99 protein-coding genes and 1 riboswitch are annotated in these 92,511 nt (G+C 37.9%); of the genes, 22 read left to right on the top strand and 77 right to left on the bottom strand.

What is annotated here, in order from left to right; genetic code table 11:
- Positions 1-693: 693 nt before the first annotated feature.
- From cysS to folE, 3 genes are all read right to left on the bottom strand, one after another.
- On the bottom strand, positions 694-2,160 hold the full coding sequence (gene cysS, locus BBI00_RS18955; RefSeq protein ID WP_065400386.1) for a cysteine--tRNA ligase: 1,467 nt from the start codon (positions 2,158-2,160) through the stop codon (positions 694-696).
- Between the two features lie 123 nt (positions 2,161-2,283).
- Entirely contained in the window at positions 2,284-2,715 is a 432-nt protein-coding gene (locus BBI00_RS18950) for a DinB family protein (RefSeq protein WP_065400385.1), read from the bottom strand.
- 2 nt (positions 2,716-2,717) lie between these two features.
- Entirely contained in the window at positions 2,718-3,386 is a 669-nt protein-coding gene (gene folE, locus BBI00_RS18945; RefSeq protein WP_065400384.1) for a GTP cyclohydrolase I FolE, read from the bottom strand.
- A gap of 101 nt (positions 3,387-3,487) precedes the next feature.
- Between folE and BBI00_RS18940 the strand changes: the two genes are divergently transcribed.
- Positions 3,488-4,639 (top strand): hypothetical protein, encoded by a 1,152-nt coding sequence (locus tag BBI00_RS18940; protein ID WP_065400383.1) that lies wholly within the window; start codon positions 3,488-3,490, stop codon positions 4,637-4,639.
- 105 nt (positions 4,640-4,744) lie between these two features.
- Entirely contained in the window at positions 4,745-5,452 is a 708-nt protein-coding gene (locus BBI00_RS18935) for a hypothetical protein (RefSeq protein ID WP_065400382.1), read from the top strand.
- A gap of 52 nt (positions 5,453-5,504) precedes the next feature.
- Here BBI00_RS18935 and metF read toward each other — a convergent pair whose 3' ends face one another.
- From metF to BBI00_RS18895, 8 genes are all read right to left on the bottom strand, one after another.
- Positions 5,505-6,464: a methylenetetrahydrofolate reductase [NAD(P)H] gene (gene metF, locus BBI00_RS18930; RefSeq protein WP_065400381.1), complete on the bottom strand. Its 960-nt coding sequence runs from the start codon at positions 6,462-6,464 to the stop codon at positions 5,505-5,507.
- A gap of 43 nt (positions 6,465-6,507) precedes the next feature.
- On the bottom strand, positions 6,508-7,674 hold the full coding sequence (locus BBI00_RS18925; RefSeq protein ID WP_065400380.1) for a hypothetical protein: 1,167 nt from the start codon (positions 7,672-7,674) through the stop codon (positions 6,508-6,510).
- A gap of 9 nt (positions 7,675-7,683) precedes the next feature.
- Positions 7,684-10,344 carry a methionine synthase gene (gene metH, locus BBI00_RS18920; RefSeq protein ID WP_065400379.1) on the bottom strand — a complete coding sequence of 887 codons (2,661 nt, stop codon included), beginning with the start codon at positions 10,342-10,344 and terminating at the stop codon, positions 7,684-7,686.
- A 1-nt stretch (position 10,345) separates the two neighbouring features.
- Positions 10,346-11,437, bottom strand: coding sequence for a fatty acid desaturase family protein (locus BBI00_RS18915; RefSeq protein ID WP_065400378.1), 1,092 nt, complete (start codon positions 11,435-11,437; stop codon positions 10,346-10,348).
- 84 nt (positions 11,438-11,521) lie between these two features.
- Positions 11,522-12,532 (bottom strand): homocysteine S-methyltransferase family protein, encoded by a 1,011-nt coding sequence (locus BBI00_RS18910; RefSeq protein WP_065400377.1) that lies wholly within the window; start codon positions 12,530-12,532, stop codon positions 11,522-11,524.
- Between the two features lie 73 nt (positions 12,533-12,605).
- Positions 12,606-13,766 (bottom strand): O-succinylhomoserine sulfhydrylase, encoded by a 1,161-nt coding sequence (locus BBI00_RS18905; RefSeq protein ID WP_065400376.1) that lies wholly within the window; start codon positions 13,764-13,766, stop codon positions 12,606-12,608.
- A gap of 35 nt (positions 13,767-13,801) precedes the next feature.
- The gene (locus tag BBI00_RS18900; protein WP_065400375.1) at positions 13,802-15,340 is read right to left on the bottom strand and encodes an ACT domain-containing protein; all 1,539 of its coding nucleotides are present in this window, start codon (positions 15,338-15,340) and stop codon (positions 13,802-13,804) included.
- Between the two features lie 4 nt (positions 15,341-15,344).
- Positions 15,345-16,283 (bottom strand): alpha/beta fold hydrolase, encoded by a 939-nt coding sequence (locus tag BBI00_RS18895; RefSeq protein WP_065400374.1) that lies wholly within the window; start codon positions 16,281-16,283, stop codon positions 15,345-15,347.
- Positions 16,284-16,342: 59 nt separating this feature from the next.
- Positions 16,343-16,450: riboswitch (SAM riboswitch) on the bottom strand.
- 188 nt (positions 16,451-16,638) lie between these two features.
- On the opposite strand from BBI00_RS18895, the gene BBI00_RS18890 reads away from it, so the two are divergent.
- Positions 16,639-19,257, top strand: a complete 2,619-nt coding sequence (locus tag BBI00_RS18890) for an MGH1-like glycoside hydrolase domain-containing protein (RefSeq protein ID WP_065400373.1) — start codon at positions 16,639-16,641, stop codon at positions 19,255-19,257.
- 84 nt (positions 19,258-19,341) lie between these two features.
- Here BBI00_RS18890 and BBI00_RS18885 read toward each other — a convergent pair whose 3' ends face one another.
- The 8 genes from BBI00_RS18885 to BBI00_RS18850 all read right to left on the bottom strand — a co-directional run bounded on the left by BBI00_RS18885 (position 19,342) and on the right by BBI00_RS18850 (position 26,650).
- On the bottom strand, positions 19,342-19,761 hold the full coding sequence (locus BBI00_RS18885; protein ID WP_065400372.1) for an OsmC family protein: 420 nt from the start codon (positions 19,759-19,761) through the stop codon (positions 19,342-19,344).
- Between the two features lie 94 nt (positions 19,762-19,855).
- A complete protein-coding gene (locus BBI00_RS18880; protein WP_065400371.1) occupies positions 19,856-21,178 on the bottom strand; it encodes a DUF58 domain-containing protein in 1,323 nt (440 codons plus the stop codon).
- A gap of 74 nt (positions 21,179-21,252) precedes the next feature.
- Complete coding sequence (locus BBI00_RS18875) at positions 21,253-21,603, bottom strand: four helix bundle protein (protein ID WP_065400370.1); 351 nt, start codon at positions 21,601-21,603, stop codon at positions 21,253-21,255.
- Positions 21,604-21,663: 60 nt separating this feature from the next.
- On the bottom strand, positions 21,664-22,695 hold the full coding sequence (locus BBI00_RS18870; protein ID WP_065400369.1) for an AAA family ATPase: 1,032 nt from the start codon (positions 22,693-22,695) through the stop codon (positions 21,664-21,666).
- Between the two features lie 70 nt (positions 22,696-22,765).
- A complete protein-coding gene (locus tag BBI00_RS18865) occupies positions 22,766-23,923 on the bottom strand; it encodes a DUF4350 domain-containing protein (protein ID WP_065400368.1) in 1,158 nt (385 codons plus the stop codon).
- A gap of 10 nt (positions 23,924-23,933) precedes the next feature.
- Positions 23,934-24,722 (bottom strand): DUF4129 domain-containing protein, encoded by a 789-nt coding sequence (locus BBI00_RS18860; protein WP_065400367.1) that lies wholly within the window; start codon positions 24,720-24,722, stop codon positions 23,934-23,936.
- On the bottom strand, positions 24,715-25,677 hold the full coding sequence (locus BBI00_RS18855) for a DUF4013 domain-containing protein (RefSeq protein ID WP_065400366.1): 963 nt from the start codon (positions 25,675-25,677) through the stop codon (positions 24,715-24,717). The genes BBI00_RS18860 and BBI00_RS18855 overlap by 8 nt, the downstream gene beginning before the upstream one ends.
- Complete coding sequence (locus tag BBI00_RS18850) at positions 25,661-26,650, bottom strand: stage II sporulation protein M (RefSeq protein ID WP_065400365.1); 990 nt, start codon at positions 26,648-26,650, stop codon at positions 25,661-25,663. Before BBI00_RS18850 ends, BBI00_RS18855 begins: the two co-directional genes overlap by 17 nt.
- A 27-nt stretch (positions 26,651-26,677) precedes the next feature.
- On the opposite strand from BBI00_RS18850, the gene BBI00_RS18845 reads away from it, so the two are divergent.
- Positions 26,678-27,424, top strand: a complete 747-nt coding sequence (locus BBI00_RS18845; RefSeq protein ID WP_065400364.1) for an RDD family protein — start codon at positions 26,678-26,680, stop codon at positions 27,422-27,424.
- A gap of 60 nt (positions 27,425-27,484) precedes the next feature.
- Entirely contained in the window at positions 27,485-27,775 is a 291-nt protein-coding gene (locus BBI00_RS18840; protein WP_065400363.1) for a GNAT family N-acetyltransferase, read from the top strand.
- Here the strand turns inward: BBI00_RS18840 and BBI00_RS18835 are convergent.
- The 5 genes from BBI00_RS18835 to smpB form a co-directional block, all read right to left on the bottom strand.
- A complete protein-coding gene (locus BBI00_RS18835) occupies positions 27,764-28,735 on the bottom strand; it encodes a glycosyltransferase family protein (protein WP_065400362.1) in 972 nt (323 codons plus the stop codon). The two genes, BBI00_RS18840 and BBI00_RS18835, sit on opposite strands and share 12 nt — an antisense overlap.
- Positions 28,736-29,560 carry a UDP-2,3-diacylglucosamine diphosphatase gene (locus BBI00_RS18830; RefSeq protein WP_065400361.1) on the bottom strand — a complete coding sequence of 275 codons (825 nt, stop codon included), beginning with the start codon at positions 29,558-29,560 and terminating at the stop codon, positions 28,736-28,738.
- 141 nt (positions 29,561-29,701) lie between these two features.
- Positions 29,702-30,442, bottom strand: coding sequence for a YebC/PmpR family DNA-binding transcriptional regulator (locus BBI00_RS18825; RefSeq protein ID WP_065400360.1), 741 nt, complete (start codon positions 30,440-30,442; stop codon positions 29,702-29,704).
- A 95-nt stretch (positions 30,443-30,537) separates the two neighbouring features.
- A complete protein-coding gene (locus BBI00_RS18820) occupies positions 30,538-32,049 on the bottom strand; it encodes an OmpA family protein (RefSeq protein WP_065400359.1) in 1,512 nt (503 codons plus the stop codon).
- Between the two features lie 77 nt (positions 32,050-32,126).
- Entirely contained in the window at positions 32,127-32,585 is a 459-nt protein-coding gene (gene smpB / locus BBI00_RS18815; RefSeq protein ID WP_034694839.1) for an SsrA-binding protein SmpB, read from the bottom strand.
- A gap of 121 nt (positions 32,586-32,706) precedes the next feature.
- Between smpB and BBI00_RS18810 the strand changes: the two genes are divergently transcribed.
- Entirely contained in the window at positions 32,707-34,329 is a 1,623-nt protein-coding gene (locus BBI00_RS18810) for an ABC-F family ATP-binding cassette domain-containing protein (RefSeq protein WP_065400358.1), read from the top strand.
- A gap of 80 nt (positions 34,330-34,409) precedes the next feature.
- On the opposite strand, the gene BBI00_RS18805 is transcribed toward BBI00_RS18810, so the two are convergent.
- Positions 34,410-35,222 (bottom strand): M48 family metallopeptidase, encoded by an 813-nt coding sequence (locus tag BBI00_RS18805; protein ID WP_065400439.1) that lies wholly within the window; start codon positions 35,220-35,222, stop codon positions 34,410-34,412.
- 110 nt (positions 35,223-35,332) lie between these two features.
- Here BBI00_RS18805 and recJ point away from each other — a divergent pair, with 110 nt between their 5' ends.
- The 6 genes from recJ (at position 35,333) to BBI00_RS18770 (ending at position 44,097) form a co-directional block, all read left to right on the top strand.
- A complete protein-coding gene (recJ, locus tag BBI00_RS18800; protein ID WP_065400357.1) occupies positions 35,333-37,045 on the top strand; it encodes a single-stranded-DNA-specific exonuclease RecJ in 1,713 nt (570 codons plus the stop codon).
- Positions 37,046-37,173: 128 nt separating this feature from the next.
- A complete protein-coding gene (gene nadD, locus BBI00_RS18795) occupies positions 37,174-37,758 on the top strand; it encodes a nicotinate (nicotinamide) nucleotide adenylyltransferase (protein ID WP_065400356.1) in 585 nt (194 codons plus the stop codon).
- Positions 37,759-38,022: 264 nt separating this feature from the next.
- Positions 38,023-38,361 carry a DUF3817 domain-containing protein gene (locus BBI00_RS18785; RefSeq protein WP_065400354.1) on the top strand — a complete coding sequence of 113 codons (339 nt, stop codon included), beginning with the start codon at positions 38,023-38,025 and terminating at the stop codon, positions 38,359-38,361.
- 241 nt (positions 38,362-38,602) lie between these two features.
- Positions 38,603-40,861 (top strand): outer membrane beta-barrel family protein, encoded by a 2,259-nt coding sequence (locus tag BBI00_RS18780; RefSeq protein ID WP_065400353.1) that lies wholly within the window; start codon positions 38,603-38,605, stop codon positions 40,859-40,861.
- A gap of 45 nt (positions 40,862-40,906) precedes the next feature.
- On the top strand, positions 40,907-43,159 hold the full coding sequence (locus BBI00_RS18775; RefSeq protein WP_065400352.1) for an outer membrane beta-barrel family protein: 2,253 nt from the start codon (positions 40,907-40,909) through the stop codon (positions 43,157-43,159).
- 80 nt (positions 43,160-43,239) lie between these two features.
- The gene (locus BBI00_RS18770) at positions 43,240-44,097 is read left to right on the top strand and encodes an alpha/beta hydrolase (protein WP_065400351.1); all 858 of its coding nucleotides are present in this window, start codon (positions 43,240-43,242) and stop codon (positions 44,095-44,097) included.
- Between the two features lie 120 nt (positions 44,098-44,217).
- Here the strand turns inward: BBI00_RS18770 and BBI00_RS18765 are convergent, their stop codons facing one another.
- The 10 genes from BBI00_RS18765 to BBI00_RS18720 form a co-directional block, all read right to left on the bottom strand.
- On the bottom strand, positions 44,218-45,972 hold the full coding sequence (locus tag BBI00_RS18765) for a discoidin domain-containing protein (protein WP_065400350.1): 1,755 nt from the start codon (positions 45,970-45,972) through the stop codon (positions 44,218-44,220).
- 28 nt (positions 45,973-46,000) lie between these two features.
- Entirely contained in the window at positions 46,001-47,026 is a 1,026-nt protein-coding gene (locus BBI00_RS18760) for a hypothetical protein (RefSeq protein WP_065400349.1), read from the bottom strand.
- A 2-nt stretch (positions 47,027-47,028) separates the two neighbouring features.
- Positions 47,029-48,621 carry an NAD(P)-binding protein gene (locus tag BBI00_RS18755; protein ID WP_083988577.1) on the bottom strand — a complete coding sequence of 531 codons (1,593 nt, stop codon included), beginning with the start codon at positions 48,619-48,621 and terminating at the stop codon, positions 47,029-47,031.
- Positions 48,596-50,110: a polyamine aminopropyltransferase gene (locus BBI00_RS18750; RefSeq protein ID WP_065400348.1), complete on the bottom strand. Its 1,515-nt coding sequence runs from the start codon at positions 50,108-50,110 to the stop codon at positions 48,596-48,598. Before BBI00_RS18750 ends, BBI00_RS18755 begins: the two co-directional genes overlap by 26 nt.
- Positions 50,103-50,318 carry a DUF350 domain-containing protein gene (locus tag BBI00_RS18745; RefSeq protein ID WP_065400347.1) on the bottom strand — a complete coding sequence of 72 codons (216 nt, stop codon included), beginning with the start codon at positions 50,316-50,318 and terminating at the stop codon, positions 50,103-50,105. Before BBI00_RS18745 ends, BBI00_RS18750 begins: the two co-directional genes overlap by 8 nt.
- Positions 50,319-50,331: 13 nt before the next feature.
- Positions 50,332-50,538 carry a hypothetical protein gene (locus tag BBI00_RS18740; RefSeq protein ID WP_228394795.1) on the bottom strand — a complete coding sequence of 69 codons (207 nt, stop codon included), beginning with the start codon at positions 50,536-50,538 and terminating at the stop codon, positions 50,332-50,334.
- Positions 50,535-51,992, bottom strand: a complete 1,458-nt coding sequence (locus BBI00_RS18735) for a DUF4178 domain-containing protein (RefSeq protein WP_065400346.1) — start codon at positions 51,990-51,992, stop codon at positions 50,535-50,537. Before BBI00_RS18735 ends, BBI00_RS18740 begins: the two co-directional genes overlap by 4 nt.
- Positions 51,993-51,995: 3 nt before the next feature.
- Complete coding sequence (locus BBI00_RS18730) at positions 51,996-52,355, bottom strand: S-adenosylmethionine decarboxylase family protein (RefSeq protein ID WP_065400345.1); 360 nt, start codon at positions 52,353-52,355, stop codon at positions 51,996-51,998.
- A gap of 20 nt (positions 52,356-52,375) precedes the next feature.
- Positions 52,376-53,299: a citrulline utilization hydrolase CtlX gene (gene ctlX, locus BBI00_RS18725; RefSeq protein WP_065400344.1), complete on the bottom strand. Its 924-nt coding sequence runs from the start codon at positions 53,297-53,299 to the stop codon at positions 52,376-52,378.
- A gap of 98 nt (positions 53,300-53,397) precedes the next feature.
- Positions 53,398-54,312, bottom strand: coding sequence for a dimethylarginine dimethylaminohydrolase family protein (locus tag BBI00_RS18720; RefSeq protein ID WP_065400343.1), 915 nt, complete (start codon positions 54,310-54,312; stop codon positions 53,398-53,400).
- A 288-nt stretch (positions 54,313-54,600) separates the two neighbouring features.
- Between BBI00_RS18720 and BBI00_RS18715 the strand changes: the two genes are divergently transcribed.
- From BBI00_RS18715 to BBI00_RS23420, 3 genes are all read left to right on the top strand, one after another.
- Complete coding sequence (locus tag BBI00_RS18715) at positions 54,601-55,098, top strand: hypothetical protein (protein ID WP_065400342.1); 498 nt, start codon at positions 54,601-54,603, stop codon at positions 55,096-55,098.
- A gap of 278 nt (positions 55,099-55,376) precedes the next feature.
- Positions 55,377-55,544: a hypothetical protein gene (locus BBI00_RS23425; RefSeq protein ID WP_165602560.1), complete on the top strand. Its 168-nt coding sequence runs from the start codon at positions 55,377-55,379 to the stop codon at positions 55,542-55,544.
- Between the two features lie 282 nt (positions 55,545-55,826).
- The gene (locus tag BBI00_RS23420) at positions 55,827-55,991 is read left to right on the top strand and encodes a hypothetical protein (protein ID WP_165602559.1); all 165 of its coding nucleotides are present in this window, start codon (positions 55,827-55,829) and stop codon (positions 55,989-55,991) included.
- Positions 55,992-56,027: 36 nt separating this feature from the next.
- Here the strand turns inward: BBI00_RS23420 and BBI00_RS18710 are convergent, their stop codons facing one another.
- The 3 genes from BBI00_RS18710 to BBI00_RS18700 form a co-directional block, all read right to left on the bottom strand.
- A complete protein-coding gene (locus BBI00_RS18710; protein ID WP_065400341.1) occupies positions 56,028-58,202 on the bottom strand; it encodes an outer membrane beta-barrel family protein in 2,175 nt (724 codons plus the stop codon).
- Between the two features lie 79 nt (positions 58,203-58,281).
- Positions 58,282-59,343: a helix-turn-helix domain-containing protein gene (locus tag BBI00_RS18705; RefSeq protein ID WP_065400340.1), complete on the bottom strand. Its 1,062-nt coding sequence runs from the start codon at positions 59,341-59,343 to the stop codon at positions 58,282-58,284.
- Positions 59,344-59,495: 152 nt separating this feature from the next.
- Positions 59,496-59,873: a winged helix-turn-helix transcriptional regulator gene (locus BBI00_RS18700; protein ID WP_065400339.1), complete on the bottom strand. Its 378-nt coding sequence runs from the start codon at positions 59,871-59,873 to the stop codon at positions 59,496-59,498.
- Between the two features lie 76 nt (positions 59,874-59,949).
- On the opposite strand from BBI00_RS18700, the gene BBI00_RS18695 reads away from it, so the two are divergent.
- Complete coding sequence (locus BBI00_RS18695; RefSeq protein WP_065400338.1) at positions 59,950-60,768, top strand: alpha/beta hydrolase; 819 nt, start codon at positions 59,950-59,952, stop codon at positions 60,766-60,768.
- A gap of 48 nt (positions 60,769-60,816) precedes the next feature.
- On the opposite strand, the gene BBI00_RS18690 is transcribed toward BBI00_RS18695, so the two are convergent.
- The 7 genes from BBI00_RS18690 to BBI00_RS18655 all read right to left on the bottom strand — a co-directional run bounded on the left by BBI00_RS18690 (position 60,817) and on the right by BBI00_RS18655 (position 68,991).
- Complete coding sequence (locus BBI00_RS18690) at positions 60,817-62,103, bottom strand: citrate synthase (RefSeq protein ID WP_065400337.1); 1,287 nt, start codon at positions 62,101-62,103, stop codon at positions 60,817-60,819.
- Positions 62,104-62,187: 84 nt separating this feature from the next.
- Entirely contained in the window at positions 62,188-63,480 is a 1,293-nt protein-coding gene (gene eno / locus BBI00_RS18685; protein WP_065400336.1) for a phosphopyruvate hydratase, read from the bottom strand.
- Positions 63,481-63,760: 280 nt separating this feature from the next.
- On the bottom strand, positions 63,761-64,069 hold the full coding sequence (locus BBI00_RS18680; protein ID WP_065400335.1) for a hypothetical protein: 309 nt from the start codon (positions 64,067-64,069) through the stop codon (positions 63,761-63,763).
- A 106-nt stretch (positions 64,070-64,175) separates the two neighbouring features.
- Positions 64,176-64,964: a sensor histidine kinase gene (locus tag BBI00_RS18675; RefSeq protein ID WP_065400334.1), complete on the bottom strand. Its 789-nt coding sequence runs from the start codon at positions 64,962-64,964 to the stop codon at positions 64,176-64,178.
- Positions 64,965-65,563: 599 nt separating this feature from the next.
- The gene (locus BBI00_RS18665; protein ID WP_065400332.1) at positions 65,564-66,340 is read right to left on the bottom strand and encodes a hypothetical protein; all 777 of its coding nucleotides are present in this window, start codon (positions 66,338-66,340) and stop codon (positions 65,564-65,566) included.
- A 6-nt stretch (positions 66,341-66,346) separates the two neighbouring features.
- Complete coding sequence (locus BBI00_RS18660) at positions 66,347-66,979, bottom strand: response regulator transcription factor (protein WP_065400331.1); 633 nt, start codon at positions 66,977-66,979, stop codon at positions 66,347-66,349.
- A gap of 158 nt (positions 66,980-67,137) precedes the next feature.
- Positions 67,138-68,991 carry a glycoside hydrolase family 35 protein gene (locus tag BBI00_RS18655; RefSeq protein ID WP_065400436.1) on the bottom strand — a complete coding sequence of 618 codons (1,854 nt, stop codon included), beginning with the start codon at positions 68,989-68,991 and terminating at the stop codon, positions 67,138-67,140.
- Positions 68,992-69,057: 66 nt separating this feature from the next.
- Here BBI00_RS18655 and BBI00_RS18650 point away from each other — a divergent pair, with 66 nt between their 5' ends.
- Positions 69,058-69,492, top strand: coding sequence for a hypothetical protein (locus BBI00_RS18650; protein ID WP_065400330.1), 435 nt, complete (start codon positions 69,058-69,060; stop codon positions 69,490-69,492).
- Between the two features lie 51 nt (positions 69,493-69,543).
- Here the strand turns inward: BBI00_RS18650 and BBI00_RS18645 are convergent, their stop codons facing one another.
- From BBI00_RS18645 to BBI00_RS18490, 32 genes are all read right to left on the bottom strand, one after another.
- A complete protein-coding gene (locus tag BBI00_RS18645; protein ID WP_065400329.1) occupies positions 69,544-70,368 on the bottom strand; it encodes an N-acetylmuramoyl-L-alanine amidase in 825 nt (274 codons plus the stop codon).
- Positions 70,369-70,594: 226 nt separating this feature from the next.
- Complete coding sequence (rplQ, locus tag BBI00_RS18640; RefSeq protein WP_027371704.1) at positions 70,595-71,116, bottom strand: 50S ribosomal protein L17; 522 nt, start codon at positions 71,114-71,116, stop codon at positions 70,595-70,597.
- A 6-nt stretch (positions 71,117-71,122) separates the two neighbouring features.
- On the bottom strand, positions 71,123-72,118 hold the full coding sequence (locus tag BBI00_RS18635) for a DNA-directed RNA polymerase subunit alpha (RefSeq protein ID WP_065400328.1): 996 nt from the start codon (positions 72,116-72,118) through the stop codon (positions 71,123-71,125).
- Between the two features lie 33 nt (positions 72,119-72,151).
- Entirely contained in the window at positions 72,152-72,760 is a 609-nt protein-coding gene (rpsD, locus tag BBI00_RS18630; protein ID WP_045491111.1) for a 30S ribosomal protein S4, read from the bottom strand.
- Positions 72,761-72,779: 19 nt separating this feature from the next.
- The gene (rpsK, locus tag BBI00_RS18625) at positions 72,780-73,169 is read right to left on the bottom strand and encodes a 30S ribosomal protein S11 (RefSeq protein ID WP_034694697.1); all 390 of its coding nucleotides are present in this window, start codon (positions 73,167-73,169) and stop codon (positions 72,780-72,782) included.
- Between the two features lie 12 nt (positions 73,170-73,181).
- Positions 73,182-73,559, bottom strand: a complete 378-nt coding sequence (gene rpsM / locus BBI00_RS18620; protein WP_002983260.1) for a 30S ribosomal protein S13 — start codon at positions 73,557-73,559, stop codon at positions 73,182-73,184.
- A 9-nt stretch (positions 73,560-73,568) separates the two neighbouring features.
- Positions 73,569-73,685 carry a 50S ribosomal protein L36 gene (gene rpmJ / locus BBI00_RS18615; RefSeq protein WP_007839480.1) on the bottom strand — a complete coding sequence of 39 codons (117 nt, stop codon included), beginning with the start codon at positions 73,683-73,685 and terminating at the stop codon, positions 73,569-73,571.
- 62 nt (positions 73,686-73,747) lie between these two features.
- Positions 73,748-73,963, bottom strand: coding sequence for a translation initiation factor IF-1 (gene infA, locus BBI00_RS18610; protein WP_002983257.1), 216 nt, complete (start codon positions 73,961-73,963; stop codon positions 73,748-73,750).
- 3 nt (positions 73,964-73,966) lie between these two features.
- Positions 73,967-75,346 (bottom strand): preprotein translocase subunit SecY, encoded by a 1,380-nt coding sequence (gene secY, locus BBI00_RS18605; RefSeq protein ID WP_002983253.1) that lies wholly within the window; start codon positions 75,344-75,346, stop codon positions 73,967-73,969.
- Positions 75,347-75,355: 9 nt separating this feature from the next.
- Positions 75,356-75,805, bottom strand: a complete 450-nt coding sequence (gene rplO / locus BBI00_RS18600; RefSeq protein ID WP_065400327.1) for a 50S ribosomal protein L15 — start codon at positions 75,803-75,805, stop codon at positions 75,356-75,358.
- A 21-nt stretch (positions 75,806-75,826) separates the two neighbouring features.
- Complete coding sequence (gene rpmD / locus BBI00_RS18595) at positions 75,827-76,003, bottom strand: 50S ribosomal protein L30 (RefSeq protein WP_027371710.1); 177 nt, start codon at positions 76,001-76,003, stop codon at positions 75,827-75,829.
- 11 nt (positions 76,004-76,014) lie between these two features.
- Positions 76,015-76,536, bottom strand: coding sequence for a 30S ribosomal protein S5 (rpsE, locus tag BBI00_RS18590; RefSeq protein ID WP_065395922.1), 522 nt, complete (start codon positions 76,534-76,536; stop codon positions 76,015-76,017).
- Positions 76,537-76,555: 19 nt separating this feature from the next.
- The gene (gene rplR / locus BBI00_RS18585) at positions 76,556-76,909 is read right to left on the bottom strand and encodes a 50S ribosomal protein L18 (RefSeq protein WP_065400326.1); all 354 of its coding nucleotides are present in this window, start codon (positions 76,907-76,909) and stop codon (positions 76,556-76,558) included.
- 15 nt (positions 76,910-76,924) lie between these two features.
- The gene (rplF, locus tag BBI00_RS18580; RefSeq protein WP_065400325.1) at positions 76,925-77,470 is read right to left on the bottom strand and encodes a 50S ribosomal protein L6; all 546 of its coding nucleotides are present in this window, start codon (positions 77,468-77,470) and stop codon (positions 76,925-76,927) included.
- Positions 77,471-77,487: 17 nt separating this feature from the next.
- A complete protein-coding gene (rpsH, locus tag BBI00_RS18575; RefSeq protein ID WP_002983236.1) occupies positions 77,488-77,886 on the bottom strand; it encodes a 30S ribosomal protein S8 in 399 nt (132 codons plus the stop codon).
- A gap of 146 nt (positions 77,887-78,032) precedes the next feature.
- Positions 78,033-78,302, bottom strand: a complete 270-nt coding sequence (gene rpsN, locus BBI00_RS18570) for a 30S ribosomal protein S14 (RefSeq protein WP_002983233.1) — start codon at positions 78,300-78,302, stop codon at positions 78,033-78,035.
- Positions 78,303-78,305: 3 nt separating this feature from the next.
- A complete protein-coding gene (gene rplE, locus BBI00_RS18565; RefSeq protein ID WP_065400324.1) occupies positions 78,306-78,857 on the bottom strand; it encodes a 50S ribosomal protein L5 in 552 nt (183 codons plus the stop codon).
- A gap of 13 nt (positions 78,858-78,870) precedes the next feature.
- The gene (gene rplX, locus BBI00_RS18560; protein ID WP_002983229.1) at positions 78,871-79,197 is read right to left on the bottom strand and encodes a 50S ribosomal protein L24; all 327 of its coding nucleotides are present in this window, start codon (positions 79,195-79,197) and stop codon (positions 78,871-78,873) included.
- 21 nt (positions 79,198-79,218) lie between these two features.
- Positions 79,219-79,587, bottom strand: coding sequence for a 50S ribosomal protein L14 (rplN, locus tag BBI00_RS18555; protein WP_002983226.1), 369 nt, complete (start codon positions 79,585-79,587; stop codon positions 79,219-79,221).
- A gap of 2 nt (positions 79,588-79,589) precedes the next feature.
- Positions 79,590-79,844, bottom strand: a complete 255-nt coding sequence (gene rpsQ / locus BBI00_RS18550; protein WP_065400323.1) for a 30S ribosomal protein S17 — start codon at positions 79,842-79,844, stop codon at positions 79,590-79,592.
- Positions 79,845-79,856: 12 nt separating this feature from the next.
- Positions 79,857-80,042, bottom strand: a complete 186-nt coding sequence (gene rpmC / locus BBI00_RS18545; protein ID WP_027381309.1) for a 50S ribosomal protein L29 — start codon at positions 80,040-80,042, stop codon at positions 79,857-79,859.
- A gap of 12 nt (positions 80,043-80,054) precedes the next feature.
- Positions 80,055-80,480, bottom strand: a complete 426-nt coding sequence (gene rplP, locus BBI00_RS18540) for a 50S ribosomal protein L16 (protein WP_002983219.1) — start codon at positions 80,478-80,480, stop codon at positions 80,055-80,057.
- A gap of 97 nt (positions 80,481-80,577) precedes the next feature.
- Positions 80,578-81,327 carry a 30S ribosomal protein S3 gene (gene rpsC / locus BBI00_RS18535; RefSeq protein WP_034694675.1) on the bottom strand — a complete coding sequence of 250 codons (750 nt, stop codon included), beginning with the start codon at positions 81,325-81,327 and terminating at the stop codon, positions 80,578-80,580.
- A gap of 7 nt (positions 81,328-81,334) precedes the next feature.
- Positions 81,335-81,733 carry a 50S ribosomal protein L22 gene (gene rplV, locus BBI00_RS18530; protein WP_002983214.1) on the bottom strand — a complete coding sequence of 133 codons (399 nt, stop codon included), beginning with the start codon at positions 81,731-81,733 and terminating at the stop codon, positions 81,335-81,337.
- Between the two features lie 2 nt (positions 81,734-81,735).
- Positions 81,736-82,014 (bottom strand): 30S ribosomal protein S19, encoded by a 279-nt coding sequence (gene rpsS / locus BBI00_RS18525; RefSeq protein ID WP_002983209.1) that lies wholly within the window; start codon positions 82,012-82,014, stop codon positions 81,736-81,738.
- Positions 82,015-82,016: 2 nt separating this feature from the next.
- Positions 82,017-82,838: a 50S ribosomal protein L2 gene (gene rplB / locus BBI00_RS18520; RefSeq protein WP_065400322.1), complete on the bottom strand. Its 822-nt coding sequence runs from the start codon at positions 82,836-82,838 to the stop codon at positions 82,017-82,019.
- A gap of 22 nt (positions 82,839-82,860) precedes the next feature.
- Positions 82,861-83,151, bottom strand: coding sequence for a 50S ribosomal protein L23 (gene rplW / locus BBI00_RS18515; RefSeq protein ID WP_045491154.1), 291 nt, complete (start codon positions 83,149-83,151; stop codon positions 82,861-82,863).
- 3 nt (positions 83,152-83,154) lie between these two features.
- On the bottom strand, positions 83,155-83,784 hold the full coding sequence (gene rplD, locus BBI00_RS18510) for a 50S ribosomal protein L4 (RefSeq protein WP_065400321.1): 630 nt from the start codon (positions 83,782-83,784) through the stop codon (positions 83,155-83,157).
- The gene (gene rplC, locus BBI00_RS18505; RefSeq protein ID WP_065400320.1) at positions 83,775-84,401 is read right to left on the bottom strand and encodes a 50S ribosomal protein L3; all 627 of its coding nucleotides are present in this window, start codon (positions 84,399-84,401) and stop codon (positions 83,775-83,777) included. The genes rplD and rplC overlap by 10 nt, the downstream gene beginning before the upstream one ends.
- 442 nt (positions 84,402-84,843) lie before the next feature.
- Positions 84,844-85,659 carry a GLPGLI family protein gene (locus BBI00_RS18500; RefSeq protein ID WP_165602558.1) on the bottom strand — a complete coding sequence of 272 codons (816 nt, stop codon included), beginning with the start codon at positions 85,657-85,659 and terminating at the stop codon, positions 84,844-84,846.
- 71 nt (positions 85,660-85,730) lie between these two features.
- The gene (locus tag BBI00_RS18495) at positions 85,731-85,979 is read right to left on the bottom strand and encodes a hypothetical protein (RefSeq protein ID WP_065400318.1); all 249 of its coding nucleotides are present in this window, start codon (positions 85,977-85,979) and stop codon (positions 85,731-85,733) included.
- A 166-nt stretch (positions 85,980-86,145) separates the two neighbouring features.
- Positions 86,146-86,907, bottom strand: a complete 762-nt coding sequence (locus BBI00_RS18490) for a DeoR/GlpR family DNA-binding transcription regulator (protein ID WP_065400317.1) — start codon at positions 86,905-86,907, stop codon at positions 86,146-86,148.
- A 203-nt stretch (positions 86,908-87,110) separates the two neighbouring features.
- Here BBI00_RS18490 and BBI00_RS18485 point away from each other — a divergent pair, with 203 nt between their 5' ends.
- The 5 genes from BBI00_RS18485 to BBI00_RS18465 all read left to right on the top strand — a co-directional run bounded on the left by BBI00_RS18485 (position 87,111) and on the right by BBI00_RS18465 (position 92,495).
- Positions 87,111-88,709, top strand: a complete 1,599-nt coding sequence (locus tag BBI00_RS18485) for a glycerol-3-phosphate dehydrogenase/oxidase (protein ID WP_065400316.1) — start codon at positions 87,111-87,113, stop codon at positions 88,707-88,709.
- Between the two features lie 10 nt (positions 88,710-88,719).
- Positions 88,720-90,216 (top strand): glycerol kinase GlpK, encoded by a 1,497-nt coding sequence (glpK, locus tag BBI00_RS18480; protein WP_065400315.1) that lies wholly within the window; start codon positions 88,720-88,722, stop codon positions 90,214-90,216.
- Positions 90,217-90,240: 24 nt separating this feature from the next.
- Positions 90,241-90,972 carry an MIP/aquaporin family protein gene (locus tag BBI00_RS18475; protein WP_065400314.1) on the top strand — a complete coding sequence of 244 codons (732 nt, stop codon included), beginning with the start codon at positions 90,241-90,243 and terminating at the stop codon, positions 90,970-90,972.
- 131 nt (positions 90,973-91,103) lie between these two features.
- The gene (locus BBI00_RS18470; RefSeq protein WP_083988576.1) at positions 91,104-91,913 is read left to right on the top strand and encodes a hypothetical protein; all 810 of its coding nucleotides are present in this window, start codon (positions 91,104-91,106) and stop codon (positions 91,911-91,913) included.
- Positions 91,914-92,075: 162 nt separating this feature from the next.
- The gene (locus BBI00_RS18465) at positions 92,076-92,495 is read left to right on the top strand and encodes a hypothetical protein (RefSeq protein WP_065400313.1); all 420 of its coding nucleotides are present in this window, start codon (positions 92,076-92,078) and stop codon (positions 92,493-92,495) included.
- Positions 92,496-92,511: the final 16 nt, after the last annotated feature.

Raw genomic sequence — 92,511 nt, 5'->3', positions numbered from 1 at the left:
AAAAATTTTAAACAAATGTTTGAGGAAGGGGTGGGAGGGTGAGAGAGGGAGAGAGCTGGAGGGAAAATAAGGGGCTGAAGTGGTATATAAGATGAGTAATTAGTAATGAGTAATGGGTAATGGGTAATGAGAGATAACTGCGGAAGTGCTATATATTATATTAGTTTTTGTTTATGTGAAAACTGGGTTGGGATGCCTGCGGCATGGCAAAGGGAGTGGATATACTTTGCGTGTGGTGATTTGTGTTTTTAAGTTTGGGCTAAAGCCAATGGAATTTATTCTTTTTGATGAGAACGGGCTAAATCCTATTGAATATTGTACGCCTTATTACTTATTACTTATTACTTATTACTTATTACTTATTACTTATTACTTATGACAACGCTTCCTCCCCTAGCCCTGATAGAAACGGTTACCCCGCAGCATAGGCTGGAAAGCTGCCGGATTGATGCCTGGAAGCGAAAGGCGTGAGGAGTATGAGTGGATAGCAGGATAAAGCTCCTGAAAAAATCAGAGAGTTTGAGAATATGAAAGATTGAGTGAACAGGGTTGAGGATTTGCCAATTTGGTATTCTGCATGTATAGGTCCGCTAGATAGAGAACATGAAAAGAATAGTTATAAAAAAAACATTCCGTAAGAATGCTGATTAAGCGGACTCCTACGGAATGACTTTAAAACGAAGTATATTTATTTTAATTCAGAACATAGGATGTTCCGTCTCTTCCGTCTTTTAATTCGATTCCTTCAGCAAGCAGTTTATCTCTGATCTGGTCTGAAAGTTCAAAGTTTTTGGATTTTCTCGCCTGATTTCTTAATTCGATCAGTACTTTCAACGTCTGATCAAGCTTTTCATTATTGTTTTCCTCTACTGTCTGTAGTCCCAATACATCAAAGATAAAAGCATTCAATGTTGACTTTAAGTCTTCAAGGTCTGCTGTTGAAATGGTTTCTTTACCATCGTTTAAGGCAAAGATATATTTTACAGCTTCAAATAAATGAGCGATCAGAATTGGAGAGTTGAAATCATCCGTCAGGGCATCATAACATTTGTTCTTCCATTCTGTAAGGCTAAAACCAGACTGTTTTGTATCATCAGGGGTAATGGAATTCAACACTTTTACAGCCTCCATCAATCTGATAAATCCTTTTTCACTGGCAATCATGGCATCGTTGGAAATATCCAGAACACTTCTGTAATGTGCCTGCAGGAAGCAGAAACGTACAATTGAAGGGTGAAAAGGTTTCTCAAAGAAGTCGTTATCTCCTGTAACCAGCTGCATCGGAAGGATATAGTTCCCTGTAGATTTACTCATACGCTGGGAGTTCATCGTCAGCATATTGGCGTGCATCCAGTAATGTACCGGAGCTGCGCCATTGCAAGCTTTCCCCTGGGCAATTTCACATTCGTGGTGGGGGAATTTCAGGTCCATTCCTCCTCCATGGATGTCAAAAGTTTCACCTAAATATTTAGTACTCATTGCAGTACACTCAAGGTGCCATCCCGGGAAACCTTCTCCCCAAGGAGAGTTCCATCTCATAATGTGAGCAGGAGATGCTTTTTTCCAAAGGGCAAAATCCTGTGGATTTTTCTTTTCTCCCTGTCCGTCAAGATCACGGGTATTGGCAAAAAGCTCTTCTATATTACGTTTTGACAATTCACCATAGTTCAGCCCTCTTTTGTTATATTCCAGTACATCGAAATATACGGAGCCATTGCTTTCGTAAGCAAAGCCTGTGTCTATTAATTTCTGAGTAAGCTCAATCTGTTCAACAATGTGACCGGTAGCCGTAGGCTCAATATTCGGAGGAAGAAGATTAAACATATCCAGAACTTTGTGGAAATCCACTGTATATTTCTGTACAATTTCCATGGGCTCCAGCTTTTCCAGACGGGTTTGCTTAACGAATCTGTCGTTATTTACATCTCCGTCATCAGTAAGGTGCCCGGCATCGGTAATATTTCTTACATATCTTACTTTATACCCCAAATGCATTAGGGTACGGTAAATAAAATCGAAGGAAAGGAAAGTTCTTACATTTCCCAGGTGTACATTACTGTATACTGTAGGTCCGCAGACATACATTCCTACATTTCCTTCCAGGATGGGTTTGAATATTTCTTTTTCCGCCGTAAGCGAGTTGTATATTTTTAGTTGCATTTATTTTTTATTAAAAGATTCAATAGTTTTAAGATTCAAAAATTAGTTAAAATAAAAATCTGTCACAACAAATAATCGTTGTGATAAAAATTTTATATGAAACCTTTTTAAATTTTATCATAATCAAATCGCTTTTAAATGATGCTGCAAATGATCTACATAATCGTTGATGATGTATTCCAATGTAAACCTCTGAGGTTCTGTTTTGGTGGTATCACAAGTTCTTTGCAATGCTTCATCAGGAATATTTTCTACGACATGAACAATCTGATAATTCAATGCTTTCCAAAGGGCAATAAGCTCTGCAGTGGGAACATTCTGATAGTTCTGAGCCTTTACCCAGATATTCTGATCGTATACGATATTCTCGTTCTCTTTATATTGAGTGACTACAAATCTACGGATATTTGTAAAAGCACTGTCACAAAGATGACCAATTATTTCTTTTCTGGACCATTTCTCCGGTGCAGATTTATACGTCCATTCTTCTTCAGAAATATTCTGAAATCTAAGAAGCTCAGCGTCAATAATATTTTTAAGGATTTGGTATTCCATAATTAATAATCCAGTTTTGCATGGCTTCCTACATAATGTAAGAATTCCTGTCTTGTAATAGGGTTTGTTCTGAAGATCCCACTCAATTCTGCTGTAATGGTGGAACTTGCCGTATCTTTAATTCCTCTGCAGTTGACACAAAGGTGCTTTGCATCGATGATACATGCTACGTCCTTTGTTCCCAAAGCTTCTTTTAAAGCATCTACAACCTGCATGGTCAATCTTTCCTGAACCTGTGGTCTTTTGGCATAGTAATCAACAATCCTGTTAATTTTTGAAAGCCCGATTACTTCTCCGTTGGAGATGTAGGCAACATGTGCTCTTCCTATGATGGGTAAAAAGTGATGTTCGCAGAAAGAATATACCGTGATATCTTTTTCCACAAGCATCTGGCGGTATTTGTATTTATTGGAAAAAGTTGAGATACCCGGTTTGTTTTCCGGAAGAAGTCCTCCGAAAATTTCATTGACATACATTTTGGCAACACGCTTTGGAGAATCTTTCAGGGAATCATCCGTCATATCCAGTCCCAGTGTTTCCATAATCTCCCCGAAAAGCTCAGTAATCTTTTCTATTTTTTCCTGTGGCGATTTATCAAAAGCATCTTTCCTTATAGGCGTATGTTCTTTTCCAGTGAAAATATCATCGTCGTTATCAGTAAAATCAACCATTTTTATTTAATTTGCAGCAAAAATACGGATAATATCTGTTCCTCTATATTCAATTGGGACGAAAACATTATCTTTTATAACCTACTCTGATTAAAAAGCCTATGATTATTGTCGAAGAAGTACAAAGCAAAGACCAAAAAAAGGAATTTCTGGAATTTCCGGCACAACTTTATCAACACGACAAAAATTATATTCGTCCTCTGGATCAAAATATTGAAGAAATTTTCGATCCTAACAAGAATAAGTTCTTTAAAAATGGGGAATGCAAGAGATTTCTGTTTAAAAAAGGTCACAAAACCATTGGCAAGGTGGCTGTTTTTATCAATAACTGTTATGAGCAAAAGCAACCTACCGGAGGCATTGGTTTTTTTGACTGTATTAATGATCAGCAGGCAGCTGATTTTATTTTCGATCATTGTAAGGAATGGCTTCAGAAAAAGGGAATGGAAGCGATGGATGGCCCTATCAATTTCGGGGAAAGGGATAAATTCTGGGGGCTTCTGACTGATGGTTTTATAGAGCCATTATTTGGAATGAACTACAATTTCCCGTATTACAGGGAACTTTTTGAAAATTATGGTTTTCAGATCTACTTTGAGCAGCTTTGCTTTACAAGACCGATTTTTGCGGAAGTTTCCAGGATTTTTACCATTGCCTATGAAAGGAATAAACGAAATCCCGCTATTTCTGCACAACCAATGAAGAAAAATAATCTCGAAAAGTTTGCCAGAGACTTTACAGAAATCTATAATAAAGCGTGGGCGGCCCATGGAGAAGGAAAACAGCTGGAAGAAGCGAAAGTCCTGAAAATGTTTAACAAAATGAAACCCATCATTAATGAACATATTTCATGGTTTGTGTATGAAAATGAGACTCCCATTGCCATGTGGATCAATATTCCGGACCTGAACCAGTGGTTTAAATATCTGAATGGGAAATTCGGACTGTTTGAAAAGCTTGTCTTCTGGTTCCTGAAACAGTTTAAAAAGAACGAAAAAATGGTTGGCCTCGTTTTCGGTGTGGTTCCTGAATGGCAAAAGAAGGGAATCGACGGATATATGATCTGGGAAGGCACTCAACACCTGAGAAAACATACGGACTTCAAAATCACTGAACTTCAATGGATTGGCGACTTCAATCCTAAAATGATCAAAATTGCTGAGACTCTTGATACAACGGTTACAAGAAAACTGGCAACCTACCGGTATCTGTTTGACAGGAATAAAGTGTTTGAAAGACATCCTTTTTTGTAATTTTGACTCCTTTTTTGCCTTAAATATCACATTTAATTACATTTAAAGGATAATATTTGTATTTTTGAAAATAACTTTGAATAAACTTAAATAAAACCATCAAAAATGAGAAAAGTAATTATGGGCGCCTTATTGGTGTCTTTCAGTATCACTTACGCACAAAATTTAACACCGGGCAGTTACCAGGCCAGTTATTCAAGTACGCTTTCCGTAAACAACCTTGGAGGAGATCACGCGGTATTCGGAGTAAAATCTGAAAACTCAGGAAGGGCTTTAAAATATGATGAAATCATTGGATCACCTTATTACAGTACTGAATTCCGTTCTGCTAAAGTAGCGGAAAACTTTGATAAGATTCCCGTAAGATACAACAGTTACAAGGATGAAATAGAGTTCCAGAAGGATGGAAAGCCATGGGTTTTACCAAAAGAAGAACAATACTCCAGAATTGAAGTGGCTTCTCCTAAAAATACGATTGTATTGCTTCAGACTAATGATGACCTGGACGGTTATTTTTTTGAAATTGCCAATGGACAGAATAAACTTTATAAAAAGGTAAAGACCAAATTTAATGATGCTGTACCGGCGTCCAACTCTTATGCCTCAGATAAAGCTGCTTTCTTTAAAACGTTAGATCCTGTTTATTATATCAAAACTGAGAAAGGCTTTATCAAGAAACCTAAAAAATTAAAAGATATCCTGGAATTATTCCCTGCGAAAAAAGAATCTCTGGAAACTTTTGTAAAATCGAATAATATTAAATTCAATAAAGAAGAAGACCTCATCAAACTGGTAAGCTTCATGAACGGATAAAAATAAACCCCTGTGACTATTCACAGGGGTTCCTTCATTTTTGGTACTTTTATTAGAATAGCTCACCGGCTACTTTTTTTATGTTATCGCTTTTCCCCATTGAATAGAAATGCAATACAGGAACTCCGAAATCTAAAAGCTCCTTGCATTGGGCAATCGCCCACTCTATCCCGATCTGCTTTACGGCTTCGTTATTTTTTGCATTTTCCACTTCACTGATCAGCTCTTCCGGAAGGTCTATTTTGAATACCTGTGGCAGAATTTTCAAGTGCTTTTTAGTGGCAATCGGCTTTATTCCGGGGATAATAGGAACGGTAATTCCCATTTCTCTTGCTTTCTGAACGAATTCAATGTACTTTTTATTGTCAAAGAACATTTGAGTTACGATATAATCTGCTCCGGCATCCACTTTTTGTTTCAGCCATTTCAGATCGTAATTCATGGAAGGGGCTTCCATATGCTTTTCAGGATAACCTGCTACCCCGATACAGAATTTATTATGTTCATCACAAACCTGTTCCTCATTATGAAGATATTTTCCTCTTCCCAGATTGTTGATCTGATTCACAAGATCCATGGCACTGGCATGTCCCCCCTGAGTAGGCTCAAAATACTGATGTCCTTTCATGGCATCACCTCTTAAGGCCATTACATTGTCAATTCCGAGGTACATACAGTCTACAAGAAGGTATTCGGTTTCTTCTTTGGTAAAACCTCCGCACAATAAGTGGGGAACGGTATCTACATTATATTTATGCTGAATGGCCGCACATATTCCCAGTGTTCCGGGGCGCATTCTTGTGATGCGGCGCTCCATAAGACCATTTCCTTTATCTAAATAGATGTATTCTTCCCTTGAAGTGGTCACATCAATGAATGGTGGCCTGAACTCCATTAACGGATCAATGTTCGTATACAGGTCTTCAATACCAATTCCTTTTTGGGGTGGAACAACTTCTAAGGAGAACAAAGTTTTTCCATTTGCGTTTTTTATATGATCAGTTATTTTCATTTATTAAATTTTATATTTTAAATTCCTATGTTTTGCTATGCTATTAAAGCCAATCAAGAATTATTTTAAATGGGTTTGAGTAGAAATATCTGTAAATATTAAAGCCTAAATAAGGCATGCCTCCTAATGCATACAGGCCAAAAACAACCGGCAATGAAGTGGCATTATATATTTTAAAAATCCAATTTTCAATCTTCAGACTCAAGGCTGCAGTTGAGGCCTTATGCCTAAGTAAAAACATCGTAAACAACAGAATGGTATTGGCCAAAAAGAACCATCTTCCAAAATCTGAAGCTACCGCACAAAGAAGTACGATGGGAATAATCTGCAATAGCGATATTGCCAACAATACCGGAAAATTCTTTTTATAATATATATATGCTCCTGCTGTCGTAAATAAAAAGTTGATCCCAATAAGTAAACCTAAACCAATCATATTATAAGGCTCTTTTACTATATCTGAAATCAATCTTGGCCGCCCGTCAAATAATCCTGTGTTAAATTTTACATTTTGCAGATAAGGACTGTAAGGCTTCCATGAGTCATAAATAATCTGAATATTGTTTGATAACCCGTTAAACTTCAGAAACATCAGTAAGAACACTATAATAGAAGGGGCTAATGTTACTCCAAGATCTGAAAGTTTCCGTAATACACTTCCCTTTCCGATGTAAAACAGCTGAATAAATATAAGTGGAAAAAAAAGAAAAATAAATATTGATTCATGCACCAGTATCCCTAATGATAAAAATACATTGAGCAACCATTTAGATTTTCCATTGACAAAGATAAACAGTACTATATAGGAAATAATGAGTACTTCCATATCCTTTGAAATATGATATAATGTAAAGTAAACAAAAGGAAACAGAAATAAAAACGGGGAAAGAATATAAAAGAGTGATATTTTAGACCTATACAAAATATGCCCAACTATCCCTGACAGCAATATAAAAAAGGTACTATACAAAACCCGTAAAATATCGACAGGAGAAAAGCCTGTCAGTTTTGTAATAATAAAAATAAGCTGGCCATCCAGCCCTCTTTTAATAAAACCGGAAGTATAGTTGATAAAATAGTCTGAGTTGTAAACTGATTCATCAAAAGATCTGCTCAGTAAAAAACCTGCGTTTTGATACAACAGGACCGTCAGAATAATGATACTGAGAATATTCAGAGCTACAGGCAGCTTTTCGGTTATAGTCTTCATATATTGATTCTAATCTGCTAAATTGGGTGACAACCATTTTCTAGCTTCCTGGATGCTACAGCCTCTTCTTGCCGCATAATCCTTAAGCTGGTCTTCTGTAATTTTTCCTAATCCGAAATACCGGGCATGCGGGCTTCCGAAATAGTATCCTGAAACGGAGGCTGTCGGGAACATGGCTAAGCTTTCTGTAAGGAAAACGCCTGTATTTTCTTCCGCTTTTAAAAGATCCCAGATTGTTTTCTTTTCCAGGTGATCAGGGCAAGCCGGATATCCCGGAGCAGGACGTATACCTTTATATTTTTCTGCGATGAGTTCTTCGTTGCTCAATTCTTCCTGTACAGCGTAGCCCCAATATTCTGTCCTTACTTTTTTATGTAAAAATTCTGCATAGGCTTCTGCAAAACGGTCTGCAAGAGCTTTTACCATGATGGCGTTGTAATCATCATTCGCTTTTTCATATTCGGCAGCAAGTTCATCGGTTCCGAAACCTGTAGTGACACAGAAAGCCCCCATATAATCAGTTTTACCTGAACTTTGCGGCGCAATAAAGTCACTTAAGGCCAGATAATCTTTTCCTTTTGATCTTTGGGCCTGCTGTCTTAGTGTTAAGAATTTTGCCTGCTCATTATTGTTTTCATCAAAAATGATGATATCATCGGTTTCATTGGAATTGGCTTTGAAAATTCCAAAGACGGCTTTTGCTGTTAATAATTTTTCATCCAGGATTCTTTTCAGGATAACCTGCGCGTCTTTGAATAATTCTTTGGCCTGTACTCCTACCACCTCATCTTCCAGGATATTGGGATATTTTCCATGAAGATCCCAGCTTCTGAAAAATGGCGACCAGTCGATAAAAGGCAACAGTTCATTCAGATCCTGATTTTCAATTACTCTTACACCTAAATTGTTCGGTGTAAAAATTTCTTCATTCTCCCAGTCTATTTTAAAATGGTTCTCCCTTGCTTCTTCAATGGAAGCATAATCTTTATCTACCTGTCTGCTCAGAAACTTCTCTCTGAAATCTGAATAATCGTTTTTAAGATCGGAAACATATTCTTTATTTCTGTCTCCCAATAATGAGCTTACCACATTGACGGCTCTTGAAGCATCATTAACATGAACGACTGCATTTTTGTATTTCAAATCGATTTTCACGGCGGTATGTGCTTTTGAAGTTGTAGCACCACCAATCAGTAGCGGAAAATCCAAATTCTGTCTTTCTAATTCTGAGGCGATATACACCATTTCATCCAGACTTGGCGTAATCAGACCGCTTAATCCTATGACATCTACTTTTTCAGCAATGGCTGTCTGAATAATCTTTTCGGCAGGAACCATTACCCCGAGGTCAACGATTTCATAATTATTACAACCCAGTACTACGCTCACAATATTCTTTCCTATATCATGAACATCGCCTTTTACTGTAGCCATTAAGATTTTTCCATTGGCAGGTTTCGAACCATCTTTTTCTGCTTCAATGAACGGCTGTAAATAAGCTACTGCCTTTTTCATGACCCTTGCAGATTTCACTACCTGTGGCAGGAACATCTTTCCACTTCCGAATAAATCTCCCACCACTCCCATTCCTGTCATCAGGTTAATTTCAATTACATGAAGTGGTCTTTCCGCCAATTGTCTCGCTTCTTCTACATCTTCTTCAATAAAGCGGTCAATTCCCTTTACCAAAGCATAGGTAATTCTTTCCTGCAATGAATTATTTCTCCATTCTAAGTCTTCAGTTTTTTCCTTTTTTACAGATTTATGTTTTTCGGAATAATCCAGAAGTCTTTCTGTAGCATCTTCTCTCCTGTCAAGGATTACATCTTCTACAAGTTCCAGCAATTCTTTATTGATCTCGTCATAAACTTCCAGCATGGCAGGATTTACAATACCGATGTTCATACCTGCCTGAATGGCGTGATAAAGAAATACGGAATGCATGGCTTCTCTTACGGTATCATTTCCCCGGAATGAGAAGGAAACGTTGCTTACGCCTCCACTTACGGATGCATAAGGCAGATTTTGTCTCACCCAGCGTGTTGCTTCGATAAAATCAATGGCATTTCTTCTGTGCTCATCCATTCCTGTAGCTACCGGGAAAATATTTAAGTCGAAAATAATATCTTCAGCCGGAAAACCGATCTGGTTCACTAAAATATCATAAGACCGTTTTGAAATTTCAATTCTACGTTCAAGATTGTCGGCCTGCCCTACCTCATCAAATGCCATTACAATCACTGCAGCACCATATCTTTTGATGGCTTTGGCATGTTTGATAAATTCTTCTTCCCCTTCTTTTAAGCTGATAGAGTTTACCACACATTTCCCTTGTGCTACCTGAAGACCTGCTTCCAGAATTTCCCATTTGGAAGAGTCTACCATGATCGGGATTCTTGCAATATCCGGCTCAGAGGCTATTAAGTTCAGGAATTTGATCATCGATGCTTTTCCATCGATCAGCCCATCATCGAAATTGACATCCAGAATCTGTGCCCCACCTTCTACCTGATGGCGGGCAATATCCAGGGCTTCAGAGAATTTCTCTTCTTTGATGAGTCTTAAAAATTTTTTGGAGCCGGCAACATTAGTTCTTTCACCCACATTGATGAAATTACTTTCCGGCGTTATGATAAGAGGCTCAAGGCCTGATAATCTTAAATATTTCATTTTATTCTTCTAAAATATAATAGGCATTATTGGCATTCTGCCTCAATAAATCCCTATGCTTACTTAAAGCAGTGATCAATGGAAATCTTTTATAAGCCAGATTATGTTCTCTTGCAAATTCTTCAATTTCCTCTGTGATCTCATTATAATACATATAACTGTAGTTCGGAAACAGGTGGTGGGCAACATGGAAATTAAAATTTCCCAATATATTTCTTACCAACCAGTTATTTTCTTTTAAATCATTGGTCACTTCAAACTGGTGATGAAGCCAGCTGAAAGGAAGACCGTTGTCTTTATTTAATTTTGGAAAGGCATTATCAGGAAGCGGATGCAGAGGCAGTAAAACAAACAATGCAAAAATACTTGCTGAAATAACCTGTAAAAACCAGGCTCCCAAAGCCAGCCCTATTGATACTTTAAAGAACACAACAGGAATTACAATCTGATAAAAAAAGTAAAACAGCTTATAGCTTATCATTTTTACCTTTTCTATGACCGGGATTTTCCCCTGCGTCTTCAGAATCACTCTTTCCTTATCAAAGAAGTCTCTGAAGTCTCTTATAAACATCCAGTTGAACAAATACAAAGGATATACTAAAAAGAAGAACTTATCCTGATACTTCTGAATTCCTTTTGCCTTAATCCATGGGACAATCAAAAGCAGACCGCTCTGCTCTATATCGGTATCCCATCCGTCCACATTCGGATAGGCATGATGGCTTGCAATATGTCTTTTTTTCCAGATATAGGAGTTGGCCCCTACGAAATCAAAAATGTGCAGCACTGCTCCATTCAGTCTTTTGCTTTTAAAGATGTTGTTATGGGCTGCTTCGTGGATCAGATTTAAATAAATTAAAACCAGAGAGATTCCCATCAGAACAAAACTGAGTATATACAGCCAATGTTTTTCGGCATTAAAGACTGCGAAAAAATATAAACCGAGATAGATCAGTGGCAGAATGACCGCCTTTATTTTAATATAAATATCCCTGTTTTCAGGAATTGCTTCTACCCGTTGGTTCACTTTCTTTCTCAGTTCATTAAACAATCTGGCATCGTCAGAATCTTTTAAGTAACTCGGCTTTTCCATTATATTAAATTTTTGTGGTTTATTTAAAGATAATATTTATAACCCAGCCTTCATTCTTGATTTTAATTAAAAAAATCTATCTGATCATACGAATTCCTTCAATTTTCTTGGAGGATAAGCTTTCACCAGATCTGCAATCGCCCTGATATGCTCAGGTGTGGTACCGCAACATCCCCCGATAATATTGATCAGCCCTTTCTCTGCATATTCTTTAATCTGTCTGGCCATATCTTCGGGAGTTTCATCGTATTTTCCGAAAGCATTGGGTAAACCTGCATTCGGGTAAGCTGAAACATAAAATTCCGAATTATGAGCCAGGGTTTCCAGATAAGGGGTCAGCTGATCTGCTCCTAAAGCACAGTTAAAGCCTACGCTTAATAGATTCAGGTGGGAAACTGAGATCAGAAAGGCTTCAGCGGTCTGTCCGCTCAATGTTCTCCCTGAGGCATCGGTAATGGTTCCGGAAACCATGATCGGAATCTTAATTCCTCTTTCTTCCTGCAGTTCATCAATGGCAAACAAGGCGGCTTTGGCATTCAGGGTATCAAAAATGGTTTCTACCAGCAGGATATCTGAACCTCCGTCTAATAAGGCTTCACACTGTTGCTTGTAAGCGACTCTCAGTTCTTCAAAAGTAATGGCTCTGTATCCCGGGTCATTTACATCCGGGCTTAAACTTGCCGTTCTGTTGGTAGGACCAATGGATCCTGCAACAAATCTTGGTTTATCCGGATTCTTTGCTGTGTATTCATCACATGCTTTTCTTGCGATTTTTGCAGACTCATAGTTCAGCTCATAGACCAGATCTGCCATGTGATAATCTGCCATGGCGATAGTAGTCCCGGAGAATGTATTGGTCTCAATGATATCTGCTCCCGCTTCCAGGTATTTCTTATGAACTTCTTCAATAGCCTGAGGTTGGGTAAGGGAAAGCAAATCATTGTTTCCCTTCACCGGATGTTCCCAGTCTTTGAAACGATCACCACGGTAATCTTCTTCTTCAAACTTATATCGCTGCAGCATGGTTCCCATGGCTCCGTCCAGGACGAGGATGCGTTCTTTGAGGGCTTTGTTTAGTGATTCTATATTTGTCATGTCTCTTATGTTGATGAGGATGACAGGACTTCGTCCTGTCGTGGGGTTAAATTGCCCCGTTGGGGCTTTTTTATTAATCTAAAGCTTGCTTCAGGTCTGCGATGATGTCATCTACGTTTTCTAAACCTACTGAGCAGCGAACTAATCCTGCTGTAATTCCTACTTCGTTTCTTTCTTCGTCTGACAGTTTAGAGTGCGTAGTAGAGGCCGGATGGGTAACGATCGTTCTTGTATCGCCAAGGTTCGCAGACAATGAACACATTTGTATCCTGTCTAAGAAGTTCCTACCTCCTTCTATTCCTCCTTTTATTTCAAAGGCTACAATATTTCCTCCCAGCTTCATCTGCTTTTTGGCTACTTCATAGCTTGGGTGGGATTTCAGGAATGGATATTTTACCAGTTCAACGTTTGGATGGGCTTCTAAAAATTCTGCAACCTTCAGAGCATTTTCACAGTGCTTTTCTACACGGATTGCTAATGTTTCCAGACTTTTTGATAATACCCAAGCGTTAAAAGGTGATAATGCAGGTCCTGTATTTCTTGCAAAAAGATAGATTTCTCTGATCAGGTCTGCTTTTCCTACTGCTATTCCTCCTAATACTCTTCCCTGTCCGTCAATCAGTTTCGTTGCAGAATGTACAACAACATCCGCACCATATTTGATCGGCTGCTGAAGATAAGGGGTTGCAAAACAGTTGTCTACAATAAAGATCAGGTTATGTTTTCTGGCTATCTGCCCGAAAAACTCAAGATCCAGAATTTCAATCGCAGGATTGGTAGGGGTTTCCAGATACAGGATTTTCGTATTGGGCTTAATATACTGCTCAACATTTTCTGCATCTTCAGCTTTGAAATAAGTGGTATCAATATTCCATTTGGGGAAATATTTGGTGAACAGCGTGTGAGTAGATCCGAAAACCGACTGACAGCTTACGATATGATCTCCTGCACTCAATAATGCTGCAAATGTTGAATAAATGGCAGCCATTCCTGTAGCAAATGCATATCCTGCTTCTGCGCCTTCCATTTTTGCAATTTTCTCTGTGAATTCGCTTACATTGGGATTAGAGAAACGGCTGTACAGGTTTTTAGGTTTTTCTTCTGCAAAGCTTGCCCTCATATCTTCTGCATCCTGAAAAATAAAGCTTGAGGTAAGATATAGTGGAGTGGAATGTTCATCAAACTGGGTTCTTTCAGTCTGGGTTCTTATTGCTGATGTTTCGAAATTTTCCATATAGTTTTAATTTGTCAATATACCAATGAATTGATTTATTTTGTTTCACTTACTCTTAAAATATCTCCGAATACCCCTCTTGCCGTTACCTGTGCTCCAGCTCCGGCTCCCATAATAACGATCGGGTTTTCACCGTAGCTTTCGGTATAAATTTCAAAGATTGAATCTGAACCTTTCAGCTGTCCTAAAGCTGAAGTGGCAGGTACAGAAATCAGTTTTACATCCAATTCGCCTTTGTCTTTCTGTAAGTCACCATGTAAATCACCTACATATCTCAACACATGGCCCGGCTCCTGGCTTTCTTTTATTTTCTGGTATTCTTCATCCAGCTCTCCTAATCTTGTAAGGAATTCCGATTTTGAAACTGATAATAAACTTTCAGGAACCAGATTCTGAATATTGATATCTTCAAATTCATTGATCAGATCCAATTCTCTGGCCAGGATCAGCAGTTTTCTTGCCACGTCATTTCCTGACAGATCTTCTCTTGGATCCGGTTCTGTATATCCCTTTTCCAAAGCTTCATTGATGATTGTTGAAAATTTATCGTCTCTCAAAGAGAAATTATTGAAAACATAGCTCAGTGTTCCGGAGAACACTCCTTTGATCCTTGTAATATTTTCTCCTGAAAGGTGCAGTAATTTGATGGTATCAATTAACGGTAGCCCTGCCCCCACATTGGTTTCGTACAGGTAACGTCTGTTATTTTTGTTTAATGTATATCTTAGTTTACGATACTCTTCAATAGGAAGTGTATTGAAAATTTTATTGGAAGAAACGAGATCGAATCCATTCTCAGCCAAAGCATGGTAGTTCTTTACGAAGTCCTTGCTTGCCGTATTGTCTACAACGATCAGGTTTTCCAGTTGATTTTCATTGGAAAAATTGATCAACTCTTCTACATTGGAAGAATGCTTTGCTGTTAAAACCTCATCACTCCAGTTCGATTCAAATCCTTTTTTATTGAACGCAATTTTTTTGGAATTGGCTACTGCCACTACTTTCAGATCTATATTTTTACGTCTTTTAATCTCTTCTGAAGATTCCAGAACCTGTTCGATCAGTGTTTTTCCAACATTTCCATGACCTATAATGGCCAGATGAACAGTTTTAGGTTTTTTGAAAATTTCAGATTCTATGATATTCCTGGTTTTCTCATCCTGTGAAGAAGTGACTACAATATTAACCCTGTTTTCTCCTGCCACCTGATTAAGAAGCAGCGGGAATACATTATTTCTCGCCAGTTCGGCAAAGACTTTATTGAAATCTTCCGCTACAAAACCAATAACAGAAACGTTGTTGATACTGTAAATCTGGGAAACTTTCCCTGATTTTCTTTCTTCTTCAAATTCATCAATAAGACAAGCTACCGCTTTTTCCGCATCATTTTCGTGTACCAGTATAGAGATACCGTTTTCTACCGCCTGCTGGGAGATCACCCCTACACTGATCCTTGCTAACGTCAGTGCCTTAAAAATTCGTCCATCAATACCGATTTCTCCTAAGAAATCTTCTCCTTCAAACTTGATGATTGATCTGTTCTTTAAAAATTTTATTTCATTCGCCTTTTTCATTACTTTATAAAATGTTTTTTATGATATTATTTAATTGTTGATATTCCATCAGGAAGGCATCATGCCCATGTATTGACCGGATCTCATGATAAGAAACAGTCTTGTTTTTTTCCTTTAAACTCTCAAAGCACATTCGGATTTCAGAAGCAGGGAAGAATAAGTCTGTATCTACGGAGATCAGGTGCATTCGTGCTCCTATTGCCTCCAGAGATGATTCATCAGCGTTTATATTCATCAGCAGATGGTTCATCAGTTTGTAAGCTTTTAAACTAAACCTTTCGTTTAGAGCATTACCATGGTATACCAACCAGTCTTCTGATTCCAGGCGCTGTTTATCCTGATTATATGTATTTTGAAATCTGTCATTGAGCGATTGTGGAGTTCTGTAGCATAACATCGCATGAATTCTCGCTTTTTGTAAAGGTTCATCTTTATCATTCAATAAAAATTTCTGAACCAGACATTGTGCGTGAAGCCAATCATGGGTTCTGTAATCACAGGCTATAGGGATAAAGATTTCAGCAAGCTTTGACTGCTTTGCCAGCATTTCCCATGCGATTCCTCCCCCAAGAGAACCTCCGATAATGGCATATATATTTTTGATCTTTAAAGCTTCCAGCCCTTTCAGAAACAGATTGGCTATATCTGCAGGGGTGAAGTCTTCATAATCTTCAATTAAAAACTGATCGTAACCGTTTCCGGGAATATTGAAACACAGAACTGTATATTTATTGGTATCAACAATCTGATTTTCTCCTACCAATTGTTTCCACCATCCTTTTTCGCCGGATACTGTTGAATTTCCGGTGAGGGCATGATTGATCAAAATAATGGGAGCTGTAAAGAGTTCTTTCCCGAAAAGCTCATAGCTCAGCGGGATATGGTATTCCTTTTGGGAATTTGTCTGATACGAAAGATTAATATAGTTTAGTTCTGTTTTCAATTCTATTATTTTAATACAATTGAAAATGCCACAGGAAATGGCTGAAAAAGAACTTCAGTAAGTTATCTGTCCAAAATAATTTTGGTAGAACGTAGCACCTTCTTTGCTTGCACAAAGGGTTGCTAAGGTTTCATCGGGTCTAATCCCTCAACCTTTCTTGATAACATTTTCAATATTTGAATGAACGAATGGTGCAAAGGTAGTTCTTTTCTTTTAATTTCAAAAAAAAAATATTTTAATATTTTAAAAAGCCCTTAAATACAAGTATTTCAGAGGCATATTAAGAATTATTCAGATGGAAAAAATTGGAATTACTTTACAAAAAAACTAACTTCGTATTGAAAAATGACTACCTATGACTGCCGAAAAAGAAAGATTACAAGATACCAAATGGAAAAACTGGGGACCTTATGTAAGCAACCGGCAATGGGGCAATGTACGGGAAGATTACAGCCCGAACGGAAATGCATGGAACTTTACCAATCATCATAATGCCGAAAGCTATGCCTATCGCTGGGGCGAAGAAGGTATTGCAGGGATCTCTGATGTGAAACAGCTTTTCTGTTTTGCTTTTTCATTCTGGAATAAAAAAGATAAAATTGTAAAGGAGCGATTTTTTGGGTTGAGCAATCCGCAGGGAAATCATGGTGAAGATATCAAAGAAATTTTCTATTACCTGGATAACACACCTACCCATAGCTATATGAAGATGGTGTACAAATACCCTATCAATGAATTTCCTTATGACGAGTTGGTGCTTGAAAACGGAAGACGGAGCAAAAAAGATCCTGAATACGAAATTTTTGATACCGGAATTTTTGATAATGATGAGTATTTTGATATTTTCATTGAATACTGTAAAGCCGATCACAATGATATTCTGGCCAGAGTTACCATCTGTAACCGAAGCAGGAATGATGCCCCTATTGTCGTCATCCCTACTGCCTGGTTCAGAAACAACTGGAAATGGGGTTATAATACCTATAAGGGAGAATTAAGTGCTGCTTCTGAAGACGGAAGCATCAATATCGGGCACGACAGTATTTCCATCAAAAAGCTCTATTCGAGAAACGGAAATGCAAAAAGTGTATTTTGTGAGAATGAAACCAATACTCCGAAACTTTACGGTACTCCACTGATTGAAAACAGCTATTATAAAGACGGCATCAATGATTTTGTTATTCATAAAACTGATACCGTAAATCCTGAGCAAAAAGGGACTAAGGCTGCTTTTCTGATCGATGAGATCATTGGAGCCGGACAATCTAAGGTCTTTGAATTCAGATTATGTCCTGACGGAACAGAGGAACCTTTTGAAGGATTTGATGAAATCTTCAGTACCAGAAAGGCTGAAACAGAAGAATTTTACAATGAGGTTCAATACGATACGGTACATGAGGACGAAAGGAATGTTCAAAGGCAGGCATTTGCCGGACTTCTATGGAACAAACAGTTCTATCATTACAATATCGGAAAATGGCTGAAAGGGGATCCGAATTTTGAGGCTCCGAGAAATTTCAATGAATATGTAAGAAATACGGAATGGAATCATCTTCACAATAAAGATATTATTTCCATGCCTGATAAATGGGAATATCCGTGGTATGCCACCTGGGATCTGGCTTTTCACTGTGTTCCTTTTTCCATTATTGATGCTGAGTTTGCCAAGGGACAGCTTTTACTGCTGACTAAAGAATGGTATATGCATCCCAACGGACAGCTGCCTGCCTACGAGTGGAACATGAGTGATGTAAACCCGCCCGTACATGCATGGTCCTGCTTCCGTGTTTTCAAGATTGATGAAAAAAACAATGGAAAACCGGATCTTCTATTCCTTGAAAAAGTCTTCCAGAAGCTTCTCCTCAATTTCACCTGGTGGGTCAACCGTAAGGATAAGAACGGAAAAAATATTTTCGGAGGCGGTTTCCTGGGGCTTGATAACATCGGAGCTTTTGACCGGAATATGGTATTAAAAGACGGACAGCATCTTGAACAGGCTGACGGAACAAGCTGGATGGCCATGTACGCCCTGAATATGATGCGCATTGCGATGGAGCTTGCCCAATACTACCAGGTATATGAAGATATGGCCATCAAATTTTTTGAACATTATCTTTATATCGCGGAGGCCATGGAAAACCTGGGTGACGGAACAAAAGGTCTCTGGAATGAGGAAGACGGATTCTTCTATGATGTGCTTCAGCTCGGGAACGGAGAAAGTGTTTCTTTAAGACTGAGAAGTATTGTAGGATTAATCCCGATGTTTGCCGTTGAAATTGTAGATCACCGTCTATTGGAAAAGATGCCGAATTTCAGAAGCAGAATGGAATGGATCTTAAAAAACAAACCGGAGCTTACCAAACTGGTATCACACTGGGATGAGGAAGGCCACGGCAGAAAACACCTGATGAGCATTCTCCGTAAAAACAGACTCACAAAGGTTCTCACCAGAATGCTTGATGAGAAAGAGTTCTTAAGTTCTTATGGAATCCGGGCCATGTCTAAGGTATATGAAGAAAATCCTTTTGTATTCTCTGTACATGGAACAGAAAATATGGTCTACTACACGCCGGCAGAGAGCGACAGCCGTATGTTTGGGGGAAACAGCAACTGGCGCGGCCCGATATGGTTCCCTATCAACTTCCTGATTGTGGAAAGCCTGCAGCGTTTTCACTATTACTATGGAAACAGCCTGAAAGTGGAATTTCCAACCGGGAGCGGCGATAAGAGAAATCTTGATGAAGTGGCTCAGAATATAAGTAAGAGATTATGTTCAATATTTTTAAAGGATGAACATGGGCAGCGTGCCTTCAACGGAGGAAATCCGAAATTCAATTATGATGAGCATTTTAAAGATTATATCACCTTCTTTGAATATTTCCATGGGGATAACGGAAGAGGTGTAGGAGCTTCTCATCAGACCGGATGGACGGCCACTGTAGCGAAACTGATCAAGCCGAGACTCACTCTTTAATGAATGATGAGTAATAAATAATCAGTAATGAGTAATAAAAAAGCCGGATCAACATCCGGCTTTTTCTATTTTTTAAGTAAGAGATTAAATTTTCTCTCCGTTCACATAGACTTCGTAGCCGATTTCTACATTCGGTTCCAATGTTTTTGATACGGAACAGTATTTTTCAAAAGACAGCTCTGCAGCTTTCAATGCTTTTTTAGGATCAATTTCACCTTCTAAAAGGAATTTCACAGTGATTGATTTAAAAGGTTTCGCATCATCTACCTGCACTCTCTCTCCTTCTACTTCCGCCTGAAAGCTTCTGATCTCCTGACGCTGCTTCTTTAAAATAGAAACCACATCAATCCCGCTGCATCCTGCTACTGCCATCAGTACGCTTTCCATCGGAGAAACTCCTTTTGCTCCCGGCTGAGAAGTATTGTCCAAAAGGATAGAATTCCCCTGGGAGTTTGTGCATTCAAATAAAAAGTCGTCGTTTATTCTGTTAAGTGTTATTTTCATTATTGCTTATTGCTTATTGCTTATTGCTTATTGCTTATTGCTTATTGCTTATTGCTTATTGCTTATTGCTTATTGCTTATTGCTTATTGCAAAGTTATAAAATTCCTCTAGCTTTTATTTCCAAATATTTATTGATAACATCGATATTTAAATTTTCAGGAAGCGTATATACGGTATAAATTCCATATTTACGGAGTTCCTGAATGATCAGTTTTTTTTCGAATTCGAATTTTTCAGCAACAATCTCGTCATAGATTTCCTGCATATTTTCAGGATTTTTGTTGATCAGGGTCTGCAGTTCAGCGTTTTTGAAGAATACGACTACCAGTAAATGGTTTTTAGCAATTCCACGAAGGTATTTCAACTGGCGGTTAAGCCCATCCAGCGTTTCAAAATTGGTAAAAAGTAAGATAAGACTTCTTTGATTGACGGAATATTTTACATCCTGATACAAACGGTTGAAATCACTTTCAAAGAAATCGGTTTTAATATTATAAAGCGCTTCTGATATTTTTTTCAGCTGTCCCGATTTATTATCGGCTGCAATTTTATTCTCTGCTTTTTTGGAGAAGGTCATCATCCCTGCCCTGTCTCCCTTTCGAATAATAATATGTGACAATGCCATAGCAGCATTGATTGAATAATCCAGAAGGCTCAACCCGTTGAAAGGCATTTTCATTGTTCTGCCCTTGTCAATCAGCATAAAAATACGTTGTGATTTTTCATCCTGAAACTGGTTGACCATAAGACGATTGGCTTTAGAGGTCGCTTTCCAGTTGATGGTTCTGATATCATCACCAGGAACATAATCTTTGATCTGCTCAAATTCCATGGTATGCCCCAGTTTTCTGACTCTCTTGATCCCTCCCATCAGAAATTCGCTTTGCAAAGCCATCAGTTCATATTTTCTGAGATGGATAAATGAAGGATAAGCAGGCAATGCCGCATCTTTCTGAAAAGTATACCTTTTTGAAACGAATCCCAAAGGCGAGGAAGCATAGATATTCAAGCCTCCAAAATGGTATTCACCTCTTTCTTTGGGTACTAATGTATATTGAAAAAGGGTATTGGCCCCGGAATCTATCTTCTTCTCAATGGAGAAGTCCCTTTTCTGAAACTGGAACGGGATCTCGTCAATGATTCTTGTAGTAACTGTAAAACTGTAATTGTTTTTGATATCAATTTTCACAAAATTCTCGTCACCATTAGACAGTTTTTCCGGTAATATCCTCTGGGCCTGCAGGGCATTCTTCTGATTAAAAAGCAGCAGATAATCTACCATAGCCGCAAGGAAGCAGATCAACAGGACAATGTGGGCTCCCCACATCAGGACCGGAAAGAAAAATGCCAGAACATACAACACGCCCACTCCGATGAGCGTAAAGAAGAAACGTGTATTGATGTATAAGTTTTTCATTTTTTAGGTGGCAGGTGGCAGGTTGCAGATGAAAGGTTTTAGATGGTCGTTTATTAGCTTTTTCACATTCATTATTATTGTAAGGAACTAATGAGTCCGTTCAACATTTTGGATATTTCTATAATTTCCTGATTTAGTTGCAAATAGTCATCTTCATTTAAAAACCCGAGATTTTTTGAAATTACTAATTGTGTTTCTACTTCTGCACAACTGCCCCTTGATATTTTTAAAAATTGCAGATAATCAGGTTTACTTCTTCTTGAGTTTCCTTCAGCAATGTTGGATGGTATAGAAACAGCGGCTCTTCTGATTTGTGATATTAATCCGTAGACTTCGGTTTTGGGAAATGTTTCAGTAATCCTATAAATTTCAGTAACAAAATCAATCGATTTCTGCCAAACTAAAAGTTCTTTAAAATTTGCCATACGTAATATTGTGTACTTTAATTAAATTGGAATTCACTATCACCTGTTTCCTATTATCTACTACCTTGGAATCTCTATTCCTTCTAAAATCTGGCGTATGATTTCATCTGCTGTAAGACCTTCCATTTCTCTTTCAGGAGAAACAATTACTCTGTGTCTCAGGACAGCATAGCTCGCTTCTTTAATATCTTCAGGGGTTACAAAATCTCTTCCTCTTAACGCTGCAAAGGCTTTTGAAGCGGTAAGAAGAGCTAATGAGGCTCTTGGAGAAGCTCCCAGGTATAAAAACTGGTTTTCCCTTGTGTTGATAATAATTTTAGCAATATATTCCATCAGCTGTGTTTCCACAACAATTTCTTTTACCAAGTGCTGATAGTTTTTCAGCTGTTCTGCTGTGATGACATGATTGATTCCTTCGGTTTTATCTTCTTTTTTGCTTTCATGCTGATTTTTTATGATCGCAATTTCCTGCTGAAGGTTAGGATATCCGACATTGATTTTGAACAGGAAACGGTCCAGCTGGGCTTCAGGAAGTCTGTAAGTTCCTTCATGTTCTATGGGGTTTTGAGTGGCAATAACAAGGAACGGATCTTCCATGATATACCGGGTGCCGTCCATTGTGATCTGTCTTTCTTCCATGACTTCAAACAAGGCAGACTGAGTTTTGGCCGGCGATCTGTTGATCTCATCAATCAATATGAAATTGGAAAAGATAGGTCCTTTTTTAAATTCAAACTCCGAGTTCTTTACACTGAAAACTGAGGTTCCCAAAATATCAGAAGGCATCAGATCCGGTGTAAACTGAATTCTGCTGAATCCTACATCAATGGTCTTTGCCAATAATTTTGCTGTAATTGTTTTGGCTACTCCCGGCACACCTTCAATAAGGACGTGTCCATTTGAAAGTAAGGCAGCCAAAAGATGCTCGATCATGCTCTCCTGTCCCACAATGACCTTTCCGATCTCAGCTTTTACCTTATCAAGGCTTGCACGGAGTTCGATCATATCTATTCTGGACTGAAACTGATCTTCGCTTTTATTAAGATTTATAGAAGTTTGATTTTCTGTGTTTGGGTTATCAAGGTTTTCCATAATTTTTATTTTTTTAATAGGACGGTGCCCTATCTTTTGTTAAATCGTCCCGTTGGGACTCTTTGTTGTTTTATTTTAAAATTTCATCAAGCAGTTTATTGATCCTTACAAGGTCTTCTTTCATTACTCCGGCGTAAGGATCCTGGGCTTTTTTAATAAGATGAATAGCTTCATTGATCATTTCCATAGGTTTTCCTGTCTTCAGCTGGAGCTTCTTGGCAAATTCATCATCCAGATTCTGGGTATCGATGAGTAGCTCCATCCTTACCTTATTCAGGAAATACTGAGCTTTCTTCGCCATCATATCATGAAAATCACCTTCCTGAAGATAAAGATTTCCAATGCTTTTTACAAATTCCAGTGATGTATTTTTCAAAGGTTCTATTACCGGCACTATTCTCTGCTTTCTTTTGGCATTAAAAAAGATAAATAATACCAGCCCTCCCAATAAAACCCACCACGCATATTTCAAGGCCGGCTTTGAGAGTATGAATCTCATAAAGAAACGGGATTCTTTGCTGCTACTTTTTACAAACCACAGGGTTTCCCTATCCTGAAGATAAGAGAATACATCCTGTGCATATTTTATATTTCCGGGTTTCAAAAGGTAGTAATTGGTAAGAAAAAGAGGTTCGCTGTGAACGTAAATATTTCCCTTTCCGAATTTCACTTTAATAAAGTTTGCCTGATCTGTATTTCTTTTTTCTACCGTTTTTCCCAGTACCTGAACTCCGGGTTTAATAAACGAGAATCCTCTTCCTGACGGGAGTTTATCTAATTTAATAAAATCATTCTGATATTTCTTATCTGTAAGTTTCAGTACATTTTCTTCTTCAAATGATATTTCGGAATCATAATATCCTATACTGTCTGAAACTTCTTTCGGCATACGGCTTACCATCAGCATTGCATCAGACCCTTTTGAAACCTGTTCCAGAATTTTCTTCCAAGATGCTCCATCCAATTCATTTTCGATAACCAATATATTGTGAAGATCTTTCTGATTCCGGCTATAATATTCGTAAGAAGCCAGCTCCATTCTCTTCAGGTTATTCTTGAAGAGGGTTTTTGCTTCATTATTGAAAACAAAAAGGCCAAAAGGAGATTTCTCATGAATATCGAAATTTTTACGCCAGTTGATGGTTTCTTTTTTATTAACTTCAAGCAACGCCAGAATAATCATCACAATGATGAAGATTACAGCATATATTTTGAAAGTTTTGTTCATGGTTGATGGGTTAAGGTTTAAATGCCTGGTATTTGTTTTTAAATTTCAGATAACTCTGTTCTTCGATATTGAATTCTCCATACCAGACATAATCGAAAATATAGGAAAGATCTGAAAATTCCTGTTTAAGATGGCCGGCTTTCAGTTCTGCGGCATAATCTTTATTGGTTTTCTCCGGATTCCAGGTGATCAGCTTTTTATCACTTAGCTTTTTCAGGATGAACAGAAACTGATAGCGTACTGCTGAACGGTAATCTCTTGCATGTTCAAATCCGGCTATACTTTCTGGAAAATTAATCTCATGGATATTTTCATGGAGCTCTTCCACATTCAGATCCAGTTTTTTGTTTTTCTTTCCAAAAATGAAGTTTCCGTCTTTCCCAAGAATATACCTGATGATAAAATAAAGCAGAAATCCTACGAGAATAATAACAAACAGGCGAATAAGCAATCCGGTAAATTCCAGAGATTTTGTAAATGCTGTTTCTCCGAAAATACTCTGCAGCAGTTGGTTTATCTTCCGCATCAGTTTTTTTCCGAAAGATTCCTTAGGCTTTGACACCGAATAATCAAATTCGTTGCCTTTATACCTTGACGGAACATTTTCCCTGAACTGCTTCGGATAAACCACATTTTCTGAAACCGGATTTTTAACCAATACCGAATCGGCACGCAGCATATTCCTGTAGTGTCCGGTGGTATAGAGAGAGTCTACAAGATCATTCTCCACAGGTCCGTTATCCTGAGCGTGAATGAGCCCAAGGGAGAGAAAAAACAGTATGAAAAAAATCCTATTCATTGATCCCGATGGTATCTATTTCTTCAAGTTCTACTTTCTGGTGAAGATCTGTTCTGCTGTCGTAATACATCAGTCCTGCATTCACATACATAAGATTGGAAAGAAAGAATGATAACAGCATAGAAATTCCATAAAATACGAAAAATATAATTCCTACAGTACCCGTAAAAGGATTCTGCTCAAACTTACCGTCCGGTGTGGAGGTCAGTACAGCTCCGTAAAAGAAAATAAGCGGAATATAAGTAAATACCGAAGAAATGATGGAGATGATGGTAATCATGATGATGGATCCTCCCCAATACTTCCAGTAAGGAGATTTCTCTCTTCCGTTCGGATAGGAGAACTGCGCCCGTATAGAATAACTCAGGCTTTCAAAAAATCTTCTGTCCGAATTGAAGTAATCATACATCAGAAATGTAACGACATTGAATAATGTAGGGTAAATAAGGAATATCAGGAAAAATCCTATAATCAGAAATATCAGGATATAGGAAAATCCTATCAGGAAAAAAGCTAATGGAGTGACAATAAAAATCAGACCAATCCACAACTTGACTATTTTTCCGGCGTTCTTTTTAAAATCCCCTACAATTTCATCGGTCTTTATGGTATTGGCTCCCTGTGCAATTCTTTTAAGATAAAAAACCGGGAACAGATAACTGACTATGGCAAGTATCATAAAAATCAGAAATGTAAGCAAAGCAACTGCAATCAACATTCCTGCGTTCTCAGAAAAATACCTTTCAAAATAATAGGTATCACCATTCATGTTGGATCCGAAAATCTGAGAAAAAAGTTCTCTATATCCAAAGATAAGCACGACCACCATTAAGATCAACAGCAAACCATTGATCAACAGGTAACTCTTGAAATAGTTTTTCCCATAGAGTTTAAAGAAGTTGAAACTGTCACTGATGAAGGTTCCGAAATCTCTTTTTTTATAAAATTGTATCATTGATGTGTTTATTAGTTTTTTTATTGACAACAGACGGATATACAATATAGTAAAAAATGACGATTGCCAGGGATCCGAAAATAATAAGTAGATTCAAGGTCAAAGGCATCTTCAGTGCATGTCTGGTAACATAACCTTCGATAATTCCGGCACAAATTGTGAAAGGAACGGTACTGAGAAATATTTTAAATGAATCTTTAAATCCTTTTTTAAAAGAATTGAATCTTGAAAAAGTTCTGGGAAATAAAATAGACGCCCCAAGAATCAACCCGCACATCGCTTCTATGACCATTGCAAAGATTTCAAATACTCCATGCAGCCAGATTCCCCTGGCACTGTCTTTTAAAGCTCCGTAGTCATAAAAAAAGTATTGAAAAGCCCCCAGCATGACACTATTGGAGAGCAATGCAAATAAAGTTCCTATTCCTCCCGTAATTCCATAGATGTATAACTTCGCTCCTACCTGAATATTATTGAAAATAATCCCTATCGTACTCCCCCAGGTAGAACCGCTTTCGTATACAGCAACGGCATTTCCTTTTTTTATATTCTCTATGGTTTCATTCACATAGGATTCTCCATTGGGAATGGCGACCGTTAAGAAACTTTTGTCATAGATTGCAGAAAGCACCCCAATAGAAGTGAACAGCGCAAAGAACAGAAAAGCATACAGCAGATACCTCCGGTAATGATATACCAGTAAAGGAACTTCCGTTCTGAAAAAATAAATCAGCCGGTTTTCTTCTACCCTTTTCGTTTTGTAGATCTTCTGAAAAATCTGAGAAGACAGATGATTCAGGTAGACCGTGGTATTACTTTTGGGATAATAAGTCTGGGCAAAAGAAAGATCATTGATCAGGTTTATATACAACGAAGACAGGTCATCAGGATTTTTTTTTACTTTCCCATCAATAACCTGTTCTATTCCCAACCATTTTTCTTTATTTTGTTTAATGAAATAAACTTCTCTCATAATTGTAAGGCTAAAATAATAAAAATTATGTCTCAAATTGCGATAAATACCTCACAAAATGTAAATATCAGCTTCACTATTGCTAGTATAGGAGAAAGAATGCTTGCATTCATTGTTGATCTTCTGATAAGGGTTGCTTATATCGTTGCTATACTTTATCTGTTCTTTAATATTTTCGATTTGGGATACTTATTAAACGGATTGGATGAATGGTCTGTACGGGCTGTTTATATCCTTCTTACCTTTCCGGTTTACATCTACCCTGTTGTCCTGGAAAGTTTAATGGAAGGACAGACCCCGGGTAAAAGGCTTATGAAAATAAGAGTTGTGAAGATTGACGGCTACCAGGCCGGTTTCGGAGACTATATGATCCGCTGGATCTTCAGAATTGTAGACGTTTCTTTTGCAGGAATTGTAGGACTGATCTCAATGGTTGTTTCCAAAAATAACCAACGGCTGGGAGATATCGCTTCCGGTACGGCAGTTATTTCTTTAAAAAATAATATTAATATCTCTCATACCATCTTAGAAAATATCAACGAGGATTATATTCCTTCTTTCCCTCAGGTAATTGCATTAAGTGATAATGATATGAGGATCATTAAAGACAATTATACCAAAGCCCTGAGAGTAGATGACCGTCAGATCATCAGCAAGCTTTCCGACAAAATCAAGAGTATCCTGAAACTGGAAGTTGATCCCAAGAAAATGACTGAAAGACAATTTATCAGTATCATCATTAAGGATTATAATTACTACACCGGGAAAGAGTAATTCAGTGCAACAATAAACCGGCGGTCTATTTTTTGTATCTTTATTAAGAAAATTTGATTTATGAAATTTGAAAACAATAAATCCGGAAACGGCGGCGTCCTTACTTTAAATAATGAAATAAAAGAAGTAGGAAGACTTACATATACCATCTTCCCCGAAGATCATAAACTGATCATTTCCTTTGTATTGGTACATCCTGAATTTGAAGGCAGAGGAATGGGAAAATATTTAGTTGAGGAAGCTATCCGGTTTGCCAGAGAAAATAGCTGGAAGGTTTACCCTCATTGTTCCTATGCAAGATCGGTAATGATGAGAATGAATGATGTGGAAGATATTTTTTTAAAGAATTAAAACCTCATTCTTTAGTATTTCTTCAATATCATCAGGGTAATCTACTTTCAGATGATGATCGGAAGCTACCCACTCCATAATTTCCTGAAGATTTAAAACCTTGGAGTTCGGGATTCCCATTTTATCCAGTGCACAGGCATTACATTCCTGCTCGTATTGATTATGAATAGGGATTACAAATAATTTTTTATCCATAAAAAGGGCTTCTGCAGGAGTTTCAAAACCTGCATTGCATAAGATGCCATCACAGCCTTCAAAATATTTCAGGTATTCTGTTTCGTCAATAGGAAATACTTCAACATTTTTTACTTTCACCCGAACTTTACTATATTTTGAAAAGATCTTCCATTCCACAGGGATTTTCTTTAAAACCTTAATAATATTCTCATCTGCAAAGCTTGGAAGATAGACAAGATAATATCCTTGTTTGTAAGGATTAAGATCCCGGATCTTTCTTCTGATAACCGGTTTTTTGATCTGAGGATGGTAGTTTTCAAAATGGAACCCGATTTTTCTTTCACTGGGAACATAATACTTTAAAATCATTTCGCCCAGAAAATCCTTTTGTGATGGCTTCGGTGTTTCAGGAAAGCTCATTGATGCCTGATGGCTGAGTTCTATCATAGGAAGCTTCTTTAATTTGGAAGCCCAGCCTGTTAATGGTTCGTAATCATTAATAATTAAATCATATCCGGAAAGATCAAGTTGCTTTATGATTCTGGCTGCTTCTAAAAATTTATTTTCAGTAAATGTTTTAAGGTATGATAAACCACCTGTTTTGTTATAAAGAAGTGAAATCCCCTTATATTGGAAATTAATATCAAAACTGGCCTTTAATTGCGATTGATGACCACTGATCAGGGTATCTACCGAAGCATATTTTTTCAGAATAGGAATAATTTCCTGTGCTCTGGCCACATGACCGTTTCCAGTTCCCTGGAATGCATAAAGGACCTTCATTCAGGAAAAATTGGTTACTATTTTCAAAAGAGCCGAAGGATCCATATCCTGAATCTCTTCTGCTTCATCATCATTCAGCAAATGTTTATGCTCATCATAGTAGAAGATCTTCCATTCTTTATCATGATATTCCAGGGCCGAAAGATTTTCAATCCAGTCTCCTGAATTCAGATAGGTACATGATCCTTTTTTATTGCTCACTTCACGAATCTGCGGCTGATGGATATGTCCGCAAACCACATAATCGTAGTGATTGTCAATGGCCAGCTCAGAAGCGGTAAGTTCAAAATCGCCGATATATTTTACTGCTTTTTTCACATTGTTCTTGATTTTTTTTGAAAATGAATATTTCTCTTTACCCATTTTCTCTAAGAACCAATTTACAACATTATTGATAATAATTAAGAGATCATATCCTTTTCCGCCAAGTTTGGCGATCCATTTGGAATGCTGGACGGATGCATCGAAAACATCACCATGAAAAATCCAGGTTTTTTTCTGATCAATATTCAGGCAGATCTTATTACAGACTTTAAGCTTTCCGAGTTCAAAATCGGTGAATTTCCGGAACATTTCATCATGATTGCCTGTGATGTAATAGACATCTGTATTTTTGGTAGCGAATGAAAGGATCTTTCTGATCACTTTCAGATGAGGTTTAGGGAAGTAAGACTTTTTGAACTGCCAGATATCAATGATATCCCCATTCAGAACTAAAGTTTTAGGCTGTATAGAGTTGAGGTATCGCAGCAATTCTTTAGCCTTACATCCATAAGTTCCCAAATGAACATCCGATATAACAACTAATTCAACGTTTCTTTTCATCCGATATTTTCAGCTTTTTAATTTGGCCGGATGGAACGTCTCGGTATTTCTTGTTTATAAAAAAAACACGGCAAGACGTTTCATAGTTTTGTGCAAAGAAACTAATTGAAAGTTAACTGTATATGAATGCTATATTATTTTTTATAAAGAGTTCATCAGCTCTTCTGTGATTTCCATGTTATGGTAAACATTCTGAACATCATCATCATCTTCAAAGCGCTCAAGCATTTTCATATTAGCTTTGAACTGCTCCTCATTGACTTCTTTTGTATTGTTCGGAATTCTCTGAAGTTCTGCACTTTTGGCTTCAATTCCAAGCTCATCTAATTTATGAGATAAAGAACCGAAATCTTCAAAGGCAGTGGTAATCATTACTTCTTCTTCATCTTTTTCCACATCTTCTGCACCACCGTCAATCATTTCCATTTCAAAGTCATCCCATTCCATTTTAACCTGAGCCAGATCAATGGTAAAAATACCTTTTCTATCAAAGATAAATGCCAGTTCACCATTTTTCCCAAGGTTTCCGTCGAACTTGTTAAAAATTGCTCTTACGTTTGCTACCGTTCTTGTAGTATTGTTTGTAGTACATTCTACAAAGAAAGCAACACCTCCCTGTCCGTATCCTTCGTAAGTGATTTCTTCATAGTTTTCAGCATCGGCACCACTTGCCTTCTTGATAGCTCTTTCTACGTTGTCTTTAGGCATGTTTGCCCCTTTTGCATTCTGGATGCATCTTCTCAATGCCGGGTTAGATTCCGGGTCTGTTCCTCCGGCTTTTACAGCCAGTGCAATATCTTTTCCTATTTTAGAGAATGTCTTGGCCATTTTATCCCATCTGGCCATTTTAGAAGCTTTTCTATATTCAAATGCTCTTCCCATTTTATATTTTAAATTTCAACAAAATTACTTAAAAGTCAACAAAAAAAAAATACCTCCAAAAAAATTGGAGGTATTCATTATTTAGAAAAATTTAATTATTTTTTCTTTTTAGCTGGAGCTTTTTTCTTAGCTGGAGCTTTTTTAGCTTTTTTCACTACAGTCTTCTTCTCTACTACTTCTAGATCAGATTTCTTAAGTGCATCCCAAGCAGCACCGTTTACAGCTTCTACAACTACTTTTCTGTCAACCATTCTTTCAGCGTCAGAAGCTTTTGCAGGAACTTGAGCATCTCTAGAACCTACACCTGTAGATTTCAATTGAGTTCCACTAACACCTCTAGTTTCAAGAGCAGCAACTACAGCAGCAGCTCTTTCTCTTGAAAGTTTCAAGTTGTAAGCAGCAGCACCTTTAGCATCTGTGTGACCTGTTACTAAGAACGTTCCGTCGTTAGATTGCTTAATGATAGTAGCAGCTTGATCTAATTTACCATTAGATTCAGGTCTGATTGTAGCTTTGTTGAAGTTGAACAAGATATCTTTAAGAGCTCCTGTAGCTTCTTTAGCGATTACGTCTTTTGGTTTAGGACATCCGTTGTATTCTGGAAGACCTGGAACAGTAGGACAAGCATCATCTTTATCTAGGATACCGTCACCGTCTGTATCTGGCCAAGGACAACCGTTGTTTTCAGCAGGACCTGCTACTGTAGGACAAGCATCATCTTTATCGATTACACCGTCACCGTCTGTATCTGGCCAAGGACAACCGTTGTTTTCAACTGGACCAGCAACTTCTGGACATTGATCGTCTTTATCTGGAACTCCGTCACCGTCTGTATCAGGACATCCCTGGAATTCTGGTAAACCTGGTGTATCTGGACAAAGATCATCTTTATCTAGGATACCATCCTTATCTCTATCTCTGTTTCCGAATCTGAATAAGATGGAAGCAGAAGCTTGCCAGAAGTTAGCAACTGTAGATTTATCTCCTGGAGTTGATACATAATCTCCTTGAATACCAAGACCGAAGTTCTTAGTTACCCAGAAGTTAGCACCAGCACCTGTAGCTAAAGCAAAGTGGTTAGCTTTACCATTCTCGTTACCATCTTTTCCGTTAGTAACATACTCAATTGGGTTACCATTATCGTCAACACTTGTTCTTGGGAAAGTAAGTGCAGTATAGTCGTGTCTTAAATAGTTAGCACCAACTCTTAAATATGGATCAAACCAAGATTCTTCGTTCCATAAAAGACCTGCAGCGTGAGCCTGGAAACCAAGACCTGTCATTAGGAAAAATTCTTTCCCCATGTTGAATCTTTTGTTTTCAACATTTCCAACAGAAGTTTGCCAGTCGATTACTAAACCTTTTCCAATGTTTCTAGCAACTGTTAACTTAGATAATGGAGGTGTGATAGAAAAATTGTTCATATTGAACATATTTTTCGTTAAATTTTTAGCAGAGAACGTATTACCGAACGTAGAACGTGCTGCTACGTGGTTTTCAGCGTGAGCACCAACTCCGATCAACCACGGATTGTTGGTAGTCTGTGCGAAAACAGTAGAAGCGACAGTAAGCGCCAATGCTGAAATTCCTAATTTTAGATTTTTCATAGAATTAAATGATTAAATAATTGATAATGCAAAATAAATATAATTTTTCTTTATATACAAAGTTTTTCAAATGATTTTTAACTTTTCTTTAATATTCTGTCCAGGTTCCGTTTATTTTCTCTATCTTTTATCGCCTCTCTTTTATCGAAAAGCTTTTTCCCTCTACCCAGTGCTATCAGCACCTTTGCCTTACCCCGGTCAGTGATATATAATTTCAAAGGTATAATCGTATTCCCTGCATCCTTTAACTTTTTTTCAAGTTTTTGCAATTCTTTTTTGTGCAAGAGCAATTTCCGTTCCCTTTTTGTTTTATGGTTGTAAAAAGTTCCTAATTTATATTCATCAATCATCATATTAATGATATATAATTCCCCATCAATAAACTGACAGAAGGATTCTGTGATGGATGCTTTGGAAGAACGTAAAGATTTTATTTCTGTACCCGTCAAAACCATTCCGGCTTCATATTCTTCAAGAATTTCATATTCAAAGCGGGCTCTTTTGTTTAATATGCTAACTGTTTTCTCAATCTTCATCATTTTAAAATTTCGTTAATGAAATATATAAAAAATACGATACATTTAAAAACTTGACTATTATATTATTACAAAATACCCAAATTCTTTTTGTATTTTTGCGCCAAATTTACAAAACTATATGTTAACAGTATCTAACTTATCTTTACAATTCGGGAAAAGAGTTCTTTTTGACGAGGTAAATATTATGTTTACCAAAGGAAACTGCTACGGAATTATCGGAGCAAACGGAGCGGGAAAGTCCACATTCCTTAAAATATTAACAGGAAAGCAGGATCCGACAACAGGTAACGTATCTCTGGAACCAGGGAAAAGAATGTCAGTTTTGGAGCAGGATCACTTTGCTTATGATCAGTATACTGTTCTTGAAGCTGTTTTAAGAGGTAATAAGAAATTATTCGAAATAAAAGAGGAAATGGATGCGTTATACGCAAAAGAAGATTTCTCTGATGAAGATGGGATTAAAGCCGGTGAACTTGGTGTAATCTATGATGAAATGGGAGGATGGACTGCAGAATCTGATGCACAGACCATGCTTTCAAACGTAGGAATTTCTGATGATATGCACTGGCAGCTGATGAGTGAACTTGAGAACAAAGACAAAGTAAAAGTTCTTTTGGCACAGGCACTTTTCGGAAACCCAGACGTATTGATTCTGGATGAGCCTACCAACGACCTTGACATTGATACCATCTCTTGGCTGGAGGATTTCCTTGCTGATTATGAAAATACCGTAATCGTAGTATCTCACGACCGTCACTTCCTTGATACAGTTTGTACGCACATTGGAGACCTTGATTACTCTAAACTTAACCTTTATACCGGTAACTACTCTTTCTGGTATCAGGCTTCCCAGCTAGCAACAAGACAGAGAGCTCAGGCCAATAAAAAAGCAGAAGAAAAGAAAAAGGAACTTCAGGACTTCATTGCAAGATTCAGCTCAAACGTAGCGAAAGCTAAACAGGCTACTGCAAGAAAGAAAATGATCGACAAATTGAATATTGACGATATCAAACCATCTTCAAGAAGATATCCTGCCATTATTTTTGAAATGGAAAGAGAGGCTGGAGACCAGATCCTTGATGTAAAAGGTCTTGAGAAAACAAAAGATGGCGAATTATTATTCTCTAATATCGACTTAAACCTTAAAAAAGGGGATAAAGTAGCAGTGCTTTCCAAAAACTCTTTAGCGATCACAGAATTCTTCGAAATTTTAGCCGGAAACGTTGAAGCAGACAAAGGTACTGTTGCGTGGGGAGTTACAACGACTCAATCTCATATGCCACTGGATAACACAAAGTTCTTCCAGGAAGATCAAAGTCTTGTAGACTGGCTGAGACAATTCACTAAAAATGATGAAGAGCGTCACGAAGAATTTGTAAGAGGATTCTTAGGAAGAATGCTATTCTCCGGTGATGAAGCGTTGAAGTCTTGTAAAGTACTTTCCGGAGGTGAAAAAATGAGATGTATGTTCAGCAGAATGATGCTTCAGAAAGCTAATGTTCTTTTATTAGACGAACCTACCAACCACTTAGACCTTGAAAGTATCACCACTTTGAACAACTCATTATCCAACTTCAAAGGAAATATTTTACTGGCATCTCATGACCACGAAATGCTATCAACAGTCTGTAACAGGATCATCGAACTGACTCCTACCGGAATCATCGACAGAGAAATGACTTATGACGAATACCTTGCTGATAAAAAAGTAAAGGAATTAAGAGAAAAAATGTATTCTTAATCCGGTATCGTACCATGAAATATAAAAATACCTCAAAGCAATGCTTTGAGGTATTTTCGTTTAAACAATAAATAAAATAATTATTTTGTAAGTTTCGTGGTTGGAATAGCTACCGTTCCCGGGTCTTTCCATAAACCGTCTTTTTCGGCTCTTTTTTTGATCGCCTGAGCTCTTTTTTCACTATCCGGGTGAGAATTAAACATTTTCTCAAAACCGGTCTGTGTACTTCCCTGTGAAAGCAATGCTAGTTTTTTGAAAGCAGTATACGCTCCAACTACATCATATTTGTTAGCTTTCATGAAATCATAGGAATAGGTATCTGCCTCAGATTCCTGCTTTTTGCTGTGAGAAGCATCTAAGAATGCATTAGCCATTTTCCCGACCTGGCTATCATTAAGGGTAGCTACTGCTGATGACGCAGATGATGACGCATCCAATGCTGCCGCTTTCAGATAAGCTGATTTCATGGCATCTTTGGTATCCTGATTCTTAACGTGACCAATCTCGTGACCTATGACAGCCAGCAATTCGTTATCCGTCATGATATCCATCAGTGAAGAAAATACACGTACACTTCCGTCTGCACAGGCAAAAGCATTAATATCCTTTACTTTATACACTTTGTAATTCAGATTCAGTCCGTCCTGAGATTTGTGCTTTCCGAACAGTTTATTCAATCTTACAGTATACGGATCTTTTGCGCTGGCTACAGGATTGTTTTTATCCATCCAATCTACTGATTCTTTGGATAGCTTAATGGCATCTTCGTTGGTAAATGTTAAAGCTTTTGCTCCATTGGAAACTATTCCGGCTGCTTTGCCGAGGTTAATTTTCTGGGCGCTGATCGAATGCATTGCCCCCAATAACATAAGGCATACAGTAATTTTTTTCATAATCATTTAAAATTTGGAGCACGAAGATAATTAATTTTTAACAATTATTAAGGCAAAACTTAAGTCTCGTTCTTTACGGAATGCTATTTTTTTTCCTTATTTTTGTGAACATGAGTCAAAAATGGATTTATAAGCCCGAACCCGATGAGGAAATTGTGGACGGACTAAGTTCGTCACTTGGTTTTGGTACTTTTGAATCTAAACTTCTCGTTCTAAGAGGAATTGACAATTATCAGAAGGCGAGAGAATTTTTCAAACCAAACCTTAACGATATACACAACCCGTTTTTAATGGCAGATATGCAAAAAGCTGTAGAGCGTATTGCAACAGCTATTGAAAATGGTGAAAAAATACTGGTATATGGCGATTATGATGTGGACGGAACCACAGCAGTTGCCCTGATGTACCTATATCTCAGCAAAATTGTTGAGAAAAAATACCTGGATTACTATATCCCTGACAGAAATTCTGAAGGATACGGGATTTCTACGGAAGGAATTGATTTTGCCAAAGAAAACGGCTTTTCATTGATCATCGCCCTGGACTGCGGAATAAAAGCCATTGATATGATCAATTATGCTTCTGATCTTGGCATTGATTTCATTATCTGTGACCATCACCTTCCGGGAGAAGAAATTCCTGATGCCGCTGCAGTTCTTGACCCTAAAAGAAGTGACTGCCGCTATCCTTTTAAGGAGCTTTCAGGATGTGGTGTGGGCTTTAAACTCTGCCAGGGTCTGAATACCATCTATAAAATTCCGGAAGCGGAATTGTTTGAGCTTACAGATCTTCTTGCGATTTCGATTGCAGCTGATATTGTCTCCATGACAGGAGAAAACAGGGTTCTGGCAAAAATGGGATTAAAAACACTCAGAAAGACCAGAAATCTTGGATTGCGACTGTTGATTCCGGAGGATAAACTTTCTCATTTTGAAATTTCCAATATTGTTTTTGAGATTGCTCCCAAAATCAACGCTGCAGGAAGGATCTCACATGGTAAAGCTGCTGTAGAGCTTATGGTTTCTGATAACCTGAAACATGCCAACCAGATCGTGAATGACATCATGAATCTCAATGATGAAAGACGTGAACTGGATATGAATTCTACCCTTTCTGCTTTAAACCAGATCATAGAATCCCAGCAGGAAACCAAACATACCACTATTGTTTACCATCCTGAATGGAATAAAGGGGTCATTGGTATTGTAGCTTCCAGACTTATTGAAACTTACTATAAACCTACTCTCGTGTTTACTGATGGTAACAACGGAGAAATGGTGGCTTCTGCCAGATCCGTTTCTGATTTTGACGTACATGAAGCGCTTGATATGTGTTCGGAATACTTCCTTAAATTCGGAGGGCACCATGCTGCGGCAGGGCTTTCAATGGAAAAAGAGAAGTTTGCTGCATTCAAAGAAAAGTTTGAGAGAATAGTTTCTGAAAAAATCCAGGAACATCAGAAGGAACCTTCTATCAGTATTGATACCGAAATCAGCATTGATGAAATCAACAGGGAGTTTATCAACTTCCACCGGAAGCTGGCTCCTTTCGGACCTCATAATATGAAACCTATCTTCACATTGACGAATCAGAAGCTTTCCGGCTATGTAAAGACAATGGGAAAAGACAATAATCACCTGAAATTTTATATAAAACAGGAATCTACAGGAAGAAATATAGAATGCGTGGGCTTCAAGCTGGGGCAATTTGTTGAAGATTTTAAAAATAAAAATTTCGACCTTGCTTTTACCCTTGAGGAAAATCACTGGAAAGGCAATGTAACGCATTATCTTAATATCAAAGATGTAAAATTCAGAGATTGATCGAGATTGCAGGATTGAGGTTACAGGTAATAGAAATCAAACAGTACCGTAAACCTTAAAGAATCCTGACACCCCTATTTCATTCTGAAGCACTGCTCCTGTTACCTGTTATCTACTACTAACAAAAAATGAAAAAAATCGGTTTATTTTTCGGGTCTTTCAACCCTATTCATATCGGGCATCTTATTCTGGCCAATTATATTCTGGAAAATTCTGATATGGATGAGCTTTGGTTTGTAGTAAGCCCGCAAAACCCTTTTAAGGATAAAAAATCTCTGCTGAAAGACCACAACAGACTGGATATGGTGCAGCTTGCCGTAAAGAACTACCCCAATATGAGGGCTTCCAATGTAGAGTTTTCTTTACCGAAACCCAGTTACACGATCGACACCCTTACTTACCTTCATGAAAAACATCCGGACTATTCTTTCAGCCTGATCATGGGCGAAGATAACCTGGAGAGTCTTCACAAGTGGAAAAATTCTGATATTCTGATCGAAAACCACCATATCATTGTGTATCCCAGAGTTTTTGAAGGTGAAAAAAAGGACTCCGAATATTTACAGCACGACAATATTTCCCTGATCAAGGCTCCTGTGATAGAGCTTTCTGCTACAGAGATCCGTACTATGATAAAAGAAGGGAAAAATGTAAGACCTATGCTGCCTCCCGAAGTTTTTGACTATTTGGACGGAAGCAGTTTTTACAAGTAACAGGGTTGTGTAAATAATGATCCTTCTTCTCAAAAATACCATTCGGTTACTGTTGTCACACTGATGTTAGATGAAAAAGGCTATCTTCTAAAGGAAGCTGAATTTCAGCACAACATTTACAATGATAATAACAGAAAATATATCCCTTATTTTGAAAAAGAGCTTAAAAAGTTTATAAAAACCACTAAATTTGCCCCTGCAAACTACAGAGGGTATCCGGTAAAGTGTGAGACCTCATTTTTTATACATTATAAATAGTTATTCATGAACTTCATCGAAAAATTTTTCTCAAAATATCCTCAGGAAAAAATCATCAGATGGTTTAAGCAAATTTGTCTTGCAGAAGCTATTTCTTGTGTATTACTCTATTGTGTAGCCATGATCTGGATCCGTTATGATGAGAATCTGTATTCTATTATTTTCATCAGCGTTATTGGCAGCTTACACGGATTATTTTTTACGCTTTATCTTTTACTCTGCCTTCCTGCCAGAAAAATTTATCATTGGGATGATGAAGATTTTGTGTTTGCCTTACTCGCTGCATTTTTCCCTTTTGCAACGGTTTGGGTAGATAAAAAGCTGGCCCAATTCGACAGAGAATAAAATTATTTTTCATAAAATTTCAAGTTTTGCTGTAACAAAATTATTGTTACAGTTGTCTTATTATACAGAAAGTTCAGGCAATCATTTTTTTAACATAAATTTTTAACAACTGAAAATCAGACATTTACATTTAGTTAAAAATATTTTTAAGTACTTTGTATTGCATGATACTAAATTTATTATATATCTTTGTAATGTTAAATAACAAACCATACAAGCTATTAATTAAAAAATAATAATCATGAAAACTCAAATTTTTATTGCAGCCCTATTTTTCAGCGGACTTGTTGCAGCTCAGAAAAAAGACAGTTTGAAGGTTAACAGCATTGAGGCTGTCAATATTAAGAAACAGGTTTTCAAAAAGCAGGGTGACCGCCTGGTGTATGATGTAGCCGCTTCTCCTATTGCCAAAGGAACCAATACATTCAATCTTCTGAAGCAGACCCCGATGATTTCCAGTATCGATGGAAAAACACTGAAGATTTTAGGAAAATCTGACGCTATTATTTACATCAACAACAAAAAAACAAATATGGATTCTGAGGCATTGATTGAAATGCTGAAATCTACTCCATCAGAAGATATCCAGAAAATAGAAGTGATCACGGTTCCCGGAAGTGAGTTCCAGGTAGAATCCAAGGAAGGCGTTATCAATATTGTCATGAAGAAAAATAAGAATAACGGCTACAACGGAACTATGAAAATGCAGAATGAACAGGGATATTACAACAACCCGAATGCAGGAGGCTCTTTTAATTTCAGACAGGGGAAATGGTCGGGAAATTCTAATTTCAGAATGGGCAGCTGGACGGAGAGACAGAAGTATACGCTGTCTAACGGAGATCCTACTTTCAGAAATGAGTCTTACGGGTCCAATGATGATCCCAATAAAAATTTCGGCGGCGGCTTCAATATTGATTATGAAATCAGCAAGAAACAAAGTCTGGGGCTATCTTATAATATGAGATACAACAAGAGTTTCAATTCAATCCTGGATATGACGAACTGGCAAAACGGGAAACTGTCTAACAGAACGGTAAATCATGAGGATGCCCAAACCAGAAATCACTCATTCAATTTAAATTATGAAATAAAGACAGATTCTATAGGCAGTAAACTGACCTCCAATGTTTCTTATCTATGGTTTAACAGAGACAAGGTGAGCTTTAACGAAAGTTTTCCTCTGAACAATGATAAGAATAATAAGTATTCTGCTTTGCATCAATCTGTGCCACAGATCATCAACAATTACGCAGCCAATATTGATTATCTGAAAAAAACAGCAAAAGGGGCAACATGGCTGATGGGAATAAGTTATAATCACACCAATACGGATAATGATACCAGACAGGATGTATTACAGAACGGAAGCTTTGTACCGGATTCCAAACAGACCAATCATTTCATTTACAGGGAAAATATTTTAGGAATTTATTTAAACTACGAAAGAAAATTATCTGAGAAATTATCCGGAAAAATAGGTGCCCGCTATGAAATGACAAGGAGTACAGGAGATATTCTGGAGAAGACAGGTTTTGAAAGAAATTATAATAATCTGCTACCCTACCTGAACCTTAACTATGCCATCAATTCTGATCACAACCTGAGCTATACTTTTTCCAGCAGAATAAGAAGACCGAGATTCTGGGAGCTGAATCCATCCAGAACGTATTTCACTCCTGACAATTATACACAGAATAACCCATTTGTACTGGCTGCCAAATTTTATAATCAGGAACTGAACTATATGTACAAGAATGCTTTCTATGCCAATCTCAGTTTTACTATGGTAGATGATGCCGCAGCTTCTGACCTGCTTCCTCTACAGGGTATTTTAACCAAGCCTAAAAGAGATGAAAACGGTAATATCATCTACGATCAGCAGGGTAATATGATCATGGAAAAAACCAGATTCCTGAGATATATAAGAACCAATTACGGTAAAAACAGGGAAATCAATTTAACACTTGGAATGAATAAATCCTGGTTTAAAGATATCTGGACAACCAATTATTCCATGAACCTGAGCTATAGCACCTTTACAGGCGGAGTATGGCAGGACCCGACTTCTCAGCTGGGCCCATACGAAACAGAGGAACTGGAACCTTATATTGTAGATGTTAAAAACTACAATATGTCTTTAACCATCAACAATATTATACGTCTCTCTTCCAAAAAGGATTGGTTTTTAGGGGTTAATTATTTCTTCGGAAGTAAAGTGGCCATGGAAGGGGGTACCATTGGATCAAGACAAAGTTTCGACCTCAGCCTGAAAAAGATTATTGGTGACTGGACTGTTGTAGCAGAGGTCAACGACCTGTTTAATCAAAGTTTTTACAGAGTGGAAGGAATACAGCCTAACGGGAAATATAATAATATCACGAACTTCAATTATCCAAGGTTAATAAGCATCGGGGTTACATACAATTTCGGAAATCAGAAACTGAAAAACACAAGGGAAATGAAATCAGCCAATGACGCTGTAAAATCAAGAACTTAATCTATAAAAACTATATCACATCAACCACTCTCAAATATCATAAAAATGAAACGCACCCTCTTATCCATAGCCATAATTTTCGGGACTCTTGCCTTTGCCCAGGAAAAGAAACCCGATACGGTAAAAACAAAAAGCATAGAAGGCATCACTCTTACCAAACAGGTCTTTAAAAAGCAAAGTGACCGTTTTGTATATGATGTTGCAGCCTCTCCTGTTGCTAAAGGAAACACAACGTTTGATCTTCTGAAACAGACCCCGCTACTGTCATCTACGGATGATAAAACATTGAAAATCGCAGGAAAAAACAATGCCCTGATCTACATCAATGGCAGAAAAAGCAATATGGATGCTGAATCCCTGGTTCAGTTCCTAAAAAATACTCCGGCTGAAAATATTCAGAAAATTGAAGTCATTACCGTACCCGGAAGTGAATTTCAGGTAGAGTCATCCGATGGGATCATCAATATTGTTTTAAAGAAAAAAATGAGTGACGGTCTCAACGGGAATATGAGAATGTCTAATACCACCAATAAGTACAACGGAAGCCAGGCCAGCTTCTCTGCCAATTACAGAAAAGGGAAACTGGGTGTAAGTGCCAGCCTTAGCGGAGGAGAGAATATTGAGGCGCAAACCTACACTTTAAGAAACGGAACCGCCAGCACTTCTAACGAATCTACCGGAGATATTGATGATCCGAACAAAAATATCGGCGGTTATCTGAACATCGATTATCAGCTGAATGATAACAGTAATCTTGCCCTATCATGGAACACATGGGCCAATAAAAGTTACAATTCGACAGTCAATCTTTTTAATACGATCAAAGATGATGACGGCACAAGATATACCTGGTCTAAAAACAGGGAAGATGCAAGGTCTTACAACAATTCACTGAATTTAAACTATGAACTGAAAACAGATTCATCAGGCAGTAAACTGAACTTAAATGCGGCCTACCTTAATTACAGAAGATTTCAGTTTACAGACAACAAGACCTTCATTTCTGATGTTAATATGGGGATAGGAAAAAACTCTACGCAGGTGATTCAGGATCTGCCACAGATTATCAACAATTTCTCCGGGATGGCTGATTATATTCAGAAATTTAAAAATGACCTGACCATTTCCGTAGGAGGAAACTACAACAAAACCAAAACAGACAACGATTCTAAAAACATTACTTACTTTTTTGATCCCGCAAAAGATCCGGATCCAAGACCCAACCATTTTATCTATGATGAAAATATCTACGGTTTCTATCTAACGGCAGAGAAAAAGTTCTCTGATAAAATTTCCGGAAAAATAGGAGCCAGATACGAGATTACAAATAGCCTGGGGACTTCAGACAATGCTCCTACCGATGCATTGAAAAGGATTGAAAGAAATTATAAAAACATACTTCCCTATCTGAGCTTCAACTATGCCATCAATGATAAAAATAATATTTCGTATTCCTTTTCAAGCAGGATGAGAAGACCCAGCTTCTGGGAACTGAATCCTGTGAAAAATATCCTTACCGATGATAATTATACCCAGAACAACCCATTTGTAAAAGCATCTTCCACTTACAACCAGGAACTGACCTATATGTATAAAAACTCTTATTTCCTTATTCTGAACCATTCTTATATTCAGGATGCCATTACCCAGGTTCCGCTGCAGGGATATCCTGTTTCACCCGACGGTACCGTAGGAGAAAACCCTGTTCTAAGATACATCAGAACCAATTTCGGAAATAAACAGGAAATGTCTGCAATGGTAGGAATTCAAAAGTCTTTCTTTAAGCAATACTGGACAACCAACTTCAATATCGGGGTTCAGCATAACATCAATAACGGAAGTCTTGATACTGACCCTACTACCGGCGACCGTTTCAAAAACAGGGAAGGTGAATATATCGTCTATACCAACAAAACGAATTCCACCAGTCTCCTGATCCAGACCAACAACACCATCCGCCTGGATAAAGCCAAAACCTGGTTCTTCGGTCTTAATTATTTCTTTGTAGACCGTCAGCAGATCGAGCTTGGTTCACTGAAAAACCTGATGAGCCTGGATCTTAGTATAAAGAAACTCTGGAACGACTGGACCTTTGCTGTTAACATGAATGATATTTTAAATACCAATATCGTGAAAATTGAAGATTATCAGGCTAACGGAAACTATAATTACATTCATCAGAACCGCTACAACAGAAGCGTAACGGTAAGCCTTACCTACAATTTCGGAAACAAAAAAGTGAAAAAGGTAAGAGACATTGAAGGGGCATCAGATTCTATTAAGAGCAGAACCAGATAAAATATATCTTTTCTTCATATTCAATTAATTATTTTGTACATAACCTGCTGATCTTTCAGCGGGTTTTTTATCTTTAATGTATGAAAGGACCAGCTCCCCTGTTTGTATGCCTTGCTTTATTTTTTCTGCTGATCTGCTGTAAAGATAAAAAGGTAAGCCTTGGAAAGGATATAAGCTTTAATCAAGAGACCGACCTCTCTTACGGACCCGATTCCGATCAGGTTCTGGATCTCTATATTCCTCATAAAAAATCTGATACCAAAAGAGAAGCCTTCATCATCATCCATGGTGGTGGCTGGCGCGCGGGAAACAAATCGCAATTGACTTTCTTTACCCTTTCCCTGATGAAAAAGTTTCCGGAGCACGTTTTTGTGAATATGAATTACAGGCTGGCTTCGGAAACAGCTTATGCGTTGCCCGATCAGCTTCATGATATTCGGGAGGTTTCTCAGTTTTTAATGAAAAAACTAGGCTATAGCCCGAAGCTGATTTTATTGGGAAACAGTGCCGGAGGACATTTATCAATGCTGTATGCTTATCATTCCGATCTTCTGAAAAACGTCAGAGCAGTTATTAATATCGTAGGCCCTGCAGATCTATCGGATCAGAGTTTCAGAAATTACCAGGAATATTCTTTCGTTGAAAGAAGGCTTGTAGATCCCCGTGTCCCGGAGCCTGGAATTTCACGGATAGATTTTGCCAGCCCTATCCGCTGGATTGATCATGTATCACCTCCCACTTTGTCCTATTACGGCACAACGGACCGTGTCATCCCTTTTACTCAGGGTAAAATCCTGGATTCTGTTTTAGCCCAAAATAATGTTATGCATGAAGGCTATTCCTTTAATGGTGGCCACCTGGACTGGGACCGGTCTCCGAATGATGTTTTCCTGATCGACAAAATTGATCTTTTCCTGAAACATCTTGATAAAAAATGAATGTTTTGGGATGGAAGCCGGAAATAAGAGGTGAAAATCTGCTACAGTCTCTGATTTCAATAGGAATCAAAGATTAAAACAGAAAGTACGTCTTACTCCCAGCCTCCAGCTTCCTGACTTTTATTCAGATTTCACAATCTCCGTTCTTTCAGACATTCCGTTAGCATTGAAAGCTTCAATCTGGAAATAATAGGCATCTGTTCTGTCTGCACCGGTAAAGAAATATTCGTTTTTACCGTATACCATAATGCTGCCGTACATTTTATCCGGTGATTTTCCCCAATAGATCACATAACCGTCAGCTTCAGGATTCTGCTGCCATTTCATCCAGATACTTCTTCTTTCACCATATTTTTTAGGATCAGCTCTCAACGGAACAAATCCCTGTACTTTTCCAGGTTTTGCTCCTGCTCCTTTTCCAAATACCCTGAAGCCGCTCAGAGCAAATTTTCCGGTAGGCATTGTAAGGTTTTCCATTTTAAGGAATCTTGCTTTTGCAGGTTTTTCCAATTCAACATAATCGTGAGGAACATCTTTTGTATTTTTGCTTTTATCAACAATGACATTCCATTTTCTGCCGTCATTGGATCCGTAAATCTTATACTGATGCATTTTTCCTAAGGTTTTCCCCATAAACCCGGCATCCTGATCAGCATAATTGATCTGAATGGCATTGATTGTGGATACCTCACCCAGGTCGGTCTGAAACCATTCCCCGGAATTCCCGGTCCTGGCACTCCAATAGGTTTTAATATCTTCATCTACGGCATAATTAGGCTGGTATCCTCCCAAAGTGGATGAGACCTGAACCGGTTTGTTGTAATTCAGCAGCATCCATCCGGCAAAAAGTCCCTTGGTAAAATCTTTTCCCTGAGCATACTGAGGAAGGTAGGTAGGATAATCTCCATAGGCCGTGTTGCAGTACATCACATCATCTTTATCAAAGCCTGCAGGCCAGATTCCCAGTCTTCTTTCAAAATTATTCTTAGTGGAAATAAAAATGGTTGAAACATGCCACCAGTTTTTGTAATTGTCTTCAAAAGTGGCTCCGTGCCCCGCTCCTCTGGCAAAACCTCCCGGCTTATAGGAAAAAGGATTGTGCTGCTGATATTCGAAGCCTTCCAGTGGATTTTTACTTACATATACTCCATCTGAATAGCCGCTGAATTCCGTTGCCGGAGCTCCATACTGCATATAATATTTTCCGTTATGCTTAGTCATCCAGGCACCTTCAACAAAAGGCTGAAGGAAAACATTGTCGTTATACTCCCCGAATCTTTCCCATCCATGATCTTCAGGTTTTAGCTTGATGATTGGTTTTACAAATCCTTCTGACTGAAGATTTTTGACTTTAACTTCGGTTCCCAGTAAAGGCCATTCATTACTGGATCCCCAGTACAGGTACAGTTTATTTTTATCTTCATCGTAATGAAATGCGGGATCCCAGGCACCTACTTTCAAAGTATCCACCGCTATTTTCCAGTCGTCTCTGGTAGGATTGGTGCTCTTCCAGATCGGGAAATCCTGTTCCCATGTTGAGCCATAGACATACAGGGTATCCTTCATTGCCCATACTGCAGGGGCATTCAGATCATGAATATATTTATTGTCTCTGAGAAATTTTCTTTTAACGAATTTCCAGTCGAGCATATCATCGCTATACCAGTAACCTTCCTGGTTGGTAGAAAAAAGAAAGAGTTTATCTTTAAAATTGACAATTACCGGATCGGCAGTAGCACGGTGTTTTCCCTGTTTAGAAAAGGCTTCAAAAGGGGTATAACCATAATCGATATTGATAGGATTACAGAATGTCTTCTGCTGTCCGCTTGCCCATATTCCCAGGAAAATGGCTAATGATAAAAGGTATTGTCTCATTTTTAGATTTTTAACATTCAGGACAAAGTTAGCTAACTTTTTTCGGTTTCTTCCAGATAAAACCGTCCAGAAGATAATGGGTAAGCTGTGGAACCACCAATAAAGGGACCAGGAACTGAAGTACGGTTTCGGGCACAGTAAGATCAAGTGAAAAATGTTCATTCCAGACGAGGGTTTCCCATAAGAATTCTTCAAGCAGGGCAAAACACAGGATCACTCCGATAAACAGGAATATTCCCATGGCAGATTTAAAGATGAGCAATCTGTCCAGCTGATGATTGTCTTTCTGCCGGATTTCCCGGATATAGATCAGTGCAACGTAAGGAATCCCATGCGAAACGACATTGAGGAAAGTAAAAAGAAGGTCATTATTAAAATAAACAATTCCAAAATACCAGGAAAGGAATGTTCCGGTAATAAGGGCCGTTTTAGGAATATTCAGCTTTTTTGTTTTAAAAGTTTCATAAGATGTCTTTGCGATCCAGATGATCAGTATGGCAAAGTACAGCGGTGTAGCAAAACGCAGGTAATCCGGAAGGTTCTGAAGCCAGTTAAATTCATTGCTGACAAACCAAGTAAAGGCTCGTGGTGTTTTAAACCAATATAACATGGGATAAATTGTAGCGGTATAAACAGCCACCTCATCAATCTTCTTTTTCCAGTTATTTGGTTCAAAGCGTGCATAGATCCGCATAAAGCCATATTGCTGACGGATGAAATGGAACACGGCAATCAATGCCAGCACTGACCAGAAAGTGAGTCCTCCAAACTGGAATAAGGCCAACCCCAGTCCCCAACTTATCAAAGGAATTCCGATATACAAAAGTTTTCTCTTCTGTACTTCTCCTTTTACAAAATACGTTTTGAACAGTGTAGAATACACATGGGCTACATCCACAAATACAATCAGGAAAAGCCAGGTATAAAAAGAATAGCTGTTCTCAAGCCCCTGAATCTGTTTCTGAAAGATGAAAATGATCAGCAATACCAGAAAAGGCGGAGATAATATCAACCACCAGTCTGTTTTCGCATTATGTATCCAAGGATGTTTCATTTTTACGATATCATTTGTGCCGCTGTTCTTGTTCCCTGATAAAAGGCTTCTTCAAAAATAGATATTCCTGAGAGATCAGAGTGGGCAAAGAATATTTTATGGTCCATAGCTTCTTTAGCTGTTTGGGCTGCCTTCCCAAAAATCTGACCGGGAACCGGAGCGATCATGGCATGCCCTATTTTATGGAACTGCATTTCCAGGATAAAGTCTTCTATCAACGGGTGGGCTTTCTTCAGATCTTCTAAAACTAAAGTTTTCAGTTCAGCTTCTTTCATTGCATAGAGTCCTTTCCTTGCCTTTTTACAATCTGCTGTAGAAAAGCTTTTGTAGTAAGTAATCACCTTTTCTCCAAGGATCTGGTTGATGTTCTGATGCTGATCATAAATATATCCCAAACCCGAAGAGCCATAGATCACATTGTCCCAGGCCAGTTCTTCATCGCCCCCGAATTCATTCCGAAGCGTAATAGTCGTAAGAAGCCAGGGAACATAATGAAATGATGATGCTTTTTTATTATCAAAGATTCTTTCATTCACAAACTGTGGCGTAGCAAACAAGACTTTCTCTGCGATGATCTTCTTTGTTTTTTCCGAAGAATTATCAAAGCTCAATACTTCAACTTTATCATTGATTTTTACATCAAAGACCAGATGTCCCGATAAATGCTTTCCCTCTGTGTATTTTAAAAAATGCCGGGTCAGTCTGGCGTTTCCTTCCGGCCATGTGAATACCTGATCTTTATACGTTTTGCTCCAGTTATTCTTCCTTCCTGCAAAATAATGAATTCCCGCCCAGGCCGAAACATAGTCTATTCCCAATCCGTAATCGTCCCTGCAGGAATAATCCAACAACCATAACAGCTCTTCTGACTGAAAATGCTGTTCTTTAAGCCAATCCCTGAAAAGTATATTTTCTAATTCTACCACCTCATCTTCCTTACTGGAATCATGTACGGGAATGGCAAACCAATATTTTCCCTGAGCGTCTTTCTTTACCCGGAATGCATCCATCATTTTGAAAAAACGGGTAAGTTCGTTCTGGGTATCGGCTGAAATTCCTTTTTGCGGAACAATATCGTTCTGCCAGGAATTTTTGAAGAACAGTCTCTCCTGCTGTGGAAAAGTCATCTGGTATTCATCCAGAACAGGTTCTCCGTTCTCTTCTGTTCCGAGACAAATTCCACTTTCTTTCAGGAATTCTATGATTTCCGTATTTTCTTTATTGGGTAATGGTAAATAATGGGCTCCCAGAGGGAATTTTGAAAACTGATTCTGCCCGTTGGAAGAGTTTCCGCCCAAATGGATTTCCATTTCCAACAGCAGGTAATCTTTTTCATGATTCTGATGAAAGAATCTGCAGGCAGAAAGTCCGGAAATTCCACCACCCACAACGAGATATTTTGTGTGGATAACTTCTGAATACTGCGGAAAGTCTTTTGCCCACAGCTTATGTCCCAGCACGTGATCGGTTCCTGTGATTTTAAGCAGTAAAGCTTTTACCTTCTTTCCGCAATACTGAAGAAAAGGCAATATCAGGCTACCTAAAAATATAGTTTTAAGGAAATCCTTTCTACTGTACCTTGCCCCACTCTTCATCGAAATAACGGACTAATATCTGGTTATCCAGACGGTTAACTTCTACTTCTTTCACCTTCATATCTTTGTTGAAATAAGACATCTGGGAAAAGTTGTAATCATAATATTTTAAATTGGGAAGCTTTCTGTAAATTCTGTTATTGACAGGTTCAAATGAAGCCATTGAGAACCCCCATTCCCCGAATGAGGGAACATAGGTATGGTAAGCTGCCGTAAAAGGAAAGATCTGACTGATGGTTTTTTCTATACACCAGAAAGATTTGGGAGCAAAGTACGGTGACGTGGTCTGCACCACAATTTTGGTATCAGGAGTAGTCAGTCTCTCAAGTTCTTTATAAAACTGCAGGGAATATAGTTTTCCCAGGCTGTAATTGGACGGATCAGGAAAGTCTATGATGATGACGTCAAACTTCTTTTTGTTCTCTTTTACCCAAATGTAAGCATCTTTATTGATCACTTCCACTTTGGGGTCAGAAAAAGAACTTTGGTTCAGCCTGCGCATAGTTTCATTGTTTTTAAAAAACTGAGTCATTTCACCATCAAGATCTACAAGGGTAATTTTTTTGACGTCTTTGTATTTCAATACTTCTCTTGCAGCAAAGCCATCTCCTCCTCCAAGGATCAGAATATGATCAATATTTTTGGCCATAGACATTGCCGGATGTACCAGAGCTTCATGATAACGGTATTCGTCTGTGGACGAAAACTGTAAGTTGTTATTTAAATATAAACGGAATTCATGGGTATTCCTTGTCAATACAATTCTTTGATAAGGTGAGCTTTTGGTAAACACTACATTTTCACCGTATAGTTTCTCTTCTGAATAAGACAGAATCATATCTGAAAAGAAGAAAAGTCCCAGCAAAAAAAGAAATGCGGCCATTGATTTCACCTTTAACGAAAGTGGCTTCGACAATTCTTTCTTAAGATAATAACAAAGAAATATGGCAATAGAAACATTGATCAGCCCAAAAAACAAAGGGGTTTTTACGATTCCCAATTTCGGAATTAAAACGAGCGGAAAAAGAATCGATGCCAGCAAAGCACCAATATAATCGAATGCAAAGACATTGGAAACTAAATCTTTAAACTGTACCCTGTCTTTCAGGATATTCATCAGAAGCGGAATTTCCACTCCCACCAGACATCCGGTAAAAAAGACAAAAAGATACAGAACGCTTTCAAAATGTGCTAAGGTATTGAAGAGAATAAAAAGAACCACAGAACTGATTCCGCCTACTATTCCAACCAGGATCTCAATCTCAACGAATTTATCGATGAGGTTTCCTTTAATGAATTTCGCCAGATAGGAACCTACTCCCATCGAAAATAAATAAACCCCGATAATGAAAGAAAACTGCTTTACAGAATCTCCCAGAAGGTAGCTTGCCAGCGCTCCTGCCACCAACTCATAAATCAACCCGCATGTAGCAATGACAAATACCGAAAACAATAAAAGCAGCTCAAGAGGGATCCTCTTTTTATCCATGAATTGCAGCGCTTATGATCATTGAAATCCCGATGATAAATGCTCCGAAAACAATTGCCAGCGCAATATTTTTGTTTTGGGCAATCTCATGCCATGTTTTTTCCGGAGTCAGTTTTTCAATAATGAAATAGCACACCAGAAGAATGGCAATTCCTAAAAATGAATAAAGAACTGAATTGAATATTGGTAATACATTGATGTTGTCCATAGTTTTTATATTTTTATTTGTGATAATATCTGTAAAATCCTACTCCACCTCCTCTGGAATGGCTTCTGGTGGTTCCGTCACGATAGGTTTCTGTTTTCGCACAGTCGCAGACCTGATTTCCACGATAGGTAAGGTATACAAACCATGACAGGAAAAACCCACCAAGCAGGCAGAGAATCCAGTTTTGTCTTATATAGTCTAAAATATTGGTAATCATCATGATGGAGAATAAGGTGAATTTGAGCTATTGTTCCATTTTTTAACATTGAAAAAATGTTTCCCGATAAGCATTGCTACAAAAAGGGCAACCATTATAAACAAGATAAATCCGAAATTCCAGAATGATACAGGCAGCCAGGTTGCTTTGAGCTGTACATAGGTATTGCTTGAAATGGGATCTGTAGTGAGCTTAGGTGCTTCAGCATTAATCAGAGAATCCAGCTTTTGGGTACCGAAAGACGCCTTTGTCAACCGGGCAACTTCCGACGTATCTTTTTCCAGTGTCTTTCCGTCTGCAAAGGTTGTCGTCTGGGCTTTATAGGTATCGGTAATTTCTATGGCCCCTGATTTATCCCGTGATATCATCACTTTTGAATCCGGTGACTGAAGGTTGGAAAAGGTGGGCAAAGCGCCTTCTTTCTCTGCAGAAATAAGAAAATGATAGTTTCCTGAACTTACTCCGCAAAGATTAAATTCTTCGGCCTGGCTTCCTTCCGACCAGCTTTCCCCCTCTTCGTAACCATGATACTGTTCGATATCTCTTGAGGTATAAATAATTTCGTTGGTTTTTTCATTCACAAGACTCAGCTGGATATTGGCCCACGAATTATCCACTCCTGAAAATGCATTTACCTTTAATGGTGCGGAACCTCCCGAAAGGGTAAAGCTTTTGCTGACCATTTCCTTATCCTGTACATCAGCGAAATTGATGGTCTCTGCAAAAACGGTTTCATTGGTTCTTGAAGTATACACATACATCTGAAGCAGACATATCAGCAATGCTGCAATACAAAAGATATTGATGGCCTGGCGGGTATCTACGTAATAGGGCTGAACGATCCCTATTCCGGTATAAAATGGCATATTCGCTATTTTAAAACCTCTTTTCACTTTATCCCTGGGAATGTGAGCTCCATAGAAATACTGTATGTTTTTCCCGGTCTTCTCCTGGGAGATCATCCGGGTTCCATTGACGTATTCTTTGTAGGTGGCAAGACTGAAATCCAGCTTTTCATCAAAAAAACCTGCTGCAGCGTGAATGCTGCATTGGGAAGTTTCATACCAACGGTAATTTCTCCCGGCATAGGTCGCTATCTGGGAATCCTTGCTTTTAAAATCATCAGCCGGTATTGATATCAGGAATACCCAATGCCCGTCGCTTTCACTCATAAAGGCATCATTCCCTTTGCTGTCTTTAAGGTAATATTCGCGCCAGAAAATACTGGATCCATATTTCCTTACAATAATTCCGGTAACGGTATATTCTGTGTCTCCTATTTTACCTTTCTGTCCGATATCCAGAACCACATTCTCAGTGGGCACTTTCAGATGTCTGGCATGGTTATTTGATGCTACATCAATGAGATGAGAACAGGTCTGACAAACATATTCCCTGACAGGAAATGTAAGGTCTAATTTATTTTCCGAATCGCATGCTGGGCAGACATAATGCATATTCTATCTGTAAATTTTGTGTTTCTGAATGGTATTAGCTTTAAAATATTGAACGACCTCATCTGCTATCTGCTCTACTTTTGCTGTGTTATCCTGAGTATAATTACAAAGAAAAACATCAAAGGTAAGCTGTCTGAATTCCGGCCACGTATGAATACAAAGATGTGATTCTTTCAGGCATACTGCTGAAGTAAAACTCTGGTTTTCAAAAACATGATTGGTAATCCCAACAATTTCCACTTCTTTGGTTTTCAGGATACTTTCTGTAAATTCCAGAAAACCTTCGCTGTCTAATAACAAATCTTCTGACTCTGTTTCCAAAGTCAGAAGAATATGTAAACCTTTATTTGATAATGGGTTCAATTAATTTTTTCGTAAATATATTATTTTTTTGGAAGAAAAACCTCAGCGAGCATACATCTTGCACTTCCGCCTCCGTTTACTTCGATCGTATTCAGATCTGAATAGATGATTTCACAGTATTTTTCTATGGCTGCCACTTGTTCTTGTGTTAAAGATTGATAAGCGGTCTGGCTCATTACCAGGAATTTTTCCCCTTCTTTATTCTGAACCTGAAGCATATTTCCTGCAAACTGCTGCATCTGATCTTCAGAAATCTCGATAATCTCCTTTCCTGATTTTTTGATGGCTTCAATGACTTTTTCTCTTTCCAGTTCATCATCAATACAATCAAGACATATCACTACAAACCGGTCTGCAACGCACATCATTACATTAGTGTGGTATATGGGAAGTCTTTCTGTACCTACTGTCTGATAAGAATGGAAAACGACCGGTGTGAAGCCATATTTTGTACAGAATTCCCTGAACAGTTTTTCATCCAGCCTTAAAGAAACCGAACCGTATGCAATTTTATTGTCATGATCAAAGATCATACTGCCTGTTCCTTCAAGAAAATGGCCCTGAGTTTCAGAGAATGACCAGTCGTCAATTTCATCAATTTCAAATCCAAGGTTTTCGATAGTTTCAAGAATATCTTCTCTTCGCTCCACTCTTCTGTTGGAAGCGAACATGGGGTATAAAACCACTTTCCCGTCTTTATGGAAGCTTACCCAGTTATTCGGGAAGATAGAATCCGGGGTATGAGGATCCAATGTATCTTTTATCGTAATGACATTGATTCCTTTTCCTCTCAGCTTTCCTACAAAGGTATTGAACTCTGCCAGTGCTTTGGATTGGATATCAGAACCTGTCTGTTCCACCTGGAAATAATTGTTTTTCGCTGTTTCTGCGTTGTAGCCGAAGGCAATCGGCTCTATCATTAGTACTGTATCTGTTGTCTGCATTTTTTTGATTTAAAAATTAAAAGATTGAAGATTGAAAGATTAAAACCCTTCCACTCTCAAACACTAAAACTCTACCACTCACAAACTCTCCCGTTCAATTATTCTCTCACAAGCGGCATGGTAGAACATCTCAGCAATCCGCCCATTTTAGAGATTTCTCTGTAAGGAATTTCTTCAACAGTCATTCCCCATACTTCTCTCAGGTGGTTGTTCATTCTTGTAAATGCTTTGTCTGAGACCACTACTTCAGGGGAAATGGAAAAAATATTCGGGAACATTTCAAACATTTCTTCGTCATTGATATGGAAGCAGTTTTCTTCTCCGAAAATATCAATGATCAGGCGGTAGTCACTTTCATCTACAAATCCGTTTTTATAGATGATGCATTTATCTTCTCCTACCGGGTTGAAGGTACAGTCAAGATGCAGAATTCCTTCAAACGGGACTTTATCGTTTTTCTTCAGTTCAAGATCGATGATTCTTTTCTTGGGAAAATATTCTTTTAAAATTTCGATGGCGTATTCGTTGGTTCTCGCCGTTTTATAGTTTCTGTAATCTTCGCTGAAGCAGGTTCCGATGAAAAGGAAGTCATTCCATACAATAACATCTCCCCCTTCAATATGGGCTGTTTCCGGAAGATTGATAATTTTTCTCCATGCTACTTTTTCGAAAACATTTTTGTAGGCTTCCTGTTCGTCTGCTCTGTCTGCGATCACATTGGAAATGATCATTTTGTCGTCAATCACAAAGGCTACATCTCTTGAAAAAACCTGATTGTAGTCTTCAATAATGCTTGGACGCAGAACTTCTACGTCATACTTTTTAAGAACAGCCTCAAAAGCGTTCATTTCATTAATAATATCCTCTTCTTTAGGATAAATATTGTGTTCGATTGAGTAATATGACTTGGCGTCATAACTTTCCTCTAATGTGGGAACGGCTCCCAAAGAATTAGGCTGGCCTAGTACTACTGACCTCAGCCTTCCCGTTTCGTTTTTAATGTTTAGTCTCATAAAGATTTATGCAATACTACAAATATAAGTAAAGGTCTCTATCTGGAAAACTTTTGAATTGCTTTATCCTTATAATTTTGCCCAATTTTCCGGTTATTCTGAGGAAGGTTTTATTTACAGTTATTTTATCCTCAGAATACAATTTATGCAGAAAATACCACCAGAGGTTTCGCACTTATAATTTTAGGCGACGCACTTACTATTGAAACGTACGTACTTGTTGAGTATAGCTGGTTTCACTTTTCGGGTAGAATTATATTAGCAGTACTAATTTTAACTTATATTATTATGAAAAAGACCCTTACATTTTTTTTAACTGTTTTATTAACAGTGGTATCAGTAACCGGTTTATCGGCACAGAATTCTTTCAGTGTGAAATACGTTGGTGAGGCAGGTTTTAACAGCTTTCCGCCTAATCATATAAAAGTAGAGGCCGATTACGATCGTCACAGCCATATTATTTCACCTCCCAACAGCGCTACCCAGACAACTCCTGTTCTTGAAAGTAAATATATTACAAACGGAGCAACCGTCGCTTTTCTTTCTCCTCCTACTCCCAGCCCGACTACAGCCCAGACCTTCGAACTTTACCATTTAAAAGTAACATGGAACTCGCTTCAGAATGGACTTCCAATTTCAAGAGTGTTTACCTTCAATGATTTACAGATCCTGTCTGCCAATGTTGGAAATGAAGTAGATATCACAACAATAGGGGCCAGAATACGCCTTAAAGCAATCTACTCAGATACCCTTGTTCTTTATCAGATTACGCTCACAACCTATTAATGAAGTGATCAGCACATAAGAGTAAACCCTGTTTCTGTAAGCAGGGTTTATTTTTTATGTAATAAAATCGCCAATAAGTTCAAAGCCATATGAAAAATCAATTCTTTGATTCATTGAATTGAATGTGAAATCCCAACAACCTACAAACAACTGTTTTCCATCTACATACAGATCTCGAAAACAAATCACAAGCCTCTTTAAATTCATAAATTAGTGACATAATTCTCGAGAAATTATACAACAAAAATTTTACTATTTACAATCAAAAAAACAAAGTCATGAGCAAGAAAAATCCGGTGCTGAAAAATGCACAAAAATTAGGAAGAGAACAGCAAAAGTCTGTAATGGGAGGAGAATTTATGCCAGGTAACAAAATATGCTGTGAGTGGGATGATACCACGGGGAAATGTTTCTTATGGATATGCAGCAGATGCCAGTGCCCATAAAAATACTGATAAAGCCGTTTCATAAATTTGAAGCGGCTTTTATTTTATCAAGAATCACCCTCTACATCCAACTTTATTCTGTATTATAAAGTGACCGCCTGTTATCTATATATCATTTAAAAATGTTATCCTATTCTACGGATCTTACTACAACTTATTATATTCCAAATACATAATGATAATTTTTCTTTTACAGAATAAAATAAATTCCTATATTAGTGATATAATTCGTAATAAATTATATTGTTTTAAAACTTACTATTAACATCAAAAATCAAAATCATGAACAAAAGCAATTCAGTACTTAAGCACGCTCAAAAGTTAGGAAGAGAGCAACAAAAATCAGTAACCGGAGGAATCGGTCCCATTAAACCAAGATACTGCTGTGAGTGGAATGACGATGGCAGCTGCCGAATCTGGACCTGTGGTAACTGTGTTTGCCCGTAAAAATAATAAACCTGCTTTACCCAAGCAGGTTTTTTTTTATCTTGCCCTGCTTTCTTCTTCTGTTCTCTGAGTTTCTTTGGCCTGATACTTTGAGCTTCCAAAAGTATAGCTCAGTGAGAGGAAAAACCTGCTGCTGTCCCACCAGTGGGTAAAGCGGTTGTCCATGATCTGTTTATGCCTGAACTCAAGACTCTGATCATTGGAATCAAAAATATTATTATATCCAAGCCTGGTATTCAGTTTATTATCCAGCCAGAATTTCTGAACAGACAGATCTACGGCATAGCGTGGTTTAATAATGTAAAGGCTGTTTCCTGTCTTAGATTCATAGCTGGCAAATAGATTGATCGTATATCCTTCGGGCAGGGTAAAGACCTGGTTTAGTCTTATTTCATAATTATAAACAGCCAGTGCAAAGACTTCTTCAAGATAAGGTCTGAATTCATAATTGTAATATCCTGCCAACTGGCTGCTGACATTCCACCATTTCGTAATTTTTAACGGAAAGCTGATCTCCAGAGAAGCAAACTTCCGGTAAGGAAGATTGGTACCGAGATATTGCAGGACATTGGTTTCCGGATTATAGACCGGATACCGGGTCATTACATCACTTTCTTTTCCTATAGTGAAGCTGGTAATCCAGTTTTTATAACGGTAAGTGGCTTTGATCTGGCTGGTAAGGGATGGCAAAAGATAAGGATTTCCGATCCAGTAGTTCAGTGGACTGAAGTAAGACCGGAACGGATTAAGCTGTGAAAAAACAGGTCTGGTTATTTTTCTGCTGTAAGAAATAGACCATTCATTGGATTGATTTGAAGAATAATTTGCACTGAAAGACGGCAGCCATTTAAGATAGTTTCTCGAAACAACGGAATCAATGGTCACGGCATCTGAAATGCTTCGAGTGTTTTCAAACCTTATCCCTGCATTCATCTGAAACTTTCCAATTTTCTGCCTGTAAGCGATATAACCGGCTATGATTTTTTCTCTGTACGAGAAAATATTGCTTCTCGTAGGATCGAATACGAATTGATTGTTCACAGAAAGGGTATCATACCTGATATTATTATGAGTAACTGAATGGCTGTATTTAAATCCAGCTTCTATTTCTGCATTTCCGATTTTCCGGGAGCCGTCAATCTGCCCTGTATAAATATCGATCTTATTGAAAAGGTCAGACTTCCAATAGGATAAAAGTTCAGAAGAAGGCTGATCTCTGTTGATGAATTCATCCTGCTGTTTATTTTCTACGGAAAGATAGTTTCCTAAAAAGCCTATTTTAAAATCATTATGTTGAAAAGTATAATCAGCAGTTATTCCATAATTATTCTGGGAGTAATCTATCGGATTTTCACTTCCGGTACTAAAAACAAGCTCTGTTTCACTTTTATCAGTAGTATACAGTGTTCCCGTACGGATCCGGTCACTCTCTCTGAAATTACTTCTCAGATGCAAACCGAATCTGTTTTTAGCGTTTAATCTGAAATCTGCACCAACCTGAAGGCTGTAAACCGCCCCCTTATCTTCCTGATAGGTCCCGGTGCGCATGATATTGGTATCAGCCAATCGCTGCAAAGCATTATAGCGGTATATGGAAACTCCATCATTGTACCCCATCAGCAGATTATAAGCTACTTTTTCTGTATTATATGAAAGGTTTAGTGTATTTTCTCTGTAATTAAATTTATTGATATAGATATTTCCATTATAAGTTCCTCTCCAGCCGAGATTGGTATTTTTCTTTAGTTTAATATCAATAATGCCTTTGAATTCCGCATCATATTTTGAAGATGGATTGGTGTTTATTTCGACAGACTCTACCATTTCCGGTGACAGAGAACGCAAATAAGCCTGCAGCTCCTGCGTGCCCAGCACTACCGATTTTCCATTGATGAATACCGCAGGAGTGACTCTTCCACCGACAAAGATTCCATCTTCCTGGTCTACGATTACTCCCGGTGTTTTTCTCAACACTTCAAAAAGATTGGCAGACGTTTTAAAATCTTTATTACCGGAAACAGCCACCGTCAGATTTCCATCACTCAACTTCACATTTCGCGCGGGAGACTGTATAATGACTTCTGAAATATCAGTAGTTTTATCCTTGGTATGCTTCAGGGAATCGGTTGGCTTTTCTGTTGTAACCCGCTGTGCTTTTCCAAAAAATGATAAAAAAAGAAGCAGCAATAACAGCCATAATTTGATGATCATAAATAGTAATTTTATGAAGTCAAAAGTACCGGGTTATCGTAAAAAGGAGGTTTTGAAGTTAAAATACCGAAGTACAAAATTATAAATCTGAACTCTGAAACCTGGTATCAGAAGCCGATTGAGCCTGTCTGTATAAAAGCGGAGTTGTATTTTTAATTTTCTTGAAAGTAGAGAAAAATGTAGATTTGGAATTAAAACCTACTTCATAGCCAATCTCTTCGATCTTGAAATAAGACCCGCTTTCAATTTTTTCACAGGCTTCATCAATCCTGTATTCGTTAATGTAAGTAGAAAAGCTTTTGCCCAGATTATCATTCAGCAACTGGGATAGCTGGTGGGCAGATATATTCATTCTGGATGCCAGATCACTCAGTTTCAGATTAGGGTTTTTATATAATTCTTCAGCATGCATCAGCCTTTCTAATTTTATGGTAAAACTATTGGCCTGATCCCCCGAAATCTTTTTATTAGAATATCTTTCTGTTCCTTTTACCGGAGCCTGCTGATATTTTTTATTGAATAAAATGAGAAAATTAGCATACAGCACAAATGAAAACACTAAGCTTCCTCCTGCACAATAGATCTGGACCCAACCTGTGGAAATAAGCTGATATGTCAGAAATATAATTACATTACTGATCAGAACCGGAACAACAAATTGATTAGGGCTTCTGACCTCCTGTTTTGAATAAAAATAATACTGGTAAACGGTAAGAAATACAAAGATGGACCAAACGGTATAAATAAAGGTTCCGAAATAATGATCCCATGTGACCGGAAAGAACAGATAAAGCAGCCCGACAATACCTAAGATTAATGTGAGTATTCCAAATAGCCGGCGACAGTTTTTCAGATCAAAATGTTCCTGCTGAAAGGAAGATTTCACATAAAAATACAGAGCAGGCCCGGTAAAAAACAATGCTGACAAACCCAAATGCGGAATAAGCCTCGGAAGATCAGGATAAAAATAAATGCCTACTGAAATTCCGACTCTTAAGCTTAGCATAAGTAACAACAGCCCGAGAAAAAAGTCAGGTATATATTTCAACTTCTTTACAAACAGCAGATAGATTCCCAGAAGAAGCCCGTTGAAAGCTCCTACTGCACTGAAGAAAAATAGCATCTGTTGTCCGAAAGTCATAATAATTTACTTACTTATTTTTGTTATGAAAACCAATGATGCACAGTTCTTTCATCTGTTATTCAGTCATCCGGTTTGATCATATCAATAATTTCATAAAAGTAAAATTAATAAATTATTGAATTCAATTTCAACACCATATACATTTTTTTCTAAGAAATATTGCAGATGATGATCTCTTTGCCATCTGCATATTCTTTGCCCCATTCACATAAGTTTTTCAGAATCGGAATAAGATCCTGCCCTTTGTTTGTCAGTATATATTCTATTCCCACAGGAACGGTACCGGGAATTTCTTTTTTAATGATAAGTTTATGCGTTTCCAATTCTTTAAGTTGTCTCCCTAAAACCTGTTCAGAAATATTAGGAAGTTCTTTCTTCAAAAGATGAAACCGGTTATTCCCCTCCGAAATTGAATAAATAATCTGTGATTTCCAGCGTCCTCTGATAATACTTACTGCAGAATTCAGTTCACAAATACCGAACAGAAACTGTTCGTTTGCCGCATTGGTTGAAGTTTCTTTTCTCATAATGATCACTCACAATTTTGTTCGTTATTGTAATTCACAGACAGCCTGCAGAAATTTACATTAAAATTACAAAATTATGAGTACAAAAAGCATTCTGTTGATTATCGGTCTTGCAATAAGCCTGCAGCTGTTCCAGGCACAGGAAAGATGGATTCTGAAATCCGGGTTTATGTCAAAGCCGGATACGGTATTTATTTTTAAACCCCAGGCTTATAAAAAGACAGAGAAATATCCATTAGTCTATTTATTACACGGGTATAGTGAAAATTACCGTCAATGGTCCCGGACAACAGACCTGCAGAAATTTTCTGATCAGTATAAAATGATTATTGTATGCCCGGACGGATTTACTACATGGTATATAAACAGTCCTTATAATAAGGGGGCAAGAGCTGAGGATTTCTTTTTTAAGGAACTGGTTCCCCAGGTTCATAAAAACTACAGCATTGACAAAAAGAATATTTTCATCAGCGGGCTAAGCATGGGAGGATATGGGGCTATCCGGTATTTTTTACTTCATCAGGATTATTTTAATACCGCAGGAAGTACTAGTGGCGCTTTTTCTCTGGATCCTGACATGATGAAGAGTGCGAGCCTGCAGTTCTTTACTACAACAAGGATTACGGATGACCTAAACAAAATATTAGGTTCACCGAAAGAATGGAAACAGTATAATATTTCAACACTTTTAAAAACCTATAATAAAGGAAAGCCTTTTCTAATAGACTGCGGCTCGGAAGATATACTTTATCCTTCCACTGTTGAAATCAGAGATATTGCCGATAGCCTCAATATTCCCATTACATTTATTTCCCAGCCCGGGAATCATAATACAGAATATTGGAGAAACTCTATTGAACATCATTTTATTTTTTTCAGGCAACATTTTAAATAAAAAAATCCCAAAGCAGGCTTTGGGATTTTGATATGGTAGAAGCAAATATTATCTGCTTGCGATATCGATGTAGTTTCTTTGCTGAGCACCCTGGTAAACCTGTCTTGGTCTTCCGATCGGGTCTCCTTTCAGTCTCATTTCTTTCCACTGAGAAATCCATCCCGGAAGTCTTCCTAATGCAAACATTACGGTAAACATTTCTGTAGGAATTCCTAATGCTCTGTAGATAATTCCTGAGTAGAAGTCTACGTTTGGATATAGTTTTCTTTCTACGAAGTATTCGTCTTCAAGAGCTACTCTTTCTAACTGCATTGCGATGTCAAGAGCTTTATCCTGAATACCCAGTGCAGTAAGGATATCGTCAGCAGCTTTCTTGATGATTTTTGCTCTTGGGTCGAAGTTTTTGTATACTCTGTGTCCGAATCCCATCAAACGGAAGTTATCACTCTTATCTTTAGCTTTAGCAACGTATTTGGATACATCACCACCATCTTTTTCGATAAGCTCAAGCATTTCGATTACTGCCTGGTTAGCACCACCGTGAAGTGGTCCCCAAAGTGCAGATACCCCAGCAGAGATGGAAGCAAAAAGACCTGTGTGAGCAGAACCTACCATTCTTACTGTAGAAGTAGAACAGTTTTGCTCGTGGTCAGCGTGAAGGATTAATAATTTATCTAAAGCATTTACAACTACCGGATCGATTTCGAAATCTGCGTTTGGTAATCTGAATGCCATTTTGTAGAAGTTTTCTACGTAGTTCAGGTTGTTATCTCCGTGGTTCAATGGTAAACCTTGAGTTTTTCTGTAAGTCCATGCACAAAGGTGAGAGAACTTAGCGATCATCAGCTCAGCAGCGTGATCCATTTCTTCTTTAGAGTTTACGTTAACGGCTTTTGGGTTGAAAGCTGTCAAAGCAGAAGTTAAAGAAGATAAAACTCCCATAGGGTGAGCAGAACGAGGAAAAACATCGATGATCTTTTTCATCTCATCTGCGATGAAGTTATATTTTTTGATATTGTTGTCGAAAGAAGTAAATTGATCCTGAGTAGGTAATTCTCCATGTAATAAAAGATACATTACTTCTGTGAAGTTAGATTTCTCTGCAATCTGCTCGATTGGATAACCTCTGTAGAATAATTCTCCTTTATCTCCGTCTAAGTAAGTGATGTCGCTAATAGTAGCTCCTGTATTTTTATAACCTAAATCCAGAGTGATCAAACCTGTCTGGTCTCTTAATTTTGAAATATCAATCCCTCTGTCTCCGATAGTACTATCCACGATTGGATATTCATATGAATTACCGTCGTAATTCAATATTACTTTGTTGTCTGACATTATTTATTTATTTTTTTTAAATATACCACTTTCCATAAAATACGGCAAACAAAAATTATCGCTTGCCGTTATTTATAAATTCAATTATCTTTTAATTTTAAATGCTTCTAAACCTGGGAAAATTGCAGTTTCACCAAGAGCTTCTTCAATTCTTAACAGCTGGTTGTATTTCGCCATTCTGTCTGATCTTGAAGCTGAACCGGTTTTGATCTGTCCGCAGTTCATCGCTACTGCCAAATCAGCAATAGTGGAATCTTCAGTTTCTCCGGATCTGTGAGACATTACGGAAGTGAACTTGTTGTTCTGAGCCATCTGTACAGCCGCCATTGTTTCAGAAAGTGAACCGATCTGGTTTACTTTTACAAGGATTGAGTTGGCAATACCTTCTTGTACTCCTCTTGACAATCTGTCTACGTTGGTTACGAATAAATCATCACCTACCAACTGCACTCTGTCACCGATTTTATCCGTTAACATTTTCCAACCTTCCCAATCATCTTCCTGCATACCGTCTTCGATAGAGATGATCGGATATTTATTGGCCAATTCGGCAAGGTAAGAAACCTGCTCTTCTCTTGATCTGTGAGCTCCTTTGTCACCTTCGAATTTTCTGTAATCGTAAGTTCCGTCTTTGTAGAATTCTGAAGCGGCACAGTCTAATGCCAGCATGATGTCATCACCAGGCTTGTATCCTGCTTTTTCGATGGCCTGAAGTAGAGTATCCAAAGCATCTTCGGTTCCGTTGAACGTTGGAGCAAAACCTCCTTCATCTCCTACAGCTGTAGAAAGGCCTCTTCCTTTAAGGATTGATTTAAGATTGTGGAAAATTTCAGTTCCTTTTCTCAAAGCGTGAGAGAAAGAATCAGCTTTTACCGGCATGATCATAAATTCCTGGAATGCGATAGGCGCATCTGAGTGAGAACCACCGTTGATTACGTTCATCATTGGAACAGGAAGTGTGTTGGCATTTACTCCACCTACATATTTGTATAAAGGCATTCCCAGTTCTGCAGCTGCAGCTCTGGCTACCGCCAAAGAAACACCAAGAATAGCGTTAGCCCCAAGGTTTCCTTTGTTAGGTGTACCATCAAGATCAATCATGATCTGATCGATATAGTTTTGTTCGAAAACCGGCTGACCAACTAAGTTCTCTGCAATTACTTCTTTTACATTTTCAACAGCTTTTAAAACTCCTTTCCCCTGGTATTCTGAACCTCCGTCACGTAATTCTACGGCTTCGTGTTCCCCTGTAGATGCTCCTGAAGGAACAGCTGCACGGCCCATAGCACCGTTTTCTGTAAATACATCTACTTCAATGGTAGGATTACCTCTGGAATCTAAAATCTGTCTTGCTTCTATGTAAGAAATTGCACTCATTTTTTATTTTTTTTAGTTTAGACAAATTTAATCAAAATTTAACTTTTAGGGGTATTGAAGCGGCATCTTTTTAAAATAAATGCGAGTTAAATTTTAGTTAATTTATATTATGATAAACGCGGTAATTGTATCCCCAAAAAACCTGTTGAAATCTTTGGTTTTGAAATATCCGTTTTCATATAAAAACTTCTCCACTATTTCTGAATAATTGGAGAAGCTGCTCTTTAAAATTCACTGATAATTTTAAAGATATTCCGGTTATTAGTTTTCAATGATCAGGCTACTGCCTGTTGGGTGACGGAGCCAGCAATCCGGCCAGAGTACCGATGGCTCCGGATGAGATCGCTGTACAGATGGTGATCACTTCAATTTTGATACTGTCCCCTTTTATGCAAAGCGCAAAAATTCCTGTAATAATCATCAGTATCACCAGCCCCAGGATAATCACAATCGAGCGGCAGATCCAGATATCATCTCTTGGAGGAACATGGGGGCGAATAAGTCTGTGGCTTTTATTTCCCTGGTTTATGCTATTTCTGCCGGCAAGGGGTCTTACATACTGAATCCCTCCGTTTGTTGAAGCTTTCATGGCTATCAGTTTTATAGTATAAAGTTCCGCCAAAAAAGCATAGAGGTCAATTACCCAAACGGGTGATTTCCAGGAAGGTGATACTTCCGGGAAAACAGGTAATGATTTATAATGTTATTTTGAAGAACAGACTGGTTCCCGGCTTTTCAGACAATATTCCGCATTCACCGTTCAGCTCATCCATTCTTTTTTTCATGTTCCTGAGGCCGTTCCCTTTCTGGCATTCTTCAGGAATTCCTTTTCCATTATCTGAAATTTTCATGATAAAAACATTTGCATTCTGAGAAAATGTAAGCTTAAGCTGATCTGCCTGGCTATGTTTATAAGCATTGTTAACCGCTTCTTTCAGGCATAGGAACATATTTCTTCTCTGCTCAGTAGAAACAGGAGTTTCCGTAATAATATCTTCACATTCGGAGCGTAATATGATTTTTGTTTTTTTAAGGAAGTTTCCCGCATATAATATTGCATAATCAGTAAAACTCCCCAAAGTGTCGTTTCCGGAATTCAGGCTCCAGAGCATCTCCCGCATAGAGATATTCATTTCCTCAGAAGTTTTCAGCATTTCGTCAATGTCTTTCTGTAGTTCTATATCTTCTGCCCTTTGCCTTAGAAATTCTGCCTGAAGCTTCAATGCCGAAATTCCTGCACCAAGGTCGTCATGCATATCATGTGAGATGCGTTCCCGCTCATGTTCCAGCATTTTCTGTTTTTCGAGTTCTTTCTGGAGGAGCTGGTTTTGGTACTCGGCTTCTTTGAGCTGCTTTTCCTTTAAGTTCAGCAATTGCTTTCTGTTATACACCACAACAACGAAAATAATGAAGCCTACAAATAGCATCATTACAATGATTGCCGTGATATACACTATCTTTAATTCTATAGGAAGATTTTTCATTGCCTGCAAAATAAGCTGCGTAAGAACAGCAAATAAGTTATGATATTAATGAATGTAAAAACCTTAGCAATCTCCATCAAAAAACTGCGGTCTGTAGTATTAAAAAAATACATGGGAAGCATTCTGAAAATGTAAAATACGGCCCAGAATAACAGTGAACTGCTTAGCCAGAAGAACCGTTGGTTTAAAATATTTCCGTCTTCATCTGTCCTGGAAATTTTCCTGTATAGCCAGAACAATGAAATAAAAATGAGGAACAGACAATACAGATATCCTGTCATGATAGAATAGTCGGTTTCGGAAATAAAAATAAACAGGCTGCTTAACAGCAGAAAAACAGATGCTGTTATCTTAATCACCATACTATTTCCGGTTTCTCTGTAATAAATATATCCGAAATAGCCAATACAAAACAGGTCTAAGTAGTTGTATATTCTTGCTGTAATAAAGTCAGCTTTAGCCGTAATTAATATTTCGGCCCCAACAGTCACCCCGAAATAAAGAAAAAAAAATTGTTTCCACAGCCTTTTATACGCTATGGAAACAATAAAATTTGTATTGATTACAGTATAATATATGATATCAGGTATTGTCATTTTTTAACAGTTTCCTGGAGGACAAAGTCCGTTTCTGTCATATAATGCGGTATCATCAGCAGGTTTCAATTCACCATCAACATATTTTTCTACCACCATAATAAAGGTCAACCTATTATAATATATTTCATTTATCAGATGCATTGCAGGGTAAAAAGAAACTACAAAAGTTAATAAAGGTTCTTTTGCAGACTGTCTTAAAAATTCCTGATAAACTCCATCTCTTACAATAAAGCGCTTTGTATTTCCGGGATTAGGATCTCCTTCGGGAATATAAGTATCTAATATACCCTTCAGATTTCTGGCATAAAATTCTTTATGGTCTAAAAACTCCTGTTCTGTTATACTTATTTTAGAATCACAGTTGTTTACAATATAGTACTGATCTTCTTTGGAATCCTGCCACATGAAAATCAGACCCTCATTCTCAATCTCTCCTAAAAAGATATAAGCTTCATTTACATTATTGAAAATATCTTTAAGAACGGTTTCTGTGATCAGGAAACGCTTTTCATAACTATCAGACACGCAGGTGTAAAACTTATTAATCATCCCGGGCGCATCGGCCGCTTTCATAAGGTTATTATCTGTTACAGGAGGATCCGTTTTTATAAGTTCGTTTAGTTGCTGATGGTTTACACCAGGGAAGCCTTTATTAAAGTTTCCTTTTGTTTCAGAAAGGATATTATCTGTTTTTATCCCCGTCTCTGATTGCTCATACACTTTCATTTTACTCCAGTCAATGTGGTCTGCAGTAAGTTTTAGATTTTTTGTACTCATGGTTTCTTAGTTTTTAAAATTGTTAAATTTGTTTATTGCTTCTACTTTGTTGCTGACATGCAGTTTCCGGTAGATATTGCCTACATGTTTTTTTACAGTATCAATGCTGATGCATTTCTGATCTGCAATTTCTTTGTACAAAAGTCCCTGTGAAAGCAGTTCGAGTATTTCCTTTTCACGCTCTGTGAGCTCATCGAAGCCTTTGATCTCGGGCAGTTTCTTTTCAAAATGTTTCAGGACTTTCCGGGCGATGGAAAAGCTCATAGGCGCTCCGCCGTTATAGACATCCCGGATGGACGACAGAATTTTATCCATGCTTTCTCCTTTTACAAGGTAGCCCATGGCCCCAGCTTTTAAGGAATTGAAGATTTTTTCGTCATCTTCAAAGCTTGTACACATAATGAACTGGGTGTCCGACATCTCCTTTCTGATGTGCTCAATGATCTCTATTCCCAGCATATCAGGAAGCTGGATATCCATCATTACTACATCCGGGGAGATTTCCGGGAGATTTTTCAATGCCGTACTTCCATCAAAGAACTGAGCCGTCACCTTCATATCATTCTGATAATTGATGATCTTCTTCAACGCATTGTTGTAGTTCTTTTCGTCTTCTACTATGGCAATGGAAATGCTCATGTCATTTTTGTTTGAAGCAAATTTCAACAGAAAACAGGTAAGAATCAATTACACTTTTGTGTAATCTTTAATGAGTTTATAATTATGGTTAGTTTTTCTCTATTAAATTTAATCAATTTTTCATTGCAAAGTTCAGTTTCATTTAAATAATTTATGAATTATTTAACCAGCTGATCCAGGATCGGATGATCTATGCTGCTGACTGTATTCTGAGGCCTGATCTGTTCAAAAACCTGGACGAGATTCTTCCCTTTTTTTAACCAGACTCCGGGAATATATAATGTCTGCTGAGGCCCGGCCACACTCCAGTATCTGCCGATATTTTTACCGTTGATAAAGACAATGCCTTTCCCAAAGTTCCGCATATCGAGAAAAGTATCTCCGGTTTCATCGAGTTTAAATTCTGCTTCCTGAATGACCGGAACACGATCAGCAATATTTTTTTTCTGATACGTATGTTTGGGAAATTGATCAAATGGTAAAGAAAACATCTGCCAATTTCCTGAAATGGTACTTCCATTAATCCGGACAGGTTCTATGATGCCTTTCAGATTATGAACGATCTCTGCACCGTAATTGATACGCCCCATATTTTCCACCATAATATCCAACCGGTCCCCGGCTTTGAGGTCAATGTCAACAGCGTATTTTTTATTGATCCTGTTCAGCTCACCTTTCCAGACTCCGTTCACATAAATATTGGCATAGTCTCTCAATCCCCTGATCTCCAATAATCCTTTTTGAGCTTTATCAGATATTCTCCTGTATACAACATATCCGTTTCCGATATTCAGATCTTCAAATGTAAGAGGCTGATCACCGGTAACAGGCTTTATTTTACTGATCACGTCAAACAGGCTGGCGACTTTTGTAAACCCAATGGCCGGGATCGTGATTACCTTTGGTGCTTTCGGGACTTCCGGAAGCTTGCCAGGATTTATTTTTTGAAATATTTCTCTTAAAGCATTGTATTTCGGGGTTGCCAAACCTGATTCACTGATAGGAGCATCATAATCATAACTTGTAATATCCGGCTGAATGTCAAAATCTTTATTATAATTGGCCCCGCTTGTAAAGCCGAAGTTGGTGCCACCGTGAATCATATAATAGTTGAAAGAAACTCCATTTTTTATGTATAAGTCTGTTTGCTTCACCACTTCTTCTGCAGCAACTTTCACAAAGGGCTCTGCCCAGTGGTCCAGCCATCCCGGGTAATACTCTGCTACCATATACGGACCTTTTCCTCCATTGTATTCATTGATGCTTTTCTTTAAAACCTCAATATCGCTTTCTCCGTTGGCAGTGGGTAAAGCACCGTCTATAGAGCCACCTTTAAAAAGCGAGCTTCCATCCGAAGTAAATAACGGAACAGTGATGCCCCCCTTCAACAGCATGTCTTTTATTTTATGGCTGTATTTACGGTGTTCTTCCAACGGTATATCTTTTCTCTGGGCAACGTAAGATCCAAATTCATTTTCTGCCTGTACCATGATGACAGGGCCTCCATTATTGATCTGCAGCGGAACGATCTGCCCCGCAAGCTGATTGATGTATTTTTCACATTCATCCAGAAAAGCTTTATTATCTCTTCTTATTTCCAGATTTTTATTTTTTTGCAGCCACCACGGATACCCTCCGAATTCCCATTCTGCACATACATAAGGTCCGGGACGAATGATAACATACAACCCGACCTCCTGTGCTGTTTTTATAAATCTGCGCAGATCTTTTTCTCCTGAAAAATTCCATTTTCCGGGTGCTTCTTCATGGTAATTCCAGAAGACGTAAGTGGTCACGGTATTCAATCCCATTGCTTTCATCATCTGCATCCTGTGCTTCCAGTATTCCGATGGTACTCTTGGGTAATGCATTTCCCCGGAATAGATGGTGAATGGTTTTCCGTTCAATAAAAAATGACCGTTTTTAATTTCAAAATTTCCTTTTTGGGAAAACATCGTATTAATGAAGAAAACAAAAAGAATACTATATAAATACCGGCTGAAATTTCTCATATTTGAAGGCATGATTTTTGTAAAATTAAAGAATAAAAATCATATTGAATATCAAATAATATAATCATGAAAAAAAGTCTTCTGGTACTGGGTGCAGTACTTACCTTAACAGCCATCAGCTGCAAAAAAAATGAAAGCGGAAACAAAAGCGTTATCAAAACAGACAGCTCAGAAACAGTTATTACAGATACCAACGGAAAAATAGATTCTGTAACTCAAAGTTCCTCTACAGTAGACATGAATGGTCAGAAAACAGAGAAAACCGATTATGTTTATAAAGCTACAGACGGAACTCTTGTAAAAGTAGTATTTAAAAATGATCCGAAGGAAAGCACGGTAGCTATTACCAGCAACAAGAAAACATTCACTCTTCCCAAATCGGAAACCAACGGGGATGAAACCGTGTACAAAAAGGATGATATGACCGCAAAGGTAAAAGGAGACAGTATTCACCTGGAGCAAGGCAATAACATCATCGAACTGAAAAGAACAAAGATTTAAAAATAAAATGTCCCTCAATATTGAGGGACATTTTATTTTATATTGATATACTCAGACTTTCTCCAGCAGATCACTATTGATCCACCCATATACGGGTTCCCCATCTTTTCCTGCCTCCATTAAAACATAGACATAAAACCATCCCAACTTACTCTTAATGAATTCAACCGGGGTATTCTTTTTGAGTTTCACAATAAGGTCTGACTCAGTTCTGGCATCCTTTCTTACGTTGGCAAAATCTGCCACTACATTGTACATATCTGCAGTATCATCCTCCCTTCCAAATAATTTTGCCCTGAGACTTTCCATAGGAAACGCAGGCCCGGGATCATTTTTCCTGAAAGGTGCAATGTCATCATGCCCCAGAATATCTTTAATATTATAGGTTTCAGTCAGTAATTTACAAACCTGAAAACAGCTCTCTATCTGTCTTTCCGTAAAGCTATGCCAATAGGAAGTAGTATTCTCATGTTTATGCATCGCCTCTACCACTACATCTTTCGGATATTCTTTTTCAAACCATGAGTAGTATCTTTCATTGACTTTTTTAAGTTTTCCCGGATTTTCCAGTTCTATACTGATGGAAAAGTCATTGAATCCTGATCGGTCTGCCCACCGGCTTCTTCCGGCATGCCAGGCTTTTTTATTGAACTCTACCATTTGAGTAATCCTCCCGTCCCTATCAATAATAACATGAACGGAAGCTTTCGCTGTAGGTTCTTTAAACCAGTTGATGGTATTTTCAACCCCATGTCCCGCAGTAAAATGAATGATAATGTATTCAGGAATAATAATTCCCTCTTTATTGGGTGTCTCTACAAAGTTAACACTCTCCCCGGAAATTGTTTTTTCTAACTTATCCTCTACGATAATCATGATTAGTTTTATTAAGCCTGCAAATTTATTCTAAAAAAATTAATTAAGCGTTAAAGAAATAAAGAAAACCATTCATATTTCGAATGATTTAATTAAAAATTCAACATTTTATTCTGATTTATCACCTTAAACAGGATATTTCTCTTTTTGAAAATGATTATCCGGAGCCGGCATAAAAAAAACCATCCGGATTCCGGATGGTTTTCTATTGATATCTGAATGAATATTATTCTTCAGTTTTTTCTTCAGTAGTATCAGCTTTAGCTTCTTCTACTTTCTCTTCTACTGCAGGAGCTTCAGCTACTACCGCTTCAGCTTTTTTAGGTGCAGCAGTTGATCTTCTGCTTCTTCTTGTAGCTTTTTTCTCCTCAGCATTCGGGTTGTAAAGCTCGTTGAAATCTACTAATTCGATAAGAGCAGTATCAGCAGCATCACCTGGTCTGAATCCTGTCTTGATGATTCTTGTATAACCACCGTTTCTTTCAGCGATTTTAGGAGCTACAGTTCTGAATAATTCAGCAACCGCAAATTTATTTTGAAGGTAAGAGAATACTACTCTTCTGTTGTGTGTAGTATCTTCTTTTGCTTTTGTTAATAGAGGCTCAACATATACTCTTAAAGCTTTAGCTTTAGCTACAGTAGTGTTGATTCTTTTATGCTCAATTAGAGAACAAGCCATATTAGAAAGTAAAGCACTTCTGTGAGAAGCTGTTCTTCCTAAGTGATTGAATTTTTTACCGTGTCTCATTATTAATTATTTATCAGCGTCTAACTTATATTTTGCAACGTCGAAACCGAAGTTAAGACCTTTTGAATGCACTAATTCTTCTAGTTCTGTCAAAGATTTTTTACCAAAATTTCTGAATTTCATCAAATCAGACTTACTGTAAGAAACCAATTCTCCAAGAGTTTCTACTTCAGCTGCTTTCAGACAGTTAAGGGCTCTTACGGAAAGATCCATATCTGCTAATTTAGACTTAAGTAATTGTCTTGTATGAAGAGTTTCCTCATCATATTGGATAGATGCTTTTACAGCTTCAGTTTCAAGGGTGATTCTCTCATCAGAGAATAACATGAAGTGATAAATTAATATCTTAGAAGCTTCTGTTAAAGCATTCTGAGGGCTGATAGACCCGTCAGTTTCTATATCTAATACAAGTTTTTCGTAGTCTGTTTTTTGCTCTACACGATAATTTTCAATGCTGTACTGTACTTTCTTGATCGGCGTGAAAATAGAGTCAATAGCAATAGTACCTACAGGTGCATTGTTTGACTTATTTTGTTCAGAAGGAACATATCCTCTTCCTTTTTCAATATTGAAAGTAATTTCGAAAGTTACATCAGTGTTCAGGTTACAAATCACTAAATCCGGGTTTAAAACCTCGAATCCGTTGATCGATTTTCCTAAATCACCAGCAGTAATAATCGTTTGACCTGAAACTTTAGCAACAACCTGCTCATTAGCCTGGCCTTCTGCTGCAGCTTTTAATCTTACCTGCTTTAGGTTAAGAATAATTTCGGTAACGTCTTCGATTACTCCTGGAATAGTTGAAAATTCGTGCTCTACACCTTCTATTTTGATAGATGAAATAGCATATCCTTCCAGAGAAGAAAGCAACACTCTTCTCAAAGCATTACCGATTGTAAGCCCGAAACCTGGTTCCAAAGGTCTGAATTCGAATTGACCTTTAAATTCATCAGAGTTAAGTAAAATTACTTTATCGGGTTTTATGAATTGTAAAATTGCCATATTATTGGGTTGAGCAAAAATTTGATTAAAAAATTATTTAGAGTAAAGTTCGACGATAAGGTTCTCCTTGATGTCTTCCGGAATCTGGATTCTTTCAGGAGCAGAAATGAAGGTACCTTCTTTCTTCTCATCGTTGAATTGTAACCACTCATAGTTTGACTTAGAAGCCAATGCATTGGTAACAACTTCAAGAGACTTAGACTTTTCTCTTACAGCGATTACATCACCAGCTTTTACCAAGTAAGAAGGGATATTAAGTATTTCTCCGTTCACAGTGATGTGTCTGTGAGAAACCAATTGTCTAGCACCAGATCTTGTTTTAGCAAAACCTAATCTGTAAACTACGTTATCCAATCTTGATTCACAAAGTTGTAATAGAACTTCCCCTGTTACCCCTTTACTTCTGTGTGCTTTTTCAAATAAGTTAGCAAACTGTCTTTCTAAGATACCGTAAGTATATTTAGCTTTTTGTTTTTCAGCCAACTGAACTGCGTATTCTGATTTTTTAGCACCTCTTCTTTTGTTAGGACCGTGTTGTCCTGGCGGTTGGTTCTTTCTTTTTTCGAAGTTTTTATCATCTCCGTAGATTGCAGCACCAAACTTTCTAGCAATCTTAGTTTTAGGTCCAATATATCTTGCCATAATGGGTAAATTCTAAAAATTAAACTCTTCTTCTTTTTGGTGGTCTACATCCGTTGTGTGGCATTGGAGTCACATCAACGATTTCGCTAACTTCAATTCCTGAATTGTGGATAGATCTGATAGCAGATTCTCTACCTGCACCTGGACCTTTCACAAACACCTTTACTCTTCTTAAACCAGCTTCGTGAGCTACAGCAGAGCAATTTTCAGCTGCCATCTGAGCAGCAAATGGAGTATTCTTTTTAGAACCTCTGAATCCCATTTTACCGGCAGAAGCCCAAGAGATAACCTCTCCGTTTTTATTTGTTAAAGAAATGATGATGTTATTGAAAGAAGCCTGAATATGAGCTTCACCAATAGCTTCAACTTTTACTTTTCTTTTTTTAACTACTTTAGTTTGTTTTGCCATAATTCCTAACGATTATTTACTAGCTTTTTTCTTGTTAGCAACAGTTTTTCTCTTCCCTTTACGTGTTCTAGAGTTGTTTTTCGTTCTCTGGCCTCTTAAAGGTAATCCAAGTCTGTGACGTATTCCTCGTTGGCATCCTATGTCCATCAATCTCTTGATGTTCAATTGCACTTCAGATCTCAATTCTCCTTCTACTTTTACGTTTTCAGAGATATATGTTCTGATTGCAGCCAATTCATCGTCATTCCATTCGTTGACTTTCTTGTCTTCGCTGATACCGGCAGCTTTAAGGATTTCAGAAGAAGTACTTCTTCCTACTCCATAGATGTAAGTTAAACCGATAACACCTCTTTTGTTTTTTGGTAAATCAATACCTGCAATTCTCGCCATAATTTAATGTTAACCTTGTCTTTGTTTAAATTTTGGGTTCTTCTTGTTGATTACGAATAGTACACCTTTTCTGCGTACGATTTTGCAATCAGCGCTTCTTTTTTTAATTGATGCTCTTACTTTCATTTTGATAGTATTTATTTTTTACAAATGCCAAATGGAATGGGTATTCCATTTGGCTAATTGTTTTAGTATCTAAATGTGATTCTCCCTTTCGTTAAATCATAGGGAGACATTTCTAGTTTTACCTTATCACCAGGTAAAAGTTTAATATAATGCATTCTCATTTTGCCGGAGATATGAGCAATAAGGATATGCCCATTTTCCAGCTCTACACGGAACATGGCGTTCGAAAGTGCTTCCACGATCACGCCATCCTGTTCAATATGTTTTTGTTTTGCCATAAATTAATATCCAGTCGTTCTTGATAATTTAGACTGCATTAAGCCATCATAGTGATGGTTCAGCAGATATGTATTAATCTGTTGAACTGTATCTAAAATTACACCCACCATAATTAATAGTGACGTTCCCCCGAAAAATAGGGCAAACGCATCTGTCTGAACAAAGCTTCCATGCACAATTGCCGGAAGGACTGCAAAGATAGATAAAAAAATTGCACCTGGCAAGGTAATTTTTGATAAAATATCATCTAAATAATCAGCGGTCTCTTTTCCGGGTCTTACTTTCGGTACTAAACCTCCGTTTCTCTTTAAATCATCAGCCATCTGGTTTACCGGAATAGTAATCGCAGTATAGAAAAATGAGAAGATAATAATTAATAGCGCAAACAATACGTTGTACTGCCAGCTAAAAACATTCTTGAAACCTGCAAGAAAAGTGTTAGACTCATCGAATTTTGTTAATAATCCTGGTACGAACATCAATGCCTGGGCAAAGATAATCGGCATTACACCAGCAGCATTTACTTTCAATGGGATCCATTGTCTTGCTCCCTGCATAAGATTTCTGTTTACACCTCCTCTTGCTTGAGCTCTGCTTACATACTGAATTGGAATTTTTCTAACAGCTACTGATAAGATCACTGCTAAAAGAACTACCAACATCCAGAATAATACTTCAATAAGGATCATGATAGATCCCATTCCTCCTTTACCGTTCTGCACGGCCATCTCCTGTACGAATGCCTCAGGTAATCTTGAAAGGATCCCCACCATAATAAGGATAGAGATACCATTTCCGATTCCCTTATCGGTAATCTTTTCACCTAGCCACATTGCAAATACTGAACCGGCTACAAGAATAACAATACTTGGTAACCAGAACATGATTGAATTAGGCTCTACATAATATGCAGACTGGAACTGAGCATAGGGTAAGAATAATTGAGTAATAGAAGTTAAGTAAGAAGGTGCCTGTACCAGACAAACCCCGATCGTTAACCATCTTGTAATTTGGTTCAATGTATTTCTACCTGACTCTCCATCTTTCTGAAGCTTCTGAAGATAAGGAATAGCCATCCCCATCAACTGAACAATAATAGAAGCAGAAATATAAGGCATGATTCCTAACGCCATTACGGAAGCGTGGCTGAAAGCTCCCCCCGTAAACGACGAAAGCAAGCCAAGGAGACCTGCTCCTTGCTTGTTACCGCCTTGATTTTTATAATGCTCTAAGAGATCTCCCACCTCTGCAAGGTTAATTGCGGGAAGTGAGATATAAGATGCGAATCTATACACAAGGATAATTCCTAAAGTAAAGAGAATTTTATCTCTAAGCTCTTTAAGACTCCAAATATTTTTAAGTGTTTGTATAAATTCTTTCATTAGTAAGTATTATAAGGTAATTGCTTTTCCACCTGCCTTAGCAATAAGCTCTTCAGCAGATTTAGTGAATTTGTCAGCAGAGATTGAAACCGCAGATTTCAATTCTCCTCTACCCATAATTTTCACTAATTCGTTTTTAGAAATGATTCCGTTTTCTACCAAAACTTCTTTCGTGATATCTCCAGTGATGGATTTGTTCTCGATTAAAGTTTGGATTGTATCAAGATTCACTCCTCTAAACTCTTTTCTGTTTACGTTTTTGAAACCGAATTTAGGTAGTCTTCTTTGTAAAGGCATCTGTCCACCTTCGAAACCGATTTTCTGAGAATAACCCGCTCTAGATTTTTGACCTTTGTGACCTTTTGTTGAAGTACCTCCTTTTCCAGTACCTTGACCTCTACCAATTCTTTTTGAGTTGAAAGTAGATCCTGCAGCAGGTTTTATGTTATTTAAATTCATTTTAATTTCTCTTTTATAAAATTATTTTTGAACTTCCAGTAAGTGACCCACAGCAGCTATCATTCCTAAGATAGAAGGAGTAGCTTCGTGCTCTACAACTTGGTGAAGTTTTTTTAATCCTAATGCTTCAAGCGTTCTCTTTTGGGTTTTTGTTCTACCAATAGCGCTTCTTACTTGCTTTACTTTAATTGTTGCCATTGTTTTAATTATTAACCGTTAAACACTTTACTTAGAGAAACTCCTCTCATTCTAGCGATTTCTTCAGGTCTTCTGATATCCAATAACGCTTTGAAAGTAGCTTTCACCACGTTGTGAGGGTTAGAAGATCCTTTAGATTTTGAAAGGATATCGTGAATACCAGCTGATTCCAATACCGCTCTTACCGCACCACCGGCGATAAGCCCTGTACCGTGAGAAGCAGGTCTTAAGAAGATATCTGCACCACCGTATCTAGCAGTAGTTTGGTGAGGAATAGTGTGGTTCATTACTGGAACCTTAACAAGGTTTTTCTTAGCGTCTTCAACTGCTTTAGCAATTGCAGAAGCAACCTCTTTAGATTTTCCTAAACCGAAACCGATTACTCCATCTTCGTTACCTACAACTACGATAGCAGAAAATCCGAAAGCTCTACCTCCTTTTGTTACTTTTGTTACTCTGTTAACAGCTACGAGACGATCTTTTAATTCTAATCCTCCCGGTTTTACTCTTTCTATATTATCTAGTCCTAACATATTTTCCGAAATTTAATGATTAGAATTTAAGTCCTCCTTCTCTCGCACCATCTGCTAGAGCTTTCACTCTACCGTGGTATACGAAACCGTTTCTGTCGAATACAATATTTTCGATTCCTGCAGCGATAGCTTTAGCAGCAATAGCTTTACCAACAGCAGCAGAAACTTCTGTCTTAGTACCTTTAGCGTCTACTCCTTTCTCTCTTGAAGAAGCTGATGCCAGAGTTGTACCGTTTTTATCGTCGATTAACTGAGCGTAAATTTCCTTATTACTTTTGTATACAGATAATCTTGGCAATTCAGAAGAACCAGAGATTTTTCCTCTTACTCTTCTTTTGATTCTTATTCTTTTTTCTAATTTACTTAATGCCATAATACTTATAATTTATTAAGCAGATTTACCAGCTTTACGTCTAACATTTTCACCAACGAATCTTACACCTTTTCCTTTGTATGGCTCAGGCTTTCTGAAAGAACGGATCTTTGCAGTAACCATTCCTAGAAGTTGCTTGTCATGAGACGTTAAAGTAATAATTGGGTTTTTACCTTTTTCAGTCAATGTATCAACTTTCACTTCGCTTGGAAGTTCTAATACGATACCGTGAGAGAATCCTAAAGCCAACTCAAGTTTTTGACCTGCGTGAGAAGCTCTGTATCCTACCCCTACTAGTTCTAGTTTCTTTTCGAAACCTTCTGAAACACCAACAATCATGTTGTTGATCAACGCTCTGTATAAACCGTGAAGCGCTTTGTGTTGTTTAGAATCAGATGGTCTGTTTACGTTAAGTTCACCATCTTTCTGTTCTAAAGTAATTCCTGCAGTAAGCTCCTGAGAAAGTTCTCCTTTAGCTCCTTTTACAGTTACTACACCGTTGTTTTCAGTGATTGTAACTCCTGCTGGAATTGTTATAATTGCTTTACCAATTCTTGACATTTTCCTCTGATTAAAAATTAATAAACATAGCAGATTACTTCACCGCCTACTTTCTCTTCTCTAGCTTTCTTGTCAGTCATTACTCCTTTAGAAGTAGAGATGATAGAAATACCCAAACCGTTTAGTACTCTTGGAAGCTCAGCTGAACCTTTGTACTGTCTCAAACCTGGTCTAGAAGCTCTTTGGATAGACTTGATAGCCGGTTTGTTGGTTTGCTTATCGTACTTTAAAGCGATTTTGATCACTCCTTGAACAGCGTTATCTTCAAACTTGTAGTTTAAGATATACCCTTGATCAAATAGGATCTTAGTAATCTCCTTTTTGATTTTCGATGCAGGAATTTCCACCACTTTGTGGCCTGCGCTTTGTGCGTTCCTTACTCTTGTTAGGAAATCTGAAATTGGATCTGTTACCATTTTTCTTTTATAAATTATTGGTTAAAGAACAATCAGTATTGAAAAGACTTGAAGATTAAAATATCAGACTTCAGAAATCTTCGGTCTGATATTTTTATTCTTTAGTATCCTGACAACTTAATTGTCCCGATTTTAATTAGTAATTATTACCAACTAGCTTTTCTTACACCTGGGATAAGACCGTTGTTTGCCATTTCTCTGAAAGTTACTCTGGAAATACCGAACGTTCTCATGTATCCTCTTGGTCTACCTGTCAGTTTACATCTGTTGTGTAATCTTACAGGAGAAGCATTTTTAGGCAATTTTTGAAGTCCTTCGTAATCACCAGCTTCTTTAAGAGCTTGTCTTTTAGCAGCGTATTTAGCAACTAGTGCTTCTCTTTTGCGCTCACGCGCTTTCATTGATTCTTTAGCCATTTCTTAGTTCTTTTTAAATGGTAAACCGAAGTGAGTTAATAATGCTTTAGCTTCTTTATCTGTTTTCGCAGTTGTAACGAAAGTGATGTCCATCCCCTGGATTTTTTTCACTTTGTCAATTACGATTTCAGGGAAGATAATCTGCTCAGTAATACCTAAGTTGTAGTTACCTCTACCATCGAAACCATCCGCTTTGATTCCAGAGAAATCTCTGATACGAGGCAAAGCAGAAGAAGTAAGTCTGTCTAAGAATTCATACATCTGGTTTCCTCTAAGGGTAACTTTTGCACCTACCGGCATACCTTTTCTCAATTTGAAAGCAGCTTCGTCTTTCTTAGAGATCGTACCAACAGCCTTTTGACCAGTGATATTTGTAAGCTCTTCTACAGCATAATCAATGATTTTCTTGTCTGCAGTAGCATCACCTAAACCTTGTGATACAACGATTTTCTCTAATTTAGGTACTTGCATTACTGACTTATACCCGAATTCTTCCATCATTGCAGGAACAATTGTCTCTTTATATGCTTTTTTGGGTCTTGCTATATATTCCATGTGTTATTTAAAATTATAAAGTTTCACCCGTTTTTTTGTTGATTCTTACTTTCTTATCTCCTTCGATTTTGTAACCTACTTTGATAGCTTTTCCGTCTTTACCTACTAAAGCTACGTTTGAGATATGAATAGAAGCTTCTCTTTCAACGATTCCTCCTTGAGGATTTGAAGCTGAAGGCTTAACGTGCTTTTTGATGATGTTAAGTCCTGCAACAACTACTCTAGGGTCTCTTCCTTCTTTCTTGATCACTTCAATAACTTCACCAGTCTTACCTTTGATATCTTTCTTACCAGTAGTAATGATTACGTTATCTCCTCTTTTTATTTTTAACTTTGACATTTCTTTAAAAAATTTTAAAAATTAAAGTACTTCAGGAGCTAATGAAATGATTTTCATATATTCTTTGTCTCTCAACTCACGAGCAACCGGTCCGAAAACACGCGTTCCTCTCATTTCTCCTGCTGCGTTTAGTAATACACAAGCATTGTCGTCGAATTTGATGTATGAACCATCTTTTCTTCTTACTGCTTTTTTAGTTCTTACTACTACAGCTTTAGATACCTGACCTTTTTTTGCGTTTCCTGATGGTGTAGAATCTTTGATCGTAACAACGATTTTATCACCAACTGAAGCATATCTTCTTCTGGTTCCTCCCAGAACTCTGATAACTAGTACTTCTTTTGCACCTGTATTATCAGCAACTTTTAATCTTGATTCTGTTTGTAACATTATTACTTAGCTTTTTCAATGATTCTTACTAATCTCCATCTCTTGCTTTTGCTCAAAGGTCTAGTTTCTTGGATAAGAACTGTATCACCTTCTGCGCATTCGTTGTTCTCGTCGTGTGCAGTATATTTTTTCGTTTTCAAAACGAATTTACCGTACATCGGGTGCTTTACTCTTGTAGTTTCACTAACAACAATAGTTTTTTCCATTTTATTGCTGGAAACCACTCCGATTCTTTCTTTTCTTAAATTTCTATCCATTGTAAAATGAAATTATTGTTTGTTAGTTAACTCAGTGTTTAGTCTTGCGATTGTTTTTCTCAAATCTCTGATTTGAATAGGGTTTTCAATTGGGCTGATTGCATGAGCCAATTTCAATTTAGAATATTGAGCTTTAGCTTCAGTTAATTGAGCTTGAATATCACCCGCGCTTAGATTTTTAATATCAGCTTTTTTCATTGTATTCAAAGATTATAGAGGTTTAACAAAATCGTTAGCAACGATGAATTTAGTAACTACCGGTAATTTCTGTGCAGCAAGTCTAAGAGCTTCTTTCGCAACTTCGTAAGGAACTCCACCTACTTCGAACATAATTTTACCTGGTTTTACTACAGCTACCCAGTATTCAACAGCACCTTTACCTTTACCCATCCTTACTTCGGCTGGTTTCTTAGTAATCGGCTTATCCGGGAAGATTTTGATCCATAGTTGACCTTCTCTCTTCATATATCTTGTCGCAGCAATACGAGCCGCTTCAATTTGTCTTGCAGTGATCCAAGCCCCTTCAGTTGCTTTGATCCCAAATGTTCCGTAAGCAAGTTGACTACCTCTCTGGGCATTCCCCTTCATCTTCATCTTGTGAACTCTACGGAATTTGGTTCTTTTTGGTTGTAACATAATTTCTAAATTTTAGATTTTAGATTTTAGATTTTAGATTTTTTTTAATTTTAAAAAAGTAACGGTAATTTAAAACTCAAAACTCTAATCTAAAATTTTAATTATTATTGTTATTGTTGTTGTTTTTTCTAGGTCTTCTGTTGTCTCTGTCTCCTCCTCTGTTTCCTCTGTCTGACTGACCTCCTTTTTTCTGTTGTCCCACTAGTGGAGAAAGTTCTCTTTTACCGTAAACTTCACCTTTCATGATCCAAACTTTTACTCCTAATCTACCGTAAGTAGTGTGAGCTTCTGCCCAGTGGTAATCGATATCAGCTCTGAAAGTTGACAATGGAATTCTTCCTTCTTTGAAAGATTCTGATCTTGCCATTTCAGCTCCGTTCAATCTACCAGAGATCTGAACTTTGATACCTTCAGCACCCATTCTCATAGTACTTGCCATTGCCATTTTAACAGCTCTTCTGTAAGAAATTCTGTTTTCAATTTGCTTAGAAATACTATCAGCAACTAGTACAGCATCTAATTCAGGTCTTTTGATTTCGAAGATGTTGATCTGAATATCCTTACCAGTCAATTTCTTCAACTCTTCTTTCAATTTATCAACTTCCTGACCTCCTTTACCGATGATCAATCCCGGTCTAGCAGTAGTGATTGTAACTGTTACTAATTTAAGGGTTCTTTCAATATAAATTTTTGAAATACCACCTTTAGATAATCTAGCCTCAAGGTATCTTCTGATTTTGTAGTCTTCAGCGATTCTGTCTCCATAATCGTTTCCACCAAACCAGTTAGAATCCCATCCTCTGATGATACCTAATCTATTACCAATTGGATTTGTCTTCTGTCCCATACCTTGATTAATTTTCTTTATTACCTAAGATTAATGTAACGTGGTTAGATCTTTTTCTGATTCTGTACCCTCTACCTTGTGGAGCTGGTCTTAGTCTCTTCAATTGTCTTGCGCTATCCACGAAGATTTCTTTAACGATAAGGTTAGCTTCTTCAATATCCGCACCTTCGTTTTTCACCTGCCAGTTTGCCATAGCAGAAAGAAGTAATTTTTCTAACTTGTTAGAAGCATCCTTCTTAGAATATTTTAGGATATAAAGAGCTTTATCTACCTGCTCTCCTCTAATGATATCAGCAACTAATCTCATTTTTCTTGGAGAAGACGGGCAATTATTTAATGAAGCTTTTACAACGTCTTTGTTAGCTTCTTTTCTTGCGATTGAACTATCTTGTTTTCTTGATCCCATGATTATCTGCTTCCTTTATTTTTGTTACCACCATGACCTCTGAAAGATCTTGTTGGAGAAAATTCGCCTAACTTGTGACCAACCATGTTTTCTGTAACATATACAGGGATAAAAGATTTCCCGTTGTGTACAGCAATAGTTTGTCCTACGAAGTCCGGAGAGATCATAGATGCTCTAGACCAAGTTTTGATAACTGTCTTCTTACCAGACTCTATATTTGCCTGAACCTTCTTATCTAAAGTATGATGAATGAACGGTCCTTTTTTAAGTGATCTTGCCATAATTATTTTCTTTTAGATACGATGTAACGGTTAGACACTTTGTTTTTCTTTCTAGTTTTGTAACCTTTAGCCGGTTTACCGTTTCTAGATCTTGGGTGACCTCCTGAAGAACGTCCTTCACCACCTCCCATTGGGTGATCTACAGGGTTCATTACAACCGCTCTTGTTCTTGGTCTTCTACCTAACCATCTGCTTCTACCAGCCTTACCTGATACAGTTAATTGGTGATCCGAGTTGGAAACTGATCCAATCATTGCCATACATTCAGTAAGGATCATTCTGGATTCTCCTGAAGGTAATTTGATGATTGCATATTTACCATCTCTGGAAGTCAATTGAGCTGAAGAACCAGCACTTCTTGCTAAAATAGCACCTTGACCAGGCTTCATTTCAACACAAGAAATCACAGTACCTAAAGGAATGTTTTTCAACTTCATTGCGTTTCCTACATTCGGCTCTACGCTTTCACCAGAAATCACTTTCTGATCAACTTTGATACCGTTTGGAGCGATGATATATCTCTTCTCTCCGTCAGCATATTCTAATAAAGCGATAAATGCAGTTCTGTTTGGATCGTATTCTACAGTTTTTACAGTGGCTTCAACGTTTGCTTTGTTTCTTTTGAAGTCAATAATTCTGTATTTCTTTTTGTGTCCACCTCCGGTGTAACGCATGGTCATTTTACCTGTTTGGTTACGTCCACCTGACTTTTTAATACCAACTGTCAGAGATTTCTCTGGCTTGTTAGTAGTAATTTCCTCAAAATTGTTTACAATTCTGAATCTCTGTCCCGGGGTGATAGGTTTTAATTTTCTAACAGACATTACTATTATTTATAATTAATAATTAATTTACAGCAAAAATATCGATAACCTCACCTTCAGCAAGTTTGATTACCGCTTTTTTCAATTTGTTTGTCTTTCCTACTTGAAGACCTTTTTTAGTGTACTTTGAAGAAACCTTCGGAGCATAAATCATTGTATTAACGTCTGCTACTTTTACACCGTAAGCTGCTTCAACAGCCTTTTTGATCTCGATCTTATTCGCCTTAGGGTTTACTAAGAAAGAATAAGTACCTCTTAAATCTGTAAGGTAGTTAGCCTTTTCTGAAATAACTGGTTTAATAATAACTGACATGACTTATTTCTTTAAATTTTCCTGGAATTTTTCAACTGCACCTTCTAAGAAAATGATCTCACCAGCGTTTACTAAATCGTAAGAACTGATTTCGTTGAAGTTCATTACTTTAGTTTTAGGTAAGTTTCTTGAAGATAAATACACATTCTTGTTAGCTTCAGGAAGAACGAATAAAGATTTCTTACCGTTAAGTTCCAATGCATTCAATACATTGATGAAATCTTTAGTCTTAGGAGCACCAAAGCTCAAATCTTCTAAAACTTTAATGCTGTTGTCTCTCATTTTCTGAGATAAAACAGATTTTTTAGCTAATCTCTTAAGAGCTTTGTTCAATTTGAATCTGTAGTCTCTTGGTTTTGGTCCGAATACTCTACCTCCACCTCTGAATACTGGAGATTTGATATCACCGTATCTAGCAGATCCTGATCCTTTTTGCTTCTTAAGCTTTTTAGTAGAAGCAGTAATTTCGCTTCTTTCTTTTGCTTTATGAGTTCCTTGTCTTTGTGCAGCAAGGTACTGTTTAACTTCTAAGTAAACCGCGTGCTGATTTGGCTCAATTCCGAATACTGTTTCGTCTAGAGTTACTTTTCTTCCGGTCTCTTTTCCTGATGTATTTAATACTACTAGTTCCATTTTCTGATAATTACATAAGAATTTTTAGCTCCCGGAACAGCACCTTTTACTACTAAAAGATTTTGTTCTTGATCAACTTTTAACACTTGAAGGTTCTGAACAGTTACCTGCTCACCTCCCATTCTTCCAGCCATTCTCATCCCTTTGAATACTCTTGAAGGGTCTGAACCAGCACCGATAGAACCTGGAGCTCTAAGTCTGTTGTGCTGACCATGAGTTGCCTGCATTACACCTCCAAATCCGTGTCTCTTAACAACACCCTGGAAGCCTTTACCTTTTGAAGTTCCTGTTACGTCAACAAACTCTCCTTCAGAGAATAAATCAACTTTTACTTCTTCTCCTACTTTTACTTCATCAACGAATTCTCTGTAGAATTCAACCAATTTAGCTTTAGGAGCAGAACCAGCCTTTTTAAAATGACCAGCTAACGCTTTACCAACGTTCTTCTCACTCTTGTCATCGAAACCTAATTGAACAGCTTTATAACCGTCTTTTTCTAAGGTTCTGACCTGTAAAACCGAGCATGGACCAGCCTGAATAACTGTACAAGGAATGTTTTTCCCTTCTTCGTTAAACAAAGATGTCATACCGATTTTTTTACCAATAATACCTGACATTGTTTATATTATAATAAAATTTATCCTTTATTTTTTCCATTTTCCGGGAGTCTGAAGTGATTTCTAATTCTGATATAGGCACACTACGCTCCTAAAATGAGTGTGCAAATTTATGAATAATTTTGTAACTGGCAAATATTTCAATTAAAATATTTTGATTTTTAATCATTTAGATCATTTTCGGAAACAAAACAGGTTTTGAAAAAATGAATCAGGCATAAAAAACAGTCTTTTCACTTCAATTGTCAATCCGGACCCTTCAGAGCCAACAGCAAGAATCAAATAAAATGCCATAAGTATTGGATAATGAAATATTTTCATCCTGTCTGGTCAGAAAAAAATAACAACTACAAGACCTTACATTACAACACCGTCATTATATTCAAATAAAAAAACCTTATGAGAGCATAAGGCTTTATATTTTCAGGCTCCTTCTTACAGATTACGGAACCAGTTCTATAGGATTATTACGTTTTTTCAATTTCTCTTTTACCTGATTCTCGGCATCAGGGCTAAGATTAAAACCACTCTTGGACATTTCAAGGATAATATTGTCCTGACTGTTCTTTAATGCCTTATAGTACTCTGCTTTGGCAATCTTTTTACCACCAAGCCTTCTTTCCGAGATCCACAATGGTTTTTCGTCAGCCAGATTTTTATAACTGATCAGTTCAAATTTATAATGTTTTTTGTCGTCCTCCATCTCCACAATCAGCCCCGGCAGCCCGTAAAACTTATAAGGACCATCTGAAACCGGAATATCATTCGTAAACCAGGCTTTATAATTACGGCCTGCATAGGTGAGTAGCGCCGCCTGACAGTTGAGATTGCCCATCTTCTTCTTTTGATCAGTGATCCTCCATTTAAATCCCGGACTTTCTTCGTATAAAAAATCGGCCCTTATTATTTTATCATAAAATTCTACTGTATTCTTACTCTGATCTTTAATAATTCTGAAAGCAAAGTCTGTCTTCGGAATATTTCCCAGGTTCAGGTTAGCAACCGAAGACCTGTTATTGATCAGGTCTGTTGTAATAGAATCCCGTTTATAAGAATTCAAACTCATAAACTGTGACTTCTGCTTCCCCCTTTGCAATATAAAATATTCCTGCCCGATGTTTTCCTTATCCAATGAGTCCCGCTGACTTGTCAGCAAGTAGATATACTGGGATTTCACCACATCTAAATTAACCGCTTTCTGACCACTCACATAAACACCAAGCAATAAAGACAAAAATATTATTCCAAGTTTCTGCATAAAAAACATCAATTTTAATTAATAAAAAAGAGGATATGAAATCCTCTTTATATAAGTTATTTTATCAATAATTAAGGACATAGTAGTGCGTCCGCTACAAGAACAACGTCTATGATATCTCCCAGGGTTTCTCCACAAGCCGTCCCTTGAATTCCGCAGGAAAGCGTGGCAGGAACACAGGCAACAGCCGCCTCTGCTACTTCAGGAGCTTCCGCTTCTACTGCAGGTGTATTTTCTGTAATTTCAACTTCAGGAGCGATTGTGTTTGCACTCATCAGACCAGCAACCATTAATGTTGCTACTAAGAATAATTTTTTCATGGTAATATTTTTTTAGTTTTTAACTTCACTAAGTAATGAATAAAAAGATAAATATCCAAATTTTTATCAATAAAATTCACAAATAAATATTAAAAACATAAACAATATAGCAAAATACTGAATATTACCTAAAAACACATTCAATCCTCTATATCAATACCCGAGGTCATTTCATCACGTTAACTCCAATTTCTTCAAGCTTCATCTGATCTTCAACCGTGATACCATCATCCGTAATCAGATAATCCACCTGATCCAGTGAAGCAATTTTCCCGAAACCTTTTTTGTTCAATTTGGAAGAATCTGCAAGAACTACGGTTTTATCCGAACATTCAATCATCACCTGGTTAAGATGCGCCTCCGCAGCGTTGGAAGTACTGATTCCAAATTCAAGATCGATACCGTCCACTCCCAGAAAAAGTTTATTGCATGAGAACTGCTTCAGAATGCCTTCAGAAATGGATCCTACAATGGAAGTGGAGCTTTTTCTCACCTCCCCACCCAGCTGAATAACATTAATATTCGGATTATTGCAAAGTTCAATAGCGACCCTCAAAGAAGATGTCAGAACGGTAAGCGGCCCAAAGTTCATCAGCATTCTTGCCAGATAGTGCATCGTAGTTCCCGACGCCAGTATGATACAGTCATTCTCCTGAATCAACGAAAGAGCAGCCTTAGCAATGGCCTGTTTTGCATCTACATTGATATTTTCTTTTTCCCCTACATTTTTTTCATAAGCATACCTCACCTGCTTACTTGCTCCTCCATGATTTCTGAAAAGAAGCCCCAGACTTTCGAGATAGTTCAGATCCTTTCGTATCGTAACCGAAGAAACATTTAATTTTTCACACAAATCCTGAACAAGAACATGACCTTTTTCATCCAGCTCTTTCAATATTTCATCATGCCTTGGAATTAGCTTTTCCATTTTATTCGTTTCCTCAAAAATACCGCTTTTTTTTCACATGTGCGTTTTTTATTGCCCGGATACTATTAATAGGTAATCCCATCATATTCAATCATAAAGGCAATAGCAAGTCATAAATTTACTTATTTTAAAATTTCATTTATTTTCTTTTTGCTTTCATTTTTAATTTATATATTTGAAAACGAAACATAAACGAAACATTTATGAAACGAAACGAAGAACTCAGTAAATTAACCAATGTAAAAGAATGGGACTTTATTGTCATAGGAGGAGGAGCCAGTGGTTTAGGTTCAGCATTAGACGCAGTAAGCAGAGGATTCAAAACTTTATTGCTTGAATCTCATGACTTTGCGAAAGCAACATCCAGCAGAAGTACCAAACTGGTACACGGCGGGGTAAGATATCTTGCCCAGGGAGATGTCGGTCTGGTAAAAGAAGCTTTGAAAGAAAGGGGGCTATTGGCAAAAAATGCAGCCCATATCGTAAAAAACCAGTCTTTCATTATTCCTAATTATACCTGGTGGGGTGGAATCTATTATAAAATAGGTTTGTCTGTCTACGACTTCCTTGCCGGAAAACTGAGTTTGGGTAAGACAAAATATATCAGCAAATCCAAAACCGTAGAAAAGCTTCCGACTATTGAACAAAATCATTTGATGAGTGGTGTTGTTTACCAGGACGGGCAATTCGACGATGCAAGATTAGCAGTTAACTTAACCCAGACAATTATTGAAAAAGGAGGAACTGCCATCAATTATATGAAAGTGGTAGGGCTTTTAAAAAATGATTCTGGTAAGATCATCGGGGTTACAGCCGAAGATCAGTTTAACCAGCAACAGTATCAGATTCACGGAAATGTTGTCATCAATGCGACAGGGGTATTTACCAATGATATTCTTAATATGAACAACCCTAAGCATGGCAAACTTGTAGTACCAAGCCAGGGAATTCACCTTGTACTGGATAAATCTTTCCTGAAAAGCGACGATGCCATCATGATCCCGAAAACCTCAGACGGCAGGGTGCTGTTTGTTGTCCCATGGCATGACAGGGCTTTGGTAGGAACTACGGATACCCTTCTTAAAGATGAAAGTTTTGAGCCCCGTGCTTTGGAGGAAGAGATCAGTTTCGTTTTAAATACCGCAAGACAGTATCTGGCTAAAAAACCAACCCGTGAGGATGTAAAATCTGTATTCGCCGGACTTCGTCCCCTTGCAGCTCCTAAAGACGGAAGCAAAAACACTAAAGAAGTTTCCCGAAGCCACAAAGTGATCACCTCTCCTACCGGATTGGTTTCCATTATCGGAGGAAAATGGACAACTTACCGAAAAATGGCAGAAGACACGGTAAACGAAGCAATGAAAATTCACAGGCTGGGAAATACCCCTTCTAAAACAGAACATCTTTCTATTCATGGAAATGTAAAACCTGAACAGGTAGACAGAACCAATCATCTATACGTTTACGGATCTGATATCCCAGCTATCAAAGCTTTACAGGACAGCAACCCAAGATATGCCCAAAAGATTCATCCGGACCATCCGTTTACTGTAGCAGAAGTTGTATGGGCTGCAAGAAATGAAATGGCAGAAACCGTTGAGGATATCCTGGCAAGAAGGGTACGTCTTTTATTCCTGGATGCAAGAGCTGCTATAGACAGCGCTCACCATGTAGCAAGAATCATTGCTGAAGAAAAAGGACACCCTGAAGAATGGGCCCAAAAACAGGAAAATGAATTCATCGATCTGGCAAGAGGCTATTTATTAACGCCTTATTCACCTAAAGTTATCAACCTGAATTAACACTTTATATATGAATGAAAAATTAATTCTCGCTCTAGACCAGGGAACAACTTCCTCCAGAGCGATTCTATTCAACCACAGCGGAGAAATAAAATACCTGTCTCAGAAAGACTTCAGACAAATCTTTCCTACCCCGGGATGGGTAGAGCACGACCCGAATGAAATCTGGTCTTCACAAATCTCCGTAGCAGCAGAAATCATAGCAAAAGCAGGAATCTCCGGATTGGAAGTAGCCGCTATCGGTATTACCAACCAGCGGGAAACGACAATTGTCTGGGACAAAGAAACCGGGGAACCTATATACAACGCTATTGTATGGCAGGACAGAAGAACATCAAAATATTGTGATGAACTGAAAGAACAGGGACACGCTGAAACAATCAGAGAAAAAACAGGACTTGTGCTGGATGCTTACTTCTCAGCGACCAAACTGAAATGGATCCTCGATAATGTAGAGGGCGCAAGAGAAAAAGCAGAAGCTGGAAAATTATGTTTCGGAACGGTTGATACCTGGCTGGTATGGAAACTGACCCGTGGTAAAATGTTTATTACCGATGTATCCAATGCCAGCAGAACCATGCTTCTGAACATTCACTCTCTTGACTGGGATAATGATTTGCTGGAACTGTTCAATATTCCGAAAGCGATTCTTCCGGAGGTAAAGCAAAGCAGTGAAGTATACGGCGAAACAGCCACTACCCTGTTCTCCACTAAAATTCCGATTGCAGGGATTGCAGGAGATCAGCAGGCAGCCTTATTCGGGCAGATGTGTACGTCTCCGGGAATGGTAAAGAATACTTACGGAACAGGATGTTTCTTATTGATGAATACAGGAAAAGAAGCCGTCTCTTCTAAAAATAACCTTCTCACTACTGTAGCCTGGAAGATCAATGGTGAAGTTAATTACGCATTGGAAGGAAGTGTATTTGTAGGCGGAGCAGCTATTCAGTGGCTGAGAGACGGGCTTAAATTAATCAGCTCTTCTGAGCAGGTGAATGAATTGGCAGCATCTGTAGAAGATAACGGCGGTGTTTATTTTGTTCCGGCTCTTACCGGGCTGGGCGCCCCTCACTGGGATCAATATGCAAGAGGAACCGTAGTGGGAATCACCAGAGGAACCACAGACGGACATATTGCCAGAGCTACTCTGGAAGGAATTGCTTTCCAGGTGTATGATATTGTAAAGGCCATGGAAGCGGATTCAGGAAGAGAAAGTCTTGAACTGAGGGTAGACGGTGGTGCTTCGGCAAGCGACCTGCTCATGCAGATTCAGTCTGACCTGTTCGGCTTTAAAATCACCAGACCAAAAACACTGGAAACTACAGCACTTGGCGCGGCTTATCTTGCCGGTCTTGCTGTAGGATACTGGAAAAACATAGATGAAATACAGGCTCAATGGATCATAGAAAAAGATTTCCATCCTAAACTGGAAAAGGAAAAGGTGGAAAAAATGGTACATCTATGGAACAGAGCTGTATCCCGTGCTCAAAACTGGATCGAAGATTAATCCCATGACCTTAAAAAAACTCACATGACACCATTTATCGCAGAATTAATAGGTACAGCACTTCTTATACTATTAGGAAACGGCGTTGTAGCCAATGTTGTATTAAAAGATACGAAAGGAAATAATTCAGGCTGGATTGTAATTACCACTGCATGGGCGCTGGCCGTTTTTATCGGAGTAACTGTTGCCGGACCTGTAAGCGGTGCACACCTGAATCCGGCCGTAACCATCGGCCTGGCAACAGCAGGCAAATTCTCCTGGAATCTTGTCCCTTCTTACATCGCAGCCCAGATGATGGGCGGAATGACAGGTGCATTTCTGGTATGGCTGTTTCATAAGGATCATTTTGCAGTTACAGAAGACGAAGGAGCCAAGCTGGCATGCTTCAGCACGGGGCCTGCCATCAGAAAGACTTCATCCAATCTTATTAGTGAAATCATCGGGACGTTTGTTCTGGTATTCGTGATCTTTTATTTTTCAGATCCCAGCATTTCACTTCATGCAGATCCAACAGCGAAAGTAGGGCTTGGTTCTGTAGGAGCCATTCCGGTTACCTTCCTTGTCTGGGCAATCGGACTGTCTTTAGGAGGAACTACGGGATATGCCATCAATCCGGCAAGAGATCTCGCTCCCAGGATCATGCATGCTATTCTTCCTGTGAAAGGCAGCAGTGACTGGGGATATGCATGGATTCCTGTAATAGGACCTGTAACAGGAGCTGTTATCGCCGCTCTTTTATATGGATGTTTAAGCTAAAAATTTAGATTATTTAACGCAAAAGCCTTATGGGATACATCATAAGGCTTCCCTTCAAACGCTTTGCAGGCCATGGCGTGGCGGGCTTTTGCGTCTTGAATTCATATTTAACGAAAAAATAAGCAATACCAATGATGAAAATCTTTAAGGCAATTTTCCTGATCGCATTAGGCACAGGAAGATTATTTTCTCAGGAAAGCGGTGAAGGAAAAGAAACCAAAGAAGGCAGGCTGGACTTTACTGCCAATATTCAGAACAATCACCTGTGGAGAGGACTGATCATTACAGACAAGCCTGTAGTCATGGGAAACCTCTCTTATGCACTGGATGCAGAAAAGAAATGGAAAGTGGGGATCTGGGGAGCTTCTGCTCTTGCCGATGACAAGGACAATACCCACTATAAAGAGATCAATTATTATATCCAGTATTCTGACGGGCGTTTTTATATCGGATTATGGGGCCTTTACAATTCAAGGAATATCAATACTGCTGTAGCGGCTGATGACATTTTCAGTTACTCCCAAAGAAGAACAGCCCATATCATTGATCTCAGGACGAATTATACTTTCGGACCTTCTTTTCCTCTTAATATTGAAGCTGACATTATGCTTTACGGAGGAGCCAATGCCGGAGAAGTTATACTGGAACCGGATGGGAGCTATAAGAAGAACAGATATTCTACCTATATCCAGGCCAGCTACCCTGTGATCAGCGGACAAAAGGTGAATCTGGATGCCTTCGTAGGTGCAGGGTTTTCATTGAATGGCGACACCTTTTTATACGGCAATGGAAAAAATAATTTTGACATCGTCAATGTAGGCGTAAAAGCCGGGAAGGTTATTAAAATCACAGACCATTACAGCTTACCCGTTTCTATGATGGCTATGTGGAATCCCTCTAATAAGTATGCAAGGATTCAGCTGGCGGCGACAGTTTTTTAATGACCACCCCGTCAAATCTTCGATTTGACATCCTTCCGGTGCAAGAGAATGGCTCTAAAAATTATTTGTTTTAATGATATTATTGATTACCAAGTAAAGAATCACCGGGATTTTACGGTTTTGGAGTTGGGTAAATATTTTTAATTTTGAAAAAAAAAATTCATGAAAAAGATTTTCAGTTTACTCATTCTCTGCATCAGTATTTTATCTTTTGCACAGGTAAAGGTTCCTTTTACAGGATACAGAAGTTTTGATATTATGAAAGGATATAGCGGAACAGGCACTCCTCACTATTATCTGGATGTGAAAAAAAACGGGGATGTCTTTTTTGGATATGTGCAGGTAAACCAGGCAAACCAAGAAGAAACCAAGGAGGAAATAAATGCAGGAAAATATGCCCCCAATAAAGTCATGAAAGTACATTTCAAAAAATACAAAGAGACTTTCCTTGTAAAATTTGATAAGAATAAGATCTTTATGACAGACGAAAAAGGAAATATACTGAATCTGGAAGGCTGCTGCTCTGCCAGAGAAAGCATAGATAAAGAAACCTGCACCTGCGAAAGTGAATTGTATGAATAACGATACAAAGCCGCTC

Source organism: Chryseobacterium arthrosphaerae (genome assembly GCF_001684965.1).
Lineage (GTDB): Bacteria > Bacteroidota > Bacteroidia > Flavobacteriales > Weeksellaceae > Chryseobacterium > Chryseobacterium arthrosphaerae.
The sequence above is the reverse complement of the archived record's forward strand: the minus strand, read 5'-3'. Positions and strand labels throughout refer to the sequence as shown.

What these genes read in the sequence shown, in the direction of transcription:
- rplO (WP_065400327.1), bottom strand. Translation starts at nt 75,805, where the DNA reads ATGAATTTAAATAACATAAAACCTGCTGCAGGATCTACTTTCAACTCA.
- BBI00_RS18925 (WP_065400380.1), bottom strand. Translation starts at nt 7,674, where the DNA reads ATGAAGACTATAACCGAAAAGCTGCCTGTAGCTCTGAATATTCTCAGT.
- BBI00_RS18860 (WP_065400367.1), bottom strand. Translation starts at nt 24,722, where the DNA reads ATGAATAGGATTTTTTTCATACTGTTTTTTCTCTCCCTTGGGCTCATT.
- rpsQ (WP_065400323.1), bottom strand. Translation starts at nt 79,844, where the DNA reads ATGGATAGAAATTTAAGAAAAGAAAGAATCGGAGTGGTTTCCAGCAAT.
- BBI00_RS18645 (WP_065400329.1), bottom strand. Translation starts at nt 70,368, where the DNA reads ATGATTATCGTAGAGGATAAGTTAGAAAAAACAATTTCCGGGGAGAGT.
- rpmC (WP_027381309.1), bottom strand. Translation starts at nt 80,042, where the DNA reads ATGAAAAAAGCTGATATTAAAAATCTAAGCGCGGGTGATATTCAAGCT.
- BBI00_RS18720 (WP_065400343.1), bottom strand. Translation starts at nt 54,312, where the DNA reads ATGAGACTAAACATTAAAAACGAAACGGGAAGGCTGAGGTCAGTAGTA.
- BBI00_RS18690 (WP_065400337.1), bottom strand. Translation starts at nt 62,103, where the DNA reads ATGTCAGACAACAAAGTAATATTGAATTACGACGGTAATTCATATGAA.
- metF (WP_065400381.1), bottom strand. Translation starts at nt 6,464, where the DNA reads ATGAAAATAACTGATCATATAAAAAACGCAAATGGAAAAACTTTGTTC.
- BBI00_RS18900 (WP_065400375.1), bottom strand. Translation starts at nt 15,340, where the DNA reads ATGAAAAAGGCGAATGAAATAAAATTTTTAAAGAACAGATCAATCATC.
- BBI00_RS18680 (WP_065400335.1), bottom strand. Translation starts at nt 64,069, where the DNA reads ATGAAAGCTTCAACAAACGGAGGGATTCAGTATGTAAGACCCCTTGCC.
- BBI00_RS18675 (WP_065400334.1), bottom strand. Translation starts at nt 64,964, where the DNA reads ATGAAAAATCTTCCTATAGAATTAAAGATAGTGTATATCACGGCAATC.
- BBI00_RS18865 (WP_065400368.1), bottom strand. Translation starts at nt 23,923, where the DNA reads ATGAACAAAACTTTCAAAATATATGCTGTAATCTTCATCATTGTGATG.
- recJ (WP_065400357.1), top strand. Translation starts at nt 35,333, where the DNA reads ATGAGTCAAAAATGGATTTATAAGCCCGAACCCGATGAGGAAATTGTG.
- BBI00_RS18850 (WP_065400365.1), bottom strand. Translation starts at nt 26,650, where the DNA reads ATGAGAGAAGTTTATTTCATTAAACAAAATAAAGAAAAATGGTTGGGA.
- BBI00_RS18495 (WP_065400318.1), bottom strand. Translation starts at nt 85,979, where the DNA reads ATGAAAAAATTATTCTTAGTAGCAACATTAATGGTTGCTGGTCTGATG.
- BBI00_RS18735 (WP_065400346.1), bottom strand. Translation starts at nt 51,992, where the DNA reads ATGCATTATGTCTGCCCAGCATGCGATTCGGAAAATAAATTAGACCTT.
- BBI00_RS18765 (WP_065400350.1), bottom strand. Translation starts at nt 45,972, where the DNA reads ATGAGACAATACCTTTTATCATTAGCCATTTTCCTGGGAATATGGGCA.
- BBI00_RS18500 (WP_165602558.1), bottom strand. Translation starts at nt 85,659, where the DNA reads ATGCAGAAACTTGGAATAATATTTTTGTCTTTATTGCTTGGTGTTTAT.
- BBI00_RS23420 (WP_165602559.1), top strand. Translation starts at nt 55,827, where the DNA reads ATGAACAAAAGCAATTCAGTACTTAAGCACGCTCAAAAGTTAGGAAGA.
- BBI00_RS18635 (WP_065400328.1), bottom strand. Translation starts at nt 72,118, where the DNA reads ATGGCAATTTTACAATTCATAAAACCCGATAAAGTAATTTTACTTAAC.
- folE (WP_065400384.1), bottom strand. Translation starts at nt 3,386, where the DNA reads ATGGTTGATTTTACTGATAACGACGATGATATTTTCACTGGAAAAGAA.
- cysS (WP_065400386.1), bottom strand. Translation starts at nt 2,160, where the DNA reads ATGCAACTAAAAATATACAACTCGCTTACGGCGGAAAAAGAAATATTC.
- BBI00_RS18830 (WP_065400361.1), bottom strand. Translation starts at nt 29,560, where the DNA reads ATGAAAAGAAACGTTGAATTAGTTGTTATATCGGATGTTCATTTGGGA.
- BBI00_RS18655 (WP_065400436.1), bottom strand. Translation starts at nt 68,991, where the DNA reads ATGAGAAATTTCAGCCGGTATTTATATAGTATTCTTTTTGTTTTCTTC.
- rplP (WP_002983219.1), bottom strand. Translation starts at nt 80,480, where the DNA reads ATGTTACAACCAAAAAGAACCAAATTCCGTAGAGTTCACAAGATGAAG.
- BBI00_RS18880 (WP_065400371.1), bottom strand. Translation starts at nt 21,178, where the DNA reads ATGAAAAACTTATACATCAATACACGTTTCTTCTTTACGCTCATCGGA.
- BBI00_RS18775 (WP_065400352.1), top strand. Translation starts at nt 40,907, where the DNA reads ATGAAACGCACCCTCTTATCCATAGCCATAATTTTCGGGACTCTTGCC.
- BBI00_RS18665 (WP_065400332.1), bottom strand. Translation starts at nt 66,340, where the DNA reads ATGAGTACAAAAAATCTAAAACTTACTGCAGACCACATTGACTGGAGT.
- rpsC (WP_034694675.1), bottom strand. Translation starts at nt 81,327, where the DNA reads ATGGGACAGAAGACAAATCCAATTGGTAATAGATTAGGTATCATCAGA.
- BBI00_RS18780 (WP_065400353.1), top strand. Translation starts at nt 38,603, where the DNA reads ATGAAAACTCAAATTTTTATTGCAGCCCTATTTTTCAGCGGACTTGTT.
- BBI00_RS18660 (WP_065400331.1), bottom strand. Translation starts at nt 66,979, where the DNA reads ATGAGCATTTCCATTGCCATAGTAGAAGACGAAAAGAACTACAACAAT.
- BBI00_RS18915 (WP_065400378.1), bottom strand. Translation starts at nt 11,437, where the DNA reads ATGGAAAAGCCGAGTTACTTAAAAGATTCTGACGATGCCAGATTGTTT.
- BBI00_RS18705 (WP_065400340.1), bottom strand. Translation starts at nt 59,343, where the DNA reads ATGACTTTCGGACAACAGATGCTATTTTTCTTCAGTGCAGTAGGAGCT.
- nadD (WP_065400356.1), top strand. Translation starts at nt 37,174, where the DNA reads ATGAAAAAAATCGGTTTATTTTTCGGGTCTTTCAACCCTATTCATATC.
- rplB (WP_065400322.1), bottom strand. Translation starts at nt 82,838, where the DNA reads ATGTCTGTTAGAAAATTAAAACCTATCACCCCGGGACAGAGATTCAGA.
- secY (WP_002983253.1), bottom strand. Translation starts at nt 75,346, where the DNA reads ATGAAAGAATTTATACAAACACTTAAAAATATTTGGAGTCTTAAAGAG.
- rplC (WP_065400320.1), bottom strand. Translation starts at nt 84,401, where the DNA reads ATGTCAGGTATTATTGGTAAAAAAATCGGTATGACATCTTTGTTTAAC.
- eno (WP_065400336.1), bottom strand. Translation starts at nt 63,480, where the DNA reads ATGAGTGCAATTTCTTACATAGAAGCAAGACAGATTTTAGATTCCAGA.
- BBI00_RS18485 (WP_065400316.1), top strand. Translation starts at nt 87,111, where the DNA reads ATGAAACGAAACGAAGAACTCAGTAAATTAACCAATGTAAAAGAATGG.
- BBI00_RS18755 (WP_083988577.1), bottom strand. Translation starts at nt 48,621, where the DNA reads ATGAAGAGTGGGGCAAGGTACAGTAGAAAGGATTTCCTTAAAACTATA.
- BBI00_RS18740 (WP_228394795.1), bottom strand. Translation starts at nt 50,538, where the DNA reads ATGATGATTACCAATATTTTAGACTATATAAGACAAAACTGGATTCTC.
- BBI00_RS18745 (WP_065400347.1), bottom strand. Translation starts at nt 50,318, where the DNA reads ATGGACAACATCAATGTATTACCAATATTCAATTCAGTTCTTTATTCA.
- rpsM (WP_002983260.1), bottom strand. Translation starts at nt 73,559, where the DNA reads ATGGCGAGAATTGCAGGTATTGATTTACCAAAAAACAAAAGAGGTGTT.
- BBI00_RS18825 (WP_065400360.1), bottom strand. Translation starts at nt 30,442, where the DNA reads ATGGGAAGAGCATTTGAATATAGAAAAGCTTCTAAAATGGCCAGATGG.
- BBI00_RS18750 (WP_065400348.1), bottom strand. Translation starts at nt 50,110, where the DNA reads ATGGATAAAAAGAGGATCCCTCTTGAGCTGCTTTTATTGTTTTCGGTA.
- rplR (WP_065400326.1), bottom strand. Translation starts at nt 76,909, where the DNA reads ATGGCATTAAGTAAATTAGAAAAAAGAATAAGAATCAAAAGAAGAGTA.
- rpsD (WP_045491111.1), bottom strand. Translation starts at nt 72,760, where the DNA reads ATGGCAAGATATATTGGACCTAAAACTAAGATTGCTAGAAAGTTTGGT.
- BBI00_RS18870 (WP_065400369.1), bottom strand. Translation starts at nt 22,695, where the DNA reads ATGGAAAACCTTGATAACCCAAACACAGAAAATCAAACTTCTATAAAT.
- BBI00_RS18490 (WP_065400317.1), bottom strand. Translation starts at nt 86,907, where the DNA reads ATGGAAAAGCTAATTCCAAGGCATGATGAAATATTGAAAGAGCTGGAT.
- BBI00_RS18650 (WP_065400330.1), top strand. Translation starts at nt 69,058, where the DNA reads ATGAAAAAAAGTCTTCTGGTACTGGGTGCAGTACTTACCTTAACAGCC.
- rpsS (WP_002983209.1), bottom strand. Translation starts at nt 82,014, where the DNA reads ATGGCAAGATCACTTAAAAAAGGACCGTTCATTCATCATACTTTAGAT.
- rplE (WP_065400324.1), bottom strand. Translation starts at nt 78,857, where the DNA reads ATGGAATATATAGCAAGACCCAAAAAAGCATATAAAGAGACAATTGTT.
- BBI00_RS18840 (WP_065400363.1), top strand. Translation starts at nt 27,485, where the DNA reads ATGAAATTTGAAAACAATAAATCCGGAAACGGCGGCGTCCTTACTTTA.
- BBI00_RS18940 (WP_065400383.1), top strand. Translation starts at nt 3,488, where the DNA reads ATGATTATTGTCGAAGAAGTACAAAGCAAAGACCAAAAAAAGGAATTT.
- BBI00_RS18820 (WP_065400359.1), bottom strand. Translation starts at nt 32,049, where the DNA reads ATGAAAAATCTAAAATTAGGAATTTCAGCATTGGCGCTTACTGTCGCT.
- rpsE (WP_065395922.1), bottom strand. Translation starts at nt 76,536, where the DNA reads ATGTTAGGACTAGATAATATAGAAAGAGTAAAACCGGGAGGATTAGAA.
- rpsK (WP_034694697.1), bottom strand. Translation starts at nt 73,169, where the DNA reads ATGGCAAAACAAACTAAAGTAGTTAAAAAAAGAAAAGTAAAAGTTGAA.
- BBI00_RS18695 (WP_065400338.1), top strand. Translation starts at nt 59,950, where the DNA reads ATGAGTACAAAAAGCATTCTGTTGATTATCGGTCTTGCAATAAGCCTG.
- BBI00_RS23425 (WP_165602560.1), top strand. Translation starts at nt 55,377, where the DNA reads ATGAGCAAGAAAAATCCGGTGCTGAAAAATGCACAAAAATTAGGAAGA.
- BBI00_RS18805 (WP_065400439.1), bottom strand. Translation starts at nt 35,222, where the DNA reads ATGAAAAAAATTACTGTATGCCTTATGTTATTGGGGGCAATGCATTCG.
- BBI00_RS18465 (WP_065400313.1), top strand. Translation starts at nt 92,076, where the DNA reads ATGAAAAAGATTTTCAGTTTACTCATTCTCTGCATCAGTATTTTATCT.
- BBI00_RS18875 (WP_065400370.1), bottom strand. Translation starts at nt 21,603, where the DNA reads ATGGCAAATTTTAAAGAACTTTTAGTTTGGCAGAAATCGATTGATTTT.
- BBI00_RS18785 (WP_065400354.1), top strand. Translation starts at nt 38,023, where the DNA reads ATGAACTTCATCGAAAAATTTTTCTCAAAATATCCTCAGGAAAAAATC.
- rpmD (WP_027371710.1), bottom strand. Translation starts at nt 76,003, where the DNA reads ATGGCAACAATTAAAGTAAAGCAAGTAAGAAGCGCTATTGGTAGAACA.
- BBI00_RS18470 (WP_083988576.1), top strand. Translation starts at nt 91,104, where the DNA reads ATGATGAAAATCTTTAAGGCAATTTTCCTGATCGCATTAGGCACAGGA.
- BBI00_RS18835 (WP_065400362.1), bottom strand. Translation starts at nt 28,735, where the DNA reads ATGAAGGTCCTTTATGCATTCCAGGGAACTGGAAACGGTCATGTGGCC.
- rpsN (WP_002983233.1), bottom strand. Translation starts at nt 78,302, where the DNA reads ATGGCTAAAGAATCAATGAAAGCGCGTGAGCGCAAAAGAGAAGCACTA.
- BBI00_RS18810 (WP_065400358.1), top strand. Translation starts at nt 32,707, where the DNA reads ATGTTAACAGTATCTAACTTATCTTTACAATTCGGGAAAAGAGTTCTT.
- BBI00_RS18770 (WP_065400351.1), top strand. Translation starts at nt 43,240, where the DNA reads ATGAAAGGACCAGCTCCCCTGTTTGTATGCCTTGCTTTATTTTTTCTG.
- rplX (WP_002983229.1), bottom strand. Translation starts at nt 79,197, where the DNA reads ATGTCAAAGTTAAAAATAAAAAGAGGAGATAACGTAATCATTACTACT.
- BBI00_RS18855 (WP_065400366.1), bottom strand. Translation starts at nt 25,677, where the DNA reads ATGATACAATTTTATAAAAAAAGAGATTTCGGAACCTTCATCAGTGAC.
- rplF (WP_065400325.1), bottom strand. Translation starts at nt 77,470, where the DNA reads ATGTCAAGAATTGGTAAAGCAATTATAACAATTCCAGCAGGAGTTACA.
- BBI00_RS18845 (WP_065400364.1), top strand. Translation starts at nt 26,678, where the DNA reads ATGTCTCAAATTGCGATAAATACCTCACAAAATGTAAATATCAGCTTC.
- BBI00_RS18700 (WP_065400339.1), bottom strand. Translation starts at nt 59,873, where the DNA reads ATGAGAAAAGAAACTTCAACCAATGCGGCAAACGAACAGTTTCTGTTC.
- BBI00_RS18950 (WP_065400385.1), bottom strand. Translation starts at nt 2,715, where the DNA reads ATGGAATACCAAATCCTTAAAAATATTATTGACGCTGAGCTTCTTAGA.
- ctlX (WP_065400344.1), bottom strand. Translation starts at nt 53,299, where the DNA reads ATGCAGACAACAGATACAGTACTAATGATAGAGCCGATTGCCTTCGGC.
- infA (WP_002983257.1), bottom strand. Translation starts at nt 73,963, where the DNA reads ATGGCAAAACAAAAACATATTGAACAGGATGGCGTGATCGTGGAAGCA.
- BBI00_RS18715 (WP_065400342.1), top strand. Translation starts at nt 54,601, where the DNA reads ATGAAAAAGACCCTTACATTTTTTTTAACTGTTTTATTAACAGTGGTA.
- rplN (WP_002983226.1), bottom strand. Translation starts at nt 79,587, where the DNA reads ATGTTACAAACAGAATCAAGATTAAAAGTTGCTGATAATACAGGTGCA.
- rplW (WP_045491154.1), bottom strand. Translation starts at nt 83,151, where the DNA reads ATGTCAGTTATTATTAAACCAGTTATTTCAGAAAAGGCTAACTACCTT.
- rplQ (WP_027371704.1), bottom strand. Translation starts at nt 71,116, where the DNA reads ATGAGACACGGTAAAAAATTCAATCACTTAGGAAGAACAGCTTCTCAC.
- BBI00_RS18935 (WP_065400382.1), top strand. Translation starts at nt 4,745, where the DNA reads ATGAGAAAAGTAATTATGGGCGCCTTATTGGTGTCTTTCAGTATCACT.
- BBI00_RS18890 (WP_065400373.1), top strand. Translation starts at nt 16,639, where the DNA reads ATGACTGCCGAAAAAGAAAGATTACAAGATACCAAATGGAAAAACTGG.
- rpsH (WP_002983236.1), bottom strand. Translation starts at nt 77,886, where the DNA reads ATGGTAACAGATCCAATTTCAGATTTCCTAACAAGAGTAAGGAACGCA.
- rpmJ (WP_007839480.1), bottom strand. Translation starts at nt 73,685, where the DNA reads ATGAAAGTAAGAGCATCAATTAAAAAAAGAAGCGCTGATTGCAAAATC.
- metH (WP_065400379.1), bottom strand. Translation starts at nt 10,344, where the DNA reads ATGAAATATTTAAGATTATCAGGCCTTGAGCCTCTTATCATAACGCCG.
- BBI00_RS18905 (WP_065400376.1), bottom strand. Translation starts at nt 13,766, where the DNA reads ATGGAAAATTTCGAAACATCAGCAATAAGAACCCAGACTGAAAGAACC.
- rplD (WP_065400321.1), bottom strand. Translation starts at nt 83,784, where the DNA reads ATGGAACTAGTAGTATTAAATACATCAGGAAAAGAGACCGGAAGAAAA.
- BBI00_RS18885 (WP_065400372.1), bottom strand. Translation starts at nt 19,761, where the DNA reads ATGAAAATAACACTTAACAGAATAAACGACGACTTTTTATTTGAATGC.
- glpK (WP_065400315.1), top strand. Translation starts at nt 88,720, where the DNA reads ATGAATGAAAAATTAATTCTCGCTCTAGACCAGGGAACAACTTCCTCC.
- BBI00_RS18760 (WP_065400349.1), bottom strand. Translation starts at nt 47,026, where the DNA reads ATGAAACATCCTTGGATACATAATGCGAAAACAGACTGGTGGTTGATA.
- smpB (WP_034694839.1), bottom strand. Translation starts at nt 32,585, where the DNA reads ATGAAGATTGAGAAAACAGTTAGCATATTAAACAAAAGAGCCCGCTTT.
- BBI00_RS18910 (WP_065400377.1), bottom strand. Translation starts at nt 12,532, where the DNA reads ATGACAAATATAGAATCACTAAACAAAGCCCTCAAAGAACGCATCCTC.
- rplV (WP_002983214.1), bottom strand. Translation starts at nt 81,733, where the DNA reads ATGGGATCAAGAAAACAAGATAGTTCAATCGCAAGAAAAGAAGCTAAC.
- BBI00_RS18710 (WP_065400341.1), bottom strand. Translation starts at nt 58,202, where the DNA reads ATGATCATCAAATTATGGCTGTTATTGCTGCTTCTTTTTTTATCATTT.
- BBI00_RS18475 (WP_065400314.1), top strand. Translation starts at nt 90,241, where the DNA reads ATGACACCATTTATCGCAGAATTAATAGGTACAGCACTTCTTATACTA.